This is a genomic window from Sorangium sp. So ce119 (assembly GCF_051524405.1).
GTDB classification, from domain to species: Bacteria; Myxococcota_A; Polyangia; order Polyangiales; family Polyangiaceae; genus Sorangium; species Sorangium cellulosum_G.
Genome location: NZ_CP150310.1, coordinates 9,558,521 through 9,673,863, shown reverse-complemented (window position 1 = coordinate 9,673,863; position 115,343 = coordinate 9,558,521). Strand labels below are relative to the sequence as shown.

Genomic DNA, 115,343 nt, shown 5'->3' with positions numbered 1-115,343 from the left:
CGCGGCAACCACGAGTACTACGTCGAGCTGAACGGCCGCGTGCTCGCGCCGGTGCGCCCCTCCGAGGCGATGAGCTCGCTCGCGGCGATCGCGCCGAACGAGGTGTTCGCCGCGTACATGCGCCTCTTCGAGGCGCTCCCGAACATGCTGATCTTCGATCGCATCCTCTTCGTCCACGCGGGCGTCGCGCGCGACGACACCCTCGCCGCCAAGTGGCGGTCGCTGTCCTCGCTCAACGACCCCGAGATCCGCTTCCAGATGCTGTGGAGCGACCCCAGCGAGGCCGACGCGATCCCCGCGGAGCTCCAGCGGGCCACCGCCCGATTCCCGTTCGGGAAGCGGCAGTTCAAGAGCTTCATGCAGAAGATCGGCTGTACCACCCTGATCCGCGGCCACGAGCGCATCCCGGAGGGCTTCCGCGTCGTCTACGACGAGCCCGACGGCGTGCTCCTCACCCTGTTCTCCGCCGGCGGGAAGACGAACGACGATCTGCCGCCGACCAGCAATTACCGCGAGGTCACGCCGATGGCGCTCACCATCCGGTACAAGGGCGGAGTCAGTCAGCTCACGCCCTTCGTGATCGAGTACGAGCGGTACAACGACCCCAAGTACAACGCGTTCTTCCGCGAGCAGCTCCCGTCGCTCGAGATCTCCGCGTGAGACGGGCGCGCCCGCCGCTGACGGGCGCGCGCGCCGACGCACATCGGCGCTGATCGGCCGATGGGTGGGATGACGTCGCCTGCGCGCGAGCCGCGCGCTGCCGAACCCGCGCGCTGCCGAACCCGCGCTGCACCTCGACGACGTCGTCACGGTGTGCCGCTCCGCCTGGCACACCGTTGCCTGGCATGCCATCGAACCCGCATGAAACTCCTTCAATCGATGGGCTTATCCTCGGGCGACCGAGGGCACGCGGATTGCAATGCATCCGGCATGCATCGCCGCTTATCCCTCGGTCTTGGCTTGCTTACCTCTCTCCTGCTCGCCGTGGGCTGCGGTGGGGCGGAGAACAACGGTGGACCGGGCGGCGGGGGCCCGGGCGGCGGCGGTCCGGTCGCGGGCAGCGGCGGCGGATCGGTCACGGGCAGCGGCGGCGGCTCGGTCGCGAGCAGCGGCGCCGGCGGAGAATTGCCGGCCCGGTGCGCGCTGCCGCAGGACGTCGGCCCCTGCGACGCGGCGATGCCGCGCTACTGGCACGACCCGAGCACCGGCGTCTGCGTTCCGTTCACGTGGGGCGGCTGCGAAGGCAACGAGAACCGCTTCGAGTCGCTCGCGGCCTGTCAGGAGGCCTGTCAGGGCGGCGCCCCGGACATGGATACATGCGCGTCGGCGGGCGATTGCGTCCTCGCCTCACCGCGCTGCTGCGCCTCCTGCGACCCTGTCGACGCCAGCGCGTTCGTCGCCATCCACCGCGAGTCGGCGGCGGATTATTCGGTCTCCACCGGGTGCGGGGACGTGGCGTGCGCGCCGTGCCCGCCGGCCACCGAGGCCGAGCGCACCTCCCAGTACTTCACCGCCGCGTGCGAGAGCGGGCGCTGCGTCGTCCTCGACGTGCGCGAATCCCCGCTCACCGAATGCACGGAAGACGCTGACTGCGCCCTGCGCGACGGCGTCGGGTGCTGCGAGGGGTGCGACGGGACAGGCATCGTCGCCCTCAACCAGAGCGCGGATCTCCGCGGCATCGTCTGCCCCGAGGGCTTCGGCGCGTGCCCTCCGTGCGCGCCGGTGTATCCGGAAGGGATGACGGCGAAATGCTCGGAGGGCAGGTGTCAGCCCTCGATGCCGTGAATGAAGGCGTCCGCGGCATGCGCCATCAGGCGCCGTCACCCGAGCCGTAGATAAGGCTCTCCCCGCCACCCACAGCCGGCGCCTCCCCGGCCGCAGCCGAGCCGCGGCGCGTCACCACCGCGCTTCGGCATCGCCCCTGAACGGATCCAGCGCGCGGACGAAAAGCGCCCACGGCGCGCTCGCCGCGTTGACGGTCGGCGCTCGTCGCCGATAGCCTGTCTCGGGACCCGCTTGTACATTCTTGCTTTTCGACCTCTCCACGAAGGGAGCTGCCCTTGAAACGAAGCACCCCGAGGATGTTGCTCGCGGCCCTCGCGCTCTCGAGCGCGGCCGCGTGCTCGGGAACCGACCGAGCCCCGGACGGATCCTCCAGCTCTGGCGACGGCCCCGACCCTGGCACCGGCCCTGACACCGGCGTCCAGTGCGCGCCCGGCGTCACCGCGCCCGGCCCGACGCCGCGGCTGACGCGGCTCACGCACGCGCAGTACGACAACACGATCCGGGACCTCTTCGGCAAGGACATGAAGGCCTCGGCGTCGTTCCTCGCGGACCCGGCGTTCGAGGGGTTCACCAACAACGCCAGGGCGCTCACCGTCTCCGACCGCCTCGCCCGCGATTACCGCCGCGCCGCCGAGACCATCGCGGAGGGCGCGGTCGTCGACCAGGCCGTGCTCGGCAAGATCCTGCCCTGCGCCCCCGAGGGCGACGGCGCCGCGTGCGCCAGGCGGTTCATCCAGGAGCTCGGCAAGCGCGTCTACCGGCGGCCGCTCTCGGCGGAGCAGGAGGAGGCGTACGTCGCCGCGTTCGCGCGCGGCGACGGCCTCTTCGAGGCGGGCACGCCGTTCGAGCAGGGCGTCCGGCACGTGATCGAGGCGATGCTCCAGTCGCCGCACTTCCTCTACCGCGTCGAGCTCAGCGAGGAGCTCAATGGCGAGGACATCATCCCGCTCGACGGCTACGAGGTCGCGACCCGGCTCTCCTACCTGCTCTGGAACAGCCTGCCCGACGACGCGCTCCTCGCGGCCGCCGAGGGCGGGGCGCTGGGCACGCCCGAGGGCGTGGAGGCCGAGGCGCGGCGCATGCTGGCCGATCCCAGGGCGATGAGCGCCCTGGACGACTTCCACGACCAGTGGCTGCAGGTGAGCCGTTACGACGACCTCACGAAAGATCCGGCGCTCTATCCGGATTTCGACGCGAGCGTGTCGTCGGCCATGAAGGCCGAGACACGGCAGTTCATCCGGCACGTCGTCCTCGAGATGGAGGGCGATTACGAGGCGCTGATGACCGCGTCCGTCGGCTTCGTGAACGACAAGCTCGCTCCGATCTACGGCGTCGAGGGCTCGTTCACGAGCGAGCTCGTGGAGACGCCGCTCGACCCGGGCGCGCGCGCAGGGCTGCTCACGCAGGCCGGCTTCCTGAGCTCGCACGCGTTCTTCAACAAGACGTCTCCGATCCACCGCGGCGTGTTCATCCAGCGCCAGATCCTCTGCGCGGACCTGCCGGACCCGCCGGCGAACATCGACACGGAGCTGCCGCCCATCCAGGGCGAGATCAGGACGACGCGGGATCAGGTGGAGGCGCACACGTCCCCGAAGGCGTGCAGCACGTGCCACGGCATGATCAACCCGCCCGGGTTCGCGTTCGAGCACTTCGACGCGGTCGGCCGGTACCGCGCCGACGAGGGCGGCGCGCCGATCGACGCGTCCGGCACGATCACGGTCGGCGCGACGGAGATGCGCTTCGACGGGGCGGTCGACCTCGTGAAGCAGCTCGCGCAGAGCCCCGTCGCGGAGCGGTGCTATCTGACGAACTGGTATCGATACGGCAATGCCCGCCAGCTCTCGCCCGAGGACGCGTGCACGATCGAGGAGCTCGACGCGAAGCTCGTCGAGGCCGGGTACAACATCAAGGAGCTGCTCGTCGCGCTCACGCAGACGAAGACGTTCAGGTATCGAGCCGCGGAAGAGGTGGAGCAATGAATCGCAGAACGTTCTTGCGGGGCGCGTGCGGGGTGATGCTCGGCCTCCCGTTCCTCGAGTCGCTGCGGGCGCGCGACGCCAAGGCCGACGCGCCGGCCGCGCCGCGCCGGTTCATCGCCTTCTTCATGTGCAACGGCGTGAACATGGACCGGTTCTTCCCGGGCACGGCGTACGGCGCGCTGACGGCCGCCTCGTTCGGCGCGGAGCGGGCGATCGCGCCGCTCGCCGCGTACCGGGACAGGCTCCTGATCCCGCGGGGCATTCACATGGCGCCGCGCGGCTTCGGGCGGGACATGAGCGCGGGCGACGATCACGCGAAGGGGATCGGCTGCAAGCTCACGGCGCAGCCGCTCGTCCAGGGCAGCCAGTACCCCGCGGGGATCTCGCTCGATCAGTTCATCGCGAACAAGATCAACCCGCCGGGCACGCCCGCGCTGACGCTGATGGTCGGGGCGAAGACCCCCAACGTGCGCGGGCACATCTCGTACAGCGGCCCCGAGCAGCCCGTCTCGGGCGAGAACAACCCGTGGCTCGCGTACCAGGACCTCATCGGCGTGACGAACCTCGAGGAGGAGGCGATCGTGCGGCTCACGAAGCGCCGCCAGAGCGTGCTCGACCTGGTCGGGGCCGAGTACGAAGGCCTGCTCAAGAAGAAGCTCAGCAAGGCCGATCGCGACAAGCTCGACATGCACTTCCAGACGGTGCGCGACCTCGAGGTGGGCATGGGCAACGCGGGGGTCATCCCGCGGGAGCTCCCGCCCGAGCGGGCGGCGGAGATCGAGGGGATCAACCCGGAGACCGTGTCGTTCGACGCCGAGTTCCGGACGATCGGCCGCATGCAGATGGACATCCTCGCGCTGGCCATCGCGACCGGCGCGACGCGCTCGGCGACGCTGCAGTGGGGCTCGGGCGCGCACGGGCCCATCTTCAGGTGGGACGGGATGAACCACGAGTACAACCACCACAAGCTCTCTCACGGGAACACGAAGGACGACGACACAGGGAGCGTCGTGGACGGCTACGAGGAGATGCTCTTCGACATCGATCGCTGGTTCATCGGCGAGTATGTCTATTTGCTCGACCGGCTCGCGGGCTATGACGAGGGCGGGACCTCGGTGCTCGACAACAGCGCTGTCGTGTTCATGAACGAGCTCTCCAACGGGAAGTGGCACGACTTCCGCGACCTGCCGTACATCATCGCGGGGAGCTGCGGCGGCTACCTGAAGACGGGTCAGTACATCAAGGTGACGCGGCAGCAAGACACGGTGCAGGACAAGGACGCTCCCCACAACAAGCTGCTCACGACGCTCGCGAACGCGGTCGGCTGCACCGAGGAGGGCGGGGGTCCGATAGAGAACTTCGGCTCCTTCGGCGAGGAAGGCGAGTTCGACCAGCTGAAGGCCTGAGCAGCCCATCTCGTGGCCAGGCGTCGGCCTGCGCGCCGGAGCGCCGCGCCGGCGCTGCCTGGCACATCCCCTGCTATCCAGCTTCGTCCTCAAAAGGAGCGCTGCCTTTTATGATGAAGCGACCTTCCCGACGGACATTCCTTTCGACAGTGGGTGCCGGCGTCGCGCTCAGCGCATGTGCAGGAAGCGCGCAGGTGGGGCAGAACGCTACATCCGCGAGCGGGGGTTCTCAGGACCCCCCCGAGGGGCCTGCGCCCGGCGCGCCCGGGGAGAAGGACGTCGAGCTGCCGGCCGGGGGCGTGATGCCGACGAGGCCTCTCGGGCGGACCGGCGTGAACGTCAGCCTCGTGGGGCTCGGCGGATTCCATATCGCGAAGCCAAAGGACGAGCAGGAGAGCATTCGACTCGTCCGCTTCGCGATCGATCACGGGATCAACTTCCTCGACAACTGCTGGGATTACAACGAGGGCAGGAGCGAGGAGCTGATGGGCAAGGCGCTCCAGGACGGCTATCGCCAGAGGGCCTTCCTGATGACGAAGCTCGACGGCCGCACGCGCGCCGTCGCCGAGGCCCAGCTCGAGCAGTCGCTCCGGCGGCTGCGGACCGACGTCATCGATCTCGTGCAGATGCACGAGATCATCCGGATGAGCGATCCCGAGCAGATCTACGGGCCGGGCGGCGCGATGGAAGCGCTCGTGGCCGCGAAGAAGGCCGGCAAGATCCGGTTCATCGGCTTCACCGGCCACAAGGACCCGGACATCCACCTGGCCATGCTGCAGATGGCGGAGCGCCAGGGCGTGCCGCTCGACGCCGTGCAGATGCCGCTCAACGTGATGGATCCCCACTACCGCAGCTTCGAGAAGAAGGTGCTCCCCGTGCTGACCGAGCGTGGCATCGGGGTGCTCGGGATGAAGCCGTTCGCCAGCGGGGAGATCATGAAGACCGGGGCGGTCTCGGCGACCGACTGCCTGCATTACCCCATGAGCTTGCCGACGTCGGTGGTCATCACCGGCTGCGACACGATGGGTGTCCTCAAGCAGGCGCTCAGGGCGGCCTACACCTTCCAGCCTCTCGGCAGCGAGCGCGTCTCGGCGATCCTCGCGCGCACCGCCGCGCTCGGGGCCACGGGGAAGCACGAGCAGTTCAAGACCACGGAGCGCTTCGACGGGACGACCAAGAATCCGCACTGGTTGACGACTGCGGAGGTCTGAGCCCGCCCGGCGGCGCGTGATCTGGTGAAGAGAGGGCCGGGGGAGCGCCGCGCTGGAGCGCGTCTTCCGTTCAGAAGCTGAGGCCTCCTCTCGAATTCTTCGGAGAGTTCACAGGGAGGCGGGGAGACGGGGAGGAAATCTGAAGATACTCCCCGTCTCCCCGCCTCCCTGTTCAATTTCCCGCTGAAAAGGGCTGCAAGAGGAGGGGATTCCTCGGGTTCAGAAGCCGAAGGTGGGATCCCTCTCGGCAGCTCCCTTGCTGGTGGGCGCGGCCGGTGCAGGCCGCCTGGGCGGGGGAGGGGACGCCGGGCGCGCCGGCCTCGCCGCCCTCGCGGCGCCCGATCCGGACGCCGCCTGGGGCGTGGCGGGTTCGGCCGAGGCTGACGAGGAGGCGGCGGGGAGGGCGCTCGAGGGAGGCGTGGCGGGCTCCTGCTCGACCGGTGCTGGCGGCGTGGCGGGCTCCTGCGCGACGGGGGTCGGCGGCGCGGCGGGCTCCTGCGCGACGGGCGAAGGCATGTCCGCCGGCGTGACGGGCGCGTCCGGAGCGGGCGATCGAAGCACGACGACGGCGACGATACCCGCCGCGACCGTCAGCGCGCTGGCGACAACGGCGGGCAGCGCCCTGCTGGACGAGGATCGACGCTCCGGTGGCGCGGGGAGGGCGCCTCCCACGGCCTCCAGCGTGCCGCCCGGGCCTGGGACCCCGCCAGGTACCTGCATGCGGCCCGCGACGACCGTCTCGCCCGCAGGGAGCGTGCCGCCGGCGCCGACGCCGACATCGAGGGCCACCGTGCCGCCCCGGAAGGCCGGCGCGCTGTCCGAGCCCGGCGCGCCCAGCGCCGGTGCGTTGCCAGAGCCCGGGGGGGCGTGAGACGGCGCGCTGCCCAGCGCCTGTGTGTTGCCAGAGCCCGGGGGGGCGTGGGACGGCGCGCTGCCCAGCGCCGGCGCGCTGCCCAGCGCGCTGCCCGACCCGTGCACGGCGAGCGCCGGCGCGCTGCCTGCGCCCGGCCTGCCCAGCGCCGGCGCGCTGCCCAGCGCCGCGAGCGCGCCGGTCGAGTCCATCGCGTCGCGCGGCTCCGGGAGGGGCGTGCGGTGCACGGCCGCGGCGAACGCGTGGGCGAGCTCGCTCGCGCTCTGGAAGCGCTCCGCGGGCTCGCGCTTGAGCGCGCGCGCCAGGAACTGGTCCAGCTCGGGCCAGATGTCCGGCGCGAGCTGCGACGGGACCGGGATGTCGCCCGTGCAGATCTCCACGAGCACGTCGCCGAGCTCCTCGCCGGGGAAGGGGAGCTGGCCGGTGACGCACTGGAAGATGATCACCCCGAGCGACCAGAGATCGCTCCGGTGGTCCATCGTCTTGCTCCGGCGCACCTGCTCGGGGCTCATGTAGTGCGGCGAGCCGATGAGCGTGCCCGTCTTCGTCGCGTCGGCGGCCAGCCCGGTGCCGGTCGTCTTGGCGACCCCGAAGTCGAGGATCTTGACGACCTCCTCGCCCTGGCGCGCGAGGAAGATGTTCGCCGGCTTCAGGTCGCGGTGGATGAGCCCCACCTCGTGCGCGCGGCGGAGCGCCTTGCACACCTGGACCATGATGCCCAGCGTCTCGGCCGGCGCGAGGCGCCCCCGGCGCACCAGGTACGCCGCGAGATCCTCGCCTTCGAGGAGCTCCATCGCGAGGTAGGGCGTGTCGCCCTCGAGCCCGTAGTCGTAGACGTGAACGACGTTGGGCGTCCGGAGCTGGGCCGAGGCCTTCGCCTCGCGCTCGAACCGCGCGCGCGCGACCGGGGAGTCGGCGTGCTGCGGCCTCATGAACTTGATCGCGACCTGGACGTCGAGCTGGAGGTGCCGGGCCACCCAGAGGAAGCCCATGGCGCCGCCCGCCAGCGGCCGCTCCAGGCGATACTTCCCACCGACGACGCTCCCCGCTTCAAGCGACAGCATGCGTTCGAGCCTTCCGCGTCCCAGGGTCCTTGCGTACGGGCCCACGGGGTCTAGCAGAGGCGGGGCCCAGTGTCGCCGTTCTTACACCTGCTGGCATCTCGCCTCATCATGCCATGGCCGAGGCGACGCGACGAAGGCCGAGCGCGGGCGGGCTGCTGTCGCATCTTCTCCTCCCGCGCGATCCGCAATGTGAGGCCGAGGGGGCGCGGTGCCGCGGGCGCTCCCGCCGCTCCTGCACCGCCGCTCCATGTGCTCGATCGCACACCGTGTCGCGTGCGGTCGCGATGAAATTTTCTGCTTGTGCGGCAGCGTTCTCCGACGTGGAGGGCCTCCAGCACGACGCGCGGGTTTCCTGCATCGACGGCGAGGCCGTCGCGCTCGCTCGCCGCAGCGCCATGCGCAGCGACGCGGGCACGCGCCGGGCGCGTCCGGCGCCGAGCGCTGCCGCAGCTGAACGGGCGCCCCGACCGTGTGGCGTCGCGCGTGCAGTTCCGATCGAGGTGAGCGCAAGCGAGCCTCCTCCCCGGTCAATTCCTGTCTTAGCGCAGGCTGCGAGGAGGAGCGCCGACGAACAATCCATGTGGGCGTCGACTCCGGTTCGGGCATAGCCTCCCGGAATGGCACGCACTGCACCCTTCCCGAATATCCCGGCGATTCCTGGCATGAACCCCGGCGTGTTCATCATGGGTGGCGGAGCTGGCAGCGGCGGCCGCGGCGGGCCGAACGGAGGAGCGGGACAGAACCGGCAGGGCGCCAATGGCCAGAACGGCGGCAACGATGGCCAGGGCGGCGGCCGCGGCGCGAACGGATGCGGTCAGGGGAGCGGCGCAGGCTGTCCGAACCCGGCCCACGGAGGCGGCGGAGGCACGGCTGCCGGTGATCCGGTCGATATCGCGGACGGGAGGGTCTTCACCATTCCGCAGCTCGATCTGGTCCTACCAGGCCCGCTGCTCCTGCTCTTGCATCGATCGTACTCGATCGTCGGCGCGCGAGCGCGATGTTGGCCTCGGTCCTGGGTGGTCCCACTCTCTCTCTCTCGAAATCGAGGTGCGCCGGCGGACGATCGTGGTCTTTCGGCCGAACGGCACGATCGCCGTGCGGCCGCGCCCTGACGTCGGCGCCGAGGTGGACCTGGGCGGCGGTGTTCGCCTCAGGCGTGATCCGGAAGCCTACGTGCTGGTCGACGCCGATGGGCTCGTCCACCTGTTCGAGCGCGCTCCTGGCGGCGAGGAGCGATGGATCCTGGGCGCCATCGCCGATCTCAGCGGTAACCGGATCGTGCTCGCGTACCGCGGGCGCGATCTCGTCTCGATCACCGATAGCGTGGGAAGGATCGTGCACGTCCGCCGCGACGCGCGCGGGCACATCGTCGCCTTTGATATCGACGGCGGTGGCGGGAGAGCTGTCCGGTATCGAACCTACCAATACGATGCTGCCGGCGATCTCGCGGCCGTGTACGACGGCGATGGTCATGCAGTCCGCTTCGCTTATGACGAGCATCGCCTCACGCGCGTTGCATATGCAGGTGGGCTGCGGGTCCACTACCGATACGACGAGCGCGGACGATGTGTTGAAACATGGTGTGATTACCCGGAGGGGGTCGACCCGGCGCTGGCCAACGACGTGCCAGAGTACCTCGCCGACGGGCGGACCCAGGCGAAAGGGGTCCTTCACTGCCGGTTCGAGTATGCGGAGGGTTATACCGAGGTCATCAATTCTCTGCAGGTGCGCCGGTACGAGATCAACCCGCTCGGAAAGGTAGACAAGGCCACGAATGGCCGTGGCGTGACCACGGTCGCGTACGACGAGCACGGGCATCTGAGGACGTACGCGGACGAGAACGCGGCCTCCACGACCTACCACCGGGACGCCGGAGGGCGCCTCGTCGGCACCACGGACCCCACCGGAGCGACGACGCGCTTCGCCTACAATCAGCGGGGCAACCTCGAGGAAGTCGTCGACGCCCTCGGTCACTTCGCGCGTTATCATTACGACGCGTACTCGCGGCTCGTCGAGACGGTCGACGAGCTCGGCAGCGTCATTCGCTTCGATCATGACAACCGAGGCCAGCGCGTGCGCGCCACGATGCCGGACGGGGCCGAGACGGTGTTTCGATACGACGCACACGGCAACCTGGTCGAGCTCGTCGAGCCGCACGGCAAGCCGCGCAGGCTACGCTACGACGAGGTGGGCCGAGTCGTCTCCTTCGTGAACGAGGAAGGGCACGCCACCGAGTTCTTCTACGATGGCCGCGGCCTGCTCACCACGGTCCGGATGCCCAACGGCGGCGTCCAGCGCGTCGAGCACGACGCCGACGGCCGCCCTGTCCGGCTGTGCGGAGCGGACGGCGGGGTTTATCAGCTCTCGTGGGGAGGCTACGGCCTCGTGCACGAGATCCGCAAGCCAACCGGCGAGTCCGTCCGCTTTCGCTACGACCGCGAGTGCAACCTCGTGCAGGTCATCAACGAGCGCGGCGAGGTACATAGGCTCCTGCGCGATGTGGCCGGGAGGGTCGTCGGGGAGCGCACCTTCGACGGGAGGAGCTACGAGTATCGACTCGACAATGCGGGAGACCTCGTGGGCACCCGGAGCGGAGGCGGGATGACGGTCGAGATGACGCGCGACCCGTGCGGTCGCGTCACCGACCGGAGGTATGCGGACGAGACCGCCGAACGCTTCGAATACGACCCTCTGGGCCGCCTGATCGCCGCGGAGACCGAGCACGTCCGGTGCGAGTTCACGTACGACGCGCGCGGCCGCCTCCTCAGGGAAACGCAGACGTTCGATGGACGGACGCACGCGGTCGAGAGCGATTATTCACCTGCTGGGCACCGTACCGCGCTGCGCACCTCCCTCTGCTTCGCAGCGAGGTTCGAGCCGAACGTTATGGGCCGCCCTGCGCGGGTTCTCCTCGGCGGGGATGCCGCGGTCGCGTTCGAATGGGACGCGCTCGACTCCGAGACGGCGCGCGTCCTTCCCGCGGGAGGGACGGTGCGGAGCCGCTTCGACGTGATGGGCTTCCTGGTCGAGCGTCATGTGGTCACGCCCGGCGCGCGGGCGCCCGCCCCACAGGAGCCGCAATGGGTCGGTCGCCTGCCGCCAGGTACGACGTTCGCGGTCGGCTACGCCTACTCTCCTGGAGGTGAAGTGATCGCGGAGCACAGGGCGGACATCGGTCGGCGCCACCTCTCGTACGATCCGATGGGGCGCATCCTGGCGAGCCTCCCCGCGCATGCGGGCGCGGAAGCCTATGCGTATGACGAGGCCGGCGCCGTGTACGAGACCTCGTCCGGCGCTCCCGGCCGCTCGTACGGACCGGGCGGCGTGCTCGCGCGGCGTGGTACCGCGGAGTACGTGTACGACAGGGATATGCGCTGCGTCGAGCAGCGTGAGCCCTCCACGCAATCCACAACGCGCTACGAGTGGAACGCTCGCGGTATGCTCGCCGCGGTCGTCCGGCCAGACGGGACGCGGGTGGAGAATGTCTATGATGCCTTCGCCCGGAGGATCGCCAAGCGGGTCATGACACCGGACGGCAAGGCCGCGACGACTCGGTTCGTGTGGGACCGAGATGTCCTCGTCCACGAGGTGAAGGAGCCGGGCGCAGCCGGCCAGACGATGTCCTACCGGACATATGTTCATCGGACAGAGGGGCCTCACCCGCTCGCTCACCGGGACACCGTGGTCGTCGGCGACGATCGACGGGACTCGGAGTGGGTGCATTACATCCAGGGGCAGGGCGAGCATCCGGCGGTGCTCGTCTCGGGCAGGGGAGAGGTCCTGGCAGACCTCCGTCCGACGATCTGGGGCCACGTCGAGCCCTCTGCGAGCGCGCGTGCAGAGACGCCACTCCGGTACCCCGGGCAGTACTTCGACGAGGAGACGGGGCTCTGCTACAACCGCTATCGATTCTACGAACCGCGGATTGGCCGGTACGTGAGCCCCGATCCTGTCGGTCTGCTCGGCGGCCTGGATCCGTTCGCTTATTGCCATCAGCAACCGTTCCGGTTCCACGACCCCCTCGGGCTCGCCCCGCCCGTCACCACCGAGGTCAGCGGCAGCGCCGGCTCGTTCCGCCAGGACAGCGGCGGTCAGCCGGGCAGGATACATCCGGTCGTCGAGTCGGCGTTCCCTCCACGCGCTCCGGACAACAACGGCATCTATCCGGGCCACCGCAGCGGCGGTATTCCACCTGGTCAGTCGCCCACGGCGTGCGGCGAGCCGCGCGCGCTCAGCAGATACATCGAAGCATGGGAGGGGCAGCACCGGAGGGATCCCACGACCGGGCAGGTGCGGCCGCTCGACCCGTCGAACCCGAGCGATCACGGTGACATCCAGCGCTGCTTGCAGTCCATCGATGGCATCAGCTCGACCCAGCCTCGGAGCGACGGCACGGTCGGCGCTCGGGCGCCGTGCCCTAACTGCAGCCAGCTCCTCGCGAACCTGCATCAGCAATACGGTCAACCCAATCCCTCGGTCATCCGGCCCGGGGCGACCTCGAGGGACGGGACGGACAGCACCAATTTCTCGCCACCGAGCATGGACTGGGTCCGTGCCCAGCAGGCGGCCATCGCGGCTGGGCGCGGGCGGAGCGGACCGCAGCCGCCGGTCACGCACACGCGCGGCTCGGACGGCAGCCTCACGCCGAGCGCCGTGCCGGCACCGACCGGGCCGGCGTACCCTCCGCACTCCGGTTACGGTACGGTCTATCCGTGAGGCAATGAGATGACCGAAATCAGCGTAGATCCGTCCGAGCGACCGAGGGCGAGCCTGGCATTGCTCGATGTCTTGAGCGAGCACGCCGCGGCTGTGCTCGATCGGCTCGACGTCCGGCGCGACCCCTCAGGGACCTGTTTGCCTATCGAGCTCGCCCGCATGCTCGCCGGGCGTGGTTTGCCTGTCTATGACCCCGTGCTGGAGCTCGAGGCGCGTGCGGGCGGCGTCGTCCTCGGCGACAAGACGCAGCTCGCCACGTTTCGCGCACTCTCGAGCCGCCCCGATTTCGGACCTTCCGACGCCCTCGTCTTCAGAGGGGAGGTGCTCCTGCCGATCCACGGCTCCGAGCTGATGGAGTTCTGGATGGACCGCGAGGGCACGATCTATCGAGGCTGGCCTGCCAGCCCGCCCTGGGATCCGGAGGACTCTGGCTTCTGCGCGCCTGTCTATGCGTCCTACATCACGATGTTCGAGCGTTATGCCTTCCAGCGCGAGCCGTGGTGGGGCGCAGCGGGTGGGCTCGACGATGGATACGGGTGTTCGTTGACGGTCCATGGGCACCTGATCGGTGAGGCGATGGCGCAGGCGCTCGCGGTGCCGGCCTTCAGGCCGGCGTGGGATCAATACGCGCGCATCTGGCATGGTAACGCGGCGCACGTCGAGGAGGCGAGCATGCCTGGCTACCACGTGCACACCAGGGCCGATCTCCGGTCCATCGACGATCTGGTGCGGGCCCTCGAGACGATCGCCCCCCTCATGGACCGTGCGCCGCTCGACATCGGCGTTCCCGAGCGAGCCCTCGTGCAACCTGGCGAACGCGAAACCCTGCGTTTTCGGGGTCTGCAGCCGGGCGATCGTCCCATGGACATCCTCGTCTACGGTGGACCGGGCAGTTACCGCATCGAGGTCCATCGGCTCTGAGCGCGTGCGTGGCGTGGTCCCGCGGCGCCTCGGGCACGCCGCCCTTGCCCTCCGCAGGCTCTCGCCGGCAACCTCCCGGCCGCCGCGTACCCCGCCGCCGCGTACCCCGCCGCCGCGTACCCCGCCGCCGCGTACCCCGCCGCCGCGAACCACGGACGAGCCCGTCTGCTCGCGCCGGGCGCGCGCTCTTCCGTCGCGCCGGGGAGTCTTTGCGGCATCCAGTACTAAGCTGCGCGTGGCATGGCCGACGCCTCCGCGATCACCGCCGTCCTGGGTCCGACCAACACCGGCAAGACCCACCGCGCCATCGAGCGCATGCTCGCGCACGACTCGGGCATGATCGGCCTGCCCCTGCGGCTTCTCGCGCGCGAGGTCTACGACCGCGTGACCACCCGGGTCGGCGAGGCCCGCGTCGCGCTCGTCACCGGCGAGGAGAAGCGCGTCCCCAGGCGGCCGGACTACTGGGTGTGCACCGTCGAGGCGATGCCGATCGACCTCGAGGTCGACTTCCTCGCCATCGACGAGATCCAGCTCGCCGCCCACGACCAGCGCGGCCACGTGTTCACCGAGCGGCTGCTCCTCTCGCGCGGGCGGCGCGAGACCTGGTTCCTCGGCGCCGACACGATGCGGCCCCTCATGTCCGAGCTCGTCCCCACGGCCAAATTCGTCCAGCACCCGCGGCTCTCCCGCCTCGCGAGCGCCGGCGCCGGCAAGCTCTCGCGGCTGCCGCCGCGCAGCGCCGTGGTCGCGTTCTCGACCCCGCAGGTCTACGAGATCGCCGAGCGGCTGCGCGCGCAGCGGGGCGGCGCGGCCGTCGTGCTCGGCGCGCTCTCGCCGCGCACGCGCAACGCGCAGGTCGCGATGTTCCAGTCGGGCGAGGTCGACTACCTCGTCGCCACCGACGCGATCGGCATGGGCCTCAACCTCGACGTGCGCCACGTCGCGTTCGCCGCCCTGCGCAAGTTCGACGGCCGCGACGTGCGCGACCTCGACCCCGCCGAGCTCGCGCAGATCGCCGGCCGCGCGGGCAGGCACCTCGCGGACGGCACCTTCGGCACGGTCGCGCCGCTGTCGCTCCCCGACGGCGTCGCGGCCGCGATCGAGGCGCACCGCTTCCCCGCCGTGCGGCGGCTGCGCTGGCGCAACAGCGAGCTCGACCCGAGCTCGATCGACGCGCTCCTCGCGTCGCTCCGCGAGCCCCCGCCCGCCCGCAGCCTGAAGCTCGTTTACGACGCCGAGGACGCCGCCGCCCTGGCGCGGCTCGCCGAGGACCCGGAGATCCGCGCCCGCGCGCGCGGCAGCGAGGCCGTGGGGCTGCTCTGGGAGGTGTGCCGCATCCCCGACTTCCGCAAGCTGCTGTTCGAGTCGCACGTCGCGCTCCTCGCCGAGATCTATGGGCAGCTCTCGGGCCCGAGCGCGGCGCTCGACCCCGGCTGGATGGCCGCGCGGGTGGCCGAGATCGACGACGTGGGCGGCGACATCGACACGCTGATCACGCGGATCGCGTCGATCCGGACGTGGACCTACATCTCGAACCACGGGCGCTGGGTGCGCGACGCGGGGGCGTGGCAGGACCGCACGCGCGCGATCGAGGATCGCCTGAGCGACGCGCTCCACGAGCGGCTGGTGCAGCGCTTCGTCGAGCGCGGCGGCGGGGCGGCGGGCCGCTTGCGGGCGGCGTCGAGCGGGCGGGCAGGAGCGCGCCCGGCGCAGCGCCGGCCGGAGGTCGAGGAGCCGGTGCAGGTCGCGCCCGATCACCCGTTCGCGCGCATCGCGGCGATGCGCGCCCTGCTCGCGCCGGGGCCGGCGGCGCCCGCGCCCGAGGACGACCGGGCGCGGTGGGTCGAGTCGATCGTGGGGGCGCCGCACGAGCGCCTCTCCGTCGACGTGGCCGGGCGGATCTTCGACGGCGAGCAGCTCCTCGGGCAACTCGCGCGCGGCCCGGCGCTGCTCCTGCCCGACGTGCGGCTCGCGGCGCTCGACGACCTCGGCCCGGGGGCGCGGTCGCGGGTCCTGCGGCGGCTCGTGGCGTTCGCGCGCGATCTCGTCGAGGAGCTCCTCGCGCCGCTGCGGTCGCCCGGGGTGCGCGGGCTCCAGGGGGCGGCGCGCGGGATCGTCTACCAGCTCGAGCAGGGCCTCGGGACGGCGGCGGCGCGCGACGCCGGCGATCAGATCGCGGAGCTCGCGCCGGAGGACCGCGCGCTCCTGACGGCGCACGGCATCGAGGTGGGCGAGCGCGTGATCTACGCGCAGCAGCTCCTCCGGCGCGGCGCGCTGGAGCGCCGGCTCGCGCTGTGCGCGGCGTGGTTCGACCGGGGCCGCGTGCCCGCCTGCCCGGCGCCGGGCGCCGTGTCGGTGGCGGTCGCGCGGGGCGTGGACCCGAGGGCGTACGCGGCGATCGGCTACCCGGTGTTCGGGACGCGGGCGATCCGCGCGGACGTGGCGGAGCGGGTGCACCGGGCGCTCGTGAGCGGCGAGCCCGCGGCGCGGCTCTCGAGCTGGATGGGCTGCCCGGCGCGGGAGGCGCCCCGCGTCGCGGCGTCGCTGCTCGGGTAGGCGGGAACGGGCTCTCTGGCAGGGCGAGCGGCGCGCGCTCTGCGGAGGGTTCTCGGTCGGCTGTGGGACGCTGAGCTACGGATAGGCTAGCTCGAAGGCCGTCACGAGCTTGCTGGTCAACTCCTGAGGAATCCCCTCAAATTCTTCGGAGAAATTCACAGGGAGTCGGGGAGGAAAATCTTCAATCACTCCCCGCCTCCCCGCCTCCCTGTTGAATTTCTCCGCTGAAAAAGGCTGCAGCGAGCGGCTGGGCGGGCCTCGCTGGGACCGAGCCGCGCGCGCGTAGACGAGGTCAGATCTGGCCATCGTGGTCCGTGTCCATGAGAGCCATCGCGTCCACCTGAACGGGATCTCGTCGCAAGCGCCATCGTCGCATGGCCGCCCCACAGCCGTCCGGTGTCCGGCGCGGGAGGCGCCGCGCGCTTGAACGAAGCCCGCGCGCGGACCCTGCGTTGCGCCTACGGCGGATCCGGGGGATTCGCCGCTGGCGTTTGCGGCGCGGCGACGGTGAGATAGCCGATGAGCGCGTCCGAGATTGCCCGCAGGAGGCCGCTCTCCTCGACGCCCGGAGGCGGATCGAGGGCCGCTGCGTGGACGAGCTCCTCGAACATGCGCAAGACCACGTAGGTGGCGAGATCGAGATCCGGCTGCGCGATCTCCGCGCTGTGGCGCGACAGGAGCTGCCGCGTGCTGTCGAAGACCGCCTGGCTCGCGGCGCTCAGCGCGCGCCGTTGCTCCAGCGTCGGGAGGTCGGCGTGGAGGAGCCGCTGTAGCCGCGGCTCGGTCCGATGGACCTCGAGGCCCCTGGCGACGAGCCTCTCCGTCGCCTCCCTCAGCGAGGCGCCGCCGTCCACCGCGCCGACCTGCTCGAGGAGCCGGAGCATCTGGCGCACGTGGCGCTCGTGCAGCGCGGTGACGAGGGCGTCCTTGTTCGGGAAGTACTGGTACACCGACCCGACGCTCACGCCCGCGATCCTGGCGATCCGGTTCGTGTTCGCCCCCTCATAGCCATGCTCGTCGAAAACGCGAGCTGCGGCCTCGACGATGGTCTCGACGAGGAAGCGCGAGCGCGCCTGGCGAGGCTCTTTGCGCGGCGTCTGTGGGCGCTTCGTCGTCTGTCTTCCCAACGCGAGTCTCCGAGGTCCGCCGGATGGCCCAGACTGGCGGCTCATGATCACCTCCAACGCCTTCCCGCGCAATCTGCTCCCGCCCGTTCTTTTCCTCCTCGTGGCGGCGGCCATGGGGCTCACGCACGCCCTCATGCCGCGCCCGTCGGTGCTCCCGGAGCCGTACCGCCCGATCGGCCTCCTGCTCCTCGCGATCGGGGTCGTCGCCTCGATCGCGGCCCGCCTGCAGTTCGCGCGGGCCGCGACGGAGATCAACACCTTCGCCGAGCCGACGCGGCTCGTGACCGGCGGGCTGTTCCGGCTGTCCAGGAACCCGATGTACCTCGGCATGGGCCTCGCCGCCGTGGGCGTGGCGATGCTGAGCGGCTCCGCGGCCTCGTTCCTGCTCGCCGCCGTCTTCGTCGTGATCGTCGACCGATGGTACATCGCGTTCGAAGAGCGGCGGCTCCGCGCCCGGTTCGGCGCTGCCTACGAGACCTACGCCCGGTCGACGCGGCGGTGGATCTGACGGCCCGCGCCGCCGGAGTCGCTCGGACGGCCTCGCCGTGCGCGCGCGGGCGCGGGCCCGGATCGCGCGCAGGAAGGGAGCAACACCGGCCTGGAAGGAGTAGAAGCGAGGAACGGAGGCGCGCCGGGTGACAGACATGCTTCGCGAGGTGGTGGGGACGTGCTGCGCAGCGGCCGTGGCGTTCACGGCGGGGCAGGCGAGCGCCATGCAGCCCCCGCCCGCACCGGCGCCCCAGGTCTCGCCGGCGTCGCCTGCGCCGACGGGCGGCCCGGCAGCCGCGCCGCCGGCGCCGCCTCCGGGCGACGGGGCGCGCCCGCCTCCTTCGCCCGCGCCGCCCCCTGGCGACGCGGCGAGCCCGCCCCCTGGGCCCGCGCCTTCGGCCGGCGCATGGGGCGCGCCGCCCGGGTATCCCCCGCCGCCCCCCGGGTGGACGTGGAGCCCCATCCCCGGGCCGCCGGGGAGCGGGGCCGGCGGCGAGCTGCCTCCTCCGAAGACCGTCTGGTACGGCTGGCAGCACCTCGTCGTGCTCCTCGGCAGCCTCGCCGTCGTGCCCATCGCCGTCGCCACCGAGTCAGAGGGGCTCGCCTGGGTGAGCTTCAGCGGCGCCGCGATCGGCGGGCCGGTCACGCACTGGGCCAACGGCAACCTCGGCAAGGGCTTCATCAGCCTCGGCCTCAACGCCGGCTGCACGTTCGGCGGCGGCATGATCGGAATGCTCCTCGGCAGCATGGCCGACGATCGGTTCGCGGCGCTCGGCGGCCTGGTCCTCGGCGGCGGCGTTGGCCTGGTCACGGCGAACATCATCGACATCGCCGTCCTCGAGGTCGAGGAGCGCGGGACGGTGGAGAGCTATGATTACCTCCGCGTCCGCTCGCCGCGCCTGCGGCTCGCGCCGCAGGTCGGCCTCGCGCCCGGCGGCGCCACCTTCGGCCTCGTCGGCAGCTTCTGAGCGCGCCCCGGCGTCGCTGCTGGTGGCGACCAGCGCCGCCAATCGCGCTTGCCTCGGAGGGCACGAATGCGACCCCTCATCCCGGTGCAGCGCCGGGGATTCGCAGGTAGAGAGCGGAGACGTGGAGAGAGGAGCGCCGGGGGGATGAGCAAGGTGCGCGATGGACTGAAGATCTGCTGCGCAGCGGCAGTGACGTTGGCGGCTGTCCAGGCGGGGGCGACGGAGCCGCCGCCCGGTTCCGCGCCGCAGGTCTCGCCGGCGCCGCTCGCGCCGCGCGCAGGCGAGGCGGCGGGCGCGTCTCCTTCGCCTCCTGCCGGCGCGGCGGGGTATCCGCCGCCCGGGTATCCGCCGCCGCCCCATGGATCGCGCGCTGGTGCATGGCAGACGGCGAGCGGCGGCGTGGGCGCGAAACCCCAGGTGCAGCGCGTCTGGTACGGCTGGCAGCACCTCCTCGTGCTCGGCGGGAGTCTCGTGCTCGTGCCTGCCGCCCTCAGCGCGGAGGCCCCGGAGCTCCTGCTGCTGAGCTATAGCGGGCTCCTGCTCGGCGGCCCGATCATCCACTCGGCGCACGAACACGTCGGCAAGAGCCTCGGAAGCCTCGGTCTCAACGTCGGCGGCACGCTCGTGGGCGGCTTCATCGGCGCGGCGAACGCCGGCAGAGCCGACGAAGGTGACTGGGTCGATCCCAAGGCTGTTGCCTTCATCCTGGGCGGCAGCATTGGCCTGCTCACGGCCAACATCGTCGATATCGCCGCCCTCCCGTACGAGGAGAAGGTGCGGAAGCCGGACAGCCACGTGGCCAACCGCCTGCGCCTCGCGCCCCAGATCGGCTTCGCGCCCCAGGGCGCCACCTTCGGATTCGGCGGCACCCTCTGAGTCGAACGGCGGGAGCGCGCTCCCGCGACCCGTCGCCGGCGTCGGGGGCGGCCGCCGGCCCGGACCGGCGCTTCGCCCCTCGCCGTGCGGCGACGACGGTGTAGCATCCGCGCGTGTTCATTCCGAAATCAGGTGCCCGACGGCTCGCGCTCGCCGCGCTCGCCGCGCTCGCCGCGTGCGGCGGCGCCGACCGGCAGGAGCCTCGGTTCGCGGACTCCCCCGCGGTCCCGCTGCCCGGCCCGCCCGGCGCCGCGCCGCTCGACGCCCCCGACGGCGAGCCGGAGGAGCTGCCCGGTGTCAACACGGCCGAGCTCGTTCGCCGCGAGCGCCATACCTGGTGGCAGCTCGTCTCGCAGCTCTACGCGCCCTGCGCCGAACACGCCGTGTCGCTCGCGCAGTGCGTCCGCGAGGCGCGCCCCTGCGCGGCCTGCGTGCCCGCCGCGCAGCTCCTCGCCGACAAGATCCGCGGCGGCGCGAGCGGCGCAGAGGCGCAGTCGGCGTACGGCGTTCGGTTCGGTCCGAACGTGAAGAAGATCGATCTCGCCGACTCGCCCTCTCGCGGACCGGAGGCCGCGCCGGTGCAGATCGTCGTGTGGTCGGACTTCGAGTGTCCCTCGTGCGGTCGCGCGGTCCCGATCCTCGACGAGATCGTCGAGCGCCACGCGCCGAACGTCCGGCTGATCCACAAGGTGTATCCGCTGCGGTCGCACGCGCACGCCGAGCCCGCGGCGCGCGCGGCCATCGCGGCGCACGCCCAGGGCCGCTACTGGCAGATGGAGCGCCTCCTGTTCGAGAACCAGCAGCGCCTCGAGGAGAAGGATCTGCTCGGCTATGCGCAGCGGATCGGCCTCGACATGGCCCGGTTCCGCGCCGACATGGCGGGCGAAGCCGCCGCGAAGGTGATCGCGCGCGACAGGGCCGAGGCCGACCGTGCCGGGCTGTCGGGGACGCCGTTCATCGTGGTCAATGGCCGGGAGTTCGATCTGGCGCTGTTCAGCCTGCAAGGGGAGCTCGATCGGTGGATCGAGACCGAGCTGGCGATCCTCAAGGGGAGCGGCGGGGCGGCGCCCGCCGGAGGGGCGGCGGGCGGCGCGAGCAGCAGCCTGGATCAGTCGCCGCTCACTGGCAGACCCAGAAATCAGTGGATGAAGCCGAGGGATGCACGCACGGCGGAAGTCCTCGGTCGGCGCGGTAATCATTGATCTGGCTGGCCCGGAACGGGTTCAGCCGCATGCCCCGGAACTTGTCGCCCTCATCGACGCACTGGGTGCCCGAAGTTTCCATGTTGGATTGGATGCCGAACGTCCACTTGGTGGGGCCGCCTGCGTCCCTGAGGAAATACGGGCCGCCCGAGTCGCCCTTGCAAATTCGGTCCCATCCCGCGTCCGTGACGAAGTGCCTCTCGCCTACCCAGTTCAGCGAGTCTTCCATCCAGCGCATGATTCCACCGCCGGTGCCAGACGGGCTTTCGTAGCCTCGCCCATAGAGTCGATAGGGCTCCGCGGGAGACAGCTCCCCTGTGTAGAACCCGTCGGCTGCGTCGGAGGCAGTCACGTTCTGGAACGCGCCGCCGATCGTGCTGGTGAAGGCGACGGCCAGGTCATATTTCGCGTCCCATCCCACCTGGTAGCGGTGCACGAAGATGTCGCGATTCACCTGGCATTTGTCGTTCGAAGGGCTGCCTGTCATGCAGCTCCAGGTGCCCCCGTCGTGCGCGTAGGATACCCTGGTACTCACGAGCCCCGACAGCGCCGTTCCGAGGCTGCTGTCGAAGCAGTGCGCCGCGGTCAGGATCATGTGTCGACCGAGCAGCGTTCCGGTGCAGCCACCGATCTCCACGGTGCCGACCCCGCCGCCTGGCGTGCCGGCGCGGACCTCTTGCATGTCCGTCGCGATCGGTTCGTCGGAAACGTCATCGCTCGCGTCTGCGGCGCTGCACCCCACGGTCGCCACAGCGAGCAGCGCGCCGGCTGCGCCCAGGCGAGCCCAGGCGAGCCCAGGTCCTCCCATTCCGCGGAAGAGCTTCGAATTCTGGTCGCTGATCATAGGTTGTATCGCTTTCGTTATATGTTGAATGTTATGCTTCGTACTCGTGGCACGCAGGGCGACACATGGGCTTTGCTGCTGAAGTCCATGAGGGAGAAGGAAATAGAGACGTTTTGAAATCATGAAGCTCCAACTACGGGACCTGTCCCGGGTTGCTGGAGCGCGTGCGCGAGCTCCTCGCGCGTCATTTGATCCTCGGAACGGCTACTGCGGGCGCCGGAGACCTGAAGCGTTATCCGGGGACGTCTCTAGCAAACGTTCTGGCAAACGTCGGGCCAGGCGCTCCGCACGGACATCGCGCCTCTTTATCGTGCAGGAGGGGCCTGCCACCCAGAAAGGCACGCTGGCACGCTGGCACGGTGGCGCGCTGGCACGCTGGCACGCTGGCACGCTGGCGGTATCGTCCGGAGCCAGGTCGATCGGTGGATCAAGACCGAGCTCGCCATCCTCAAGGGGAGCGGTGGGACGGCGTTCGCCGAGGGGACGGAGAGCGGTCGGACATCCGAGCAGCCGTCTGGATCAGCAGCCGCTCACTGACAGACCCAGAAATCAGGGGATGAGCTCGAGGGATGCACGCACGGTGGAAGCCCTCGGTCGGCGCGGTAATCATTGATCTGGCTAGCCCGGAACGGGGTCAGCCGCATGCCCCGAAACTTGTCGCCCTCCGCGACGCACCCGGTGCCCGAATAGTCCATGTTGGATTGGATGCCGAACGTCCATTTGGTGGCGATGCTTCCCTCTTTGAGGAAATACGGGCCGCCACAGTCGCCGACGCAAACTCGGTGGTATCCCGCGTCCGTGACGAAGTGCCTCTCACCTACCCAGTTCAGCGAATCGTCCATGTAGCGCATGATTCCAGCGCCTGTGCCATCCGGGGTATCGTAGCCTCGCCCGTAGAATCGATAGGACTCCGCAGGAGACAGGCTCCCTGTGTAGAACCCGTCGGCAGCGTCGGCGGCAGTCACGTTCTCGAACGCGCCGCCGATCGTGTTGGTGAAGACGACCGCCAGGTCATATTTCGCGTCCGATCCCTGCTGGTAGCGGTGCACGAAGACGGCGCGGTTCGTCAGGCATTTCCCGCTCGCGGGGCTGCCTGTCATGCAGCTCCAGGTGCCCCCGGCGTGCGCGTACGATATCGTCCTGAAGACGGTCCCCGACAGCGCCGATCCGAGATCGCCGTCAAAGCAGTGAGCCGCGGTCAGGATCATGTGCCGGCCGAGCAGCGTTCCGGTGCAGAGACCGACCTCCACGGTGCCGACGCCGCCGCCTGGCGTGCCGGCGCGGACCTCTTGCGCGCCAGTCCCGAGCGGTTCGTCGGAAAAGTCATCGCTCGGGTCTGCGGCGCTGCACCCCACGGTTGCCAGAGCGAGCAGCGCGCCGGCTGCGCCCGTGCGAACCCAGGCAAGCCCAGGTCCTCCCATCCCGCGGAAGAGCTTGGAATTCTGGTCGCTGATCATAGGTTATATAGCCTTCGGTAGCTGTTTGATGTTCTATTTGATGTTCGTGGCACGTAGGGCGACACACGGGCTTGCTGGTGAAGCCCGTGAGGGAGAAGGAGACACAGACGCTTCGGAAGCATGGAGCTCCAGCTCCTGGATCTGTCCCGGGTTGCTGGAGCGCGTGCGCGAGCTCCTCGCGCATTATTTGATCGGCGGGACGGCTAATGCAGGCGCCCGGGACCTGATGAATTATCCGGGGACGCATACAGCAAGCGTCGGGCCAGGCGCACGGACACCATTCCTCTTTATCGTGCAGGAGGGGCCTGCACCCAGAAGACGCGCTGGCACGCTGGCACGGCAGCAGTCTGGATCAGTCGCCGCTCACTGGCAGACCCAGAAATCAGGGGATGAACTCGAGGGATGCACGCATGACGGAAGTCCTCGGTCGGCGCGGTAATCATTGATCTGGCTAGCCCGGAACGGGGTCAGCCGCATGCCCCGAAACTTGTCGCCCTCATCGGCGCACGCGTCGCCTGAATCGTCCCTGTTGGAGTGTATGCCGAACGTCCATTTGGTGGGGCCGCCTGCGTCTCTGAGGAAATACGGGCTGCCCGAGTCGCCCGAGCAAACTCGGTCGTATCCCGCGTCCGTGACGAAGTGCCTCTCACCTACCCAGTTCAGCGAGTCGTCCATGTAGCGCATGACTCCATTGCCTGTGCCATCCGGGTGATTGTAGCCTCGCCCGTAGAGTCGATAGGGCTCCGCAGGAGACAGGCTCCCTGTGTAGAATCCGTCGGCAGCGTCGGAGGCAGTCACGTTGCGGAACGAGTCGGCCATCTGGTTGGTGAAGACGACGGCCAGGTCATACTTCGCGTCCCATCCCTGCTGGTAGCGGTGCACGAAGACGCCCCGGTCCATGTCGCACTTGGCATTCGCGGGGGGGCCCGTCATGCAGCTCCAGGTACCCCCGGCGTGCGCGTAGGATACCTTGGTGAACACGGTCCCCGACAACGCCGATCCGAGATCGTCGTCAAAGCAGTGAGCCGCCGTCAGGATCATGTGTACACCTATCAGCGTTCCGGTGCAGCCACCGATCTCCACGGTGCCGACTCCGCCGCCTGGCGTGCCGGCGCGGACCTCTTGCGCGTCAGTCCCGAGCGGTTCGTCGGAAAAATCATCGCTCGGGTCTGCGGCGCTACACCCCACGGCTGCCAGAGCGAGCAGCGCGCTTGTCGCGCCCATGCGAATCCGTGCGAGCCCAGGTCCTCCCATTTCGAGACAGCGCTTCGAATCCCTGTTGCTCATCTGCTATGTTGCTTCCAGTGTAAGTGTTGATGTTCCGCGCCATGTTCGTGGCGCGCAGGGCGACGCACACATTTCGTTGCCGAAGCCCGTGAGGGAGAAGGAAAGCCATCCTCCGGGGACCCATGTCGCAAACGTCAGGCCAGGCGCTCCGCACGCGCAGCACGCATTCTTATCGTGCAGGAGGCCCCCCACCCAGAAGATACGCTGGCACGCTGGCACGCTGGCACGCTGGCACGCTGGCACGCTGGCGACGCGCGCCCCGGCCTCAGCCCCTCTTCCGCCCCCGCCGGGCCTTCCCGGCCGGCGCCGGCGCCCCGGCGTCTCGGCCGCCGCGCCGCAGCGCTTCCCAGAGCGCCTGCGCGACAACGCCGTGCGGTCGATCACGGCGACGCATCACGAACAGCTCCATGACGTCGGCCTTGAACTCGGGCACCTGCAACCTCACCAGCTCGCCCGCCGCGAGCGCGTCGGCGGCCACGTGCTCGGGCAGCCCGCCCCAGCCCATGCCCGCGGCGATCACCTCCTTCTTCGCCGCGACGTCGGTGACGCTCCAGCGCAGGCCGCCCTCCAGCACGTTCAGCGACGGCGAGGCGCTCCCCGTCGCGCTGTCACGCAGGACGATCTGCGCGTGCGCCCGCAGCAGCGCCGGCGGGATCGGCGTGCCGCAGGTGGCCACCGGGTGATCGAAGCGCGCCACCGGGAGCACGCGCACGTCGCAGAAGGGCGCCATCTCCACCTCGGACGCGTCGATCCCGAGCCTCGTGGCGACGGCGAGATCGGCGCGGCGCTCGCGCAGCGCGTCGGCGGCGCCCGCCAGCCGCTCGGTGCCGAGCTCGATGCGCACCAGCGGATGACGCGCCTGCACCCCGCGGAAGACGTCCATGATCGGCCCGAGCGGCGTCACCGCGTCGACGGCGAGCCGCACGATCGGCTCCACCTTGCCCGAGAGCCGCATGCCGAAGCTCCGCAGCGCCTCGGTGCTCTCGATGACCGCCGCCGCGCGCTCCTGGAACAGGCGGCCGGCGTCGGTGAGCGTGGCGCGGTACTCGCGGCGATCGAACAGCGTGACCCCCAGCTCGCCCTCCAGGTTGCGCACCAGCTTGCTCACCGCCGGCTGGGACTTGTGCAGCCGCGCGGACGCGGCGCTGAACGAGCCCTCGCCCGCGACGGCGAGGAAGGCGACGAGCTGATCGTAGGTCATGGTGGCGCGCGCAGGGTCCAGAACCGGAGGTTATGGAGTTCATAGAAACATACCACTTTCTTGTTCCGGGGAGTGGCCCCAGGGTGTCGGCCAGAAGGAGCGACACTCCATGTCCAACCGAATCGATCGTGTCATCATCACCGGCGCCAGCAGCGGTATCGGCCTCGATCTCGCGAGGCGCTTCCTGGCCGAGGGCTCGAGCCTCGTCCTGAACGGGCGCGATCCGGAGAAGCTCGACCAGGCGCGGCGGAGCCTCGAGGGCGGCGCGCGCGTCGTCGCCGTGCCGGGCCACGCGGGCGACCAGGCCACGGCGCGGGCGGTCGTCGCCGCCGCGCGGGAGCGCTTCGGCGGCGTCGACGTGCTGATCAACAACGCCGGGATCTTCGGCGTGAAGCCGTTTCTCGAGAGCACGGAGGAGGACCTGGACCGGTTCTTCTCCACCAACGTGAAGGGGACGTTCCTGATGACGCAGGCCGCGGTGCCGCTGATGATCGAGGGCGGCGGGGGCTCGATCATCAACGTGGGCACGGTGCTCGTGCAGCAAGCGATGACCGCGATGCCGGCCTCGGCCGCCATGGCCAGCAAGGGCGGTGTCCATGCGCTCACCGTCTCGCTCGCGGCCGAGCTGGCCCGCCACAACATCCGCGTGAACACGCTGGCGCCCGGCATCATCCGCACGCCGCTCATCGGCGAGAACGCGGACTCGATGGCGTCGATTCACCCTCTCGGGCGGATCGGCGAGGTGCGGGACACGACGGACGCAGCGCTGTACCTGGCCCGGGCCGGCTTCGTGACCGGCACGACGCTCGACGTGGACGGGGGCTACTCCCATGGACGCTGAGGGCCGGAAGCACGTGCTCCTGATGGGGCTCCAGGTGACGGACGAGGCGGCCTACGCCAGCTACCGCGCCCGCATGACGCCGATCCTCTCGACCTACGGCGGCGCCTTCGGCCACGATTTCGTGGTGGCGCGCGTGCTGAAGGGGGATGAGCGCATCAACCGCGTCTTCACGATCGTGTTCCCCGACCGCGCGACGCGGGAGCGGTTCTTCGCCGACCCGGAGTACCGCGCCGCGAGAGCCGAGCTGTTCGAGCCGGCGGTCGCGGCGGCGATCATCCTCGGAGAGCTCGAAGAAGCGGTGGCGTGATCCGCCCCGCCCGCCACGGTGCCTGAGAGCGCGTGGCGCTCTCCAGGCACCGCCGGCCTCCCGTCAGGGGGGCGTCTGGCGGTCTTCTCACATCCCGTGAATGGGACCCGCGCCGGGCCCCACCGGGGCGGTGCTGAACGATCGCAGCCGGATCCCCAGCGCGATCAGGAAGATGCCGAACACCAGCGAATACGCCCCGATCCACAGGACCAGCGCGAGCGCCCCCGCGCCCGGCGCGACGATCATGAGCACGCCGAAGGCGACCGAGAGCACCCCCGCGAGCCCCATGAGCCACTCGCCCTCGATCTGCTTGCGGAGCCGGATCGCCGCGCCGATCTCCAGCGCGCCGGTCACGATCGCCCACGCGCCGATCCAGAGGGCGAGCAGGACGGCGGTGATGCCCGGCCAGAACAGCGTGACGAGCGCGACACCGATGCTCACCAGGCCCTCGAGGAGCAGGACCCACCAGCGGCGCCGCTCGTCGCCGCCGCGGACGGCGCCGACGATGTTCGTCACGCCCTCGGTCAGGGCATACACGCCGAAGAGCAGGACCAGCACCTTGAGGCTGATCCGCGGCACGGCCAGCGTGAGCGCGCCGAAGCCCATCGCGAGGACGCCCCGAACGACAGGCGCCCACCAGTTTCGAACAACGCAGTCGGTGATCATCGGTTCCTCCGCCGGGATCATGCCGCCGGGGAGCGGCGCGGCGCCGCCCCCCGGCCGTGGATGAAGCCAATCAGCTAGGCTGCTTCGCCTTGTCGGACGTCGCCGGGCCGCCGCTCGCGCCCTGCCCGCTCGCCATCTGCGCCGCGGACCCGCCGCTCTTGATCTCGATCGAGCGGCCGCGCTGCTGCTGCGGCAGCTTCAGGCAGACCTCGAGGACGCCGTTCTCGAACGTGGCGTTCACGTCGTCGACCTGCACGCCCTCGGGCAGCGGGATGGACCGCACGAACGAGCCGTAGCTGCGCTCGGTGTAGCTCACCCCCTCGCGCTGCTCCTGCTGCTCCTGCCGGCGCTCGCCCTCGATGATCAGCGCGTCGCCCTGGACCTGCACCCGGATGTCCTCCTTCGTCACGCCGGGCAGATCGGCCTTCACGACGAGCAGGCCGCCGCGCTCGCCCACCTCGATGTGCGGCGCCCAGAGGCCGCCGCCGAGCGACGAGAGCCCCCGCCCACTCCCCTGCTCGGCCGTCGGGCGAGCCTGCCTGTACGGCGAGAGCACCCCTCCGAAGCCGAGATCATCGAACATGCGATCCATGTCCTCCATCATCCGGCGCATCATCGTGAACGGGCTCATGAGGCCACCCGCCCCGCCGTGGCGCCCGACCTGCGCACCTCCTTGCTGGCGCTGCATCCCGGTGGACGGCCCGCCGGTGGCCTGAGAGGAGGGCTGACCCATCGCCTGGCTGCTGGGCTTGCCCTGCTGCGACCTGCCAACGGACACATCTTGACCCGTCTGCTGACGCTGCTGTTCCGCCATGGGAACCTCCTTTCAACCGCAATTTCGTGCAAATGCGGTGCCGCGCCGTGAGCGTGAATCCAGCACAGCCCGGACAGCGTCGCTGAGCGCCCCCGTCAGGTCGCCAGGATCAAGCCCTCTGCGGCGTCACCCCACGAAACGCAGGATGAGCTCGGTGATCCCCGCCCCGACGAGCAGCAGCAGCCCGACGGCGAAGCCGATCAGCGTGAACCGGTCGTCCCGCCACCGCGGCCGGAGCGGCACGATGTCGCGCTCCGGCAGCACGACCGCCCTCATCGTCTGGTGGATCGGCAGCCCGCCCGGCCGCTGCGCGACCGCCACGTGCGGCGGCTGCGCCAGCCCCATGTTGATGAACCGCGTCACCCCCGCGCGCAGCCGGTCGCCCATGCCCGGCAGCGCGCTGCCGATCGCCACCGCGCGGAGCCACGGCGCGCGCTCGAACGCGTTCTCCATCGCGATCACCCCGAAGAGCTGCCGCAGCCGCGCCATCAGCCCCCGCACCTCCGCGAGGTGCTGGAACGCCCGCGTCCTCGCCTCGGGCGGATCCTCCGAGCTCACCCGCGCCAGGCAATACGACTCCAGCCGCGCGTTCAGCCCCTCGAGCTCCTGGAGGATGCGCGGCGCCGTTTTGTCCGGGCTCGTCTCGAGCGGGAGCGCGAAGCCCCAGGGCTCCTCGCGCCCGCGCTCGGCGGTCCACTGGAACACCTCGGCGAACCCCCAGAGCGTGTCGTAGCGCGACAGCACCACGTACGCCGGCACGTCCGCGCGCAGCGCGCGGCCCACCTCGACGAGGTACGCGCGGATGCGGTTCGCGTAGGCGTCGAGCCCCTGCTCATCGAGCTCGATGAACTCGGCGATGCTCAGCACGAGGAGGATGCCGTCGATCGGCTCGCGCTTGCGCGAGCGGCGCAGCTCCTCGCAGAGCTGCGCGAGCTCGGCCGGCTCCCGCCGCGGGCCGAGCACCGTCGCCTCGGGCTCGATGAAGAGCGCCTCGTTCGCCAGCCAGTACGAGCAACGCGCCCCGGGCACGCCGATCGCGAGCGGGCCGCCGCCCGAGGGCCAGGTGAGGTTCATCGAGCGGATCACCGTGGAGCGGCCCGAGCCGGGCTCGCCGAGCACGAGGTAGCAGGGGACCGCGTAGATCCCCTCCGCGCTGCCAGGGTTCGCCTGCTGGACCAGCGCGTGGACGCTCGCCAGCTCGTAGACGAAGGAGCCGCTCATCCGACCCTTTGGGCGATCGTCCACGCCATCGCGGCCGCGCCCGCGAGCGCGACGAGCGCCGCCAGCGTCCGCCCGACCAGCGCGGACTTCCACAGCGGCAGCTTGGGCAGGTGCTGGACCGCGACGCCCTCGACGCGCACCGGCCGGAGCACCCCGCCGTTCCAGTCCCGATCCGGATCGACGCCGAGCTTCAGCGACAGATCGCGGCGGATGCGCAGCAGGTCGTCGATGTTCTGCCCCGGCAGCGCGTAGCGGCCGCGGAAGCCGAGCCCGAGCACGCAGGCGTAGGTCGCCATCACCGGCAGCGGGCCCTTCCGCACGCGCTCCAGCCGCTCGAAGAGCTCGACGCCCGCGTTGTTCGTCGTCCACCGCGCGGCCTGGAGCGGGCGCTGGGCCCACACCGGCCGGAGATCGGGCAGCGACATCGCCAGCTCGTCCGCGAACGCGGCGATCGCGAACATGCCGTCGTCGACCGAGGCGTTCGGCATCTCCCGCCCGAGCCTGGTCCCCTTGAGCTCCTCGAGCAGCAGGTTCGCCTGCCGCAGCACGTGATCGGCCGGCGGCCGCCGGGGGGATTGGCGGAGCATGCAGAGCCAGAGGAGCATCTCCTCACCGAAGACGCCGATGGAGGTTTCCACGCGGCCGCGAGCTTACGCCAGGCGCGCACCGACCGTCGACCCGGGCGCGCGCCCCGCCGGCGGTCGGCCCGGGACCGCCGAGCTCCGCCGGTGCACCGGAGCGTCGACATCCGGAAGGGGCCGTGCCTATGCTCCGCCCGCTTCTCGAGCCCCCCTCGAGAACTTCCGGGGACGCGCGGACGCGGCCCCTTGAGGAGAGGTCATGTCGGAGATCCAGAGCGTCATCGCGCGCGAAGTCATCGATTCGCGCGGCAACCCCACCGTCGAAGCCGAGGTCACCACGCTGAGCGGCACCGGCCGCGCGGCCGTGCCGAGCGGCGCGTCGACCGGCGAGCACGAGGCCGTCGAACTCAGGGACGGCGACAAGAAGCGCTTCCTCGGCAAGGGCGTGCTCACCGCGGTGAAGAACATCGAGACCGTCCTCGGTCCGGCCATCCTCGGGATGGATGCGCTCGATCAGGCCGAGCTCGACCAGGTCCTCATCAAGGCGGACGGCTCCGCGAACAAGTCGAAGCTCGGCGCCAACGCGATCCTCGCCGTCTCGATGGCGGCCGCCCGCGCCGCCGCGGACACGGTCGACCTGCCGCTCTGGCGCTACCTCGGCGGCGCCGCGGCGCGCGTCCTGCCGACGCCCCTCATGAACATCCTGAACGGCGGCGTGCACGCCGACAACGGCCTGGAGATCCAGGAGTTCATGATCGTCCCCTACGGCGCCGAGTCGTTCGCCGAGGCGCTGCGCACGGGCACCGAGATCTTCCACACCCTGAAGGGGCTGCTCAAGAAGGACGGCATGATCACGGCCGTCGGCGACGAGGGCGGCTTCGCCCCGCGCCTGCCGTCGAACCGGGCGGCGCTCGAGTACGTCGTGCGCGCCATCGAGGCCGCCGGCCACCGCCCCGGCGAGGACGTCGGCGTCGCGCTCGACTCGGCGCTCAGCGAGTTCTACGACGCGAAGACCGAGCGGTACACCTTCGACAAGCAGCAGAAGACCCGCGAGGAGATCGTCGCGATCTACGAGGAGCTCAGCAAGGCGTTCCCGATCGTGTCGATCGAGGACGGCGTCGCCGAGAACGACGAGAAGGGCTGGCGGCTGCTCACCGAGCGGCTCGGCAAGAAGGTCCAGCTCGTCGGCGACGACCTCTTCGTCACGAACCCCGCCCGCCTCTCCAAGGGCATCGAGGACGGCCTCGCGAACGCCATCCTCATCAAGCTGAACCAGATCGGCACCGTGACCGAGACGCTCGAGTGCATCCGCCAGGCGGGCGAGGGCGGCTACCGGTCGATCATCTCGCACCGCTCGGGCGAGACCGAGGACACGTTCATCGCCGACCTCGCTGTCGCGACGAACGCGGGCCAGATCAAGACGGGCTCCGCGTCCCGCTCGGATCGCGTCGCGAAGTACAACCAGCTGCTCCGGATCGCGTACGCGCTCGGCGACGGCCAGATCTTCGCCGGCCGCAAGCCGTTCCGCCGCCCCGGCTCGCAGCGCGCCAGCCAGTGAGAGCGCCCGGCGCTGGCCGCACAGGCGCGGCCAGCGCTGGTCGATGCTGTCGATGAGGTCGACGTGCTCGACGTCGTCGACGTGCTCGACGTCGTCGACGTGCTCGACGTGCTCGACGTCGTCGACGTGAACGACGCAGCGGGGCCCCCGCGGCGCGGAGCGCGCCGGGGGGCAGCCTCGCTGCCAGCCATCCGCTGCCGCCGGCGACAGCTATCCGCTGCCGCTGGCGACAGCTATTCGCTGCCGCTGGCGACAGCTATTCGCTGCCGCTGGCTACCAGCGGTCGCGGCCGCCGCCACCTCCGCGGCCGCCGCGACCGCCGCCGCCGCCGCCGCCACGGCCACCACCGCCGCCGCCGCCCCCACGGAAGCCGCCGCCGCCGCCGCCGCCCCCACCGGGGCCGCCGGTGCGCTCGCGCGCCTCATTGACCGTCAGGGTGCGGCCGTCGAGGTCCTTGCCGTGCAGCGCGTTGATGGCCGCCTGCGCCTGGGCATCGCTCACCTCGACGAAGCCGAACCCGCGAGACTGCCCGGTCATCCGATCCGTCATCAACTGAATCGAGAGAACCTCGACACCCGCCGCCTCGAACGCGTTGCGAAGGCTGTCTTCCGTCGAATGGAACGCGAGGTTCCCCACATAAAGCCGCTTGCTCATGTCTGCCGCCGATCCCGTTGCACGATCCCCGCTTCCCTCGCAGGCGGCCCGGATCGTGCCGCGGGCCGCCATGCGAAAACGCTCCCCGACGACCGGCCGTCACCCCACGTTCGGAAGAGGCAACCACGTTGCAGCAGGCGGCCGGATCAGAGGTCGAGGACGAACGAGCCTTGAGGCGCTCCGGAAGCTACCGGCCGGCGACGGTGTACGCAAGGTATTCCCCCTGGATGGCCGCGTCTGCCTGGTGATCGCCGCGTTCGTCGCCCCCCGGTGCCTGGTGATCGCCGCGCTCGCCGCCGCCCGGCGCGCGGCCCGCGACGCGCGTCGCGGCCCCGCGCCCGCGCCGGAGCGGGTGTTTTTATGCACCCTGGACGAACGCCGCTCCGGGATCTCTCCGGCGCTGCCGAGCTCGACGCGTGCGAGATCTCGTGAAGACGTCGTCGCGGCGGGCGGGGGCGAGGCCGTATGTCCCCGATCGTCGCTTCTGGTAGCCTGCCTGTCCGGTGCTCGAACTGGAGGTCAGACCATGAAACCACGCGTGTTCTCCGCGACGGCAGGCTCGCGCAAGGCGGATCGCGGGGCGCTCCTCCTCGCCCTCGCGATGGCGATCGCGGCGGCCGGGGCGGCGTGCTCCTCGTCGTCGGACGGCGGCACGGGCGCGTCTTCGGGCGGGGCGCAGGGCGGGGGCGGCTCCTCGAGCGGCGCCGGCGGCGCGGTGGAGGGGCTCGTCTCGCTGCGCGTCGACCCGGGCACCACCTCGGTCGCGTTCGCGTACGGCAAGGCTGCCACCGTGCAGCTCAGCGCGATCGGCCGCTTCGAGGACGGCTCCGAGCGCGACGTCACCGACCGGGTGACCTGGAGCGCCGACGACCTCTTCGCCCACGTGGACGCCGGGCAGCTCACGACCGCGTCGCCCGGCCTGGTCCGGGTGACCGCCGCGGGCGGCTCGATCACGGCGACCGCCGACGTCACCGTGAAGCTCGCCGACGAGATCGCGCTGCCCGGCGCGCCCCCCGGCGCGAGCGAGGCGCTCGGCGGCGCCCCCGAGGCGGCGAGCGCCCCCGCGATCGCGTACCCACTCGACGGCGCGCTCTTCCCCTCCAACATCGGCTCGGTCGAGCTCCAGGTGCGCCGCGCCGGCGCCGGGCAGCGCGTCGGCCGCATCGAGATCTCCGGCGATTTCATCGACTTGCGGCTCGTCGGCGCCTGCGACCCCATCCCGGACGCCGACGGGTGCGCGATGGCGCTGCCCGCGGATCTCGTCCCGATGCTCGTGAGCGCGAGCGAGGGCGACACGATGGAGACGCGCGTCCGCCTCGCCGCCGAGGACGGCAGCGCGCTCGGCGAGAGCGCGGCGATCGACGTCCGGTGGGCGAGCGCGTCGCTCTCCGGCGGCCTGTATTACTGGCGCACGGACGGGACGACGCTCCAGTCGGCGGCGATCTACCGCTACGACCTCGACGACGCGGCGAGCCCGCCCGAGCTGTTCTGGGAGAACGAGCAGTCGCCGCCGCTGGCCAACGGGCAGGAGATGCCGTGCATGGGGTGCCACGCGCTCGCGCAGGCGGGCGACAAGATGGCGCTGACCTTCGGCGGCAGCGGCCCGTCGTCGTTCGCGCTGGTGGACGTCGCGACCGCGGACATCATCGCGCTCCGCAACACCGAGCCCGGCGGGTTCGCGACCATGACCACCTTCTCACCGGACGGCGATCTCATGGTGAACGCCTTCCGCGGCGTGCTCACGCTGCGCCGCGCCGACGAGACGCTCGAGCCGCTCGGCGATCTGTTCGGCGAGGAGCCCGAGCGGCTGACGCAGCCGTTCTGGTCGCCGGACGGCAAGCACCTCGCCTTCGTCGCGTGGCAGCCGGGCGAGAACGGCGCGGGCCCGGAGCTCTACGGCGACACGGTGCGCGGCGCGCAGATCCTGATCGCGGGCTTCGACGGGGCGGCCGGCTTCGAGGCGCCGAGGGCCCTCGTGCCGCGCGAGCAGGACAGGAGCCATTATTATCCCACCATCTCCGACGACGGCGCCTGGGTGGTGTTCAACACGTCGCGCTGCGACGGGCCGCCCGGCAACGGGGCTGCCGGCAACGACCCGTGCGACTCCTACGACGACAACTCCGCGCGCCTGCGGCTCGTCCCGCTCGAGGGGGGCGAGCCCGTGGACCTCGCGCGGGCGAACGGCGACGACACCTGGGCGAACTCGTGGCCGCGCTTCGGGCCGAGCCACGACACGTACCGCGGCAAGAACATCTACTGGGTCGCGTTCTCGTCGCGGCGCCCCTACGGCCTGCGCCTGCTCGGGTCGACGGACGGGACCTCGAAGCCGCAGCTCTGGTTCGCCGCCGTGACGCTCGCGCCGGGCGGGTCGATCGACGGCGATCCGAGCTTCGCGCCGGTGTGGATGCCCCAGCAGAACGACGACATGGCGAACCCCACGGGCAACCACATCCCGCAATGGGCCGAGAAGGCGCTGCCCGTGCCGCAGTGACGGGGGCCGGGCGGCGCTGATCGCGGCGCCGCCGCGGCGGCCGCAGCGCGCCCCGTCCGGGCGGCGCGCAGGCGGCCGGCGCCGCGCTCTGCCCTGCGCCCCCCTCAGGCCGCCCGCGCCGCGGCCACGGCGGCGCGGGGCTGCACGACGCCCCAGCCTTGCCGCTCGAGCGCGATGCCTGGCAGCCCGCGCGCCGTCTTCATCAGGATGCGCCGGCACTGCTGCGGCGTGAGGCGCGGGTTCGCCTCCAGCATCTGCGCCACGACGCTGCTCACGATCGGCGCGGCGAAGCTCGTCCCGTCCACGTGCTTGTAGTGGCCGGAGATCACCTTCTGGTCGCGCAGCTTGGCCGCCGCGAGCTGGCGCACGAGGTACGGCTCGCGCCCGGCGACGGCGTCGAGGTCCGGATCGACGCCCGCGTGCTCGACGAGCAGCCCTGGCAGCTCGTCGTCCCGCGCGCGGTCGAGCAGCGACAGGAGCTGCGCCTGCGCCGCCGTCGGCGTCCCGGGCAGGATGGGCGCCGCCAGCCAGATCGCCGGCGCGATGATCTCCGGCTTCTGCAGCCCGTCGACGGTGAGCCCGTACGAGGAGTGGTAATTCCACGTCTGCTCCCCGGCGCCGCCGTCGTCGAGCCCTCCGACCGCGATCACGCTCGGCGCGCTCGCCGGCGGAAGGACGTTGTGCGCCGCATCGTGCCCGGCGTTGCCAGCCGCCGCGACGACCACGATGCCGTTCCGGCTCGCGTCGTCGGCCGCGCGCGACAGGCTGCCGGTCAGGTACGACTCCTCGTAATCGCCCCCGCACGAGATGTTGAGCACGCGGATCCCGTACTGCTCGCGGTGCGCGATCACCCACTCGATGCCCCTGCGGATGTCGTCGTGGACGATGCGGTGCGCCGAGCCGACCTTGACCAGCACGACGTTCGCCTCCCACGCGAGCCCGCGGAAGCGCCCGTCAGAGAGCGCGCCGTTCCCGGCGGCGACCACCGAGGTCATCATCCCGTGCCACGACGACACATCCGGGCTGTCGAGCGCCGACAGGCCCGCTTCGGGCGCGAAGAGGTCGTGGTAGGCGAGGATGCGGCTCTGCGGCGTGACGAGATCCGGGTGGGCGTAGAAGCCGGAGTCGAGGAAGGCAATGGTCACGGCCCGGCCTGCATAGCCGGGCTCCGCATGGAGGCGATCCGCGATGGGCAGGATGCGCCGGGGGTCGAGCGACATCGGCGCATGCTAGCGCGGCGGCCAGCTCTCCGCGCCGGCAGCGTTTCTCACAAGGCTGCTCGGCCGCTCGGGCCTGGACTTTCCCGCGCGTCACCGGGCGGATCGAAATCACCCGCCAAGGGCGCCAGGAACAGAACAAGAACTGGCGTCGTTGGCGTCTCGGCGGTTCGAATTTCTGCTCTTTCGAGCGGTCTCGACCCGTTGTCGTTCTAGCTCCAGCCCCGCGCCGATGCGCGGATCCCCTCGCGGAGACTCCGCAGCAGCCCGACCCCGGACAGGTCCGCTCCGGCCTGGGCGAACGCCTGCGCGAGCTCCGGGCGCACGCCGGTGACGATCGCCCTCGCGCCGAGCAGGCGGATCGAGCGGACGAGCTGCGCGATGTGCTCCGCGACGGCCGCGTCCGCCGTCGCGACCCCGGTCAGGTCGAGGATCACGCAGCGGGATCGCCGCTCCACGATGGCGCCGAGGAGCCGCGCCCCGATCTCCGTGCTCCGCGCGCTGTCGAGCGCGCCGATCACCGGCACCGCGAGCGTGCCCCTGGCGACCTCCAGAATGGGCGCCGACAGCGCCAGGATCTCCTCCTTCTGGTGCTCCACGAGCTCGAGCGCCCCCGCGAGCTCCGCGACGAGCTTGGCCCGCGCCTCGGCCGTCTCCTCCGCCGCCCGCAGCTCGGTCTGATCGGTGTGCTGGACCAGCAGGGCGGTGTCGCCGGTCGCCGGATCCGGCACCGGACGCGCCTCCACCACGTGCCACCGCTCGCCCTGCAGCGTCATCACCCGCGCCTCGCGCGAGATCGCCTGCCCCTCGGACACCGCCGCCACGAGCTCCGGCGCGAGCGCCCTGTCGACGAAGCGCTCGTCGAACGGCGCATCCTCGCCGAAGGCGCGCAGCGCCGCGGGGTTGTGGAGCAGCACGCCGCCCTGCGCGTCGAGCAGCGTCACCATCACCGAGGAATGGCGCAGCGCCTCGACGCTCCGGGAGCGCGCCGCCTCCGGCGCCCCCTCGTCGAACACGGCCTGGATCAGGATGCCCTGGCGCCCGTCGTCGAGGTCGATACCCGAGAAGAACGCCCTGAGCGGCACCGGCTTCCCGCCCGGATAGACGGTCCACGTGTCTTCTGCCGTGTCGCCCTGTCGAAATCGGGCCATGTAGCCCGCGAGGCGCGCCTGGGCGGCCTGCGACATGTCCGAGAGATCGCGCGCCAGGAGCTCGTCCAGGCTCCCGGCCTTCCAGAGCCTCACCGCGGCGGCGTTGGCCCAGCGAAAGCGCAGGTGATCCGGGTCGAGGACCAGCGTGACGAGCTTGGAGGAGGCGAGCGCGGCGAGGCGTTCATCGAGCGTCATCGAGACTCCCAGGCGCGACCGAGCCGCTGTTGGCCACGGCATAAGCGCGCCCCGACGCGAATGCAACCCAGCGCACGATCCGGCGGGGCGCGCGCCGCGGCGCCGCAGCGCTCGACGACGCGCGCGCCGGGCCGCGCCCTGCCTCTCTGGACGGGCCCATGCCGCTCCGGCAGGCTCCGCGCATGAGGTCATTCATCGCGACGATGGTCTACGAGCTTCACCCGGATACGCCCCCGGACGCGAGGAAGCTCCTCCGGGCGCACCTCGTCGGCAGGCGCTGGCAGGACAGGCACGAGGGCGCGGCGATGCCGTCCACCGCGGTGTGGATCCGCCGCTCCGCGGAGGACCACGAGACGACCGACGACCTGCACGCCGCGTGCGCGCGCGACCTCGGCGACGCGGCCGCCGCCGTGGCCCGGGCGGGCCGCCCGATCCAGGTGACGCGCGCGTGGATCCAGGTGAGCGGCGCAGGCACGTACGGGCTCGCCGCGCCCGCGCGCCCGGCGGACGGCTGAGCGCGCGGCGCGGAATGCCGGGCCTCACCGCGGCGCTTCGGATAGGCTCGGGGGGCTCGAAGGAGGCGATGATGGCTCGACGACAGGGGTTTGGTACGGCACTGCTCTCGCTGGTCGCCCTCGCAGCCGGCTGCGGGGGGCTCTCGACGGAGGAGTCGCAGCAGCGCTGCGATCAGCTGCGCGACGCGGTGCCCTTCTGCTCCACCGAGGGGAGCTACGCCGCGTGCGTGAGCTGTCACGAGGAGTGCGGCGACGACTGCGCGGCATCTACGGCCTGCCCACAGACCTTTTCCTGCGCGGAGTGAGGGGGCGACGGGGCGATCCGGGCGCGCCCGCGCGCCCCCGGCCGCGCCCGTCGACCGGCGTCACTTGACCTCGACGCCGCAGTTGATGAACTCGATCGAGGTGTCGATCCGGAAGTGGGAGTCGGTCACGTGGCGCTCGGCGAAGAAGAAGTCGAGCTGGTACGTCTTCCCGATCTCCAGCCCGAGCTCGTCGAGGTTGACGATCGTGGTCTGCTCGGCGTGGATGCCCCCGAGGTCGACGACCTTCTCCCCGTTGATGAACGTGAAGACATCGTCGTCGCCGGCGAACGTGAACTGCTCGCCGCCCTTGTACTCGAAGCCCATGTGCATCTCGAAGGTGAAGTGGTAGTTGTGCTCCCGCCCCTCGTTGCCGAAGAGCTCATTGTCGATGGGGAAGAAGAGCTGGTCGTTGTACGTCCACACGCCGTCTCTGTCGGGGTCCTCGAACTGGAGCGTGATGTTCTTCGGCATGTTCACGCCTTCCATGTCGCGGAACCACATGTCGAAGTTCGCCTTGCCGGTCGTGGTCATGGTGCCATCGGGCCCGCCGGCGTAGACGGGCTTCAGGTCCTCTCCGAGGATGTCGGTGACGATCTGGTGGTCGTCGCAGTTCGAGCACTTGCCGGCGTCCTGCGGCTCCATGTCGGGGTGCTCCTCCTTGAAATCGCGCACCCGGCCGGTGAACTTGCCATCGCAGGACTCCCCGTTTTGCTGCCCGTTCTCTCCAGGGTTCCCGCCGCCGGCGCCGCCCGTGGTCGTGGGATTGACCGAGCCGAAGCTCTCGTCGTAACCCCCGGTCCCGCCGGGCCCAGGCCCGCCAGGCCCCCCGGGCCCGCCAGGCCCACCGGCGCTCTCAGACGACGAGTCCCCGCCGCTGCTCTGATTCGCCTCTGCACTGCACCCGCTCAGCACGCCCACAAGCGCAAGCACCGCCACGCAACCCGCCGTCGTCTTCATCGCCTTCATCACCGACCTCGCTCTAAGATGTCGTCCCAAGCCCCGGCGACAAAGTAGCATAAGGTCGCTATCCCGGCGTGTTGACGTAATGCGTCATCAGCGGAATTGCGCGCCTCCAGCAAGCCATTGAGTGCGCTGAGGCTGCTATTTTCTACCATCGATGCTCTCAGGGCATCATGGCCGGAGGCCGGTGGACCCGGATCGCTGAAATTGTTTGATCCCATACGTTTCTGCTCGTTCCGGTGAGCGGTCGGCGTTGAACCCGCCGGACGCGGCCTCGGAGCACCGCCGGGCGGGTCGGTCCCCCGGATGAGCGTGCTCGCCGCCTGCGCCGCGGCGCGACCTGCGGCGCGATCGACGTCGCGGGCCGGGCTCGACCCCATGACGGCTGTGCCCGGCGCTGCGAGCGACCTTCTCCCACAGGCGCGCCGGCGGGTGTGGACGCTGGATTGCATACAGGACATCGCACGGAACGCTGAACGCGTAACGCGGAAGGAGGATCCGACGATGGGTGATCAACAACGTGACGTCACGGAGCGGACGCACGCGCAGACCAGGGCGGGCGAGGGCGCGCCGTCGGAGGAGATCGGCCACAGCCCCGGGCTCGATCCGCCGGGCGCGCAGCCCGAGGACGACGACGCGGATCCCCGGGACGAGGCCTATGCCGACCGGCCCGCGGGCAACGAGCCGTCCGCGCCGAAGGACGGGCGCGAGCCAGTCGGGCAATCCGACTACACCGAGGATGCTTCGGCCATCCAGCGGCCACCGGCCGACTCCTGAGCTGGCCGAGGGCGCCCGCCGGCCGACTCCTGAGCTGGCCGGCGGCCGCCGGCCGACTCGTGAGCTGGCGGCCACAACCATGCTCACCTGAATCCCCTGCCACCTTCATCCTGCCCGCGCGAGCCTTCCCTCGGGCAGCGCGATTTCCCTTTCGCGTCCGCTCGATCACCGCTTTGGGCACCGCTTTGGGCACCGCTCTGGGCACCGCTTTGGGCACCGCTCTGGGCACCGCTGTGGGGGCACCGGCGCGGAGAACATCGCCATGTCCGGCGCGCCGGCACGAGGGGGCTCGACATCCGGGCACGCTCGGAGTACGCGGGGACCGCTCACGGAGAGACGCAGGTGCGCAGTGGACCACGAGACGTCGAGCGACATCGAGCCTGGCTCCAGCGCCGCTGACGCGCGGGAGGCCCGCCATGCCGCCGAGGCGAGCCCGTCGCCCGAGTGGGCCGACGCGCCGTCGACCCGCCCGCCCAGCGCCAGTGAGGCGATTTGCCCTGTCTGTCTCGAGCGCATCACCGCCGGCGTCGCCCTCTGCCCCGAGTGCGGCGAGCCGGCCGACGCATCGAAGAAGCCGGTGCGCGCCCCCTCGGTCCCCGAAGCCCCGCCGGACGCGAGCTGGCTGTCGCTGCACTGGCGCCCGCTCGTCACGATCGGCGCCATCCTCGGGCTCATCAGCACCGGCGCGGCGCTGCGCTACCTGGCGCCCCACCGGTTCTCGCCGTCCAGGGCCGCCACGGCGGTCCCCCCGCCGGCCCCTGTGTGCGGCGCCCCGTGCTGGAGCGGCGAGTCGTGCCAGCTCGGCCGCTGCGTCTGGCAGCGCCCGAACAACGTGGGCCACCTGGTCGACGCGCCGTCGATCGCCGGGCCCTTCACCCTCCCCAAGGACACGGCCGACGCGCTCCCGCTCGACCGCGATCGCTTCGCTGTCGCGCTGTCCTCCGGCCTCGAGGTGCGCAGCTCCAGGACCGGCGAGGCGCTGAGCCTCGTCACCGAGGCGCCCCACGTGCGGCGCCTTTACCGCGTGGGTGACGTCGTGTACGCGACCTCGCCCTCGCGTATCTACGTGATCGACGCCGCCACCACGCGGCTGCTCAAGACGATCGAGCTCGGCGAGGCCGTGGGCGACGTCGTCGTCGGCGCCTCGGGACGGCGCGCGCTCGCCTCGCTGCCGGAGGCGCACGCGGTGGCGATCCTCGCGACCGAGTACCACGCCGAGATCGAGCGCATCCAGTTCGGCGACGACGCCGTGGGCCCCGTGGCGGTCGACGACAGCGGTACCCGCGCGATCACGACCACGGGCCAGCTCCCGCAGCCTGGCCAGCGCGAGCCGGCGTCGGGGGGTGTCGCGTATCCGTTCGACCCGAGCCGGCTCGGCTCGGAGCAGGACCGCGTGCGCACCTCGATGGTGGGCAACCCGGCGAGCGCGCTCATGAGCCCGGACGGCTCGGCGGGGTTCGTCGCGCTCCGGGCCGAGAACACCCTGGTGCCGCTCACCTGGCTCCCGTCGGGCGCGGTGCGGCAGGAGGCGCGCATCACGACGTGCCGCGAGCCGGAGCAGATCGAGCTCGTCCGGAGCGACCGGCGCGCGATCGTGCGGTGCAACGAGGGGCGGGCGATCCAGGTCTTCGACCTGGCGAAGCGCGAGCTCCTCCGCGCGGTCACGTTCCCCGGCCGCGCGCTCGATCTGGCGGTCGCGCCGGACGGGGCGCAGGTGGTCGTGGCGCTGAGCGGCGACGGGGCCGGCTCGGTGGCGCTGGTCGACCTGAAGAGCTACGCGGCGAAGGTCCACCCGCTCGGCGGCGAGCCGACGCGGATCCGGCTCGCTCCGGACGGCGGCTCGGCGCTCGCGCTCGGCGATCGCGCCAAGGTCGCGTGGGTGTTGCGATGAGCGAGCGTCGCGTCCCGTGCCCGAGCTGCGGCGTCCGCATCGTCGAGGGGGCGCGCAAGTGCCGCGCCTGCAAGGCGTGGCTGGGCGAGCGTCCCCGCGGCTCCTCCGCCTCGCTCTCGGGCCGCGAGCCGCGCCTGGCGCGGGCGGCGGTGTCGGTGGCGAGCGGCGTCGCGGCCGTGATCATCGCCACCCTGACCAGCCTGAAGTCGCCCGTCGGCGAGGCCCCGCCGCTGACCGCGCTCACGCCCGAGGGCGCCGCCTCCTCGCCCGAGGTGCGCGACGACGCGCCGAACCCCGCCGCGTTCGGCCCGGACCCGACGCCGCCGCCCTCGCCGCCCGAGCCGACGGGCCGCTGGCGCGCCCGCGAGTTCCGGATCGGGGACGTCCACCCGCTCGACGTGGTCTTCAACCCGAGCGGCACGTCGATCTACGTCAGCGCGGACGACGCCTCGCTGCGCGAGTACACGCTCGAGAGCGGCGAGCTCATCCACAAGGCGTCGGTGCCGGCGCAGGGCGATCACATCCGGCTCCTGTTCGACCGCTACGTCGCGGTGCTGCGGCACGAGGACGCCGCGCGGATCCCGGTGATGGACACGACCGCGTGGGATCGCGACCCGGTCCTGCTCGACGTGGGGCGGAGCCCGGGCGACATCGTGGCGTTGCCGGACGGCAGGACGGTCGTCGCGGCGACGACGGACACGAAGCGGGTGACGAAGTTCGAGCTGCCGACGGGGGTGCGGCTGGCGAACATCACGCTCCCGCACGCGACGGGGCAGCTCTTCCTGGTGCAGGCCGAGGGGCGGCCTTACATCGCGGCGCTCGGCGCGCTGACGCACGCCGGCCGCCCTGCGGGCGCCTGGATCGACCTGTTCGACCCGAGCGAGTCGCCCTTCGGCGCGACGCGGCGGAGCATCGCGGTCGGGCGCGAGCCGCGCGAGGGCGACATCACCGCGGATGGCGGCGCGGTGTTCTTCCCGGACCGGCTGTCCAACACGGCGATCCTGCTGAGCGTCGCCGGGGTGACCGAGACGCGGAAGGCGCCTGTCGGCGTCGGGCCGACCGCCGGCTTCCTGCTCCACGACGACCGGTATGGCATCACGCTCAACGCCGACGGGCGGAACGCGAGCGTGATCGATCTGTCGACGATGGCGGTGAAGAGCACGCTGCCGTTCCGCGGGGTCCCGCGGACGGGCGTGACGTCGCCCGATCGCAGGACGCTCTTCGTGGCGCTCGGCGGGACGCAGTGGCCGCCGGTCGGCAGCGGCGTCGCGGTCATCGCGGACGACCCGCCGAAGGTGGTCGCGTCGCTGCCGACCGGCAAGGGCGCGTGCGCGGTGGCGGTCTCGAAGGACGGCGCGCGGGCGGTGGTCGCGTCCTACTGGGACCGGTCGATCACGGTGCTCGAGCAGCAATAGGCCTGCTCCGCAGCGGGCCTGATCGAAAACCGCGGGCGATCTCGTCCCGGCCATCTTCAGGAAACCTTCCTGCGCGGTGAGCGGGAGCAGGCTCAGCAGAGCCGACGGCGGTTCCGACGGTCGTCTCGTCGCGCGCGCGGCGAGGCCATGGCGGTCGTCCTCATGCCCTTCCTCCTGCTCTTCCCATGACCAACACGCATCCATGTCGAACGTCATTCGGTGTTCTTCTCGGCGCGAGCCTCGTTTGCCTGAGCGCGGCGCGGGCGTCGGCTCAGACCGCCGCAGACCCGGCGGCCACCGAGCCGGCCGCCGCAGACCCGGCCGCCGCAGACCCGGCCGCCGCAGACGCCGTGGCCGCGGAGTCGCCGGCCACGGAGCCAGTCGCCGCCGGGCCGGCGGCGCCTCCTGCGGCGGCGGACAAGCCCAGGCCGCCGCCGTATTCGTTGCCGTTTCAGCTTCGTCCGGTGGTCGCGGCGTCCGTCGCGCGCGCCGACTCGGTGACCGCCTTCTACAGTGCCCCCGGGGCGAGCGCGTCGGGCACGACGAGCGTGTCCACGCTGCTCTTCAGCTACAAGGTGACCGAGGATCTGGCCCCGCTCGTGCGGCTGGGCATCGTCTCGAACTCCCCGCCGGCGGGCGACTCGGGCCTCGCGTTCATGAACCCGGTCGTCGGCGCCATCTACTCGTTGAAGCTCGCGCCAGAGCTGCGCCTCGGCCTGTTCCTCGGCCTCACGGTGCCCGTGGGCTCCGGCGGCGGCAACACGCCGAGCCCCGAGATGGGCCCCACGAGGACGGCGGGGATCTACGCCCGCTCGGCGATGGATAACGCGATGTTCGCCGTCAACGATCTCACGATCTTCCCCGGCGTCGGGTTCGCGTACATCGCGCACGGCTTCACCGCGCAGGTCGAGGCCACCGTGCTCCAGCTCCTGCGGGTCCGCGGCGAGGAGGCGCAGCCCGACGCGTCGAAGACCAATTTCACCGCAGGCGTGCATCTCGGCTACTTCATCGTGCCGATGCTGTCGATCGGCGCGGAGCTCCGGCACCAGCGCTGGCTCTCGACGCCTGTGGCCGTGCAGCGGGACGCGTCGCGCGCGACGCGCGACACGACCACGGTGGCCTTCGGTCCCCGCGGCCACTTCAAGCTGGGCGAGACGATGTGGCTGCGCCCCGGCATCGCGTTCGCGATGGGGCTCGATGATCCGATGAAGGCGTCCGAGCACAAGATCCTGCAGGTCGACGTGCCATTCGCCTTCTAGCTCGCCGAACGCCGCGTCCACGGCTTCCCTGTCCGGCGCAGCAGCTCCGGCGAGGCTTCCCGGGTTGACGCTCCACGCGGCCCGCCCGATACCCTTCGCATGGGCACGGGGAACATCCTGGCCCCCGTCGGGGTCGGGTCGCGGTGGTGATCTCCTCGCCCCTCCGTGCCTGCATGGTCGCGCTGGCGGCGCTGCTCGCCGCCTGCCGTGGCGGCGCCGGCGCGCCTGACGCCGGGCCGGCGCCGGCGCCGGAGGTGGCTGCTGCCGCGCCGGCGTCCTCCGTGCCGCTCGCCCCGGTCCCCGCGGCGAGCGCGGCGGCGCTGGACGCGGGAGCCACCGCGTCGGCGGACGCGGGAGCATCCGATGCGGCAGCGCCGGACGCGGCAGCGCCCGACGCCGGCGCGGACGCCGCCGCCGCGGCGCCCGACGCGGGCTGCAAGCTCCGCCGGGGCCCGCTCGCGCTCTCGCTCCGCGGGCCGGCGCTGCTGTGGTCCCCGGACGAGAAGGCGCGCGCGGACTTCCGGGTGATCTTCAACCGCGACGGCGTGGCGCAGCCCGTCGCGCCGGCGTTCGCCGCGCTCGTCGGCTCGGTCCCGCCGCGCGACGAGGCCGCGATCGACGCCGGCGCCGGCAGCGGAGAGCCCGCGCGCGCGTCGTGGCCGGCCTGCGCGGTGGCCTCCGGGTTCGTTTTCTGCATGGATCAGGGCGGCACGATCCGGAGGACCCCGATGTCCGGCGGGGCGGCGCCGCCCATCGGCGCCGGGCGCCGGGGCACGGGGATCTCCGCGGTTCCGCTGCCCGGGGGGCACACGCTCCTCGCCTTTCTCTCGGATCGCAAGACCAGCGAGGGGGTCGTGACGCAGGCCTTCGCGGTGCTCGACGACAGGCCCGCCGTGCCGCTCTCCGAGGAGGGCAGCGGCGCGACGTTCGTCGCCCTGGCGCCGTGGAAGGACGGCGCGCTCGCGATGTACATCGACGCGCGGTCGGCGCTGACGCCCGTCCACGCCCGCACGTTGCGGCCCACCGCGGAAGGCAAGCTCGAGCTCGGCCCCGACGCGGTCCTCTTCGTCGGCGACGCGGGCGAGTCGCGGATGGGCGGCGCGCTCGCGATCGGGCCCGAGGGGCCGGCGTACGTGCTCCTCCCGGCGTCGAAGGACATGTCGGCGTTCGGCATGGCCGCGATCCGCATCGCCGACGCGCCGCGCGACGACATGCCGGCGGTCTGGTCGCTCTACCCGAACGGCCTCAGCCCCGCGCCGATCGCCGCCACGCAGGGCGTCTCGCCGATCCACGTGGCCCGCGTCCGGCCGACCGCGCGCGAGCCCGGGGCGCGGCACGCGATCGAGATCGGGCAGCTCGACGCGGAGGGGCGCTTTCAGGCGCGCTGCCTGGCCGTGGAGGGCAAGTCGTTCAAGCACGTGGCGCTCGAGGCGGACCGCGACGGCTCGCTCTGGCTGGCGTACACGACCAGCGCCGGCACCTTCGTCGAGCAGCGCGCCGTCGGCCCGTGAGGGCCGCGGCCGCGCTGGCCGATAACCCGCGCGTCTGCGCCGCGCTCGTGTCGCGCGGCGCGCAGAAACCAAGATCGACGCGCCGGTCTACCCGGAACTAGGAGGTATGAGAAGATACCCCATGGGCGCTCCGCCACGTTCTCCCCTCACGGCCGACCAGATCCGACCGGGTGATCCCTACGAGCTCTCGGAAGGAGAGCTGGTCGAGTGCTTGCCGACCGGGGAGCGCGGCGGGCGCGGCAACCTGGTGGGCGGCTCCGTGCTGGACACCGATCCAGCGGTCGAGTCTGCCGGTGTGGATGTCGGCGTCTCCGTGCGCCCGGACATGCTCCGGGCGCCGGACATCTCGGTAGGAAACGTCCAAGACAAGCCCGGATGGGCGAGCGCGGCGCCGCCGCTCGCCGTGGAGTACGCGGACACGGGGCAAGACGAGGGCGAGCTGCAGCGCAAGATGGTCGAGCTCCTCTCGGCCGGCACGCGCTGGATCTGGGTTGTCCGGCTGAGCGGCGCCCGGCGGGTCGAGGTGTACGAGGCGGGCGCGAGCCTGGCCGATGGTGGGGGCCCGTCCCCGGCGCCGTCGCGGGCTGGCGGGCGCGCTCGGCGGCAGCCCGCGCTGAGTCCGGCGCGGGTGGCGTACCCGGGCGAGGCGCTGGAGGCGCCGGGCGTGCTCAGGAACCCGGTGCCGGTCGAGGCGCTCTACGATCGCGAGGCGGCGCACGAGGTGACCCTGCGCAACCTGCTCCAGCGCAAGGGATTCGAGAGCCTGGCTGCGGTCCAGGCGTCGGGGCGCGAAGAGGGGTTGCGCACCGGCCTCCGGGACCTGTGCGAGCTGCTGGCCATCGAGCTCTCGCCCGAGCGCGAGGCGGCGCTCGGCGCCATGAAGGAGGCGGAGCTGCTCGCCTTGCGCGAGCGCCTCAAGCGCGAGCGCCGCTGGCCGTAGCCTCGCGCCCGTCCGCCTGCCATCGCATCGAGTCGAGTCGAGCGGACACGCGGCAAAAGGCCAGCTCCCGCCGGATATGCGCGTGTCACCCGCCGGTGAAGACTCCTGCGCTCCCGGCGCGGTCGAGCAGAGGAATCCGCTCGATCCACGACCCCTTCCGATCCCGCGATGTGCGCCAGGGCCCTTGTCTCAGCGCACGACAGCGCCGAGGCTGTTGCGCCACTCTCCCTCCTGGCGTAAGCCAGCTCCGTGGATCCGCGGATCCACTCCTGTCGTAAATCTTAAGGAGCCGAGATGAAGCTGGATTACGTGCCCACGGGCATTTTATGGCCCCTCGTGTCGCTGATCGCCCTCGGCCTTGCTGGCTGTGGTGACGACGGCAGCGGCGACTCCGGCGGTGGGTCGGAGAGCACCTCGACCGCCACCGGCGGCCAGGACGGGCAGGGCGGCGCGGGCGCCGCCACGACGGGCGCGGGCGCTGGCCCGGGCAGCTCCACGACGACCGGCGTCACCTCGACGAGCAGCGGCGATCCCGGCAACACGACCGCCACGACGACGACCACGGCCGCCACGACCGGCACGGGCGGCGGCGGGTCGGTGAGCTGCGGCTATCCCGCGGCGACCGAGAACGGATCGATCACCTTCTACACGCTCGACATGGGCTCGACCGAGGTGAACTGCAGCTACCAGATCACCGGGCGGAACCCGGACATCGTCGCGCACGTCCCCTTCGGCGGAGGGCAGTACTTCGCCGCCATGAACACCCAGGACTACGATTCTGCGGGGATGTGCGGCGCGTGCGTGGAGGTCTCCCGCGACGACGGGCGCAAGGTGCAGGCCATGGTCGTGGACCAGTGCCCGATCGCCACGAACCCGAAGTGCGTGCGGGGCCACATCGACCTCAGCAAGAACGCCTTCCTCCAGATCGGCGCCGAGCGCGAGGGGTACCTCGGCACCACCAACGGCGGCGCGGCGGGGAAGATCTCGTGGAAATACATCCCGTGCCCGACGACGGCCCCTGTCACCTTCCGCCTCAAGGACGCGACCAACCGGTACTGGAACGAGATCATCGTCGAGGGGCACGCGCACCCGATCGAGAAGGTCGAGGTGGAGATCAACGGCACGTGGCAGACGGCCACGCGGCAGTCGTACAACTACTTCGTCGTCGGCGACGGGAACATGGGGGCTGCGCCGTACCATGTCCGCGCCACCGACATCAACGGATCCGCCGTGGAAGCGATGCTGGACCTCAAGGCCGGAGATCAGCCCGCGAGCGCCCAGCTCCCCGCCTGCAACTGACCTGACCGGCATCCGGCCGATCGAGCCCTGCGCGCCGCGGGCGGCCGCCCAGGCCCAGCGGCGCGCCCCTCGCGCAGCGCGGCGGCGGATCTCACCGCGCAGGGCGCTCTGCTCGCCATGCACGAGCCTACCTCGCCGGAGCGCCCTCGCGACGCCGACTCCCCGCCTCCCGGGCTGGTAGGATGGCCGGCGCCCGCGGTCAGGATGGTTCGCGGAGCTCTCCAGGAGAACGCCGTGCAAGACCCTCGCCCCGCCCCGTCGCTGCTCACCGTCGACGACTTCGAGCGCGCCGCGCGCGCCCGCCTGTCCAGGATGGCCTACGACTACTACCGTTCAGGGGCCGACGAGGGCAGGACGCTCCGGGAGAACCGCCGCGCCTTCCGCCGCCTCGAGATCCACTACCGCGTGCTCGTCGACGTGTCCGAGCGGGACATGAGCACGACCCTGCTCGGCGCGAGGGTGCCATTCCCCATCCTCGTGGCGCCCACCGCCTATCAGCGCCTCGCGCACCCCGACGGCGAGCTCGCCTCCTCGCGGGCGGCCTCGGAGCTCGGGACCATCTTCACGCTCTCCACGCTCTCGACGACGAGCCTCGAGGCGGTCGCCGAGGCGTCGCCGGGGCCGAAGTGGTTCCAGCTCTACGTGCACAAGGACCGCGGCCTCACGCGCTCCCTCGTCGAGCGCGCGGAGGCCGCGGGCTATCAGGCGCTGATGCTCACCGTCGACACGCCGCTCCTCGGCCGCCGGATCGCGGACGTGCGCAACGGCTTCGCGCTGCCCGAGGGGCTCGTGATGGCGAACCTCCGCGACGCCGCGGCGTCCGCCCCGGCGGGGGAGCAGGGCTCGCTGCTCGCGGCCTACGTCGCCGCGCGACACGACGCCTCGCTCACGTGGCGCGACGTCGAGTGGCTCGGCTCGCTGACGAGGCTGCCCATCCTGCTCAAGGGCATCATCCGCCCGGACGACGCGGTCCGCGCCCTCGGCTCCGGCGCGGCCGGCGTCATCGTCTCCAACCACGGCGCGCGGCAGCTCGACGGCGCCCCGGCGACGATCGAGGCCCTCCCCGCCGTCGCCGACGCGGTCGCCGGGCGGTGCCCGGTGCTGATGGACGGCGGTGTCCGGTGGGGTACGGACGTGCTGAAGGCGCTCGCGCTCGGCGCCCGCGCGGTGCTCGTCGGGCGCCCCGTCCTGTGGGGCCTCGCCGCGCTCGGCGGCGAGGGCGTCGCGCGCGTGCTCGCGGCCTTGCGCGACGAGCTCTCGGTCGCCATGGCGCTCGCCGGCTGTCCCTCCCTCGCGGCCATCGATCGCGACCTCATCCGCCGACCCCACGCACGTTGCCGTTGCCACGACCGCTCTCAGGACCGATGAACGGTGCCTGAGTCGCACGAGCATAAAGTTTTCCAAGATCGGTGCTGTCACACACGACCGCACGCCGGATTGCTGCGCTTCCCTGGATGAACGGGACGCAAGAAAAGGTGGCGGCCACTCAACCTCGCCCGTAGACTCGGCGACGGTGAACAGCGCTGTACCTGCGAGGGAGCGGTGGCGGGGGCTCTTCAGGCGAGGCGCTCGCGCCTCAGGGGAGGTATCGGATCCCGGGGCGGCGGACGCGACCATGGGGATTCGCCTCCGGCGCTTCGCCGGGCCGGCCGCTTACCTCGACCAGGTCTCCTCGCTTCGCATTGCCCACCTGACCGATCAGCATGTCGGCCGGGTGACGTCGGTCCGGGTCCAGCGCGCGGCCGTGGCGCTCACGAACCTGCAGCGGCCCGATCTGGTCGTGCTCACCGGCGATTTCGTGTGCCACAGCCAGCTCTACCTCGATCAGCTCGAGGAGGTGGTGCGCGGCTTCGAGGCGCCGGTGATCGCCGTGCTGGGGAATCACGATCACTGGTCGGGCGCCGACGCGGTGAAGCGGGCGCTCGAGCGCGGGGGCGCCGCGGTGCTGTGCAACGCGAACACGGTGATCACGCTGGGCCATGAGCGGCTCCAGGTGGTGGGGCTCGACGACGCCTACACCGGCCATGCGTCGCGCGAGAAGGCGGTGAAGGGGATGCGGCGCGACCTGCCGACGCTGGGCCTCTCGCACATCGCCGAGGAGGCGGACGGGCTCTGGCGTCACGGCGTCCCGCTGGTGCTCTCGGGCCACACGCACGCGGGCCAGGTCACTGTCGCGCGCCTGAACGAGCTCTCGATCGGCAAGATCGCCGGGCATCGTTACATCCACGGGCTCTACGGCACCCGCAAGCGGGCAGAGCCCGGCCAGGGGGCGGTCTACGTGGGGGCGGGGATCGGCGCGGCGGTGATGCCGCTGCGGCTCGGCGAGCGCGGCCAGCGCGAGGTCGCGATCTTCGAGCTCGGCAGCGAGCCGGGGTCGTTCGACGAGCACCACGCCGAGCAGGTGCCGCACCAGGGGCGCAAGCCGTCGCCGGAGCTCCTGGCGAGCCGGGCGGCGCGGGTGGCGAGGAACCGCGAGCGGCGGGCGGCGCGCGCCGTCCGGCAGGCCGAGGGGAGCGCCCAGGGCGAGGAGAGCGCCCAGGGCGAGGAGAGCGCCGGCGGAGAGCCCTGAGCCCGCGCTTCAGGCCTGCCTGACCGGGTAGCTGGCGCGCGGCGCCGGCGTTGCGCGAGGCGGGGGCGCCTCGCGAGGCTCCTCCTTTCGCCCTGGCGGCGCTCCGCGTCAGCTCGCGTTGAGCGCGCGGCGCAGCGCCGCCTCGAACACGGCGCGCTCGTGGTAGATCTCGATCCCGCCGACGGCGAGCTTCATGAGCCAGGCGCCCATGGCCACGATCTTGGCCCCGACGAGCACGTGCTCTGTCACCGACGCGCTCTCCCGCACGGCCCGGAGGTACTCGACGAGGCGGACGCGAACGACCGAATCGTAGCCGGTCACGCCGGTGCAATCGAGGAACTCGTCGATGTGCCCGTGGAGCGCCACGCATTGCAGCGTCGGCTTGACGAGGCTGGCGAGGAGCGGAGCGTCGATGTGCCCCGTCAGACGGTAATAGATGATGTGGCGCCCTGGATACGATACCTCGACGCTGCCCCGATCGGACTCATGGCGGACATCGACGGGAAGTGGCGAGCCGAGCATGTCGTTCTCCTGCGCTCCGCGCCGCCCGGAGGTCCAGGAGATCGCCGTCGAGCACGGCTCCCCACCTTACGCGAGGTCGAGCCGAGAGACCAGCCCGCGATGCGCCTCACTCGACAGGCGCGCTCGCGCACGGGCCCCGCTGATCGACGGAGATGCCGGTGGCGGCCGCGACGCAGGCGTTGGAGTACGTCTGCCCGTCGCACCCGCACACGGGCGCGAGCTCCTTCGTGCAGGCCTCGGGCTTCTCCGCGCAGGTGCCGGCCGCGTCGGCGCGGCCGCAGATCGCGTCGGGCGCGTACTTGCAATACAGCCCGTCGTCGCACACGCGCGGCCCCCCGAGCGTGAAGCCGCCGCAGCTCTCGCCGAGCCCGACGACCGTCGGGCCGCACTCGCCGAGGCTCTTCACCGAGACGCCGGCCATCGCCGCGACGCAGTCGTTGCCGTACGTCCGACCGTCGCACCCGCAGACAGGATCGTAGTCCTGCCGGCACGCCTCCGGCACGAACTCGCACGTGCCGCTCCGATCATAAGCGCCGCAGTTCGCCTCGGGGGCGAAGTCGCAATACAGCCCCTCCGCGCAGCGGAAGCCGGCGATGCCGCCGCACATCGCGCCGGGCTGCGCGAGCGGCGAGCAGACCTCGCCGCCGCAGGAGAGGCGGAGCTCGACCTCGACGGGCGTCCGCTGCGAGAGGACCTGCACGACGTACGATCCGGTGCCCTGGCTCTGCCACGTCGTGGAGCCCTGTCCGAGCGAGCCCCGGACCCGCGGGACGTTCCGCAGCCTCCCGTCGGTCGTGACCTCGTGCACCCTGACGGCGACCGCGGCGCTCCTGCCGCCGGCGACGGCCCGCAGATCGAGCGTGATGGTCCGGCCCGGATGGCTCGTGAAGTGCGCGTAGACCGACTCCCCGCGGCCGACCGAGAGGCGGTTTTCATGATCGAAATACGCCGGGACAGCGGCGACGTCGCTCAGCCTGAGCGCGCCCTCGACTGTCCCCGTCTCCTCCGGATCCGCGACCTCGGCAGGGTCCGATGATGCCGTGCAGCCGGCGAGTGTTACAGCGAGAACAGCACCCAGAACATTCGCCATCTTCATGATCGTGAAAACTCCTCATGAGGAAACGGGCCCAGCGCTCCTGGCGTCCCCTCGGAAATGCGAATCGGCTGCGGGATGGACGACGCCGGCGCGGCCGCGAGGCGCGCTGTCTCGGCCCCTCATCCCGGGCAAGCGGTTGCTAGGACCCGTGGATGGGCCCGTCAACCGCTGTCCGGGAGAGCAATCCGAGCAGCGCTCGTGGCGCGACGGTCCTTCGTCCTGCGTCTCCCTGCGATGTCGCTGTGTCCTCCATGCCGCCGAGCTCTCGCTCGACCTGGGGTGGCAGTGCGTCGATATGTCCACACTCCAGCGCCTCGACGATCGCTCCCCTCATTCATCCACGTCGTCAGCTCTCATCGACTCGGCGTCTGATGTCCTCTGTCGTCCGCCACCTGCGTTTGCAATCAGCGTTCCCCGCGACATGAGATGAGCCCGCCCGCCGCTGCTCTCTGCGGCGCCGCGGCGGCGCGGCGCGCGGCGGCGACGGGGATCCGGGTCGGCCCGGGCGGGGCCAGCGGCGAGAAGGGGACGCGCACACCCTGTTCCCACATCACACGCGGTGATGAGGCGTTCCGCCACACGGCGTCGTTCACTGTACGACGCATCGCGGGGCTGCGGGGCAGTTTGCTACGGGGGCGGAGCGCTCGAGGCGACGCGAGGGTTCGGGGCAGCGGGGCCGTGACGGCCCTTGCTTTCGCTGTGCGAGCGCGGCTAAGTCTTGTCCGCTCGAATGGTCCGTCCCACCGACAAGACCGCGAACAACCGCACCCCGCGGGAGCTGAACCGCGCCCTCGTCCTCGACCTCGTCCAGGAGCACGGCCCGATCTCCCGCACGAACCTCGCGCGGCTGAGCGGGCTGACGAAGCCGACCGTCTCCGCGATCATCGAGGAGCTGCTCGAGAGCGGCAGCGTTCGCGATGTCGGGTCCGAGTCGCGCGGCGGGCGCCCGGCGCGCCTCCTGGAGTTCAACGACGACAGCGCGGCCTTCCTCGGCATCGAGATCGGCGTCGAGCAGACGGCCGTGGCCGTGGCCGACGCGCGCGGGCGGATGCGGGCGCGCCTGGAGCAGCCGGCTGTCCTGCGCGATCCGCACCGGACGGTCCGCGATGTGGTCGAGCTCTTGCCGAAGGTGCTGCAGCTCGCCGGGGTGCCGCGGAAGCGGCTTCGCGGCGCGTGCGCCATCTTGCCCGGGCTCATCGAGCGGCCGAGCGGCGTCTGCGTGCTCGCGCCCAACCTGGGCTGGGAGCGGTTCCCGCTGCGCGCGGAGCTCAGCCGCGCGCTCCGCATGCAGGTGCCTGTGTACAACCTGCCCCAGGCGGCGGCGGTGGCCGAGGGGGAGCTCGGCGCGGCGCGGGGGCATGCGTCGTATGTCTGGATCTACGTCGGGCTCGGCGTCGGCGCGGGGCTCGTCGTCGATGGGCGCCTGTTCTTCGGCATGCAGGGGTACAGCGGCGAGATCGGCCACTGCCGTGTGGCGAACGACGGCCCGCCGTGCGGCTGCGGCCGCCGCGGCTGTCTCGAGACGTTCACCTCGGTGATGGCGCTCCGGCGCGCCGCCGAGGCTGCGTCGGCGCGCTCGAGCGCGCTCGCCGCGCTCCCCCGGCCGCACGCGGTCAGCGCCATCGCGAGCGCCGCGCTGGCCGGCGACGAGGCCGCCCGCGCGATCTTCCACGAGGCCGGCGCGCAGCTCGCGCGCGGCATCGGGGTCCTCCTCAACCTGCTCAACCCGCAGCTCGTCGTGCTCGGGGGCGAGGCGATCGCCGCGCCCGACATCCTCCTCGCCGGCGTGCGCGAGGAGCTGCCGCGCCACGCCGTCCGCGCCGGGGAGGTGCCGGTCGTCGCCTCTCCGCTCGGCAGCGAGGCCGGCCTTCTCGGCGCCGTCCTGCTCGCGCGCGAGGGCGCGGTGCGCTCCCTCCGCCTCGTCCCCGACGGCGTCCTCCAGGACAGCGCCCCGTAGCGCCAGCGCCCCGTAGCGCCCCCGCGGGGCGCGAAGGCGGGCGTGCGGCTTTGTCAAGGGGCTTGTCGAAGCCGCCGGGGCCCGTTGGAGCGGCCCGGGCCTCGCCCACGGCGCCGGTCGGTGCTCCACGAGAAGAAGAGAATTGGAACCACAGAGGGCACAGAGGGCACAGAGGAAGAGAATGAATTATTGAGTCTCTCTCTGTCTCTTCTATCTCTATCTCTTCTCTCTCCCTCTGTGCCCTCTGTGCCTCTGTGGTTTTTCATCTCTTCATCCCATCTTCCACCCGCCGAGCAGCCCAGGCGGGCGACACACGCTCTCCGCGCGCCGCGCTGTCCGCGGTGGACGGCGCGCCGGAGCGCCCCTCGGCGAAGAGCGGCGCGAACGCGCGGCGCTCATGCCAGGTGAGGGCGCCGAGGAGGCCGAGGAGGATGACCGCGTTGACGCCGGCGCGGGGGTCGAGCAGCAGGTGGAACAGGGCGATGTTCACCACGACCGGCCAGAGCAGCGCCACCGCGAGGGCGCGGCGGCGGCCGAGGAGGAGCAGGACCGCGGCGGTGAGCTCCACCGCCTTGACGGCATAGATGTAGCCGCTGTCGACGAGCATCCGGGTGAACGGGTGGAGCGGCTCCGGGACAGGCACGATGCGGACGAAGCCGTTGATGCCGCCGAGCAGGACGATGAGGCCGAGGGCGATGCGGATGGCGTCGACAGCGCGAGGGGGCATGGGTCCTCCTGGTTTCAGGGGACCACCATGCGCCGCGGCGCGGCCGGCTCTTGTACGAAGTGGCTGCGAGCGACGGCGCCCGGCGTGCGGCCCAGCGTCGCGGCGACCGCGCGCGCGAGGTGGGCCTGGTCGTGGAAGCCGCCGGCGAGCGCGGCCCGGGCCGGCGCGGCGCCGTCCACGAGCGCCCGGACGGCCGCCATGACCCGCAGGAACGTCATGTAATCGCGCAGCGGGTGCCCGAACGCGTCGTGGAAGAGGTGGGAGAGCCGCGAGCGCGAGAGGCCCTCCGCGGCGGCCAGCGGGCCCAGCGCGGGGCGGTCCGGCGCCTGCTCCGCGAGGCGGCGCATGGCGCGCAGCACGCGGCGGTCGACCGGCGGCCGGTCCGGCGCGAACGCGCGGGCGCACGCGGTCATGAGCTCGCGCGCGGCGGCGTGGTCGAGGCGACCGCGGAGCACCTCGCGCGCCGCGGCGCGCACCCGCTCGGCCTGCGCCCCCTCGAGCGCGAGCGCCCGCCCGCGGGCGACCGCCTGCGCCCCCGCGCCGAGCCCGTCGGGCGGCAGGAAGGCGGTGACCGTCGGGCCGGGCGCGCTGATCGCGTGGGCGACGCCGGCGCCGGTGAGCACGGGCGCGCGCACCTCGAGCGGCCGCGCGCCCTCGCGCTCGACCCGGAGAGGGCCGTCGACCGGCACCACCAGCTTGACCAGGTGGAGGGCATGGCGGCGCGTCCCGCCGGCGTCCTCGACGACGTGCACGCCGCCCTCGCCGACAAGCGCCGTGTGCTCGCGAGCCGCCACCCGCGAGAGCCAACCACTCCGGCGCGGACGGCGCAAGCGCGCAGCAGCGGTGATCCGCCGCGAGCACCTGAATCCGAAATGAGGCGAAGCGCACGCCCACAAGCGCACGTGAACACGCAAACGATCGGAGCCTCGATGCGCTGTTGACGAAAAGTGACGAAAACTGTCGTCAACGCTGGCAGAGCCGCGCCGGGTCCGAGTAGGATCATCGCCAGTCGGGAGCGACATCACGGCGGATTGGGGCCGCCGGGGTGTTGGCGCCAAGGCCTCGTGCCGGAGGACTGGACGCATGTACAGCTACCTTAAGCATTGCGTTGTCGTGTCCATATTTCTCACTGTCGTGGCGATTTCTTCGTGCGAGCGGCCGAGCCACCTGGGTGGGAGCTGCGAGTCGACGGCCGACTGCGAGTCGGACACGCAGTACGCGCCCGGCACGGAGTGCGCGGACGGGGTGTGCACCTGCGTCCAGGAGGGCCACACCCTGTGCTGCGAGCCCGAGGACACGGCGCCTGACTGCTTTCTCGCGTGCCGGCCGTGCAGCGAGTGCCAGGAGGGCTGGTTCAGCTGCGCGCCGGGGACGGCGGGGACGGCGTGCGACAACGACGCGAAGTGCGCCGGCCCGCCGGACCCCCGCTGCGGCGTCGGGCGGTGCGTGGACCGGGTGTGCCAGGTCGACATCTACCCGGGCCCGCTGCCCTCGCAGGTACGCGGCGACTGCGCGCGGCTGGAGTGCACGCACGCGGGGGAGGTCGTGTCGAGGCCGGACCCGTCGGACCTCTACAACGATGGCAACCTGTGCACCTCGGATATCTGCTCGGAGGAGAACAGGCCTGTCAACGTGCCTCTCGACAACGGGGTCAGCCTCTGGGAGCTCTACAAGGTCGATCAGCTCTGCTACGAGGCGGAGACGTTCGACTGCATCGTCGAGGACAACCAGTGCGGGGCCGACCGCATCTGCATCCCGGTCGTGGGCGCGCAGCGCGGCGGGGGCTACTGCGCGCCGCGCCACTGCATCAACGCGCGGCGCGACCCGGACGAGGCCGACGTCGACTGCGGCGGTATCTGCAGGCGACCTTGCGAGAGCGGAAAGATGTGCACCGTCGCGCTGGACTGCATCTCCGGCGTGTGCCTCGGCAGCCCGGGGACGTGCCAGGGCGCGATGGAGGCCGACGGCGTGCGGAACGGGTCCGAGACCGGCGTCGACTGCGGCGGCCCGTGGAAGCCGTGCCCGTCCGGCGACGGGTGCGCGACGGCGGCGGACTGCGAGGCCGGCGTCTGCTGGGCCGGCGTGTGCCAGAGGCCGACGTGCCTCGACGGCGTGCACAACGGCGACGAGCTCGGCGTGGACTGCGGCGGGCAGGCGTGCCCGGCGTGCCCGCGCTGAGCCCGCGCTGAGCCCGCCGGCGCTGCCGTGGGCCCAGCGCGCCGGCCGGCGGCGCGTTGACGCTGCTGCGTGGAGCGGGCATACGGGGGTCATGCGCAGACTCGCTATCGAAGGGATGACCTGCGGCCACTGCGTCCAGGCGGTCTCGAAGGCGCTCGCGAAGGTGCCCGGCGTCACGCGCGTGGGCGAGGTGAGCCTCGAGCGCGGCGAGGCGGTCGTCGAGGGGAGCGCGACGGCGGAGGCCCTGCTCGCGGCCGTGCGCGACGCCGGCTACGAGGCGCGCGACGCGGGCTGACGCGGCGGTGCGCTGACGTCGCGTGCCGGACATCGGCCGCCTTTGATATGGTGGCGGCCACCATGACGCGAGAACAGGGTCACAAGGGTTTTCCCGCAGGGTTCCTCTGGGGCGCCGCGGCGGCGTCGTACCAGATCGAGGGCGCCGCGCAGGAGGACGGCAAGGGGCCGTCCGTGTGGGACATGTTCTGCAGGAAGCCGGACGCCGTGTGGAACGGCCAGACGGGCGACGTCGCGTGCGACCACTACCACCGGTACCAGGAGGACGTCGCCCTCATGCGCGACATCGGCCTCCGCGCCTACCGACTCAGCACCTCGTGGCCGCGCGTCCTGCCCGAGGGCACGGGCGCGGTCAACGAGCGCGGGCTCGCGTTCTACGATCGCCTCGTCGACGCGCTGCTCGAGGCGGGCGTCGAGCCCCACATCACCCTGTTCCACTGGGACTTCCCGCTCGCGCTCTACCACAAGGGCGGCTGGCTGAACCGCGACAGCGCGGACTGGTTCGCCGAGTACACGAGCGTCGTGGTCCGGAAGCTCGGCGACCGGGTGAAGGACTGGATGACGCTCAACGAGCCTCAGGTGTTCGCCGGGGCCGGCCACTACGAGGGTCGCCACGCGCCCGGCGACCGGCTGCGCTTCGCCGAGGTCCTGCGCCTGTGCCACCATGTCCTGCTCGCGCACGGCAAATCCGTGCAGGCGATCCGCGCGGCGAGCCCCGGCAAGTGCAACGTCTATTATGCGCCGGTCGCGCAGGTGAAATACCCCGCGAGCTCGTCGCCCGAAGATCTGGAGGCCGCGCGCGCGGCCACGTGGTCGGTGAACGCGCGCACGACGTGGACCAACACGTGGTGGATGGATCCCGTGTTCTTCGGCAAATACCCCGAGGACGGGCTCCGCCTGTTCGCGAACGAGCTGCCCGAGATCCGGAGCGGCGACATGGAGATCATCGCGCAGCCGGTCGATTTCTGCGGCGTGAACGTCTACTGGGGGTTCCCTGTGCGCGCCGGCGCGAGCGGCGCCGCCGAGGTCGTGCCGCACCCGGTCGGACATCCGATCACCGCCTTCGAGTGGTCCGTCACCCCCGAGTGCCTCTACTGGGGGCCGAGGTTCTTCCACGAGAGATACAAGCACCCCATCGTGATCACCGAGAACGGCCTGTCCACCCGGGACTGGATATCGCTCGATGGGAAGGTGCACGACCCCCAGCGCATCGACTTCATGGCGCGCCACCTGATCGAGCTCCGCAAGGCGATCGCCGACGGCGCGGTCGTGAACGGCTATTTCCACTGGTCCATCCTGGACAACTTCGAGTGGGCCCACGGCTACAAGCACCGCTTCGGCCTCGTCTTCGTCGATTACCCGACAGGCAAGCGCGTGCCGAAGGACTCGGCGCACTGGTATCGCGAGGTCATCGCCTCGAACGGCGCGACCCTCGGGGGGTGAGCGGGCGGCGGCCCTGAGCCAGCCCGGGGCCGCCACAGCAACACAGGGAGCCAGGAAGCGCCTGCGCAGGCCCGCCGCGCCGGTCCAGGCGCTGCCGGCGGGAGGGCGGCAGCGTGGACGCACGGCGGAGCGAACGACGGGTTTCTGCTCACCGCCCTCGGCGGGTTCATGCCGTCCGCTCGCGTGAGATAGCCTCGCCTCCGTGAAGAGCCGTGCGCCAGTCCAGGTTGTTCTGGGACCTCTCCTCGCGACCTCCCTCGCCGCCTGCGCGAGCGCGCCTGTCGCGTCGAAGCCTGCCGTGGAGTTCCCCGGCCAGGCCGCGCTGAGGGCGATCGAGGCGAAGCCGGCGGCGCCCCCCGCGATACCGCAGGAGCGGGAGGTCGACGGGAGCTGGGCTCCGGCGGGCTCGCTGCCCGAGCTGGCCGGCGACGAGCCGTGGCAGGCGGCGAGCGCCTGGGACGCGGTGTTCAGCGCCGCCATCGGCAAGGCCGAGCGCCCGCCGCGCGTCACGCGGTCGATGAGCTGCGCCGCGCGCGAGATCGGGCGCTTCCTCCTCGAGCACGCGGAGCCGCCTCCCGAGGGGCTGCGCCGCTTCATGACCGCCGCGTGCGGGAGCGCGACCAGCGTGACGAGCTACGCTGTCCACGGCGGCGAGGTCCCGGAGACGGCGACGGACGAGCAGGTGCTCGCGCGCTGGGAGGGCGAGTTTCGCGCGCGCGTCGAAAAGCGCCTTCGCCCAGGGATGGACGTCGCGGGCTTCTCGTTCGAGCGGATCGCGGGTCGCGCGGTGGCGCTCGCCGCCTTCGGCTCCGCGGAGGCGGAGATCAAGCCGTTCTCCCCGGTGCCCGACGCGCGGGGCGAGGTCGTCATCGAGGGGCGGTTGACGAGGCCGGCGGACGAGGTGACAGCCTATGTGAACCGCGGGCGCACCGGCGTGGCGCAGTGCGATGTCGATATGGCGGTCCCGCGCCCGGGCTTCCGGGTGATCTGCCACCCTGATCCGCGCGATCGCAGCGCGTGGATTCAGGTGCTCTACGCGCCGCCGAAGCGCGTCCTCTCGAGGCCGTTCGCCCACGTGCTCGCCCGGCGTCCCGGCCTCGCGCCGGTCTACCAGGGAGAGGCGGACGCCGCCTCCCCGCCGATCTCCCGGCCAGTCGACAGCGCCGCGCAGTTCACGCGCGTGGTGGTCGACCAGCTCAACGCCGCGCGCGCGCAGGCGGGGCTCCGCCCCGTGACGCTCGCGGCGCGGGAGTCTGCGACCGCGGCGCGGCTCGCGCCGCGCTTCTTCGCGGCGGCGTTCGGCGAGACCGAGACGCCGGACGCCGATCTCATCACGCTCGGGCTGCTCGCGGGTTGGGAGGTCGACGGGACGATCCGGGACGGCAACTTCCTCTCGATCTACTCGCCGCGCGGCCTCGACGCGGCCCGCTGGCTCTCTGCCGCGCTGGAGATGCCGATCGGGCGCGCGACGCTCCTCACGCCCGACATCGAGCAGGTCGCGATCGGACCGCTCGTGACGCGTGAGCCCGACGGGCTCGGCGCGATGGTCACCAGCTACCGCTTTCACCACGGCAGCGATCACACCGCCGACGTGAACCTCCTGCTCACCCGCGTCATCGAGGCGCGCCGGCGGATGGGGCTCGCCCCGCCGAAGCGCCTGGCCAGCATGCCCGAGGTGATGAAGGAGGAGCTCGGCCTCGTGCACGCGGGGGAGTCCGATACGGGCTCTGCGCTCGACGCGGTGCTGGAGCAGGCGGTCCACCGGTTCGGGCGCAACATGCGCGGCTACGTCGTCGAGACGACGTCGCTCGACGCGCTGGAGCTCCCGCCCGAGATCCTGCGCCAGCGCGCGCTGCACCTCGACATCGGCGTCACCCACCACCGGCCGAAGGGCGCGGCCTGGGCGCAATACGTGATCTTCATCGTCTACGCCGACTACAGCGCGAACGAGGTGTGAGGCGCGGCCACCCGCCCGGAACCGCCGGGCGAATGGCCGCATCGCCGGCGCGCGCGCTCCGCGGCCCCCGCCGCCGAGGAGCGCCCCGGCCGCTCAGGAGGCGATCGGCTCCTCGCCGTCTTCCTCGTCGTCGAGCGCCTCGTCGTCCCCGCTCGCCAGGTCGTAGCCGTGCGGATCGAATTCGTCGAACATGGCCTGCAGGCGCTCGGTCAGCGAGTCCCACGTGTCCGGCGGCTCGCCGGACTGGCGATCGCGCTCCGCCAGGGCGAGCGCGGCGGCGACCGCCGAGGTCAGCGGGCGCGCGTCCTGGAGCACCGCGACCTTCGAGGCGTCGCCGCTGCACGCGTACGCCAGCAGATACGCCCTGTAGATCTCCTCATTCGTCTTGTCGCTCATTCCTCTTCCTTCGTCCTTGTCGTCCCGCGCGCCCCTCGAGCCGTGCTCTGGCCTCCCGGGCGCCGTGGACCGGGGGTGCGAGCGTAGCCCATCTAGACGCCCATCGGGGCCGCGCCTCGCGCGGGCGGCGCGGGCGGGGCCGGTCGTCAGTGGTGCAGCCGGTCGCGCAGCGTGCGCACGGCGCGCTCGAGCCCCGCGTGATGATGGAAGCAGCACTGCCCGATGCGCGGCTGGCACTGCGACGAGCGGAGCATCTCCAGGAACACGAGCGCGCGCGCGTCGCCCTCGAGCGCCGCGCGCTCGAAGAGCGCGTGCTTGCGCCGGCAGGGGGCCTCGCGCAGCTCCACGGCGATGCGCAGCGGGACGCTCGCGCGCTTCAGCACCTCGGGGCGTCGCAGCAGCTCGGCGGCGCGCTTGCCGCCCTGCGTGCCCCCGTAGCCGCTCACCATCTCGTAGGCGATGTCGAGGCCGTCGGGGCCGAGGCGGCTCTCCAGGGCGTCGAAGATCGCGTCCGCGCGGCCGTCGGTCCGGTACGCGCTCTTCACCGCGACGGCGGCCGCGGCCGTCATCACGTCGCGATCCGCGAAGGCGGCGCGATCCCTGTCGAGCAGCGCGAGCAGCGCTTCCTCTGCCGCCTCCCACCGCTTCGCCTGGACCGCCTCCACGAGGCGCGCCCGCTCCGCCGGCAGGGCCGCGCCGTCGATCGGCCCCGGGCCCGCGGGCGCCGCGCCTGCGTCGGCCGCCGGACCCGCAGCGAGGGCCGCGCCTGCGTCGGGCGATGCCTCCGCGGCGAGCGTCGCGCCTGCGTCGGCCGCCGCCTCCGCGGCGAGCGCCGCGCCTGCGTCGAGCGCCGCGCCTGCGTCGAGCGCCGTGGCTGCGATGGGCGCCGTCGCCGAGGCGGCCAGCCCGGGGTCCGTGGCGCCCGCGGCCGGCGCTGCGGACGGGGCTCGCGGCCGCGCGCCGACGGCGCCCGGCGCCCCGGCGGCCGGCGCCTGCATCGCGGCGGGCGTCTCCCGGAGCTCCGCGCCGGCGACGGTCAGCGCGGGCGCGCCCGCGTCCAGGCGGCGGAGGAGCAGCGCGGCCGCGGCCACGCCGACCGCGCCCACCGCCGCCACGCCGAGGAGCCACCCCAGCGCGCTCCTGCGCTGCCGCGGACCGCGCCCCGCCGCCCCGCGCGCTTCCCTCCCGGCCGCCCCGGCCGCCCCGGCGCCCGCACCCGCGTGCGCCGCGCCGGCACCCGCGCCGCCGCCGGCCCCGGCGCCTGCCCGGTCCTGCTGCGCCGGCGGTGCGGCGGGCTCGATCGCGCGCAGCGCGCCCCCGTGCGGCGCGATGGCGCCCGAGAGCGGCTCTTTCCACGGGAGCAGGCCGATCGCCTCGGACCTCGGCACGGCCGCGTCGAGCGCGGCGAGCAGCGCCCGCGCGCTCGCGGGGCGCGCCGCCGGGTCCTTGCGCAGGAGGCGCATCACGAGCGCCTCCAGCTCGCGCGGCGCGTCCACGCCCGGCGCGCGCAGCCGCAGCGGCGGCGGCGCCGTCTCGCACTGATCGCGGAACAGCTCGACGGGCACGATCGAGTCGAACGGGTGCTTCCCCGCGAGCATCTCGTAGAGGATGAGCCCGAGGGCATACAGATCGGAGCGCTCGTCGACGCTCTCCATGCCCTGCGCCGCCTCCGGCGCCATGTACGCGAGCGTGCCGAAGACCATGCCGCTCAGCGTGATCGGGGCGGGCTCGGGGCGCGCCTCGCCGCTGTGCGCGTCCGTCGTGGAGAGGCGCTCCAGCGGGACCTTCGCGAACCCGAAATCGATGAGCTTCACGGCGTCCGTGCCGTGCTCGACCATGACGTTGCGCGGCTTGAGATCGCGGTGGATGACGCCGCGCTCGTGCGCCGCGGCGAGCGCCGCCGCGATCTGCCGCGCGATCTCGGCGGCGCGCGCGGCGGGCACCGGGCCCTTCTTGATGATGCGGTCGAGCGTCGTGCCGCGGACGTACTCCAGCACGAGGAACCGGGAGCCGTCGGGGAGGCTCCCGAAGTCGGTCGCCGACGCGATGTTCGGGTGCTGGATGTGCGCGCCCGCGATCGCCTCGCGCTCGAAGCGCGCGGTGAGCTCCGGGGAGCCCTTCGCCGCGGGCAGGAGGAGCTTCACCGCCAGCCACTTGCGCAGCAGCAGGTGCTCGGCCTTGTAGACCGCGCCCATCCCGCCGGTCGCGACGAGCTCGACGATCCGGTACCGGTCCGAGATGACCTTCCCCACCATCTGGGCCGCCGCGCTCTCGGCCGGCGCGTCGCTCGCGTCGCTCGCGGCGGGCGCCGGATGGCCGGGGGCAGGGGGCGAGGAGGCGCTCACGGGAAGGCGTGAACTGTCCGGCCTGGTGCGTTTTTTGTCAAAGGCGGAGACGCGCGGAGACGGGCGGAGAGGAGCGTGAGGGGGCGGAGAGGAGCCGACGCAGCGGCCGCGGCGCGCCGGCTTGCCTATTGAATGCGCCGCGTGCCCGGGCCAAGGATGCGCCATGGCCGATCCCGTCCACGCCCTCGCCCGCGCACTCCAGGCGGCGATCACCGCCGCGTTCGGCGCAGAGCACGCCGCCACCGATCCTTCCCTGCGCCGCTCCGCCCACGCCGACTACCAGGCGAACGCCGCCATGGCGCTCGGCAAGCGCCTCGGCAGGCCGCCGCGCGAGGTCGCGGCCGCGATCGTGGCGCACCTGGAGGTCGGCGGGATCTGCCGCAAGGTCGAGATCGCCGGCCCCGGGTTCGTGAACCTGACGCTCGACGACGCCTACCTCACGGGCGAGCTCGCCGAGACGGCGGGCGGCGGGCGGCTCGGGGTCGCGCCCGCGGCGCAGCCCGAGACGGTCATCGTCGACTACTCGGGCCCGAACGCCGCGAAGGAGATGCACGTCGGCCACCTGCGCAGCACGATCATCGGCGACGCCCTCGCGCGCGTCCTCGAGGCGCTCGGCCACCGCGTGATCCGCCAGAACCACCTCGGCGACTGGGGCACCCCGTTCGGCATGCTGATCGAGCACATGCTCGATCTCGGCGAGGCCGCCGCGGCCGAGGAGCTCTCGGTCGGCGATCTCGACGCGTTCTACCGGCAGGCGCGCGCCAAGTTCGACGGCGATCCCGCGTTCGTCGAGCGCTCTCGCCTCCGGGTCGTGCGGCTCCAGGGCGGCGACGAGCCGACGCTCGCGCTCTGGCGGAAGCTCGTGCGCGAGTCGACGCGCTACTTCGAGTCGGTCTACCGCCGCCTCGGCGTGACCCTGACCGAGGCCGATTTCGCCGGGGAGAGCTTCTACAACCCGATGCTGATCGACGTCATCGCCGAGCTCACCGACAAGGGGCTGGCGCGCGAGAGCGAGGGCGCCCTCTGCGTCTTCCCGGCCGGCTTCACCGGCAAGGGCGGCGAGCCGCTGCCGCTCATCGTCCGCAAGCAGGACGGCGGCTACGGCTACGCCACGACCGACCTCGCGGCGATCCGCCACCGCCTCTCGACCGTCGGCGCGCAGCGGATCGTCTACGTGGTCGGCGCGCCGCAGAGCCAGCACTTCGCGATGGTCTTCACGACCGCGCGGGAGGCCGGCTGGCTCAGGCCGCCGGCGCGGGCCGAGCACGTGGCCTTCGGCTCGGTGCTCGGCGCCGACAAGAAGATGTTCAAGACGAGGGCCGGCGACACGGTGAAGCTCGCGAGCCTGCTCGACGAGGCCGTGGAGCGCGCGACGAAGGTGGTGCGCGAGAAGAACGCGGAGCTCGACGCCGAGGCGGCCGGCGCGGTCGCGCGCGCGGTCGGCGTGGGCGCGGTGAAGTACGCCGATCTCTCGAGCGACCGGATCAAGGACTACGTGTTCGACTGGGACCGGATGCTCGCCTTCGAGGGGAACACGGCGCCTTACCTGATGTACGCGCACGCGCGCATCCGGTCGATCTTCCGCAAGGGCGGCGTCGAGTCCGCGCGCGGCGCCGGGTTCGCGCTGGGCGATCCGGCCGAGCGGGCGCTCGCGCTCGAGCTGCTCCGGTTCGGCGCCGTGCTCGAGGACGTGGCCGCCACGCTCGAGCCGCACCGCCTGTGCGGCTACCTCTTCGAGCTCGCCGGGTCGTTCACGACCTTCTACGAGCGCTGCCCGGTGCTCCGGGCCGAGAGCGACGAGGTGCGCCGCTCCCGCCTCGCGCTGTGCGATCTCACGGCGGAGGTGCTGGCGAAGGGCCTCGGCCTGCTCGGGATCGACGCGCCCGAGCGGATGTAGCGCGCGGGCCGCCGCGCCCCCGGAGAGGGCGCGCCCCTGTCGCCGCCGCCCGAAGCGCGGGCGAGCCCATCAGGGCGCGCGCGACGCCGCCCACCTTTCCCGGGGTTCGCGCGCGCTCGTTGCGGTGGCCGTGGCAAAGTACAGGGATGATGAAACGACGTTCTTCTCTCCCCGGGGCCGGCGCCGCGGCGCTGGGGGCGCTCGTCGCGGCGCTCGGGTGCTCGGCGGTGGGGGGCGCGCCCGCGCAGGGCGGCGCGGACGATGAGCGCGGCACGGCGTCCTCGGGGGCCGGCGGCGAGGAAGGCCCCGGCGGGCTCGATGCGCCGGGCGGGCCGGGGCTGGGCGCCGGCGGCGCTGGCCCCGTCGCCGACCCCAACGCGGACAGCGACGGCGACGGGTTCACGCCCGCCGGCGGCGACTGCAACGATGCGGATGGAAATGTGAACCCCGGCGCGATCGAGGTCGAGGTCACGGAGCCTGACGCGAGCGGCCAGGTGCCTGCGCCTGCGGACGAGGACTGCGACGGCGCGGTCGACAACGTGGCGCCGCCCTGCGACGAGGGGCTCGCGCTGGGGGACTTCGATCCGATGAACGGGGCGAGGGCGATCGACCTCTGCGCGGTCGCGTCCCGCGAGGACGGGCGGTGGGGCGTGCTGTCCGCCAGGTACGTCCGCGGGAACGGCTCGCAGGCGGCGCGCTCGCCGGCGGTCGGGCTCTTCGACGGGTTCGGGCCGAACGTGCACGTGCAGGGCGGCGCGCGCCTGCTCGCGCTCTCGACCGGGCGCGCCCGCCTGCCGGACCACCCGGACGCCTGCTGGACCGAGAGCTGCTCGAGCTACGGCCCCGGCGCCGCGCCGCCCGGGTTCCCCCAGGACAACCCGGACTGTCCTCCTTCCGATTTCATCAACGACGATATCGGCCTCGAGGTCGTCCTGCGCGCGCCGAGGAACGCGACCGGCTACGAGTTCCTCTTCAAGTTCTATACGTACGAATATCCGGAGTGGGTCTGCGAGGACTTCAACGATCAGTTCGTCGCGCTGGCCACGCCGGCGCCTCCGGGGTCGTACAACGGCAACCTCTCATTCGACGAGGAGGGCAGGCCGGTCAGCGTCAATATCGCGTTCTTCGATGTCTGCGACGGATGCCCGCGCGGCTCTGGCGAGCTCGCGGGGACGGGGTTCAGCCCGCGCCACGACGGCGGCACCCGGTGGCTGAAGACCAGGGCGCCGGTGCGCGGCGGCGAGGAGATCACGCTCCGGTTCATCCTCTTCGACACCGGGGATGATCGCTTCGACTCCACCGCGCTCATCGACGGGTTCCGCTGGATCGCGACCGGCGGCACGGTGAGCCTGGAGACCGCGCCCGTCGTCGATCCGCACTGAGCTGGCCGCGTCGCGCTGACCTCATCGGGCCCGCCGCGTCACTTGCAGGTCCGGCACGCGCCCCCGCAATCCACGTCGAGCTCGCTCCCGTTCAGGAGCCCGTCATCGCAGGAAGGCTCCTGACAGACACGCTCCCTGCACACGCCGGACGCGCAGTTCTCCCCGGCGAGGCACCCCTCGCCCGCGGGGCAGAGCGGGCACGAGCGGGTGCCGCAGTCGACGCCGGTCTCGAAGCCGTTCTCCACGCCGTCCACGCACGTCGGCGCCTGGCAAGCCCCCAGGCGACATACGCCCTCTTTGCAGTCGAGCCCCGTCTCGCACGCGGCGCCGAGGCGGCAAGGCGCGCACGAACCACCGCAGTCGGTGTCGGTCTCCCCCTTGTGATCATCCATGACGCCATTGCTGCAGTGCGGGGGAATACAGGCGTCTTCCGTGCAGGTCCAGCCCTCGGGGCACTCGTCGCAACTCCAGATCATGATGGCCCCGTTCTCCCCGCACGAAAGGAAAAGAGGCGCGGTCAGCCCCAATGCAATGACGCGTCGAAGCATGGTGCTCGCTCTTCTTTGTAGTTGATGGTCTGGTGACGACGACAGTACATCATGCACGGCGGTCGAGGGCGCCGATCTGGCCGTTTGCGCGCGGATTTGTAGCATTCCGGATTGTCCTTCCAGATTGCCAAATAATCGACATGGGGAGATCCGCCCGGGGGAGGCGACGTCCGGAGATGCCTGGATCGGACGCGTGGAGAGCGCGGCGCCGGAGATCCGACGCGCGGAGATCGGACGTGCAGAGTGAGGACAGGGGAGGGATCTCGTCGACGCGAGAGGCGCTGCGGCGCCGGCCGTTCTCTACGGATTCGACAGGAGCGCGCCGCGCGCGCGCGGCCGACTGGGCCGCTCGGCGCGCCGTGGCGGGGAGGTGATGGCGAAGAGGGGTGCTGTGACGGCGCCCTGGCGGCGCCGCGGGGCGGGGCGCGCGCGGGCGCCCGCGGCGCTCAGGGGCTCGGGGCGGCGCGGCGCGCCGCGACGAAGGAGCGCACGCAGACGACGACGTAGCCCGCGGAGAGGACGGCCATCAGGGACTGCGCGATGACGGCCGCCGGCCGCTCCACGTCGCCGCCGGAGAGCAGCGCCGGCAGCTTCGACAGGCCGCGGGCCGAGCCGAGGACGCCGAGGACGCCGAGCAGCGCCGACGCGTGCATGGCGTGCATGCGGTACTTCTCCTGCCTCGCGACCAGGCCGAGCCCGACGGCGACGACCCCGAAGCCGGCCGGGATGAGCGCCGTCGTCGCGCTCGTCGCGGCGAAGCCGCCGACGCCGAGCGCCGTGAGCAGCGCGCCGTAGCCTATGGTCACATTCGACATGCTCGACATGCAGAGCCTCCTTGTCCGAGCCCCCGGGATACCGCGGCCGGCGCGCGCCCGCCACCGCGGCCTTCCGCGCCCCCGGCGCGACGGCGCCGGTCCGCCGCGCCCGCCGCGCCCGCCGCGCCCGCGCTCGCCGGGGACTCTGCGGGCGGAGCGCTGCGGCGTGGTTAGAATCCGCCCCCATGCTCGGCCTCTCCCGCCTGCGGGACAGCTTCGCCTACACCCCGCGGACGCTCAAGCTCGTCTGGCGCTCCTCGCGGGCGGCCAGCGTCGCGCTCGGCGCGCTCACGCTCGCGGCGGCGGCGCTGCCGCTCGGGGTGGCCTATGTGGGCAAGACGATCACGGACGCGGTCGTCGCCCGCGACGAGCGCGCGGCGCTCGTGTGGGTCTCGGTCGAGCTCGGCCTCGTGGCCGCGCTCGCGCTCGTGCAGCGCGGGCTCGCGCTGACGCGGCAGCTCCTCGGCGCGCGGCTCTCGATCGACATCCACGCGATGATCCTCGAGAAGGCGCTCTCGCTCGATCTGGCCCATTTCGAGGACTCCGAGTTCTACGATCAGCTCACCCGCGCGCGCCGCGAGGCGTCGTCGCGCCCCGCGTCGGTGGTGACCGAGAGCTTCTCGCTCGTGCAGAACCTCATCACGCTCGCGGGGTACGCCGCGATGCTCGTGGGGTTCAGCGCCCTCGCGGTGCTCGCGCTCCTGGTCGCGGCCATCCCCGCCACGGTCGCCGAGGCGCGCTTCTCGGGCGCGGCGTTCCGCCTCCGCAACTGGCGCTCTCCCGAGGCCCGCCGCCTCAATTACCTCGAGTACGTGCTCGCCAACGACGGCCACGCCAAGGAGGTGAAGCTCTTCGGGCTCGGGCCGATGTTCCTCGGGCGGTACAAGGCGCTGGCCACGTCGTTTTACCGGGAGGACAGCGCCCTCGCGGTCCGCCGCGCCGGGTGGGCTTACGGCCTGTCGCTCCTCGGGACGGCCGCGTTCTACGGCTGCTATGGCGCGATGGCGCTCGGCGCCGCCGCCGGGCGCCTCTCGCTCGGCGAGATGGTGCTTTACGTCGCCGCCTTCCGGCAAGGCCAGCAGGCGTTCCAGGCCGTCCTCGCCGGCGTCGGCGGCATGTACGAGCACAACCTCTACATGTCGAATCTGTTCCAGTACCTGAGCATCCCCACCAGCGCGCCTCCCGCGCTGCCGGGCGGCGCGCCCGCGCCCACGAGCGGCGCGCCCGCGCCCACGAACGGCGCGCCCGCGCCCACGAACGGCGCGCCCGCGCCCACGAACGGCGCGCCGGCGCTCCCGGAGGGCGGCACGAGCGAGCGGGGCGTGCGGTTCGAGGGCGTCGGCTACCGGTATCCTGGCCAGTCGCGCTGGGCGCTCCGGGGGATCGATCTCCACATCCCGAGCGGGCAGAGCCTGGCGCTCGTCGGGCACAACGGCGCGGGCAAGACCACCTTCATCAAGCTGCTCACGCGGCTCTACGAGCCCACCGAGGGGCGCATCCTGCTCGACGGCAAGGATCTCCGCGCCTGGGATCTCGACGCCCTGCGCCGGAGGATCGGTGTCGTGTTTCAGGATTTCAACCAATACCAGCTCACGCTGCGCGAGAACGTGGGTCTCGGCAGCCTCGATCACCTCGCGGACGAGCCGCGCGTCGCGCGCGCGGTCTCCGAGGGGGGCGCGGAAGAGGTCGTGGCCGCGGTGCCGGGGGGCCTCGACGCGCAGCTCGGGCGCTGGTTCAAGGACGGCGTCGAGCTGAGCGGCGGGCAGTGGCAGAAGATCGCGCTCGCGCGCGCCTTCATGCGCGAGCAGGCCGACATCCTCGTGCTCGACGAGCCGACCGCGGCGCTCGACGCCGAGGCCGAGCACGCGGTCTTCCAGCGGTTCCGGTCGCTCTCCAGGGGCCGGACGACGATCGTCATCTCGCACCGATTCCCCACCGTGCGCATGGCCGACCGCATCCTCGTGCTCGACGGTGGACGGATCGTCGAGGAGGGCACCCACGACGAGCTCGTGGCCCGCGGCCAGCGCTACGCCCGCATGTTCGCGCTCCAGGCCGAAGGATACCTGTAGAGCTCGAGCGGGCCCTGCCTGCTAGGCTCGGCGCATGCGCGACACGCTCCCCAAGGAGGTCGGCCAGGCGATCCACATCCTCCGGAAGCTTCGCGGGCTCAGCATGCAGGAGTTCGCCGAGAGGGCGCAGCTCTCGGCCACGTACCTGCGGCAGGTCGAGCGCGGCGAGCGGGATCTCGGCCTCGGCGCGCTCGGCCTGATCGCCCAGGGGCTCCAGTGCGATCCGCGCCTCCTGCTCCCCGGCGACGGCCGCAGCCCGGTCGCGTCGGTCGTGGCAGAGCTGTTCGACAAGGCCCAGGAGACGCTCCAGAACGCGATCCTGTTCCTGCTCATGGAGGCTGACGATTCGCCGAGGAAGCAAGCAATGCTCGCCCTGGCCAGCGAGGATCCCGAGCGCTCTCGCGCGGCGGCTCAGCCGAAATCGCGCCCGCCGGAGCGCGCCGCTTCAGGGCGTGTTACCCCGCCCTCGAGCCGTCGTTCCGGAAAGTGAGCGCGCCGTCTCGCGCGCTCGGTGATCCCGATCCGCCCTGCCGACGGCTTCCGCGGGCCTGAGACGTCTGTTACGCTCGCGGTCAACCGATGTTCCCCGAGCCGTGTCCGGGGGTGTCATGGACTCGAACCTCGTGCCGGAGGTCCGACGCAGTGAGCAGAATCTTCTGGTCTGATCCAACATCGCGGCGCGCGTCCGCGCATCGCTCCTGGTTCTCCCCCCGTACAGAAGCGGAAGCTGCTGTGTCCGGCGGGGCAGTTGCGTCGGGGGGCTCATGGTGATCCTGGGCCAGGAGTTCGCTGGCTACACCATCGTCGCCAGCCTCGACTCCCCCGCTCCGGCCGAGGCCTATCGCGCGCTCGACGCCGACGGTCGCGAGGTGACGCTTTATGTCCAGGAGGACTTGGCCCTCGACGCCGCTGCGTTCCGCGGTGAGCTCGAGCGGCTCCTCTCGGCGTCTGCGCCGTTGCACGGCATCGTGCCTGTGCTCCGGGGCGGCATGGAGGGCAATGCGGGCTGGCTCACCGCCCGGCCGAGCGATGATCCCTCGGTGGAAGATCTGCTGCCCCGGCTGCGCTCCGTCGCGTATGAGCTCGTCGTCGACGTCGCGCGGACGCTCGGCGCGGCGCACGCGCTGGGCCTCTCGCACGGGGACCTCGGCCCGCACACGGTGGTGATCTCCGGCCAAGGGGCCGCCCTCGTCCGGGGGTTCGGGCTGCACCGGCTGTTCGGGGCGCCCGCGGACGCGATGGCGGACGCCGCGCGCTACCGGGCGCCGGAGCTCTTCGACGCGCGCGCGATCGATCCGCGAACGGACATCTACGGGCTCGGGATGCTGCTGTATTGCGTCCTCGCGGGCCGGCGGCCGTTCGAGGGGCGCGACGATCTCGACGTGTGCGCGCTGGACGAGGTGCCCCCGCCGATCGAGGGCGCGCCGCCCCAGGTCAACGAGGCGCTCGCGCGCGCGCTCGCGAAGGATCCCGACGCGCGCTTCCAGACGGTCCAGGAGCTCATGACCGCCGTGCGGCCGCTGCTCGTCGCCGACCCGGCGCCCCTCGCGGCGGGCTCCCCGCTGCCGCACGAGGCGCCGCCGGACACCGAGCGGAGCGCGCCCGCCCCCGCGTCGCGCAACACCCTGCCCACCGGGACCCTCCCCCCCGAGGCCATGCGGCACCCCGTGGTCCCGATCGTCGCCCCGCGCTGGCGTCGCGGCGCGCTGCGGGTCGGCGGGGCGCTGCTGCTCGTCGCGCTGACGAGCGCCGCGGTCGCCGTGCCCCTGAGCTCCTACATCGCCCAGCGCGGGGCGCCGCCCCCGGCACCGGCCGAACCTTCATCGTACGAAAGTAATGTAAGCCACAGTTCCGAGCTGATCCCGCCGGTGCACTGCGACCCCGGTGTCCCCGAGGCGGTGCGACCCGCCGTGGACAGGCCCGTGCTGAGGTCCCGGGCGACGCGCCGCCCTGCGCCGGCCTCCATGGTCACGAACCCGGCCGTGGACGCGGGTGGGCGCCCTCGGGAGCGGTGGTACGGCGACCAGCTCTTCTGACGCCCCCGCAGGCTGCTGCCCGAGGTCAGCTGGCAAACGACACCCCGGCGGATTGGGGCCGCCGGGGCGTCTGCATCACAGGCCTCGTGCCGGAGGCCTGGACGCATGGCCAGCCTACCAAAAGCATTCCGTCGATCGATCGTATTTTCTCACGTCGTCGATATTTTTCTGCGACGACCGGCAGCGTCGCCTGGCCCGTCGATGGGAGCGGGCGTCGCGCCCTGGGCGCGCGGCTCGGCGGCGGGGGGCGAGCGAACAGGGGCCTGCGGAGGAGGGGCCGGCGCGCAGCGTTCGCCGCTCAGCGGGGCTCGTTGCCCGGCAGCGGCTGGAACACGTTGGCGCGGTACCACCTGAGCTCCTCGATCGACTCGCGGATGTCGTCGAGCGCGCGGTGGATCTCGCGCTTCTTCGGCGCCGAGCGCGTCGGGTACCAGCGGCGCACGAGCTCCTTCAGCGTGGAGACGTCGACGATGCGGTAGTGCAGGAAGGAGAGGAGACCCGGCATGTAGCGCTGCAGGAAGGCGCGGTCCTTCCACACGGAGTTGCCGCACAGCACGGCCGTCCCCTCGTCGCAGTGCGCCTCGAGGAACGCGCGCGTCTCGGACTCCGCGTCGCCGACCGAGAGCGTGGAGGCGCGGATGCGCTCGAGGAGCCCCGATCGGGCGTGGAGATCGCGGACGAAGTCGCTCATCCCCGCGAGCACGTCCTCGGGCTGGTGGATGACGAGGCACGGCCCCTCGGCGACCACGGTCAGGTCGGGCTCCGTGACGATGGTCGCGATCTCCACGATCGCGCACGAGCTCTCATCGAGCCCGGTCATCTCCAGATCGACCCACACCATGCGCTGCGACCGGTCCGTCATCGGCGGCGAGCATAGCCGATCCGACGCGGTTCAGGTCCACCGCGACCTGTCGCGAGCAGGCTGCCCCGGGAACGGGTCGTGTGCTAAGCACGGGCCGGACGCCGGGGGCTCGGAGGCCTGTCATGCGAGATGTTTTCATCGTGGATGCCGTGCGCACGCCGCGCGGGCGGGGCAAGGCAGGCAAGGGAGCGCTCTCCGGCGTGCATCCCCAGGAGCTCCTCGCGCAGACGCTCAACCGGCTCGCCGAGAAGACCGGGATCCGCAAGCAAGACGTGGAGGACGTGGTCGTCGGGTGCGTGACCCAGGCGGGCGAGCAGGGCGCGTGCGTCGCGCGCACGTCCATCCTCGCGGCCGGCTGGCCGGACGACGTGACCGGCGTGACCGTCAACCGCTTCTGCGGCTCGGGCGCGCAGGCGGTCAATTTCGCGGCGATGGGGGTGATGTCGGGCCAGCAGGAGCTCGCCATCGGCGGCGGCGTCGAGAGCATGTCGCGCGTGCCGATGGGCTCGGACGGCGCGCCCCTCGACGGGAACAACCTCGCGCTCCGCGAGAAGCTGGCGATGGTGCCGCAGGGCATCTCGGCGGACCTCATCGCCACGATCGAGGGCTTCTCGCGCGAGGACGTCGACCGCTTCGCGCTCTCGAGCCAGCACAAGGCCGAGCGGGCCGCGCGCGAGGGGCGGTTCGCGAAGAGCCTGTTCACGGTCGTCGATCGCGACGGCAAGCCGCTGCTCGACAGGGACGAGCACCCGCGGGCCGGGGCGACGATGGAGGCCCTCGCGAAGCTGGAGCCGGCGTTCGGCGGCCTCGGGGCGACGCCGATGGGCACCCGCGGCGAGACCGTCGACGAGCTCGCGCTCGTGCGGTATCCGCAGGTGAAGGCGATCCAGCACGTCCACACGGCGGGCAACTCGAGCGGCATCGTGGACGGGGCGGCCGTGGTGCTGCTCGCGTCGGGCGACTACGTGAAGGCGCACGGGCTCAAGCCGCGCGGGAAGATCCGCGCCGTCGCGACGGCCGGGGCGGAGCCGGTGATCATGCTGACGGCCCCGGCGCCCGCGTCGGAGCGCGCGCTCAGGAAGGCGGGGATGCAGGCGCGCGACATCGATCTCTGGGAGATCAACGAGGCGTTCGCGGCGGTGCCGCTGCAGACGGCGCGCAAGCTCGACATCGATCTCGACCGCGTCAACGTGAACGGCGGCGCGATCGCGCTCGGGCACCCGCTCGGCGCGACCGGGGCGTGCCTGATCGGGACGGCGCTCGACGAGCTCGAGCGTGAAGGCAAGGCGACCGCGCTGATCACGCTGTGCATCGGCGGAGGGATGGGCGTGGCGACCATCGTCGAGCGGGTGTGAGCCGCGCCGGCGCCGCGATGGGGGTGCCCGACGATCCCGGGAGCTCCGCGCACGAGCGCCCTCGCGGGCGCGGCGCGGGGCACGAGCACCACCACGATCACGGGCACGACCGTGATCACGGCGACGGGGGACATCAGGGCCACGGCGGCGCGCGGCGTCACGACCACGGCGACGGCGACGGGCGGCATCACGATCACGACCACCGGCGCGCGCCGCTCCGCCGGCTGATCGCGGCCTTCGCGCTCACGACGTCGTTCCTGCTCATCGAGGCGGCGGTCGGGTGGTGGTCGAAGAGCCTCGCCCTCCTCGCCGACGCGGGCCACATGCTCGCGGACGCCGCGGCGCTCGGGCTCGCGATCATCGCGCAGCGCATCGCGGCGCAGGCGCGGACGCGCGCGCGGACGTACGGCTTCCGCCGCGCCGAGGTGCTCGCGGCGTTCGCCAACGGCATCGCGCTGGCGCTGACGGCGATCTGGATCTTCATCGAGGCGGCCCGCCGGTGGCGCGAGCCGCAGGAGGTGCACGCCGAGGCGCTGACGATCACCGCGGCCGTGGGGCTGATCGTGAACGTGGCCTCGGCGCTGCTGCTCTCGACCGGCGAGCACGGGCACAACATCAACACGCGCGCCGCGCTGGCCCACGTCCTGTCGGACGCGCTCGGCTCGGTCGGGGCGATCGTCGCGGGCGTGCTCATCCTCGCGTTCGGCTGGACGCGGGCCGACTCGATGATCAGCGCGGCCATCGGCGCGCTCGTGCTCTGGGGCGGCTGGCGGCTCGTGCGCGACACGTCGCGCGTGCTGATGGAGGGCAGCCCCATCGAGATCGACCTCGCCGACGTCGAGGACACGATCCGGAGCGTGCCCGGCGTGGTCGATTTCCACGATCTGCACGTCTGGTCGATCTCCGACGGCTTCAACGTGCTCACGGTGCACGTGGTGCTCGCCAGGGGGCACCACGGCACGGACGTGGCCGCGGCCGTGGCGCGGCGGCTGCGCGAGCAGCACGCGCTGAACCACTGCACGATCCAGCCCGAGCCCCTCCAGGAAGAACGCCTGGTGACGCTCAGGCGCCCCGGCGCCCGGTCGCCGGGCGACGGCGAGCCCGCGAGCAGCCGTCGCGACCCGTAGCGGGGCGGGGGGCGCGCGCGGCCGGCCGGCGCCCGCCCCGCCCCGTCAGAGCTCCCGCAGCAGCGCCTCCGCCGCCTCCGCGGGGGACTTCCCGCGCTCGTCGACGGCGACGTTGAGCTCCCGCATCCTCGCCGCGTCGATCTTGCCCTCGAGCCCCCGCAGCGCCTCGACGACCTCCGGGTGCTCCCGCGCGAGCCGCGCGCTCGCGAGGACGACGGCGTCGTAGGGCGGTATCGCCCGCCGGTCGTCCTCGAGCACGCGGAGGTCGAACGACACGATCCGCCCGTCCGTCGAGAACGCGCTGATGACGTCCACCTCGCCCGCCCGGACGGCCTCGTACATGAGCGAGGGATCCATGCTGCGCTGCCTCGCGAACGCGATCCCGTACCGCTGCTCGACCGTCTTCCACTCGGCGCGCTGGAAGAACTCGTAGTCCCCCCCGATCGTCATGGAGCGCGCCGCGGGCACGAGATCGCTGATGGTCCGCGCGCCGATCCGCTCGGCGACCTCGCGCCGCAGCGCGAGCGCGTAGGTGTTCTCGAAGCCCAGCGCGGCGGCGACCACGATCCCGTGCTCCTCGAGCAGGTACCGCTTCACCCCCCGGAGCACCTCGCCCGGATCCGCCGGCAGGTCGCTCCGCTTCATGACCGTCGCCCAGAGCGTCCCCGAGTAGTCGACGTACGCGTCGATCTGGCCCGTCCGCAGCGCGTCGAACGCCACCGTGGACCCCAGCGACTCGACCGTCTCGGTGGGCAGCCCTGTGTCGCGCTGGATCTTCCCTGCGAGGACGCGGCTCAGGATGTACTGCTCGGTGAAGGTCTTGGACCCGACGACGATCTTCCGCGCGCCGCCCCCGAGCGCGCCCCGCGCGAAGCTCACCGCCGTGATCGCGTAGAGCAGGGCGAGCGCGAAGGCCGCCGCCGCGACGAGGCCCCGGCGCCGGCGGCGGAGCCCGACCTCCAGCGCCCTCACGGTGCCGTCCAGGAACAGCGCCAGCGCCGCCGCCGCCGCGCACCCGACGAGCACCGCCGCGGTGTTGCGCGTCTGCAGCCCGGTGAAGATGTAGTTGCCGAGGCTCTCCGCGCCGATGGGCGTCGAGAGCGTCGCGGTGCCCACCGTCCACACCGTGGCCGTCCTGATGCCGGCGACGATCACGGGCATGGCGAGCGGCAGCTCCACGCGCCGGAGCCGCTGGCCCGGCGTCATGCCGACGCCGTCGGCCGCCTCGATCAGGGCCGGATCGACGCTGGAGAGGCCCACCACGGTGTTCCGGAGGACCGGGAGCACGCTGTAGAGCACGAGCCCGATGAGCGCCGGCAGGTAGCCGATGCTCGCGGCGCCGATCGCGGCGAGCGCGGGCACCATGAACGCGAGCAGCGCCAGGCTGGGGACGGTCTGGATGACGCTCGCGACCGCGAGCACCGGCTGCTCGAGCCGGCGCGCGCGGGAGACCAGCACGCCGAGCGGCACGCTGACGCCGGTGCCGACGAGGAGCGCGACGAGCGTGAGCTCGAGGTGCGCGAGGAGGCGCCCGGGGAGGAGGGCGAGCTGCTCGTTCACGCGGCGCGCTCCCCGTCGGGGAGCAGCGCGTCGATGAGCCCCGCCTGCCGCTTCGGCGTCCCGAGGAGCTGCGAGACGTACTCGTCCGCGGGCGCCGTCATGAGCTCCCGCGGCGTCCCGACCTGCGCGAGCCGGCCGCCCTGCATCACCGCGATGCGATCCCCGAGCAGCAGGGCCTCGACCATGTCGTGGGTCACGAAGATCGCGGTCAGCCCGAGCCGGCGCCGGATCGCGAGGAACGACTGCTGGAGCCGGTCGCGCGTCAGCGGATCGAGCGCGCCGAACGGCTCGTCGAGGAGCATCACCCGGGGCTCGGCGGCGAGTGCGCGCGCGACGCCGACCCGCTGCTGCTGGCCGCCCGAGAGCTCCGCGGGGCGGCGATCGCGCACGGCCGCCGGGTCGAGCTCGCAGAGCTCGAGGAGCGCGTCGACGCGCGCCCGGATGCGCGCCGCGTCCCAGCCGAGCAGCGACGGCGTGACGCCGATGTTCTCCGCCACGGTGAGGTGCGGGAACAGCCCGAGCCGCTGGAAGACGTAGCCGATCCGCCGGCGCAGGGCGTGCGGCGGCTCGCGGGTGACGTCCTGCCCGCCGATCCGGATCGCGCCCGACGTGGGCTCGATGAGGCGGTTCACCATCTTGAGCGTGGTCGTCTTGCCCGAGCCCGAGCCGCCGAGCAGGACGAGGAGCTCCCCCTCCTCGACGCGCAGCGAGACCTCGTCGACCGCGACCGTGTCGGCGTAGCGCTTCGTGACCTTGTCGAGCTCGATCATGCTGGCTCCTCGGGCGCGCCGCGGGGATCCGCCCGCGCCGTCATCGAGCGCGCGCGGCGCTCGGCGTCACACCCCGCACGCGACGTTGCCGCGCTGGAGCCCCGCGAGGCGCGCGTCCTCCAGCGCCTCGGCCTCGGCGAGGAGCCACCGGAACATCGCGTTCGCGATCGCCCGCTCCTTGCGGGCGTTGAACAGCCAGACGGCGGCGTGGCACACGTCGGCGTGGAACTTGGGGAACACGAGGCGGCGGAACTCCGCGCCCACGAGCTCGGCCGCGGCCTCGTACTGCGCGCGGAGCGCCGTCCACTCGCGCCACTCCGACAGCGCCGGGAGCTCGCGCTTCTCGTCGACGCGGCGGCGCAGGGCGTCGCACGCGAGCTCCACCTCGGACAGGAGCTCGTCCCGGAGCCGACGGCGCGTGCGGCCGATGGTCGCGCCGAGGTCGTCCCACTCCGCGAGCGGCACGCGCGCCGCGCGCAGCGCCGCCGCGAGGTCCTCCTCGACCGCGCGCGCGACCGGGCCGAGCGCCGCGTGCGCCCCCGAGGCGCCGAGCGACAGCGCCCGCTCGCGGAGCTCGGCCTGGGCGCGCTCGTCCTCGAGCGCCGCGTCCCACGCGCCGCCCAGCCGCCGGAGGTCGTCGCCGGAGACCTCGCCGCGCGGCCGGAGCAGCAGCGTCGCGTGGAGCAGCACCGCCCGGCTCCACAGGTCGCCCTCGGCGACCTTCGCGGCGCAGGGCTCGGGCGCGTCCGGCGCCGGGCGCGGCGCGCCGGCGCCCGCGGCGAGGGCGCGGCGCAGGAGCGGGAGCGTCGCGCGGCGCCGGGGCGCGGCGAGCCAGCGCAGCCAGAGCGCGACCGCGCCCGGCGCGCTCACGTCGCCGAGCAGCCGCGCGGCGGCCGCGCCGAGCAGCGACGTCGCGCGGCCGCCCCCGTGGGCCGCGCGCTCGACGACGGCGGCCCAGTCGCCGCGGGCGGCCGCCTCGGCGGCGAGCCAGCCCGCGGCGATGCGGCGGGCCTCGCGGGGGCAGGCGCGCTCGTCGAGGCTGGCGACGCTCTCCAAGAGCGCCCGCGCGCCCTCGATGTCGCCGCGGTACGCCGCGAGCATCGCGCCGGCCGCCACGCCCGCGCCGCGCAGCGGCTCCGTGCCCGCCGCGCCCGCCCCGCCGTCGCCGCCCCGTCCCGCGCCGTGGCGCTGGCCGGTACCCTCCAGCAGGTCGCCGATCCACGCCTCCGCCGCCGGGTCCGGACGCCGCGCGTGGCAGAGCGCCCACGCCGCCGCGAGCGCCGCGCCGCCGCGCGGGTCGGCGGGCCACGCGAAGAGCGAGCGCCTCGCGGCGGCGTACGCCGCGCGCGGCAGGCCGAGCGGGATGAACACGTGCCGCGCGGCGAGCCAGGGCCCGAAGAGCGCGAGGGGCGGCGCGAGCACGAGGAGGCCAGCGAGCGACCCGCGGGGAACGGTGGACACGAAGAGCACCGCGAGCACGCCCAGGAGGATGCGCGCGAAGGTGCCGCCGAGCGCGTGGTCGTCGGTCGCCCTCTGTGCGTCCATCCGCCGCTCGACGAGCAGGGGCACGACGATGACCGCGGTCGCGACGACGAGGACGGCCATGAACGCGAGGGCGAGGTGGAGCATCACCGCGCCCTCCAGCCGAGGGCCGACAGCGCCTCCGGCCACGGGGCGCGCGGATCCTCTCCGGGCGGCTCCGGCGGCGGCAGGTCGCCGAGGTCGTCGTCGAGGTCGTCCTTCGGCGGCGGCCGCGGGTCGAGCCGCGCCCAGACCTCGTGCGCGAGGCGCCGCTCCGGGTCCCGCAGGTTCGCCATGGCCTGGCGCACCTTGTCGGCCGTGCGGGCGCCGGGGCCGACCGGCGTCGCGTAGGTCGCGGCGCTCGCGAGCTTGAGCTCGAGCATCCCGAGCAGCTTCTGCCCCTCGCGCTCGACCTCCGCGCGGCTCGCGCTCGGGCGCAGGCCGAGCACGTAGAACGGGTTGTCGCGGATGCGGCCGAGCGCGTCGTCCATCACCGCACCCCCGACTCGTGGCCGAGCCTGCGCTTCTGCGCGTCGACGGGCAAGAGCCGCCAGATCTCCTCGGTGATCGCCCGGAGCGCCGTCGCGTCGCCGCGCTCCGCCGCGCCGCGCCCGTCGCGCACGAGCTTCTGCGCGCGGACGAGATCCGACGCCTGGTGCGCCTCGGAGGCGGCGTCCTCGAACATCCACACCCACGCCTTCGGGTGCCGCTGGAACGCCGCGCTGCTCAGGTTGCGGACGAGGCGGAGCTGCCGCTGCAGCTCGACCTGGTTCTTCTCGGCGCGCGCCCGCGCCACCCCCTGCGCGGCCTCCTCGAGGAGCGCCTTCTCGGTGCCCGACCCGAGCTGCGAGATCCACACCGACGCGTTCGCGACGGCGGCCTGGGCCTCGGCCTCGAGCTCCGGCCAGCGCCTGTCGGCCTCGGCCTGCTCGAGCAGGACGTCGAGCTCGAGCAGCGCGCGCCGCGCCTTCTGCCCGGCGTCGGCGTCGCCGCCGCGCGCGGCGGCCACGTCGCGCTCGACCTCGGCGAGCGCGCACTCGACGTAGGTCACCTTGCCGAGCGCGTGCGGCTCGTTCCTGCGCAGGGCGCCCTCGCGCACGGAAGCGAGCCGCTCGCGCATGGCGGCGAGCGAGGCGTCGAGCACCTCGGGCGCCGCCTCGGGGACGAGCAGGTGCGCGACGCGCTCGAACACGAGCCCCTGCGACGGGATCAGCGCGCGCGCCGAGAGGTGCCCGCCGCGGTCGAGCTCGAGCGTGAGCTCGATGGCCGAGCCCGCGGGCAGCGTGGCGGTGAGCCCGCTCCCGTCGATCTCCAGCGCCCCGACCACGCGGCAGAGGTGGGCGACGTCGAGCTCGCCCTGCACGATCGGGATCTTCAGCACGCACGCGCCGGAGCCCTTCGGGACGCTCTCCACGCTGTGGTGCACGAACGTCCGCCGGGCCGGCAGCGGCGCGCCGCGCTCGAAGTAGACCCGCACGGTGTTGTCCGCGAGCGCGACGCCGATCGTGCGCGACAGCGGCGGATCGCTGATGGTGAGCCCCTGGACGATGGTGATCGCCTGCGGGTGCACCGGCACCCGCGCGCCGCCGGCGGCGAGCCCCTCGACGCGGAAGACGTTCGGCCGGCGCGGGAGCAGGTCGACGGTGATCACGAACGCCCCCTCGGCGTCGAGCGGGGCGTCGGCGCTCGTCCAGCCGTCGCCTTCCCGCGCGAGCCGGATCCGCTCGGGCGCGGGCCCCGGCCCCTCCACGACGCGGCCCACCACGTGGGGCGTCAGATCGGACGACATGGCCGGGTACTGGAGCCAGAGCCGGCGGCCCTCTTCCTTGGCCCGCGCGTCCGAGGAGGAGGCCCGCGCGTCCAGGCCCGCCGTGGCCGCGTAGATCGCGGCGCCCTGCGCGACGAGGGTCATCGGGTCGAGCCCCTCGCCGAAGGGCGCGCCGAGCGCGTCCCTCACGCGCGCCCGCAGCGCCGGCATCACCGTCGGTCCGCCCACCAGCACGACGCGCGCGAGCTGCGACGCGTCGAGGCCGTGCGCCGCGAGCAGCCGCCTGCATACCTCGATCGAGCGGTCGATGATCGGCGCGCAGAGCGCCTCGAGCGTCGACCGCTGCAGGACCAGGTCGACGTCGACGGGCGCGCCGTCCACCTCGAACGCCCCGGGGATCGCGAGCGCCGCCTCGTCGGCGCGGGTGAGCTCGATCTTGACCTCCTCGACGGCGAGCTTGAGCTTGCGGAGCGCGGCGGCGTGGCGCGGGTCGGCGCGGCTCACGGTGACGCCCTGGGCGCGCGCGATCTCGGCGAGGGCCCAGTCGACGATGGCCCAGTCGAAGTCGCGCCCGCCGAGGAAGTTGTCGCCGTCGTGCCCGACGACGCGGAGCAGCCCGTCGCGCGTCTCGAGCAGCGACACGTCGAAGGTCCCGCCGCCGAGGTCGTAGACGAGCCAGCTCCCCGTCGACTCCTCGGCCGTCCAGCCGGCCGCGAGCGCCGAGGCCACCGGCTCCTGGATCAGCTCCACGCGTTCGAACCCCGCGCGCCGCGCCGCCTCCGAGGTCGCCGCGCTCTGGGGCAGCTCGAAGAGCGCGGGCACGGAGATCACCGCCGCGGCCGGCAGGGCGCCGAGGTGCTCGGCGACGTCGGCGCGCAGCGAGCGGAGCACCTCGGCGGCGAGCTCCTCGGGCTTCTTGGTCACCTTCGCCGCCGCGAACTCGATCGGCTGGGCGGTGCCCATGAGCCGCTTGAACTCCGCGCGGGTGTTCTGCGGATCGCTCTCGAGGAACCTCCGGGCGCGCGCGCCGACCGTGATCGTCCCGCGCGCGTCGATCCGCACCACGCTCGGGGTGAGCGTCGCGCCCTGGGAGTTCCTGACGAGGGTGACCTTCTCGCCGTCAAAGGCGGCCGCGGTCGAGTTCGTGGTGCCGAGGTCGATGCCGACGTAGAGCGGGCGTGCAGCCATCGCGTGCAAGGATACACGCGCGGAACGGCGGCCGCCCGGATGAGCCGCAGAAGTCCGTGCGGTGGTGAACAGCGGGCGATGGCGGAGCTCGATCGGCTCCGGCGCTCCGGCGCTCCGGCGCGAGTCTCGGCGGCGCCTGACGCCAGACGTCCGCGGTCACCCCGCGAGGAGCTGCGTCACCCAGACCCGCCCGCTCGCGTCGCGCACCACCGCGACGCCCGTCCTCCCGTAGCGCCGGTCGAGCAGGTTGCCCCGGTGCGACGGGCTCGCCCAGATCGCGCGGTGCGCGCCCTCGGTCGTGCTCGAGCTGGCCACGTTCTCTCCCGCGATCGTCGCCTCGTACGCGGCCGCCTTGAGGCGCACCGCCGGGTCTCCCGAGCCCACGTCGTGGCCCACCATCTTCGCCTTGATCATCTCCTCCGAGTGCGCCCGCGCCAGCGCGGCGAGCGCCGGGTCGCGCGCGAGCGCCGGCAGGCCCTCCGAGGCCCGCGCCGCGTTCATCATCCGCAGCAGCGCGTCCTCGTCGTCCTTCGCCCCCTTGGCGGCCTCCTCGCCGGGCGCCGTCGCGCGGACGTACCGGCCCGGCGGCGCGCTCCCGGCGAAGATCATCGCCTCCAGCACGGGCCGCGGCCCTGTCGACACCGTGGCCAGCACCTGCACGAGCCAGCTCCCGGGCTGGTCGACCGCGAAGCTCGAGCGGAGCCGCGCGCCCGACAGCGAGCTCAGCACCGTCCTGGGCGCGCCCCGCGGCCCCAGCAGCACCACCTTCACCGCGGTCGCGGGGACCCGCATCGTCCCCTCGAGCGTCACCCACTGGCCCACCCGCGCCGTGGTCGGCAACGGCGACAGGTCCGCGAGCGCGTCCACCCCGACCGCGGCCACGATCACCGTCCCGTCCGGCTTCTTCGCCTGGGCCACCCCACATCGCCTCACCCCGAGGGTGATCCATCCCGACAGCCACCCGTCGAGCCGCGTCCCGATCTCCGCCGGATCGAGCCCCGGGCCAGAGATCGACCAGCCCCTGGGCCACGCGTGCGGCTCGCCGGCGGCGCGCAGGGTGAAGGCGAGCTCGTCGGGAGGCATGAAGTCCTCGCCCTGGAGCTGCCGCTCGACGTTGCGCCGGGCGACGGCGGCGAGCGCCGCGTCCGCGCTCCCGCAGCGCGCCGCGAGCGCGGCGATGTCCGCCGCGCCCGCCGCGCCCGGCTGCGGCGAGCGCGTCGTCGCCGCCCACGTGAGCGCCGGCGGCTCCGCTGCCGCGGCCCCGGCGAAGGTGAGCGCCGCGCCGAACGCGCCGGATACCCGAGTGGCCCACCACGCCCGCATGCGCCTCGGCTAGCAGGTTTCCCGGGCCGGCGCCCGTCATCGGCCCGCTCCCGGTCGCGCGGTGTGCGCCCCCCCGCATCGTCTTCGCGCCGACGAGAAAGCCGCGCGGTCCCGCGGTCGGCTCGTGCTACCGTGGCCGTCGCGCAGGATGGCTGAGGTCTCCAAGGCCGCGAAGGTCGGCGTCATGACGATCGTGCTCGCAGGCGCGGCCTACGGCGGCTACCGCTTCGTCTCGCGCGACGTGGGCGGCGGGAACGGCTACCGGGTCTGGGCCACGCTGCCGGACGCGATCGGCGTTTCCCCGCAGTCGCGGGTGATGATCTCGGGCATCCAGGTCGGCGTCGTCGACAAGATCTCGCTCTACAACGGCCAGGCGCGCATCGACATCAAGATGAGCCCCGACGTCCCGCTCTACGAGGACGCGGCCGTCGGCAAGCGCGCCACGAGCCTCATCGGCGAGTCGTTCGTCGTGCTCGCGCCCGGCACCGAGGGCAAGCCGCGCATCCCCGACGAGGGGAGGATTCAATATTACATCGACGAGCCGACGATCCAGTCGATGCAGGGCCAGGTCGCCGAGATCCTGAAGGACGTCAAGACCGTCACCGAGACCCTGAAGAACACCGTCGGCTCCGAGGGCGGCCAGGAGCGGCTCGCGCAGATCCTCGACAACCTCGCGGACGTCACCGAGCAGATGAACGCGACCGTGCGCGAGAACCGCGCGGGCGTCACGCAGACGATCAACAACATCAACCAGATCACGGGCGAGTCGGGCCCGCGCCTGCGGGAGATCCTGCGCAACGTCGAGCAGGTGAGCCGCGACATCCGCATGATGACCGCCGCGGCCGAGGTGCCCGGCCGGGACGGGCAGCCCGGGGAGCTGCGCAGCGCCGCGGAGCGCGTCGGCCGCGCGACCGAGAGCCTCGAGTCGGCGCTGAAGCACGTGGACAGCGTCGCCGCGCGCATCGACCGCGGGGAGGGGACGCTCGGCCGCATCACCAAAGACGAGACGCTGATCAACGAGGTCGAGACGGTCGTCGAGGACGTCGGCGAGCTCGTCGGGGGGATCAGCCGGTTTCAGACCGTCGTCGGGCTGCGGACCGACTACAACTTCCTCGCGAACACCATCAAGAGCTACGTCGAGCTCAGGCTCCAGCCGACGGAGGACAAGTACTACGTCGTCGAGCTGGTGAACGACCCGCGCGGCAAGACGGACTTCCAGCAGATCGACGTCGACACGACCAACCCGAACGACCCGGCGCACTACCGGGAAGTCCGCACGATCACGACGAACGCCTTCCGCTTCTCGTTCCAGTTCGCGAAGCGGATGGGCCCGTTCACGGGCCGCTTCGGCATCAAGGAGTCGACGGGCGGCCTCGGGCTCGATCTTCACCTGCTCGACGACAGGTTCGAGCTCCGGCAGGACCTCTTCGGCTTCGGTGAGGAGCTCTCGCCGCGCTGGCGCGTCGCGCTCGCGTACGAGTTCATCCGCAAGCTGTGGCTGCTCGGCGGCATGGACGACATCCTGAACACCGATCGCCGGGATTACTTCATCGGGCTGCAGCTCCGGTTCAACGACGCCGACCTGAAGACGGTCCTGCCCTTCGCTCCGTCGAGCTTCTGACCGCGCCCGTGGCCCTTCGGCGCGGCCCACGGCGGTTCACCCGGGCGCGTGTGCTATAGCGCGGGCATGAAGCGCTCGCTTCTTCGCGGGGTGCGTCGGGGATACGCGCTCTTGATTCCTTTTCTCGCGATCGCCGCGGCGGCGGGCGTCGCGGCCTGCCAGGGGTGCAAGGTCCCGTCGACGGGCGCCGTGAGCGCGGACGCGGACACGGAGCCGGCCGCGACCACGCCGACGGTGCGGCTCTACGTGCTCAGCAACGTCGCCGGCGCGCTGGAGCCGTGCGGGTGCACGAAGGACCAGCTCGGGGGCATCGATCACCTCGCCGCCTTCATCGAGAGCCAGCGCGACGAGGCGCCGAACCGGCTCGTGGTCGGCGCGGGGCCGCTGCTCTTCACCGACCCCGAGGTGAAGCCGGAGCGCTCGTCGCAGGACGCCTGGAAGGCCGAGGCGATGGCGCTGGCGGCGAAGGAGATCGGGCTGGCCGCGTGGGCGCCCGGCGAGAACGACTGGGCGCTCGGCGCGGACTCGCTCGCGAAGTACCAGGAGCAGGCCGGGGCGGCGGTGCTCGGCAAGAACCTCGGGGGCGCGAAGGGCGTCGAGGGCGTCGCCGTGCGCGACGTCGCCGGCGTGAAGGTGGGCCTCGTCGGCGTGAGCGACCCGAAGGGCCGCGCCGGCGCCTACCCCGCGGGCCTCCAGGCCGGCCCGGCGATCGAGGCGATGAAGGCGGGCATCGAGGAGGCGAAGAAGCAGGGCGCGCGGGTGTTCGTCGGGCTCGCGGCCTTGCCGAGGGGCGAGGCGCTGCGGCTCGCGGACAGCGTGCCGGAGCTGCACGTGCTGGTGCTGGGCAAGCCCAGCGAGCGCGGCGACGGCAACGACGGCCAGAAGCCGCCGGTGATGATCGGGTCGACGCTGGTCGTGGAGACGCCGAACCACCTGCAGTCCGTGGCGGTCGTGGATCTCTTCCTCCGCGGCGGCGGCGACGGACCGCTCGTGTTCGCCGACGCGGGCGGCGTCGCCAAGGCCGAGGAGCTCATGAGCCTGTCGACGCGGATCCGGGAGCTCGAGATCCGCCTCAACGGCTGGGAGGGCGACAAGCGCGTCTCGGCGAAGGACGTCGCCGATCGGAAGGCCGATCTGGACAAGCTCCGGGCCGAGAAGGCGAAGCTCGAGGCGGCGGAGACGAAGGTGACCGGCAGCTTCTTCCGCTACAACCTCGTGGAGGTGCGCGAGAAGCTCGGCGCCGACAAGGACGTCGCCGGGCAGCTCCTCGCCTATTACAAGCGGGTCAACGCCCACAACAAGGAGGCCTTCGCGGATCGCGTCCCCGAGCCTGCGCCGAAGGGCGAGGCCAGCTACATCGGCATCGACGCCTGCACGAACTGCCACGACGAGGAGCGCAAGGTCTTCGACCAGACCGCGCACGCGCGGGCCTACGCGACGCTGCAGCAGGACTTCAAGGAGTTCAACCTCGACTGCGTGAGCTGTCACGTGACCGGCTACGGCAAGCCGGGCGGCTCCACGGTGACGCACAACGCCGCCCTGCAGAACGTGCAGTGCGAGGAGTGCCACGGCCCGGGCTCGCTGCACGCGAAGGATCCCGAGAAGAAAGGGCTCATCGTGCTCTCGCCGCCGCCCGAGAGCTGCGTCACGCAGTGCCACCACCCGCCGCACGTCGAGGGGTTCGAGCCGATGGCCAAGATGCAGCTCATCCTCGGGCCCGGGCACGGCCGAGACTGACGGCGGGGGCGCCGCGCGGCGGTGTCCCCGCGGGCTGCTGCGGCATTTCCGCGGCGCGTCGATCGCGCTACGGAGGGCCCCTGTGACGAACGTGCACGCCGTCGTCTCCCGCCTGGGTCCGGCCGAGCGCGCGATCCTCGAGGAGCTCGCCGCGGGCGAGGCGCCGTTCGCCGTGCATCGCCGCGCCGCGCTGAGCGCGACGCTGCGCACGCTGGAGGGCGGCAGCGGCTCGCCGGTGGTCCTCCTGCACGGCCGCGGGAACGCCGCGACGACGTGGTTCCCGCTGCTCCCCGGGCTCGCGCGGCGCCACCGCGTCATCGCGCTGGATCTGCCGGGCTTCGGTCACGCGTCGTCGCCCCCCTTCGCGGGCGGGGGGTTCGAGGACGGCCTGCGCTTCTTCGCCGATCCGGTGGAGGAGCTCCTCCTCGAGATGGACCTCGGCGACGCCGCGCTCGTCGGCCACTCCCTCGGCGGGCTTGTCGCGGTGGAGATCGCGCTCCGCAGGCGCGCGCGCCCGCGGAAGCTCGCGCTCATCGGCGCGATGGGGCTCGGGCCCGTCATGACCGCCCGGAGCCGCGCCTATTTCCGCGCCCCGCCGGAGCGCCTGGTCCGGGTGCTCGGCGCCGCGCTCTTCCGCCGCATCCACCCGCCGCCGCCCACCCCGCTCGGCGAGCTCCTCGGCGCGCTGCACCGGGAGCTCTACGCCGTGCCCGACGGCCGGGTCGCGCCCGTCGCCGCGTTCAACGCGCTGTTCCCCGCCTTCGGCCCGGTCCCGCACCGCCTGGCGCGGCTCGGCGAGATCGACGCCGAGACGCTGGTGCTCTGGGGTGAGCGCGACGACGTGTTCCCGGCGCCGATCGGCATCGCCGCGGCCGCCGCGATCCCGCGCGCCGCGCTGCGCGTCGTGCCGCTCGGGCACGCACCCCACCTGGAGGACCCGGCGCTCGTCCTCCCGGAGCTCACGGCGTTCCTCTCGCCGTCCGCGGATCGGTGAGGGCCGCTGCCGGTGCCCCCACCACGGCAGCCATCGAGTCACATTGCCCTACCTCGGCAGACATGGGTCGGATCACGCCGCGCCGGCGCGTGAAATTTCGGGGAGGGATCGCGCGAACTGTCTAGGTTCACCATGATCCCAGCCACCACGCCGCGGTCTCCCCAGGCGCCCGACGGGCTGCCGGCGGCGTCGCTCGTGACGGCGTCGCTCGACGAGACCGCCGCCCTGCGGTCGGTGGTTCGCGCGGCGATCGCCTGCGTGCTCGGTGAGCGGGCCGATCACCCCGACGTCGAGGACTGCACCCACGAGGCGCTCGCCCGGGCCCTCGAGGGGCGCAGCCGCCTCCGCGACGGCGAGCCGCTGCGCCCCTGGGTGCTCGGGATCGCGCGTCACGTGGCGCTGGACGTGCTGCGGCGGCGCCGTCGCACGCGGCGCGCCGAGGCGCCGCCGGCGGAGGACCCCGAGGAGCGGGGCGAGCTCCTCGAGTCGGTGGAGGACCCGGCGCCCGGGCCGGAGGAGCGCGCCGCTCAGACCGAGCGCGCCCGCCGGATCGATCTCGCCCTGCAGAAGCTGCCGGAGCCGCAACGCCGCGCGCTCCTGGCGTTCCATGTCGAAGGGCTCAACTACCAGCAGATATCGCGCCGGCTCGACATCCCGCTCGGGACGGTGGCCACGTGGATCGCGCGGGGCAGGCGCTGCCTGGCCGAGGCGCTCGGAGAGTGATCGATGCACGACGACGACAAGCTCTCGCCGGATCTCGTATGGCAACCAGACGGCCACCTCACCGACGTCGCGCTCACGGCGCTGGGTGACGGGGAGGAGGCCATCTTGCCAGAGGGCGCGGCCGCGCATGTCGCTCGTTGCCAGATCTGCTCCTCGGCGCTCGGCCGGACGGCGCTCCTCTCGCTCCGCGCGGGGGAGATGCTGCGCGCGCACGCGGCCCCGAGCGGCGCGAGCGAGCCGGCGGCGCCGCGCGCCCCGCTGCCGATCCCCGCGATCGCCTTTGCCCTGGCGCTCTCGGCGCTCGGCGCGACGCCGTCGCTGGTCGCCGGCGCGGGGGGGCTGCGGGAGCGCCTGGCGGCGCTCTGGCATGCCTGCGCGGTCGTGGTGCGGACCGGCTGCGCGGTCGCTGGGAGCGGGGCGCTGTCCGGTTGGCTCACGGCGCTGCCGTGGCTCTCGGCGGCGCTCCTCGTCGTCGTGGGGGTCGGTGTCGCCTGGACCAGGGGAAAGCAGCTCACGCTGAACGGAGGGATGTGATGCGGATCCTCTCGACTCGTCTCTTCTGCGCCTCGCGGCTCGGCGCCGCTGCGCTGGGCGCCGCGATCGGGATCTCGGCCAGCGACGCGGCCATGGCGGAGATCACGCGCAAGGGATCCTGGCCAGAGGTCGAGCCGAAGGTGAGCCTCGAGGTGAGCGGAGAGCCGCGCAACGAGGCGCTCAAGCGCGTCGCCCGGGAGGCCGGGTGGAGCCTCCTGCTCCACGTCCCGCCCGGCGATGTCGTCGAGCTCCACGTCCAGGACCAGCCGGCGGACAAGGTGCTGGAGCTCCTGCTCGCCGACGGGAGCTACGTGGCGACCCGCGACGGCGACCTCATCGCGATCGCCCCGGCGGCGACGGCGCCGCAGTCAGCCTCCGGGCCGCGGCCCGCGCCCGAGCCCCCGGCGTCGCCTGCGGCCCCGGCGCCGCCCGTGCCCCCGGCGTCGCCCGACGACGCGGAGGACGCGGAGGACGAGGACGACGAGGGCGACGAGGAGGCGCGGCCCGCGTCGCGCGGCCGGGATCGGTTCGTGACCGGCGGCAGCCTGCGGATCGAGCGGGGCGAGGTCGTCCACGACGTGTCGGTGATCGGCGGCTCGCTCGACGTGTGGGGCACCGTCACGGGGGACATCGACGTGATGGGCGGCTCCACGCACGTCCACGAGGGCGCGCGCGTGCGCGGCGACGTGTCGACGGTGGGCGGCCCCCTCACGGTCGCCGACGGCGCGCGCATCGACGGCGACGTCGACGTGGTGGGCGGACCGTTCCGCCGGGGCGAGCGCGCGCGCATCAAGGGCGACGTGAACAACGAGGTCAGCCCGGTGGGCGACAGCGGGCCCGGCGCGAAGGGCGCGTCCACGCTCGCGCGCAGGGCCGGCAACGCGGTGACGCGCACGGCGCTCCTGTTCGCCTTCGGCGCGGTGATGCTGGCGCTCTGGCCGCGGCGGATGGAGACGCTCAAGGTCGAGATCGCCGCCCGGCCCATGCGGTCGTTCGCGCTCGGCGTGGTGGGCGTCCTCGGCGCCGCGGCGCTGGCCGTCGCCCTCTGCGTGACGTTGATCGGCATCCCGTTCGCCGTGATCGGCCTGCTGCTCGGCGTGATCGCCGTGGTCGCGGGCGGCTGCGCGGTGCTGGAGACCGCCGGGGCGGGGGTCTTCGGTCACCGGACCAGGAACCCCTACGTCCACCTCGCGATCGGCTGCCTCGGCCTGCTCCTCGTCAGCGGGATCCCCTACGTCGGCGGCGCGATCTGCGCGGCCGTCGCGCTGATCGGCGCCGGTGCGCTCGTCGCGACCCGGCTCGCGGGCCTCATCCGCCCGAAGCCGCGCGGCGACGCGGCGACGGGCCCGTACCGCACGTCGCCCTGACGAGCCTGCGCGGCGCGTCGCCCTCGGCGGCCCGCGCGGCGAGGCGCGCTGCTTCGACGGCGCTCGACGCCGCCTTGCTCGACGGCGCCGCCCCGCGATCGACGGCGCCTCGATCGACCGCTCGGTCCGCTCAGTGCACGCCGCCGACGAGCCACGCCTGCGCCGGGACGAGCACCTCTTCCGGTGAGCCTCCTCCCTGCGACGCGGGGCCGGTCGTGTTGCCGTCGCCGGTCATGCGGAACCCGTGGTCGCCGAACACGAGCAGCAGGGTCCGCGGCGGCAGGCTGTCCATGAACCGCGCGACAACGTCGGCGACCTCCTCCGCGATGGCCTCGATCCGCTCGGCGAACGGCGGCCCCGCGGCGCGCAGCCGCGCCTCGACCAGATCGAGCTTCATCAGCTCGCGCGACCCGACCCGCTCGCGCCGCAGCGTCGCCACGGCGCGCCCGCGGGCGATCGCGGGCTCCGCCTCGCTCGGCGGCATCGTCTCGCGGAGCCCGTCCGGGCCGCGGGCGAGCAGCGAGATCTGCGCCGACGTGGTGGGCGGCAGCGCCGCCCACAGGATCGAGCGCTCCACGAGGATGGCCCGATCCATCATGATCTCCTTGAGGTGCGCGGCGACCCGCTCGCCGAGATCGAAGCGCATCGCGTCCACGAGCAGGAGCTTCACGCCGCGGGCCCCGTTGAGCCGGGCGAGGCGCGCGGCCATGTCCGGCGCGTCGAACACCATGGGCGGCCGCTTGCCGGTCACGCGCAGCGCCGAGAACGCCTCCCGGTAGCTGTGCTCGAAGCTGGTCCTCCAGCCATCGACCACGCCGCGCACGGCCGCGTCCGTCTCGCCCGCGAGCGTCGCGCCGAGCAGCGGCGTGTAATGGGTCGCGAAGAGCTGCTCGATGACCCGGACCGGCTTCGGCCCGCGGGCGTTGTCGAGCTCGACGGCGAGCGCGCGCCACTCGGCCGCGCTGAGGATCCGGTTGCGCGGCGCCTTCCGCTCCCTGCGCGTCGGCGGGAGCGCGTCGGTCTCCGCGTGGGCGGCCTCTGCAGGCGGCGCTGCGGGCGCGGCCTCGTGCGCGGCGCGCGGCGGCCGGAGCGTCGCTCCCGCGCTGCGCTCCTCGACGGGCGCGCCGGGGTCGGCGCTGGCTGCGGTCATCGCGGACGCGTCGTTGGCGGCGGGCGGCGCGCCCGCTCCCGGCGCCGGCGCCGCGCCGGGGCCTCTCCCCAGGGCAGAGATGCCCACCGGCGCGTCCGGTCGGCGGATCTTCGAGGAGCGGGGGGGCAGCACGCCGCGCGGCCTCCCATCGGTCCGCGCCTCGGCCGCGGCGGGCGCCGCGGGCGCTGCCGGCGCCTCGGTCGCGGTCGCCTCGGCCGGGGGCGCCTCTTCCGGCGCCGCGGCGCTGGGCTGCGTCGGCCTGACGTGTCGCTCCGGCTCGCGCGCGGCGACGGGCTCGAGCGCCGCGCCCAGCTCGCGGGCCGCGCCCGGCTCTCGTGCGGCGACGGGCTCCCGCATCGGGAGGCTGCGCACCTGCCCGCGCGGGGAGGCGGCGCTGTGTCCCTCGGGCGCGTGCCGCTCGACGAGGTCCGCGAGCGGCACCGGCGCGAGGACCCTCGCGGACCGGTCGGCCTCGTCGAAGACGAGGGCGACAGGCGCCTCGCGCGCCGCGCTGAGCCAGGCGAGCAGCGTCGCGCTGTCGTCCGGATGGAGCGCCCCCGGCGCCCCGGTCGCGAGCCTCGGCAAGGCGACGGCGAGCCCCGCGGCGCCGAGCGCCCTGGCGCGGAAGACCTGGTCGGCGATCACCGCCTCGAGCGCGGCGCCGGCCTCGACCCGCGGCGGCAGCGCGCCGCGCAGGGCCAGCGCGAGCTCGACGGCCTCGTCGAGGGTCGCGCGGAGCTGCCCGTCCGGCGCCGCCGGGGCGCTCGCCCACAGGAAGCGGCGCCCCCGGAGCTCGCGCTCGGAGTCGGCGCCCTGCCCGCTCGGGGCGAACCGGGCCAGGCCGGACGGGGGCACAGGGGGCGACGGCGGTCGGCCCTCCTCGGGGGCGGAGTCGAGGCGGGAGACAGGATCGAGGCGCATCGCGCGGCAACCTCGCAGAACTCGCGAAAACGGGCGAATTTTCGGCGAGCGGGCGCGCTTCGGCCGGCCCGCGCTCGCCCACGGCCGCCGCCAGGCTCAGCCGGACTCGCGCGCGGTCTCGGCCATGAGCGCGAGCAACGCGCACGCGATGGCGAACCGGGCGTCGATGCGCCCCTGGTTCATCGACAGGTCGAGCGTGAACTCCTTCACGAAGAACCGGAACACCTGCGTGACCTTCGCGACCTCCTGCTGGTGGAGCTCGACATGCCACTTGCCGATGAGGAGCGGGAACATGCGCCGGAGCATCGCGGCGCCGTCCTCCTGCATGAGGCCGACCGGCTGATCGGACGGGTCGAGGATGTCCCATGTGTCGCGGAGGATCGACTTGAGCCCTCGAGAGCGGATCGTCCCGACCCGCTCGCCGGTGCGCGCGTCGAGGACGTCGAGACACCGGTTCAGGGCGACGACCTGCCGTGACCGGATCGTGAGCAGCGGCTGCGACTCCGACTCATCCGCGAAGAGGGTGAACTCCTGACGGAGCTTGAGCAGCGGGTGCTTGACGAAGCACACGAGGGTGCCATCGGGCGCGAAGACATGAAATTTGCGGCCGAGGAGCGACCAGAAAGGCCGCTTGATGGTGTAGGTGGGATGCGCGAACGGTTGAACCGCGAGGCCGCCGTAGGCGGCGGGGACCATGGGGGTGCCAGGCTGCATTGGCGCCGAGTAGGCCGGAGCGGCGCGCCTCGGTCAAGCGGCGTCTGCCGCGCGGGCGGGCGCTCCGCGATCACCGCGCGAGCGGTCGTTCCTCGCCGCCGATGCTCGCCACGATGGCCTTCACGAGCTCTGGCTTGACGACCTTGCCCATCGCGTTGCGCGGCAGGCTCCCCACGACGACCGACTCGCGTGGGACCTTGTAAGGCGCGAGTCGCTCCTTGGCCCAGGCGCGGAGCGGCCCGGTCGCGCACTCCGGCTCTCGCCCCGGCGCGGGGACGACGACCGCCACGACGCGCTCGCCCCACGCCTCGTCCGGGACGCCGATCACCGCGACCTCCGCGATGGCGCCGTGCTCCCGCAGCGCCTCCTCGATCTCGAGGGCAGACAGCTTGTACCCGCCGCTCTTGAGGATATCGACCGAGGTCCGTCCGAGGAGCCGGAAGCGCCCGTCGCCGGAGCGCTCCGCGACGTCGCCGGTCCGGAACCAGCCGTCCTGGAAGGCCGCGGCGGTGGCGTCCTCGCGCCCCAGGTATCCCTTGAACACGCTCGGCCCGCGGATCCAGAGCTCGCCCCGCGCGACCACGCCGACGCCGTCGCGCTGCGCCGACGGCTCGCCCGGCGCCCACGCCGACGCGTTGCCCGCGTCGTCCGTGATGCGGGCCTCGACGGTCGGCAGCGGAGAGCCGACCCAGCCCGCCCGCCGCCCGCCCGGATCGAGCGGATTGCTCATGCCGACGCCGATCTCGGTCATCCCGAAGCGCTCGAGCGGGATCGTGCCGGTGAGGTCGCGCCATCGCTCGGCCAGCGTCACGGGCAGCGCCGCGGACCCGCTCGTGGCGAGCCGCAGGGCCCGCGCCCCCGCGGCGAACTCCGGCGCTCCGCCGCGGTCGACGTGCTCGAAGAGCCGCTGGTACATGGTGGGCACGGCCATGACCGCGGTGGCCGAGCGGCGCGCGATCTCGGCGGCGACGCGCTGGGCGTCGAAGCGCGGCAGCATCCTCGTCGCGCTGCCCGCGAGCAGCGACGTCGTGAGCGCGATGGCGACGCCGTGGAGGTGGTGCAGCGGCAGCGCGTGCAGCAGCACGTCCTGCTCGGAGAAGCCCCAGGCCGCGCGCAGCAGCTCCGCCTGCACCGCGAGGTTGCGGTGCGTGAGCAGCGCCCCCTTCGGCTTGCCGGTCGTGCCGCTCGTGTACAGCAGCAGCGCCGGATCGTCCGCGGCGATGTCCGACACCGCCGACGCCGGCCCCGGCGCGGCGCGCTCGGCGTCCTCGACGCGGAGCACGGCGCGGCCCTCGGCGATCGGGGCGGCCACGGCGGCGAGCTCGTCCCCGACGAGGATCCGCCGCACGCCGGCGTCGCTCGCGAGCCATGCGAGCTCTGCCGGCGGATACAGGGGCGACAGCGGCAGCGCGATCCCGCCGGCGAGGATGACGCCGAGGAAGGCCGACACCCACGCCGCGCCGGGCGGCACGAGGAGCAGGACCCGCTCCCCCTCGAGGGAGCTCGGGCTCGCGCCGTGGCCCGCGCCGCGTCGCGCGCCGCCGGCGAGCAGCGCGCCGCGGACGCGGAGGGCGCGCTCCATGAGCTCCGCGAAGGTGGTCCGCCCCCGCTCGTCCTCGACGGCGGTCCGGGCGGACGATCCGAGCTGCGCGAGCCGTTCGGCGAGCGGGGAGGCCATCGCGCCAACTCTCGCACAGCAGAGGTGCGCGCAGCCAGGCCGGTTGGTTACACTGCCGCGCCATGCGAGCTTCCTCTTTCCGATCCAGCGCCTTGCCCCGCCTCGCGCTCGTCGCCGGCTCGATCCTGGCGGCGGCGTGCGAGAGCGCGCCGAAGCCGCCCGAGCCCGGCGCCGCCGCCACGGCGACCTCGATCGTGGAGGCGCCCGCCGAGCCGCCGAAGCCGAAGGGCATGCCGGAGCTGCTGGTCGACTCCATGGGCCCCTACCTCGGCCAGCGCGTGGATCTCGCGCAGAAGGACGGGGCGGAGAAGCTCGCGAAGGCCATCCGCGCGCTGCCGATCGAGGGCAAGCCGGTCACGCTGCTGGCCGACAAGAGGGCGAAGCCGAGCGCGGTCGCGGCCGTCGTGACGGAGCTCGGCGCGGCCGGCGCGCCGAAGGTCATCATCAAGACCGACGGCCGCGACGACCTCCCGAAGGAGATCACGGTGGTCCCCGAGGGGCGCGTGTCGAAGCCCCCTGCGTGCGCGGTCAGCACGATGGTGCTGAAGGACCTCGCGACGGCGATCTGGCCGTTCGGCGGCGGCATGGGCAAGCGCCAGCGCAAGGGGCTCGCCGGCCCGGACCTGTCGCACACCGGCGAGCAGCTCACGAAGGACATCGCCGCGTGCAGCGCGACGGTGGCCTTCTTCTCGGCGGACGACGAGGTGCCCTGGGAGATGGCGCACAACCTCGCGGGCACGGTCATCGCTTCCGACGCGAAGAAGAAGCTCGACACCCTCGTCCTGCTCCGCGCTGCCCCTGTCGCGGGGCGGCCCGTCCAGCTCGGTGGAGGCTGACGTGCGCGGCGCCAGGGGGGCTCGATCCCTGGATCGCTGCCCCCTCAGGGGCGCGTCCGCTGGAGGGGCGTCCGGCGCTATTTCCGTGCGCATTCTGTCAATTTTCAGCAGCGCGAGACATCATGTCCTCCTGTCGAACGAGGGCATGGCCGGTCAGGGCGACACGGCACGATCCGGCACACGGGATGGCGCGGCGACACGCGGAAATGCGCGGTCGGACGCTCGCCGATGGGGCCGGCCTGGATCATGAATAGGGCGAGTCGCCGGTCCCCTGCGCCATCGGGGGCGTGACGATCACGGGAGGATGGTTCGGACATGTCGAAGCGACTTCTTGCATCGGCCCGCGCGAACAGGGGCCGCAGTCTCCGTCCCCGGGCCTCCCAGCCCCGGGTGTCAGGGGCGCCCGAGGCTCCGGCCTCCTCGACCCGGGACTCCGCGTACCCCGTCGCGGACGGCCCGGACGTCGTCGCCGGGTCGGCAGCGGATCTCTCCGCTGCGCCCGCGCACGCCGCCGACACCGGGACGCGCGCTGCACCGCTGGACGCCGAGGTGTCCGCTGCGCCGCGCGGCGGTGACGCGCCGGCTGCGCCGCCGGTCGCGCGGGCGTTGGCTGCGCCGCCCGTCCCCGAGGCGCCCGCCGCCTTGCCGATCCCGGAGGTCCCCGCTGCGCCGCAGGCCTCCAGGGCACCGGCCGCGCTGCCGGCCGCTTCGAGCGGCGCGAGCGATGCGGCGCCGGTCAAGGCGCGGGACTCCGAGGCGTCGGTCGCGTCTCGACGAGCCGCCGCCGACGATCGGCCAGCTGCCCCCGCGTCCGAGGCCGACGAGCCGGCGCCTGACTCGGACGCGCTCGACCTGATCGACCCTTCCTCGCCGACGGCGGCGTTCTTCCGGCGCGAAGAGGAGTCGTTCCCGCCGCTCACCGACGTGGTCACCGACCCGGACGATCACGCGGACGAGCGCCTCGTGGTGGTCCATCAGCTCTCGCCCGAGACCCTCGCCCGCCGGGCGCGCCTGCGCCGGATCGTCGCGGCGGTCGCGGGGCTCGCCGGGGTGATCTCCGTGGCGGTGGTCGCCAAGTCGGTGCTCTCGAGCAAGCCGTCCTCGCCTGCTCCGGTCGCGATGGCGGCGCCTGCGTCCAAGCCGGCGCCGATGGAGGCGAGGCTCGCGGCCGTGGGGGCGAGTCCCGCGCCTGCGCGTGAGAAGGCGCCCCCGCCGGCCGAACCGGCGCCGGCGCCGGCCGCCGCGAACGTGGCGGAGGCCGCTACCGATCCGGTGAAGGCGGACGTCGAGGCGGAGAGGGCTGCGGCGGAGAAGGCCGAAGCCGAGAAGGCTGCGGCGGAGAAGGCCGAGGCGGAGAGGGCTGCGGCGGAGAAGGTCGAAGCCGAGAAGGCTGCGGCCGAGAAGGCTGCGGCCGAGAAGGCCGAGGCGGCCGCGGTCAACGTCGAGGACGCGGGCAAGCTGAAGAAGGAGGCGCTCAGCTTCCTCAACCGCGGCAGGTACAAGGACGCGATCGAGGCGTCGCGCGCGGCCATCGCGGCCGATCCGACCGACGCGCTGCCCTACCTCTACCTGGGCTCGGCGCTCCAGGACACCGGCAAGTGGAAGGACGGCATCGCGGCGTACAGCGACTGCGTTCGCAACGCCACGAAGGGTCCCATCCACGAGTGCCGCGCCATGGGCGGCCGCAAGTAGCGCTCAGCCCGGGCGGCGCGCGAGCCGCGTGAGGAAGGCCGCGGCCACGGCGTAGCCGAAGGCCAGGCCCGTGGCGAGGCGGGTCGCGTGCCAGACCGGGCGCAGCCCGAGGTCCTGGGTCGCCACGTCGACCACCATCATCGCGCTGATGGCGATGAGGATCGGGCGCAACGCCGTCATCGCCAGGCGGGGCCGCGCGATCGCGGCGCCCGCCGCGACGCCGGCGAAGATGCCAGCGCAGCGGCTGCAGAGCGGCATCAGCACGCCCTCGATCGCGAGGGACCGCTCGGGCATGCGGTGGCACATCGGCACGAAGAAGCGATCGAGCGCCGCGCCGAGCTCGCCGAGCGGCAGGCGGCTCCGCGCCAGGGGGACGCACCAGGGCAGGGCGCCGAGGAGCACCAGCGCGCAGCGCGCGGCCCGGAGCAGCGAGGGCGCCCCCGCCGGCTCCGGCGCCCTCGACCGGCCGCGCGCCGGCGCCGGCGCGTCGGCGTGGCCGATCGAAGGCGCGGCGACGCTCCCGCGCCCGGAGGCGGGCGCGGTCACGTCAGCCTCGGTCGGGCGCGCTCTTGCCGAGGTGGCGCATCACCTCTTTCAGGTCGCTCCACACCTCCCGCTTCGCGCCCGGCTGGCGCAGCAGGTAGGCCGGGTGGAATGTGGGCATGATCGGGATGGAGCCCTTGTAGAGCTTCCACGTCCCGCGGAGCTTGGTGATCCCCTCGTTCGTGCCGATCAGCCCCTGCACGGCGGTGGCGCCGAGCGCGACGATGACCTTCGGCTTGATCAGCGCGAGCTGAGAGGTGAGGTAGGGGCTGCAGGCCGCCATCTCGGCCGGCTCGGGCTTCCGGTTCTTCGGCGGCCGGCACTTCACGATGTTGCAGATGTAGACGTCGTTGCGGTGGTACCCCATCGCCGCGATCATCTTGTCGAGGAGCTGCCCTGCGGGGCCGACGAACGGCTCGCCTTGCAGGTCCTCTTCCGCGCCTGGCCCTTCGCCGACGAACACGACCTCGGAGAGCGGGTTCCCGCGCGAGAACACCGTGTGCGTGCGGCCCTCGTGGAGCGGGCACTTCTGGCAGGTGCGGACCTCTTCCGCGAGGAGCGCGAGCCGCGTCACGCGCTCCTCGGGCGTGTCCGGCTGCGCTGCGCTCGCGCGCGCCGCCGTATCGGCGCGGGGCGTCGTGGCGGCGCTCACGGCAGGCCGCGGGGACGGCTCGGGGCCCCGCGGCGCCTGCACCGGAGGCCGCGCTGCCGGCGCCTCGGCGATGCGCTGCTCCGGAGGGGGCGCGAAGGTGCCCGCGCCGGCGGGGCGCTGCTCCGGATGCGGCGCGAAGGCGGCGCGCTGCTCGACGTGCGGCGCGGCGGCGGGGCGCTGCTCCGGATGGGGGGCGGCGGGGCGATGGTCCGGGGGCGGCGCGGCGGCGCTGCCTCCGCGCGGCGGCGACTGCGCATCCAACCCCGGGAAGCCTCGATCCGCCCGCCGCGGGGCCGGCGGCGCGCCTTCGGCGGAGGATGCGCCCAGCGCTTCGTGGAGCGCCGAAGGAAGGCCCGGCAGCCCGTCGGCGCCTGTCGCTGCGTGCCACTCCAGGAACGCTCGGACCGAGGCGGTCAGATCGGCGAGCTCTTCGCGCAGCGCTTCGACCATCGTCCGTTCCTCAGTGGCCGCCCTGCTGCGCGAGCCAGCGCTCCGCGTCGAGCGCGGCCATGCAGCCCGTGCCGGCGGCCGTCACGGCCTGGCGATAGTTCCAGTCCTGCACGTCGCCCGCGGCGAAGACGCCGGGGATGTTCGTGCGCGTCGAGCCCGGCACCGTCTTCAGGTAGCCGTTCGGGTGGGTATCGAGCTGCCCGACGAAGAGATCGGTCATCGGCGTGTGCCCGATCGCGACGAACATCGCGGCCGCGGGCACGAGGTGGCTGTCGCCCGTCTTCAGGTTCTTCACGCGGACGCCCGTCACCATGTCGGCCTTCACGTCGAGCACCTCCTCGACCACGTGGCTGTAGAGGATCTTGATCTTCGGGTTCTCGACCACGCGCTGGATCATCGCCTTCGACGCCCGGAACTCGTCGCGGCGGTGCACCAGCGTGACGCTGCTGCAGAGCCCGGAGAGGTACGAGGCCTCCTCCATGGCCGTGTCGCCGCCGCCGATGACCACGACGTCCTGGCCGCGGAAGAGCGCGCCGTCGCAGACCGCGCAGGCGCTGACGCCCTTGTTCTTGAGCTTCTCCTCGCTCTCCAGGCCGAGGTAGTTGGCGCGCGCGCCCGTCGCGATCACCACCGACTTCGCCAGGTAGAGCGTGTCCTCCACCCACACCTTGAACGGGTGGCTCGTGAGCTCCACCTTCGTCACGTCCGCCGTCACGATCTCCGTCCCCTGGTGGGCGGCCTGATCGCGAAAGCGCTGCATCAGCTCCTGGCCGGTGATCTTCTCGGGAAAGCCGGGGTAGTTCTCGACGTCGGTCGTGAACATGAGCTGGCCCCCCGGGATCAGGCCGCCCGCGCTGAAGCCCTCGATGAGGAGCGGCTTCAGGTTGGCGCGCGCCGCGTAGATGGCGGCGGTGAGCCCGGCAGGGCCGGAGCCGATGATGACCAGGTTGCGGACGTTCGATTCGCTCATGGTGGAGCCATCTTATAGGCGCGACCGCCTTCCGCGTCGACCGCCCCGGCGCTCCGCCGCGAGCGCCCCCGCAGCGCGCGGCGCGCCCCCGCAGCGCAGCACCCCTGGCGCCGCATTGCGTTCCCGCCCGCTGCGCGGCGTTCCCGCCCGCTGCGCGGCGTTCCCGCCGCTCCGGCAGCCCTGCGCCTGCTGCCGGCCCCGCGTCGAGCAGCCGCCCGTTCAGAAGCGCATCGTTCCGCTCATACCGAACTCGTCCAGGCTGCTCTCGAAGCGGCCGCCGTTGACGCTCTGGACGCTGCGGTAGCCGCGCGGCGCAGAGCCGGAGACGGCCTTGAGGCGCCCCTTCCCGCCGTTGTCCAGCGGACCGAAGAACGTGTGCTGAAACGCGACCGAGACGTCGACCGGGCCCACGCGCGCGGTCACGCCCGCCCCGACGCCGATCCGGTGGCCGAGGTGGAAGTCGAGGTTCAGGTCGGCGTCGTCCTGCCCCTTGGTCTCGAAGAAGCCGCCCGCCCTCAGCGCCAGGAGGTTCTGGAGCACGACGAAATCGCCGCCGAGCCGGACTCCCAGGACATCGCGCCAGCGGTGCGGGACGTCAGCGTTCGGCGGCACCGTGCCGACGACCGTGCCGCGCACCGGAATGCCCTCGCGGAACCGGACCTCGATCGCGTCGACCGCGCTGTTGTGGGCCCACGTGAAGTCGAGCTCCACGTCGAAGAGGTCGTCGACCATCGGATCGCGCACGCGGGGCTCGGCCGCGGAGGAGCGCGCGGGCCGGGCGGCGCCGGCGCGCGGCCGGTGGTACCGGAGGCCGAGCTTCGCCTCCATCGGGATCTGCATCTCGAGATCGCCCGCGCCCTTCTCGTCGGTCACGTTGCAGCCCGGCGATTCCCCCCTGCAGGGGTCCTCGTTCTTGACCCCGGCCGCCGTCCAGTAGCGCGACTCGATGACGAGATCGGTCTTCGCGCGCACGGCGTCCTGCCACTTGAACCACGCGCCCAGATCGAGGTGATCCGTCGCCGCCCAGCGCGCGCCGAGGACGAAGCCCGGAATGAAGAGATCGTCCGCCCGCGCGCGGGTGCGCAGATCGTTGTGCGAATTGAAGTCGTCACCCCCCTCGGCCGAGGTCGCCTCGCTGAAGTTGACGAAATCGATGCTCGCCGTGCCCCAGATGAACCCGGCGCCGATCGAGACCCCCTCCGCGGGCGTGAAGCCGACCGAGAGCGTCGGCATCAAGATCAGGGCGTCGAGCGATGTGAGCAGGTAACGCTGCGGCGACGGCTGCGTCATGTCGCCGAAGCTCGGGTGCGTGTACGGCAGCGACTCGGGCCACTTCCGCTCGCCGACGCCGTGCGGGCCGAGCACCGCGACGCCCACGGCGAGCGCGTCGCTCACGCGCAGGGTCCCGGCGACCTGCGGGTTCGGGAACAGGCCGCTCTCCGCGCACACCTCCGGGTCGGGGCCGGCCTCGCTGCCGGGCGCCGGGATGGCGGTCGTGTAGCTCGGCGGGACGGGACGGCCGTCGGGGCCGAGGCGCGTGAAGCACTGCGCCAGATGGATCAGGTGGACGCCGCCGTGCGCGCTGCTCCGCTGCGCGGCGAGCCCCGCTGGGTTGAAGTAGGCCGCGAGCGGATCGTCCGCCCGCGCGACCCACGCGCCGCCGCGACCGAGCTGGAGGACCCCGATGTCCGGCGAGTCGAGCCCCGACGACGCGCGCGCCGCGCCTGCGGCCACCATCGCGGCGAGCGCCGCGCCCGCGGCGCCGGGAGATCCTCGTCTCATGGGGTCTATCTCCCCGCGCGGCCGCCCCGGCGGCTCACTTCACCGGCGACGCCTTGAGCGCCGCCTTGCCGTCCTTCACGTAGACCGTGAAGCGCACCCGCGAGCAGTTGTGGCGGGCGACGAGCGCGTCCTTGTTGCGCTGCAGCGTCCCCTTGAACTTCTCGAAGGTGAGGGCGTTCGTGGGCTCCCCGCACTGCTGCTTGACCGACAGGAACTCCTCGTAGACGGCGTTCCACTCGGTGAGCTCGTCCGGGTCCCCCGCGCCGTCCTGCCGCGCGGCCGGCGCGCTCGTCGCGTCGGGGATCGCGCTCGCCGCGTCGGGGAGCGGGTTCGCCGGGGCGGGCGCGCCTGGCGCCCTGGGCGGCGGCGGCGGCGGCGGCGGGCGCCGCGGCGGCGGGCGCCCGGGAGCGGCCGAGGGGCTGCGGGCGGAGATCGCGATCGCCGCATCGGAGACCTCCTCGATCGCCTCGACCGGGTCCTCCGACTCGCGCGCCGGCGGCGGCCCGCTGAGCGGGTGCGAGCCGGGCCGCCGCGTCGGGCCGCGCGGGCTCACCATCGGCTTCGGGTACGACGGGCGCGACTCGGGGCGCGCGTCGCCGGGGCCGAGCGGCACCGAGAACGCGCTCATCGCGGGCTGCGCCGGGATCGGGCCGAGCACCTGCTCGAGGTCGGCGGCCTTCCGCGGCGCGCCGCCCTTCGCGGCCACCTTCTCGACACCGTCGTTGATGTCGGCCGCGACCTTCCGGTAGGCGCCGCGGAATCGGCTCGGCGCCAGCACGTCGACGTCGCCCTTGGCGAAGCGCGCCGCCTCGTTGCGGAACACCTGGAGCGGCCTCGTGTGCTCCAGGAACGAGAACACCAGCCCGATCGCGGCCAGGCCGAGGACGGCGGCGAGGATCAGCACCGTGGGCACCTTGCCCTTGTCCTCGTTGTTCGCCTTGTCGAGGAAGTTGAACGGCGAGTCGACCGACGCCGCGAGGCGGCCGACCGCGTAGCCGGCGCCGAGCTCCCACGCCTCGCCGGGCAGCCGCGCGTAGACCACGCCGAGGTGCTGGCCGATGACGCGGACCTCCGAGCGCCCCTTCTCGATGTAGTCCTTGTTGTCGTCGAGCAGCTTCAGATCCTGCGTGATCTGATCGAGGTTCGCCTTGTCGAACCCCTCGGGCGCGCCGGACGCGACGCGCGACCCCTCGGCGTAGAAGCCGACGGCGGCGCCGGTGCGCTTCGTCACCGCGCGGGCGAAGGTGTCGTCGATGATCTTGGCGCCGATCACCGCCCCGACCGGCTCGCCGTTGCCGTCCTGCTCGACGGGGCGCGCCACGACGCGCAGGATGCGGCCCTTCCAGACCCAGGCGTCGTCGCGGATCCAGCCGTGGAGGGCGTCGGCGACGACAGGGTAGCCGCCGAGCTCCCAGTCCTCGCGGTGCTCGAAGCCCACGGACGCGATCACCCGGCCGCTCGCGTCGACGGCCCACACGTGATCGAATTTGAGGTCGGCGGGGACCTCCTCGGTCGCGCTGCGCAGCGCGCCGCGGGCCTTCTCGCGGAGGTCGGGGCCGGGCTTGGCCTCGGTCGACGACTTGGCGAGCGCGCTCCGCAGGGCGGGGTTCAGCGCCACCCGGATGAGGGCGCTGGAGCGCTTCCGGGCGTCGTCGTTGAGGAACCACTCGACCGCGCTGGAGTCGGCGCCGAGCGCCTCGCTCATCGCGCGGTGGCCCGAGCGGTTGTAGAGCTGCGCGGCGACGAAGAGGATGAAGACCGCGGCGCCGAGCGCGAGCGCGAGCACCCCGTACCAGAAACGCGACAGCAGCATGGCCTACTTTCCAGCCTCCGCGCTCGGACCGCCGCTCTCGCCCACGACGAGCGCCTCCTTGATGAACTGCTCGTCCGGGGTCGGCTTCGCGACCACCTCGAGGGGCTTTCCGACCGGCTCGCCGTTGAAGTAGCCCTGCAGCGTGTACTTGCCGTCCTCGAGCTCGATCGTGAAGTTCCCCTGGCGGTCCGGGTACGCGACGGCCACGGTCCTGGGCTCGACGACGATCCACGAGCGGATGCTCGGGGCGAGCTGATCGCGGATCTCGTACTTGCCCGGCCCCGGCGGCGTCCAGGCGCGGGTCTTGGCGGCGGCGACCTCGACCGGCTGGAGCCCCTTGTTGCCGACGTCGTAGAGCTTGTGCGGGAACGGATCGTGGTTCTCGAACTGGAGCTGCTGGCCCTCGGCGACGACGAGGGTCACCGGCGTGGTGCGGCCGCCGGCGATGACGATGGAGCGCGGCGTCTTGAGCGGCGCGCCCTTCTCGGCGAGCGCGGCGACGCAAAGCTCCTTCGGGGCGTGGCCGACCAGGGTGCGCACATCGGCGCGGACGGTCGGGGACGGCTCGCGGAACGTGTACCGGTTCGCCTTCGGATCCTTGGCCTCGTTCCAGACCGGGTTCAGGAGCTTGGGCGTGCCCGTGGTCCTGCCCTTGATCGTCACCGCGGCGAGGGCCGCCCCGGGCACCGCGAGGATCGCGAGCGTCAGGGCCAGGCGCCGGATGAAGCGCGAGCGGCCGTGGACGCGGCGCGTGATGTGGTTTGACGGCCCGAGCCGCGCTGCGCCGGCGAGCGGGCGCTGCTCGTCGTGTTGCGCTCCTGAAGATCGAGGGGATCTCGTATCCATCGCAGGCCCGAAGCTACCGGAAGGGGAATGAGAACGGAAACAAAAGCCGGGCCGCCGTCCGGGCGCAGACGCCGCGCGCGCCGCGCTGCGCCGGCCCGCGGCGATGCCGCCCGCGGCGCCCTTGCGACAGCGGCGCGGCGGCGCCGGCTGCGCGGCGCGCTGCGCCGATCGGCGCGACGGTGCTGCCTGATGCACCGCGCTGCGCCGACCCGCGTGACGGTGCTGCCTGATGCGCCGCCCTGCGTCGATCCGCGTGACGGTGCTGCCTGATGCGCCGCCCTGCGTCGATCCGCGCGACGGTACCGCCTGCGCTCTGGGCTGCGCACCGCGCAAGGGTTCCACCCCGCGCGGGGCTGCGTCATGCCCAGGCGGGCGGCCGCGAGCAGACGACGCCGCGGTGCGGCAGCCGCTGGGCTCAGCTCCCGGAGACAAAAAAACTGCGGGCCGCATGAACGGCCCGCAGGGGAGAGATGTTCCGTACCGCCGAGGACGTGGGCAGAAGGACTTGAACCCCTAGCATAGCTGCTAGGTGGGAGCCTAAGTACCGCTTCAGGCTTCCCGGTGAATGATTCCGGGCCTAGCTCACCACGGTATCGTTGTTGGCTCCCTGGTTCTCGCTTACTCGGGATTCAATCGTCCAGCGCCTCACGAAGTCGGCAGAGGGAACGACCATAGGATAGTTCTCTCGCTGGCTCAGTCAACCGCTCTTCGCCGCGGCGTCGCTCATCTCGCGCCTGGGTGGTTCATGAATGGCGCGTGGCTGGCGCGTCGTCATCGCGTCGTCAGGGCGTCGTCAGGGCGTCGTCAACCACAGTTTGCGCTTGATCTCGCTCGCCGTCTCGCTCTTGGTCTTGATCGCGTCTCGCGTTCATGCAGGGTCGGTCCGCTCCCGTCGGGACGATCCGGAGCTGGCATGACGCCACGCCTAGCGTGCGGGCGAACCTGTGTCGGAGAAGAGCGCGACGATGGGGGCGTGGACGAGCCCGTTGGATGCCACGATGTTTCCTGTGTGGTAGTCCGGCGCTCGGCCGTCGAGCCCGGTGATGACGCCGCCGGCGCCGCGCACGATCGCGCTCCCCGCGGCGATGTCCCAGGCGTGCAGCCGGCGCTCCCAGTAGGCGTCGTACGTCCCGTCGGCGACCATGCAGAGATCGATGGCCGCGCTGCCGCAGCGCCGCACGGCCTGGGCGTTTCGCTTCACCGTGATGAAGGCGTCGAAGTTGTTGTCCGGAGCCCGATCGCGCACCGGGGGGAAGCCGGTCGCGACCATCGCGTGCTGCAGCGACGCCGTGGCGCTCACCGCGCAGCGCTCGCCGTTGCGGCGCGCCTCGCCGACGGCCGCCGGCTCCGGCCCGCCGCCGGGGGGCCGCGGATCGCGGGGCATGTAGCCCGTCCAGCGGATCCCGAGCACCGGCGCGACAACGGCGCCGGCGACGGGCGTGTCGTCGTCCATGAGGCCGACGGAGACGCACCAGAACGGATGCCCGTGGACGAAGTTCGTGGTGCCGTCGATCGGATCGACGTACCAGACGAGCCCGCCGCGGGAGGACGTCGGGCGTGAGGCGCTCTGCTCCTCGCCGACGACGGCGATGCCCGGCGTGAGCGCGCCGAGCCGCGCGATGAGCAGCTCCTCGCTCGCCCGGTCGAACTCGGTCACGAGGTCGTGCGGCCCCTTCTCCTCCACGCGCGGGCTCGCGCGGAACCCAGCCTGCACGAGCGTGGCGGCCTCCTCGGCGACGCGCAGCGCGATCCCGGTGAGCTCGAGCAGCTCCGCTGGCCCGCGCCCGCTCATCGCGACCTCGCCGACAGCGCGCCGCGGAGCTTCTCGTAGATCCCGCCGAACGCCCCGTTGGACAGCAGCGCCACCGTGTCGCCTTCCTGCGCGTCGCGCGCGATCGACGCGACGATCGCGTCGACCGAGGCCGCCGCCTCCGCGCGCTTGCCCGCCTGCTCGAGGTCGCGCACCAGCCGGTCGAGGTCGAGCCGCTCGCCCGCGGCGATGTCCGGCCGACCGAGCGGCGCGAGCACGACGCGATCGGCCGCGCCGAAGGCGCGCGCGTAGGGATCCTGGTGGAGGGCGCGGCACGCGGTCGCGCTGCGCGGCTCGAACACCGCCCACAGCGCGCCTTCCGGGTGCCGGGCGCGGAGCGCGCGCAGCGTCTCGTCCACGGCGGTCGGGTGGTGCGCGAAGTCGTCGTAGACGCGCACCCCGCGCGCCTCGAACAGGAGATCTTGCCGGCGCCGCACGCCCTCGAAGCTCGCGAGCGCGGCGGTCGCCGTCGAGAGCGGCACGCCGAAGCCGTGCGCCGCGGCCGCGACCGCGGCGATCGCGTTGCGCACGTTGTGGTGCCCCGGCATCTGCAGGGCGAAGCGCCCGGCCATGACGCCGCCGGCGTACAGGTCGAACGACTGGCCGCTCGGGCCGGCCTCCGCGGGGGCGGCCAGCCAGTGCGGCGGCTTTCCGTGGGTGTCGTCGCCCTCGAGAGCGAACCAGGCGACCTCGGCGCGCGCCGACCGCGACACCACGTGGACGACCCGCGGATCGTGCGCCGCCGCCACGAGGAGCCCCGTCTCCGGGATCCGCTCGACGAACCCGCGGAACGCCGCCTCGTAGGACGCGGCGTCGGGGTAGATGTCGACGTGGTCGTGCTCCATCGAGGTCACGACGCCCACCTCGGGCCGGTAGTGCCAGAACTTCGGCGTCTTCTCGAAGAAGGCGGTGTCGTACTCGTCGCCCTCGACGACGAACGGCGTCCTGCGGCGACCCGCGCCCGCCTCGTTGAGGAGCGGGAGGCCGCGGCGGTCGCCCGCCGGGGCGGCGCTCTGGGGCAGCCGGAAGCTCGCCTCGAAGTTCTTCGGCAGGCCGCCGATGAGGAACCCTGGATCCCTGCCTGCCTCGTGCAGGAGCCATGCGCACATCGAGCTCGTCGTCGTCTTGCCGTGCGTGCCCGCCACGACGAGCGGGGAGCGGCCGGCGAGCATGTGGTCGGCGAGCGCGTGGGCCATGGTGGTCACCCGCATGCCGCCCTCGATTGCGGCGCGGGCCTCGGGGTTCGTCGGGCGGCAGACGTTGCCGATCACGACGAGATCGGGGCGCGGGTCGAGGTGCGCGGGATCGAACCCGGTCATGAGGCGGATGCCCCAGCGCTCGAGGGCCGGCCCCATGGGCGGATAGAAGGAGACGTCGGAGCCCGAGACCTCGTGCCCCGCGGCCTTGAAGAGCCCCGCCAGCGCACCCATGCCGGTGCCCGCGACGGCGACGAAGTGGACGTGCATCGCGGCGCAGTGTGCCCGAGCGCCCTCGGAGGGCAAGGGGGCTCGGCGCGGTGGATCGCTGGACGACGGCGCGCGGCTCCCGTCGTCACGGCGCGGCGCGCCGCGAGCAGACGGCCGCTGCGGACCCCGATGGAGCGGTGAGCCGAGTTCGGCACAGGGGCTCCAACGACCCTCGATGGACAGGCAGCGCGCGCCGCCGCATGCGTCCTGTCGAGGCGTCGCGCGCTGCCGCATAGGCATCGGTGTTCCGCAAACACCGTATCTGCGCGCCCTCGCGAGCTTGCATATCGCGAGGCGGACACGGGACTCGGTCGCAGCGCTGCACGCCCGATGCGCTATGGGCTCACCGGTCCTGACAGCGCCTCTGCTGCACACGCGCGTGCACGACGCGCGCCTGCTGCACGACGCCCCTCCTCGCGGCCTGGTCGAGCGAGCGAACAGGCCGCGACGAGGCGCGCGGCGCGCAACGTCACGGCGGGATCACGGCGGATCGACGAGCACGAGCGGCCTCAGCCGCTTCAGCGACCGCCGGCCGAGCCCCTTGACCCGGAGCAGGTCGTCGACCTTCCGGAAGCGCTTCATCCTGGCGCGGAGCGCCAGGATCGCCGCCGCCTTGGCCGGCCCCACGCCGGGGAGGCGCATGAGGTCCGCCTCTGTCGCGAGGTTCAGCACGACCTTGCCGTCCGCGGTCACGCCGCCGCCCGCCGGAGCGCCCGCCCCGCCGTCGCCCGGCGGCGCCTCCGCTGCTGCCCCTGCGTCCGCGGGATCGGCCGTGGCGTGGGGCGGCGCGCTCCCGGCAGCGCCGGCGGCGCCGATCGGCGCCGGCCCGCTGGCGACCATCGCCAGCCCAGCCGCCGGATCTGCGGCGCGCCGCGCCGGCAGCAGGCTCAGCGCGTGCCCGGAGCCCACGAGCGCCAGCGCGAAGAACCCCGCGCCGTACGCCACCACCTTGCCGCCCAGCGCGGTCCACGCCGACTCCCGCAGCGCTGCCAGCGCCCTTTTCCGCCATGAACGCCGCGCTTCCACGGCCTGCCCTGCCTCCGCCCGATCGGCGAGCGAGCCCTTCCGCTTCGATGTCTCCTCCATCGTGCCGCGCCTCCTCAACGCGCAGAGGACGTCGCCGTCCGCGCACCGGCGCGCGGCGTTCGTGTCCTCGGCCCGGGCGCCAAGCGAGCGGCATGCCGGCCGCGCGCGCCCTTGAAAACCCGAGCCGATCGCGGGGACCCGGCGCGCCCGGGAGCGGCGCCGCCATGGCGGACGCGGGAGGCGACGACGAGCTCGCCGCCCCCGGGCGTCCGGTCGCCGTGTCTCGAGCGAGAAGCTCGGCTACCATCAGCGCTCCGGGCGCCCGGCGACCCGGCGGCATTCACCCCGCCCCACGGCGCTCACCACGAGGTCTCATGCCCCACGATCCCCGTCGCTTCGTTGATCCCGGCTCCGCGGGGCGCTCGCGCCGAGCCTTCCTGGGCGGGCTCGCCGCCGGCGCCGCGGGCGCCGCGCTCCTCGGCCCGAGCTCGGCGTTCGCCGAGGCGGTCCCGAGCCTCGCGGCCAAGCCGCCCCCCGGCTTCACGCCGCTCTCCATCCCGGGGAAGATCGTGAAGGTCACGAAGGCGAACTCGCTGCAGCCGAACGGCCTCTGGCCCGACGCGTCCGCGGCGAAGCTGATGCTCGAGCGGGCCATGGCCGAGCTCACCGGGAAGGCAGACCTCGGCGCCGCCTTCGGGCGGTTCGTTCACAAGGACGATCGCGTGGCGATCAAGGCCAACGGCATCGCCGGCCAGAAGGGCGCGACCATGGCCACGAACAAGGAGCTCGTGCTCGAGATCGTGCGCGGCGTGATCGCGGCGGGCGTGCCCGCGGAGAACGTCATGATCTTCGAGCAGTACCCGTCGTTCCTCGCCGGCACGCGCTGCGCCGACCGCACCGCCAAGCCCGCCGCCGAGTTCCCGGCCGGGATCCGCGCCGCGGTGCACGAGAACAAGGACGCGGTGATGCCGAGCATCACGGTCTGCGGCATCCCCACCAAGTTCGTCCGCCCCTTCACCGAGGCGACCGCGGTGATCAACGTCTCGCTGATCAAGGATCACTCGATCTGCGGTTACACCGGGTGCCTCAAGAACATCACCCACGGCGCGACGATCAACCCGCACTCGTTCCACGAGCACACCGCGAGCCCGCAGATCGCCGAGCTCTACGCGCAGGACGTCGTGAAGAGCCGCGTGCGCCTGCACATCACGGACGGCTTCAAGCTCATCTACGACCAGGGCCCGCTCGACAAGAACCCGAAGCGGCGCGTCCTCCACGAGTCGGTCTACGCCACGACCGATCCGGTCGCGATGGACGTGATCGGCTGGGGCGTGGTCGAGGGGTGGCGCAAGGAGAACGGGCTGCCCACGCTGAAGGAGGCGAGTCGCGAGCCCTCGTACATCCGCATCGCGGGCGAGCTCGGGCTGGGCGTCTTCGACAAGAATAAAATTGCGATGCGCGAGGTCCGACTGTAGCGGCGCCGCGGGAACCGCTCGCGGGGCTGCCGTCCGAGAACCGCCAGCCGAGGCTCGTGTTGCCCATGCCCTGCTCCAGGCCGATCGCGCGCTCTTTCCTCCGCGGGGGGACCGCGTCGGCGGTCCCCCTGCTCGCCTCCCTCGCGCTCAGCGCGTGCAGCAGCGGCGGTCCGCCGCCGAGGGCGCCCGGTTTGCCGCCGACGCCGGCCTCGGTCACCCGCGAGAACCCGGGGGGCGACGCGGCCGACCCGGAGCGGGCCGCGCTCGAGCGGCTGCTCAAGGAGCCCTGGGGGCGGCGCCGGGACCGGTTCGACACGCTCGATGTGCCCCTTGTCGACTGGCAGAGCTGGCGCAGGGTGCGGATCTGGAGCCACCCGACGCGCGCGACCTTCCGGTACGGCGACGAGCACTACGCCGCCCTGACGATCCTCTACACGAGCACCTCGGGGCCGAGCGATCCCGATAGCTGCCTCGACGAGTTCTGGGCGAAGAACGCGCCGCTCGCCGACGGCTACGGCGTGCGGCTCGGGGAGGCGCAGCTCATCCGGACGACGCAGGAGATCGACGGCGAGGTGCGGCCGCTCGTGTTCAAGGTGCTCCAGGGAAGCCTCGAGTCGGTGTTCGCGAGCGACGAGTACGCGGGCGCGATCGCGGCCTACGAGTCCTGGCCGGGCACATGCCTCGTGTCCGTGCTGGCCGTGAAGGCGAGCCAGCACCCGGAGCTCGCGCGCCGGGTGCGCGACCGCTGGATCGACGAGGGCGCGCCGAAGCTCAGGTGGATCGCCGGCATCAACGAGGCGCCCACAGCCGAGGCGCGGTAGTCTCCGCCCGACCAGCGCCGCGACGCCGCCACGCGCGCGACGGTCGGGGAGGCGACCGCCGCGAGGGGGCCGCGCCCGCCACGAGGGCGGCGCGGCGCCCGCCGATCACGGGCTCATCGATGTCGGGCTCTCCGCGGCCCCCAGCGACCAGTCCGCGCCCTGCGCCATGCTGTGGCAAACGACCGAGGCGGCCGCGAGGAGCAGCGCGATCGCGACCAGCCAGGGGACCCGGAGCGGCGGCAGGACGCGGCTGTCCAGCACGACCTCGCTCGGCCGGTCGTCGTCGGCGGGCTCGGAGGGGGCGGCCGTCTGCGGCCCGCCGCCGAGATCGTTCGCCGGCGTCGCCTGCATGGCGGCCATGGTCGTCTCATCCATCCCATAGCGCGGCGCGACCGCGGGCACGCCCAGCGCGCGCCGCTTCATGATCGCGCTCCGCTCGGACGGCGGCGGGCCGGGGATCGCGCGCGGCGGCTCGGGAGACCGCAGCGAGGCCGGCGCCTGCTGAACGATCGCGGAGAACGCCTCCATCATCTCCTTGCCCGACTGGAACCGCGCGCCGGGATCGAACTGGAACGCCCGCGTGAAGAACGCGTCGACGCTGGGCGGGAGCTCCGGCGCGAGCGCGGACGCCCTGGGGAACGAGGTCTGACAGATGTGCCGGACCAGCTCGTTGATGGTGGCGCCGCCGAACGGGCACTGGCCGGTGATCGCGCGGTACAGGATCACCGCCATGGACCAGAGATCGCTCCGGTAATCGACCTGCTTGGGCGCCATGGTCTGCTCGGGGCTCATGTACCTCGGCGTCCCGAGCACCATGCCTGTCTTCGTGATCCTGTCGCGCGAGCAGGACGACTTGGCGACGCCGAAATCGAGCACCTTCACCAGCTCATCGCCGCCCGAGGACGTGATGAAGATGTTCCCCGGCTTCAGATCCCGGTGGATCACCCCCGCGGCGTGCACCGCGTCGAGGGCCTTGCCGAGCTGCGTGAACAGGGTCGCGGCCTGCGCGAGCGGGAGCTTCTGCTCGCGATCGAGGCGGCGATTCATGTCCTCCCCCTCGAGGTACTCCATCACGATGAACGCGCAGCCGCGATCGACGCCGTAATCGTAGGTCTCGATGACGTAGGGGCTCCGGACGCGCGCGGACGCGCGGGCCTCGCGCTCGAAGCGGGCAATGAGCTCCGGCTCCGTCGCCGCGAAGCTCCGGATGAACTTGATGACCACCCGCCGCCTGAGCTTGATGTCGAAGCCCAGCCACAGGTCGCCCATGCCGCCGCTCCCGAGCCTGCGCTCGAGGCGGTACTTATCCATGACGGCCCGACCTTCAGTCTCCTGCATGGCTCCGCACCTGCCACCCGATGCCCAAGCCTGGGACAAGCGATCACCCGATTTCTGTCGAAGGGCCTACGCCAACGTTAATCCCCACCAGATGATATCGCAATCCGTCCCTGCCGTGCGCTGAAAACGTCTGAAACAGAGCGCGGATACGGTCCATGAGCGTGATGCGATGGATCTACATGGAGCGCTGTATCGTGTAGTTCCTGCGATGGATCTACATGGAGCGCCGTATCGTGTGGTTCCCTCGGTGTCAGCCGAGGTGAGGCGGGCTGCGATTACAGGATGTCGAACGGGTAGGCGCGATCCGCATAGGCACGCACCGCGATCGCCTTGCGCAGCTCGTCGTCGTTCTTCTGAAAGTCCGACACATGCTGCCTGAGCCGCTTCTGCGCGATGCCGATGAACACGGTCGTGAGATCGATCTCCCGCCGCGCCCCGTCCTCGCCGCGCCGCTCGATGGCCCGGGTCGTGCGTGCGATGCACGCGGCCATACAGTAGAGGTCGATGGCCATCTCCGCGATGCGGCGCTGCGCGTACTGCATCTCGGCGATCTCCCGCCCGTGCTTCCGGAGCATGTCCTGGCTCCGGGCGGCGAGCTCGGCCGTGTACTCCTCGAAGAGCACCGCCTCCCGGCTGAGCAGCGGGTGCGCCTTCGACATCCGCTCGCGCCCGAGCACCGACCGCGCCTTGCGCAGCGCGAAATCGCTGAGCAGCCCGAAGCCCTTGATGGGCTCCCGCATCGCCTTCGCCACGTCCGCGAGCTCCCTGCCCGGGCCGCTCATGCCGGAGAGCGCCATGAAGCAGCGCAGGATCTCGTTCGTCCCCTCGAAGATCATGTTGATCCGGGCGTCGCGCAGGTGCCGCTCGTAGGGGAAGTCCTGCATGTAGCCGATGCCGGCCGCGATCTGGAGCGTCTCGTTGACCACGAACCACAGGGTCTCGCTCCCCATGACCTTGCAGATGGCGCTCTCGATCGAGAAATCGGGGCCCTTGGCGTCGACGAGGCTCGCCGTCAGGTACGTGATGGACTCGAGCGCGTACGTGTGCGCCAGCATCGTCGCGATCTTGTCCTTGATGAGCCCGAAATCGCCGATGCTCCGGCCGAACGCGCGCCGCTCCTGCACCCGGTCGAGCGCCAGCCGGATCAGCGTGTTGCACGCGCCCACGCACCCGGCCGAGAGACCGAGCCGCCCGTTGTTGAGCACCTCGACGGCGACCTTGAACCCCTTGCCGACCTCGCCGAGCACGTTCTCGCGCGGCACCTTCACGTCCTCGAAGAAGAGCTCCGTCGTCGACGAGCCCCGGATCCCGAGCTTGTGCTCGTTCGGACCGCTCTTCACGCCCATGCCCCGCTCGACGATGAAGGCGGTGAGCTTCGGCTTGCTCCCCTCCTCGAGCGCGGACGTCCGGGCGAACACCGTGAACACGTCGGCGAAGCCGCCGTTCGTGATCCAGATCTTCGACCCGTTCAGCGTGTAGTACGAGCCGTCGGCCGACACCTCGGCGCGCGTCCTGATCGCCGCGGCGTCGGAGCCGGCGCCCGGCTCGGTGAGCGCGAAGGCCGCCATCCACTCGCCTGTCGCGAGCTTCGGGAGGTAGCGCTGCTTCTGGTCCTCCGTCCCGAAGAGCTGGATCGCCTTGAACCCGATCGACTGGTGCGCGCCGAGGGTGACGGCGATGGACGCGTCGAGCCCGCCGACCTCCTGCATCACGCGCGCGTACGCCATGTTGCTGAGGTTGATCCCGCCGTGCTCGGCCGAGATCTGCAGGCCCATCAGGCCGAGCGCCTTCATCTCGTCGATCAGGCCCGGATCGATGGCGTGCTCTCGGTCGATCCTGGTGCTGTCGACGTTCGCGGCGAAGAACCGCCGCACGCTGTCCAGCATCATCGACGTCGTCTCCCGGTCCTCGGCGGGCATCTCGGGGTACGGGAAGATGATGTCCTCGGCGATGATGCCGTGGAAGAGGGCCTTCATGAAGCTCTGCTCGATCGTCGGCGGCATCGGACCGTCCTTTCAGGGGCAGGCCGCTGCGCCGCGGAGGAGCGCGCGGCGCGCCCGGCCTGCTCAGTGCGTCTTCTTCGGCGCCCGCACGGACTCCGCTGGGCTCTCTTCCTTCGCGCCCCCCTCGCCGTCATCGCTGCCCGCCTGC

Annotated in this window: 94 protein-coding genes and 1 other RNA gene (2 of these 95 running past the window's edge); 50 read left to right on the top strand and 45 right to left on the bottom strand. The window is 72.6% G+C overall.

Features of this window, described 5'->3' with window-relative positions; translation table 11 throughout:
• The 5 genes from WME76_RS36585 to WME76_RS36565 all read left to right on the top strand — a co-directional run.
• Positions 1–660, top strand: partial view of a metallophosphoesterase family protein gene (locus WME76_RS36585; RefSeq protein WP_437956819.1) — the end only. 990 nt of this gene lie to the left of the window's left edge; the window shows 660 of its 1,650 coding nt (coding positions 991–1,650); its start codon lies beyond the left edge, outside the window; the stop codon is at positions 658–660.
• A 300-nt stretch (positions 661–960) separates the two neighbouring features.
• Positions 961–1,785 carry a BPTI/Kunitz domain-containing protein gene (locus tag WME76_RS36580; protein WP_437956818.1) on the top strand — a complete coding sequence of 275 codons (825 nt, stop codon included), beginning with the start codon at positions 961–963 and terminating at the stop codon, positions 1,783–1,785.
• Positions 1,786–2,060: 275 nt separating this feature from the next.
• A complete protein-coding gene (locus tag WME76_RS36575; protein WP_437956817.1) occupies positions 2,061–3,764 on the top strand; it encodes a DUF1592 domain-containing protein in 1,704 nt (567 codons plus the stop codon).
• Positions 3,761–5,170, top strand: a complete 1,410-nt coding sequence (locus WME76_RS36570; RefSeq protein WP_437956816.1) for a DUF1552 domain-containing protein — start codon at positions 3,761–3,763, stop codon at positions 5,168–5,170. The genes WME76_RS36575 and WME76_RS36570 overlap by 4 nt, the downstream gene beginning before the upstream one ends.
• 194 nt (positions 5,171–5,364) lie before the next feature.
• On the top strand, positions 5,365–6,381 hold the full coding sequence (locus WME76_RS36565) for an aldo/keto reductase (protein WP_437956815.1): 1,017 nt from the start codon (positions 5,365–5,367) through the stop codon (positions 6,379–6,381).
• Positions 6,382–6,600: 219 nt separating this feature from the next.
• On the opposite strand, the gene WME76_RS36560 is transcribed toward WME76_RS36565, so the two are convergent.
• The gene (locus tag WME76_RS36560) at positions 6,601–8,316 is read right to left on the bottom strand and encodes a protein kinase domain-containing protein (RefSeq protein WP_437956814.1); all 1,716 of its coding nucleotides are present in this window, start codon (positions 8,314–8,316) and stop codon (positions 6,601–6,603) included.
• A 617-nt stretch (positions 8,317–8,933) separates the two neighbouring features.
• On the opposite strand from WME76_RS36560, the gene WME76_RS36555 reads away from it, so the two are divergent.
• The 4 genes from WME76_RS36555 (at position 8,934) to WME76_RS36540 (ending at position 16,509) form a co-directional block, all read left to right on the top strand.
• Positions 8,934–9,428 (top strand): DUF6531 domain-containing protein, encoded by a 495-nt coding sequence (locus WME76_RS36555; protein ID WP_437956813.1) that lies wholly within the window; start codon positions 8,934–8,936, stop codon positions 9,426–9,428.
• On the top strand, positions 9,382–13,032 hold the full coding sequence (locus tag WME76_RS36550; protein WP_437956812.1) for an RHS repeat-associated core domain-containing protein: 3,651 nt from the start codon (positions 9,382–9,384) through the stop codon (positions 13,030–13,032). Before WME76_RS36555 ends, WME76_RS36550 begins: the two co-directional genes overlap by 47 nt.
• A gap of 9 nt (positions 13,033–13,041) precedes the next feature.
• Positions 13,042–13,953 carry a hypothetical protein gene (locus tag WME76_RS36545; RefSeq protein WP_437956811.1) on the top strand — a complete coding sequence of 304 codons (912 nt, stop codon included), beginning with the start codon at positions 13,042–13,044 and terminating at the stop codon, positions 13,951–13,953.
• 240 nt (positions 13,954–14,193) lie between these two features.
• Positions 14,194–16,509, top strand: a complete 2,316-nt coding sequence (locus WME76_RS36540; protein WP_437956810.1) for a helicase-related protein — start codon at positions 14,194–14,196, stop codon at positions 16,507–16,509.
• Between the two features lie 458 nt (positions 16,510–16,967).
• Here the strand turns inward: WME76_RS36540 and WME76_RS36535 are convergent, their stop codons facing one another.
• On the bottom strand, positions 16,968–17,555 hold the full coding sequence (locus WME76_RS36535) for a TetR/AcrR family transcriptional regulator (protein WP_437962194.1): 588 nt from the start codon (positions 17,553–17,555) through the stop codon (positions 16,968–16,970).
• Positions 17,556–17,679: 124 nt separating this feature from the next.
• Here WME76_RS36535 and WME76_RS36530 point away from each other — a divergent pair, with 124 nt between their 5' ends.
• The 4 genes from WME76_RS36530 to WME76_RS36515 all read left to right on the top strand — a co-directional run bounded on the left by WME76_RS36530 (position 17,680) and on the right by WME76_RS36515 (position 21,171).
• Positions 17,680–18,144 (top strand): methyltransferase family protein, encoded by a 465-nt coding sequence (locus tag WME76_RS36530; RefSeq protein WP_437956809.1) that lies wholly within the window; start codon positions 17,680–17,682, stop codon positions 18,142–18,144.
• A 127-nt stretch (positions 18,145–18,271) separates the two neighbouring features.
• On the top strand, positions 18,272–19,093 hold the full coding sequence (locus WME76_RS36525; RefSeq protein WP_437956808.1) for a hypothetical protein: 822 nt from the start codon (positions 18,272–18,274) through the stop codon (positions 19,091–19,093).
• Between the two features lie 144 nt (positions 19,094–19,237).
• On the top strand, positions 19,238–19,969 hold the full coding sequence (locus WME76_RS36520; protein WP_437956807.1) for a hypothetical protein: 732 nt from the start codon (positions 19,238–19,240) through the stop codon (positions 19,967–19,969).
• A gap of 113 nt (positions 19,970–20,082) precedes the next feature.
• Entirely contained in the window at positions 20,083–21,171 is a 1,089-nt protein-coding gene (locus WME76_RS36515; RefSeq protein ID WP_437956806.1) for a DsbA family protein, read from the top strand.
• Here WME76_RS36515 and WME76_RS36510 read toward each other — a convergent pair.
• The 4 genes from WME76_RS36510 to WME76_RS36495 all read right to left on the bottom strand — a co-directional run bounded on the left by WME76_RS36510 (position 21,089) and on the right by WME76_RS36495 (position 25,960).
• Positions 21,089–22,015: a trypsin-like serine protease gene (locus WME76_RS36510; RefSeq protein WP_437956805.1), complete on the bottom strand. Its 927-nt coding sequence runs from the start codon at positions 22,013–22,015 to the stop codon at positions 21,089–21,091. The genes WME76_RS36515 and WME76_RS36510 overlap by 83 nt on opposite strands.
• A 530-nt stretch (positions 22,016–22,545) precedes the next feature.
• Positions 22,546–23,472: a trypsin-like serine protease gene (locus WME76_RS36505; RefSeq protein WP_437956804.1), complete on the bottom strand. Its 927-nt coding sequence runs from the start codon at positions 23,470–23,472 to the stop codon at positions 22,546–22,548.
• A gap of 363 nt (positions 23,473–23,835) precedes the next feature.
• Entirely contained in the window at positions 23,836–24,696 is an 861-nt protein-coding gene (locus WME76_RS36500; RefSeq protein WP_437956803.1) for a trypsin-like serine peptidase, read from the bottom strand.
• A gap of 328 nt (positions 24,697–25,024) precedes the next feature.
• The gene (locus tag WME76_RS36495) at positions 25,025–25,960 is read right to left on the bottom strand and encodes a LysR family transcriptional regulator (protein ID WP_437956802.1); all 936 of its coding nucleotides are present in this window, start codon (positions 25,958–25,960) and stop codon (positions 25,025–25,027) included.
• Positions 25,961–26,069: 109 nt separating this feature from the next.
• Between WME76_RS36495 and WME76_RS36490 the strand changes: the two genes are divergently transcribed.
• Together WME76_RS36490 and WME76_RS36485 are read left to right on the top strand one after the other, a co-directional pair.
• Positions 26,070–26,801: an SDR family NAD(P)-dependent oxidoreductase gene (locus WME76_RS36490; protein ID WP_437956801.1), complete on the top strand. Its 732-nt coding sequence runs from the start codon at positions 26,070–26,072 to the stop codon at positions 26,799–26,801.
• Positions 26,791–27,108 (top strand): DUF1330 domain-containing protein, encoded by a 318-nt coding sequence (locus WME76_RS36485; RefSeq protein WP_437956800.1) that lies wholly within the window; start codon positions 26,791–26,793, stop codon positions 27,106–27,108. The genes WME76_RS36490 and WME76_RS36485 overlap by 11 nt, the downstream gene beginning before the upstream one ends.
• 87 nt (positions 27,109–27,195) lie before the next feature.
• On the opposite strand, the gene WME76_RS36480 is transcribed toward WME76_RS36485, so the two are convergent.
• The 4 genes from WME76_RS36480 to WME76_RS36465 all read right to left on the bottom strand — a co-directional run bounded on the left by WME76_RS36480 (position 27,196) and on the right by WME76_RS36465 (position 30,447).
• The gene (locus WME76_RS36480) at positions 27,196–27,774 is read right to left on the bottom strand and encodes an HdeD family acid-resistance protein (protein WP_437956799.1); all 579 of its coding nucleotides are present in this window, start codon (positions 27,772–27,774) and stop codon (positions 27,196–27,198) included.
• 70 nt (positions 27,775–27,844) lie between these two features.
• The gene (locus WME76_RS36475) at positions 27,845–28,588 is read right to left on the bottom strand and encodes an Hsp20/alpha crystallin family protein (RefSeq protein WP_437956798.1); all 744 of its coding nucleotides are present in this window, start codon (positions 28,586–28,588) and stop codon (positions 27,845–27,847) included.
• Positions 28,589–28,714: 126 nt separating this feature from the next.
• Complete coding sequence (locus WME76_RS36470) at positions 28,715–29,809, bottom strand: type VI secretion system protein (RefSeq protein WP_437956797.1); 1,095 nt, start codon at positions 29,807–29,809, stop codon at positions 28,715–28,717.
• Complete coding sequence (locus WME76_RS36465; protein WP_437956796.1) at positions 29,806–30,447, bottom strand: DotU family type IV/VI secretion system protein; 642 nt, start codon at positions 30,445–30,447, stop codon at positions 29,806–29,808. The genes WME76_RS36470 and WME76_RS36465 overlap by 4 nt, the downstream gene beginning before the upstream one ends.
• A gap of 202 nt (positions 30,448–30,649) precedes the next feature.
• Here WME76_RS36465 and eno point away from each other — a divergent pair, with 202 nt between their 5' ends.
• A complete protein-coding gene (gene eno / locus WME76_RS36460; RefSeq protein WP_437956795.1) occupies positions 30,650–31,948 on the top strand; it encodes a phosphopyruvate hydratase in 1,299 nt (432 codons plus the stop codon).
• A gap of 273 nt (positions 31,949–32,221) precedes the next feature.
• Here eno and WME76_RS36455 read toward each other — a convergent pair whose 3' ends face one another.
• Positions 32,222–32,602, bottom strand: a complete 381-nt coding sequence (locus WME76_RS36455; protein WP_437956794.1) for an RNA recognition motif domain-containing protein — start codon at positions 32,600–32,602, stop codon at positions 32,222–32,224.
• Between the two features lie 526 nt (positions 32,603–33,128).
• Here WME76_RS36455 and WME76_RS36450 point away from each other — a divergent pair.
• The gene (locus tag WME76_RS36450) at positions 33,129–35,093 is read left to right on the top strand and encodes a hypothetical protein (protein WP_437956793.1); all 1,965 of its coding nucleotides are present in this window, start codon (positions 33,129–33,131) and stop codon (positions 35,091–35,093) included.
• Positions 35,094–35,197: 104 nt separating this feature from the next.
• On the opposite strand, the gene WME76_RS36445 is transcribed toward WME76_RS36450, so the two are convergent.
• The gene (locus WME76_RS36445) at positions 35,198–36,313 is read right to left on the bottom strand and encodes a S8 family serine peptidase (RefSeq protein WP_437956792.1); all 1,116 of its coding nucleotides are present in this window, start codon (positions 36,311–36,313) and stop codon (positions 35,198–35,200) included.
• 209 nt (positions 36,314–36,522) lie between these two features.
• A complete protein-coding gene (locus tag WME76_RS36440) occupies positions 36,523–37,656 on the bottom strand; it encodes a PAS domain-containing protein (RefSeq protein ID WP_437956791.1) in 1,134 nt (377 codons plus the stop codon).
• Between the two features lie 182 nt (positions 37,657–37,838).
• Here WME76_RS36440 and WME76_RS36435 point away from each other — a divergent pair, with 182 nt between their 5' ends.
• Both WME76_RS36435 and WME76_RS36430 read left to right on the top strand, forming a co-directional pair.
• Entirely contained in the window at positions 37,839–38,171 is a 333-nt protein-coding gene (locus WME76_RS36435) for a hypothetical protein (RefSeq protein ID WP_155798887.1), read from the top strand.
• Positions 38,172–38,239: 68 nt separating this feature from the next.
• Positions 38,240–38,476: a hypothetical protein gene (locus WME76_RS36430; RefSeq protein ID WP_437956790.1), complete on the top strand. Its 237-nt coding sequence runs from the start codon at positions 38,240–38,242 to the stop codon at positions 38,474–38,476.
• 60 nt (positions 38,477–38,536) lie between these two features.
• Here the strand turns inward: WME76_RS36430 and WME76_RS36425 are convergent, their stop codons facing one another.
• Positions 38,537–39,433 (bottom strand): fibro-slime domain-containing protein, encoded by an 897-nt coding sequence (locus tag WME76_RS36425; protein WP_437956789.1) that lies wholly within the window; start codon positions 39,431–39,433, stop codon positions 38,537–38,539.
• Positions 39,434–39,940: 507 nt separating this feature from the next.
• Between WME76_RS36425 and WME76_RS36420 the strand changes: the two genes are divergently transcribed.
• From WME76_RS36420 to WME76_RS36380, 9 genes are all read left to right on the top strand, one after another.
• Entirely contained in the window at positions 39,941–40,213 is a 273-nt protein-coding gene (locus WME76_RS36420) for a hypothetical protein (RefSeq protein ID WP_437956788.1), read from the top strand.
• Between the two features lie 349 nt (positions 40,214–40,562).
• Positions 40,563–42,104 carry a YncE family protein gene (locus tag WME76_RS36415; RefSeq protein WP_437956787.1) on the top strand — a complete coding sequence of 514 codons (1,542 nt, stop codon included), beginning with the start codon at positions 40,563–40,565 and terminating at the stop codon, positions 42,102–42,104.
• Positions 42,101–43,519: a YncE family protein gene (locus WME76_RS36410; protein WP_437956786.1), complete on the top strand. Its 1,419-nt coding sequence runs from the start codon at positions 42,101–42,103 to the stop codon at positions 43,517–43,519. The genes WME76_RS36415 and WME76_RS36410 overlap by 4 nt, the downstream gene beginning before the upstream one ends.
• Positions 43,520–43,869: 350 nt before the next feature.
• The gene (locus WME76_RS36405) at positions 43,870–44,778 is read left to right on the top strand and encodes a hypothetical protein (protein ID WP_437956785.1); all 909 of its coding nucleotides are present in this window, start codon (positions 43,870–43,872) and stop codon (positions 44,776–44,778) included.
• A 146-nt stretch (positions 44,779–44,924) separates the two neighbouring features.
• Positions 44,925–46,289 carry a hypothetical protein gene (locus tag WME76_RS36400; RefSeq protein WP_437956784.1) on the top strand — a complete coding sequence of 455 codons (1,365 nt, stop codon included), beginning with the start codon at positions 44,925–44,927 and terminating at the stop codon, positions 46,287–46,289.
• A gap of 106 nt (positions 46,290–46,395) precedes the next feature.
• Complete coding sequence (locus WME76_RS36395; RefSeq protein WP_437956783.1) at positions 46,396–47,229, top strand: Uma2 family endonuclease; 834 nt, start codon at positions 46,396–46,398, stop codon at positions 47,227–47,229.
• 309 nt (positions 47,230–47,538) lie between these two features.
• Complete coding sequence (locus WME76_RS36390) at positions 47,539–48,528, top strand: expansin EXLX1 family cellulose-binding protein (RefSeq protein WP_437956782.1); 990 nt, start codon at positions 47,539–47,541, stop codon at positions 48,526–48,528.
• A gap of 234 nt (positions 48,529–48,762) precedes the next feature.
• Entirely contained in the window at positions 48,763–49,896 is a 1,134-nt protein-coding gene (locus WME76_RS36385) for an alpha-hydroxy acid oxidase (RefSeq protein ID WP_437956781.1), read from the top strand.
• Between the two features lie 247 nt (positions 49,897–50,143).
• Entirely contained in the window at positions 50,144–51,097 is a 954-nt protein-coding gene (locus tag WME76_RS36380; protein ID WP_437956780.1) for a metallophosphoesterase, read from the top strand.
• A 108-nt stretch (positions 51,098–51,205) separates the two neighbouring features.
• On the opposite strand, the gene WME76_RS36375 is transcribed toward WME76_RS36380, so the two are convergent.
• Both WME76_RS36375 and WME76_RS36370 read right to left on the bottom strand, forming a co-directional pair.
• Positions 51,206–51,619 carry a hypothetical protein gene (locus WME76_RS36375; protein ID WP_437956779.1) on the bottom strand — a complete coding sequence of 138 codons (414 nt, stop codon included), beginning with the start codon at positions 51,617–51,619 and terminating at the stop codon, positions 51,206–51,208.
• 106 nt (positions 51,620–51,725) lie between these two features.
• Positions 51,726–52,715 (bottom strand): Kazal-type serine protease inhibitor family protein, encoded by a 990-nt coding sequence (locus WME76_RS36370; RefSeq protein WP_437956778.1) that lies wholly within the window; start codon positions 52,713–52,715, stop codon positions 51,726–51,728.
• A 730-nt stretch (positions 52,716–53,445) separates the two neighbouring features.
• On the opposite strand from WME76_RS36370, the gene WME76_RS36365 reads away from it, so the two are divergent.
• Entirely contained in the window at positions 53,446–54,672 is a 1,227-nt protein-coding gene (locus WME76_RS36365) for an ROK family protein (RefSeq protein ID WP_437956777.1), read from the top strand.
• 262 nt (positions 54,673–54,934) lie between these two features.
• Here the strand turns inward: WME76_RS36365 and WME76_RS36360 are convergent, their stop codons facing one another.
• On the bottom strand, positions 54,935–55,399 hold the full coding sequence (locus tag WME76_RS36360; RefSeq protein ID WP_437956776.1) for a membrane spanning transport protein: 465 nt from the start codon (positions 55,397–55,399) through the stop codon (positions 54,935–54,937).
• 14 nt (positions 55,400–55,413) lie between these two features.
• Positions 55,414–56,193, bottom strand: coding sequence for a helix-turn-helix domain-containing protein (locus tag WME76_RS36355; RefSeq protein ID WP_437956775.1), 780 nt, complete (start codon positions 56,191–56,193; stop codon positions 55,414–55,416).
• A gap of 319 nt (positions 56,194–56,512) precedes the next feature.
• Between WME76_RS36355 and WME76_RS36350 the strand changes: the two genes are divergently transcribed.
• From WME76_RS36350 to WME76_RS36335, 4 genes are all read left to right on the top strand, one after another.
• Positions 56,513–57,577: a hypothetical protein gene (locus WME76_RS36350; protein ID WP_437956774.1), complete on the top strand. Its 1,065-nt coding sequence runs from the start codon at positions 56,513–56,515 to the stop codon at positions 57,575–57,577.
• Between the two features lie 91 nt (positions 57,578–57,668).
• Positions 57,669–57,872 (top strand): CopZ family metallochaperone, encoded by a 204-nt coding sequence (locus WME76_RS36345; protein WP_061615898.1) that lies wholly within the window; start codon positions 57,669–57,671, stop codon positions 57,870–57,872.
• Between the two features lie 62 nt (positions 57,873–57,934).
• Positions 57,935–59,314 carry a GH1 family beta-glucosidase gene (locus WME76_RS36340; RefSeq protein WP_437956773.1) on the top strand — a complete coding sequence of 460 codons (1,380 nt, stop codon included), beginning with the start codon at positions 57,935–57,937 and terminating at the stop codon, positions 59,312–59,314.
• 202 nt (positions 59,315–59,516) lie between these two features.
• Complete coding sequence (locus tag WME76_RS36335) at positions 59,517–61,271, top strand: hypothetical protein (protein WP_437956772.1); 1,755 nt, start codon at positions 59,517–59,519, stop codon at positions 61,269–61,271.
• 93 nt (positions 61,272–61,364) lie between these two features.
• Here the strand turns inward: WME76_RS36335 and WME76_RS36330 are convergent, their stop codons facing one another.
• Both WME76_RS36330 and WME76_RS36325 read right to left on the bottom strand, forming a co-directional pair.
• Entirely contained in the window at positions 61,365–61,667 is a 303-nt protein-coding gene (locus WME76_RS36330) for a hypothetical protein (protein ID WP_437956771.1), read from the bottom strand.
• A 146-nt stretch (positions 61,668–61,813) separates the two neighbouring features.
• On the bottom strand, positions 61,814–64,012 hold the full coding sequence (locus WME76_RS36325; protein WP_437956770.1) for a protein kinase domain-containing protein: 2,199 nt from the start codon (positions 64,010–64,012) through the stop codon (positions 61,814–61,816).
• A gap of 163 nt (positions 64,013–64,175) precedes the next feature.
• On the opposite strand from WME76_RS36325, the gene argS reads away from it, so the two are divergent.
• Positions 64,176–65,909 carry an arginine--tRNA ligase gene (gene argS, locus WME76_RS36320; RefSeq protein WP_437956769.1) on the top strand — a complete coding sequence of 578 codons (1,734 nt, stop codon included), beginning with the start codon at positions 64,176–64,178 and terminating at the stop codon, positions 65,907–65,909.
• Positions 65,910–66,055: 146 nt separating this feature from the next.
• Positions 66,056–67,291, top strand: coding sequence for a choice-of-anchor L domain-containing protein (locus tag WME76_RS36315; RefSeq protein WP_437956768.1), 1,236 nt, complete (start codon positions 66,056–66,058; stop codon positions 67,289–67,291).
• A gap of 38 nt (positions 67,292–67,329) precedes the next feature.
• On the opposite strand, the gene WME76_RS36310 is transcribed toward WME76_RS36315, so the two are convergent.
• A complete protein-coding gene (locus tag WME76_RS36310; RefSeq protein WP_437956767.1) occupies positions 67,330–67,767 on the bottom strand; it encodes a hypothetical protein in 438 nt (145 codons plus the stop codon).
• A 518-nt stretch (positions 67,768–68,285) separates the two neighbouring features.
• Positions 68,286–68,663: a hypothetical protein gene (locus tag WME76_RS36305; protein WP_437956766.1), complete on the bottom strand. Its 378-nt coding sequence runs from the start codon at positions 68,661–68,663 to the stop codon at positions 68,286–68,288.
• A 176-nt stretch (positions 68,664–68,839) separates the two neighbouring features.
• Here WME76_RS36305 and WME76_RS36300 point away from each other — a divergent pair, with 176 nt between their 5' ends.
• The 3 genes from WME76_RS36300 to WME76_RS36290 all read left to right on the top strand — a co-directional run bounded on the left by WME76_RS36300 (position 68,840) and on the right by WME76_RS36290 (position 72,759).
• Positions 68,840–70,723 carry an ABC transporter ATP-binding protein gene (locus WME76_RS36300; RefSeq protein ID WP_437956765.1) on the top strand — a complete coding sequence of 628 codons (1,884 nt, stop codon included), beginning with the start codon at positions 68,840–68,842 and terminating at the stop codon, positions 70,721–70,723.
• 34 nt (positions 70,724–70,757) lie between these two features.
• A complete protein-coding gene (locus tag WME76_RS36295; RefSeq protein WP_061615493.1) occupies positions 70,758–71,213 on the top strand; it encodes a helix-turn-helix domain-containing protein in 456 nt (151 codons plus the stop codon).
• 274 nt (positions 71,214–71,487) lie between these two features.
• The gene (locus WME76_RS36290; RefSeq protein WP_437956764.1) at positions 71,488–72,759 is read left to right on the top strand and encodes a serine/threonine protein kinase; all 1,272 of its coding nucleotides are present in this window, start codon (positions 71,488–71,490) and stop codon (positions 72,757–72,759) included.
• 298 nt (positions 72,760–73,057) lie between these two features.
• On the opposite strand, the gene orn is transcribed toward WME76_RS36290, so the two are convergent.
• Entirely contained in the window at positions 73,058–73,621 is a 564-nt protein-coding gene (gene orn, locus WME76_RS36285; protein WP_437956763.1) for an oligoribonuclease, read from the bottom strand.
• A 122-nt stretch (positions 73,622–73,743) separates the two neighbouring features.
• Between orn and WME76_RS36280 the strand changes: the two genes are divergently transcribed.
• Entirely contained in the window at positions 73,744–74,976 is a 1,233-nt protein-coding gene (locus tag WME76_RS36280) for an acetyl-CoA C-acetyltransferase (protein ID WP_437956762.1), read from the top strand.
• Entirely contained in the window at positions 74,973–76,103 is a 1,131-nt protein-coding gene (locus tag WME76_RS36275; RefSeq protein ID WP_437956761.1) for a cation diffusion facilitator family transporter, read from the top strand. The genes WME76_RS36280 and WME76_RS36275 overlap by 4 nt, the downstream gene beginning before the upstream one ends.
• Before the next feature lie 45 nt (positions 76,104–76,148).
• Here the strand turns inward: WME76_RS36275 and WME76_RS36270 are convergent, their stop codons facing one another.
• The 6 genes from WME76_RS36270 to WME76_RS36245 all read right to left on the bottom strand — a co-directional run bounded on the left by WME76_RS36270 (position 76,149) and on the right by WME76_RS36245 (position 84,233).
• A complete protein-coding gene (locus WME76_RS36270) occupies positions 76,149–77,663 on the bottom strand; it encodes a glycine betaine ABC transporter substrate-binding protein (RefSeq protein ID WP_437956760.1) in 1,515 nt (504 codons plus the stop codon).
• A complete protein-coding gene (locus tag WME76_RS36265; RefSeq protein ID WP_437956759.1) occupies positions 77,660–78,433 on the bottom strand; it encodes an ABC transporter ATP-binding protein in 774 nt (257 codons plus the stop codon). Before WME76_RS36265 ends, WME76_RS36270 begins: the two co-directional genes overlap by 4 nt.
• 66 nt (positions 78,434–78,499) lie before the next feature.
• Positions 78,500–80,104, bottom strand: a complete 1,605-nt coding sequence (locus WME76_RS36260; RefSeq protein ID WP_437956758.1) for a hypothetical protein — start codon at positions 80,102–80,104, stop codon at positions 78,500–78,502.
• Complete coding sequence (locus tag WME76_RS36255) at positions 80,062–80,445, bottom strand: hypothetical protein (protein ID WP_437956757.1); 384 nt, start codon at positions 80,443–80,445, stop codon at positions 80,062–80,064. Before WME76_RS36255 ends, WME76_RS36260 begins: the two co-directional genes overlap by 43 nt.
• Entirely contained in the window at positions 80,445–82,910 is a 2,466-nt protein-coding gene (locus tag WME76_RS36250) for an Hsp70 family protein (RefSeq protein ID WP_437956756.1), read from the bottom strand. The genes WME76_RS36255 and WME76_RS36250 overlap by 1 nt, the downstream gene beginning before the upstream one ends.
• 156 nt (positions 82,911–83,066) lie before the next feature.
• Positions 83,067–84,233, bottom strand: coding sequence for a CAP domain-containing protein (locus WME76_RS36245; protein ID WP_437956755.1), 1,167 nt, complete (start codon positions 84,231–84,233; stop codon positions 83,067–83,069).
• 148 nt (positions 84,234–84,381) lie between these two features.
• Here WME76_RS36245 and WME76_RS36240 point away from each other — a divergent pair, with 148 nt between their 5' ends.
• From WME76_RS36240 to WME76_RS36215, 6 genes are all read left to right on the top strand, one after another.
• Positions 84,382–85,854: an MlaD family protein gene (locus tag WME76_RS36240; RefSeq protein ID WP_061610682.1), complete on the top strand. Its 1,473-nt coding sequence runs from the start codon at positions 84,382–84,384 to the stop codon at positions 85,852–85,854.
• Between the two features lie 111 nt (positions 85,855–85,965).
• Entirely contained in the window at positions 85,966–87,591 is a 1,626-nt protein-coding gene (locus WME76_RS36235) for a multiheme c-type cytochrome (RefSeq protein WP_437956754.1), read from the top strand.
• A gap of 82 nt (positions 87,592–87,673) precedes the next feature.
• The gene (locus tag WME76_RS36230) at positions 87,674–88,585 is read left to right on the top strand and encodes an alpha/beta fold hydrolase (RefSeq protein WP_437956753.1); all 912 of its coding nucleotides are present in this window, start codon (positions 87,674–87,676) and stop codon (positions 88,583–88,585) included.
• A 132-nt stretch (positions 88,586–88,717) separates the two neighbouring features.
• Positions 88,718–89,308 carry an RNA polymerase sigma factor gene (locus WME76_RS36225; RefSeq protein WP_433930251.1) on the top strand — a complete coding sequence of 197 codons (591 nt, stop codon included), beginning with the start codon at positions 88,718–88,720 and terminating at the stop codon, positions 89,306–89,308.
• A gap of 3 nt (positions 89,309–89,311) precedes the next feature.
• Positions 89,312–89,842, top strand: coding sequence for a hypothetical protein (locus WME76_RS36220; protein ID WP_437956752.1), 531 nt, complete (start codon positions 89,312–89,314; stop codon positions 89,840–89,842).
• The gene (locus WME76_RS36215) at positions 89,842–91,209 is read left to right on the top strand and encodes a polymer-forming cytoskeletal protein (protein WP_437956751.1); all 1,368 of its coding nucleotides are present in this window, start codon (positions 89,842–89,844) and stop codon (positions 91,207–91,209) included. Before WME76_RS36220 ends, WME76_RS36215 begins: the two co-directional genes overlap by 1 nt.
• Before the next feature lie 130 nt (positions 91,210–91,339).
• Here the strand turns inward: WME76_RS36215 and WME76_RS36210 are convergent, their stop codons facing one another.
• The 3 genes from WME76_RS36210 to WME76_RS36200 all read right to left on the bottom strand — a co-directional run bounded on the left by WME76_RS36210 (position 91,340) and on the right by WME76_RS36200 (position 95,672).
• Positions 91,340–93,280 carry a hypothetical protein gene (locus tag WME76_RS36210; RefSeq protein WP_437956750.1) on the bottom strand — a complete coding sequence of 647 codons (1,941 nt, stop codon included), beginning with the start codon at positions 93,278–93,280 and terminating at the stop codon, positions 91,340–91,342.
• Between the two features lie 96 nt (positions 93,281–93,376).
• A complete protein-coding gene (locus WME76_RS36205) occupies positions 93,377–93,976 on the bottom strand; it encodes a hypothetical protein (protein WP_437956749.1) in 600 nt (199 codons plus the stop codon).
• A gap of 88 nt (positions 93,977–94,064) precedes the next feature.
• Complete coding sequence (locus WME76_RS36200; protein WP_437956748.1) at positions 94,065–95,672, bottom strand: AMP-binding protein; 1,608 nt, start codon at positions 95,670–95,672, stop codon at positions 94,065–94,067.
• A gap of 62 nt (positions 95,673–95,734) precedes the next feature.
• Between WME76_RS36200 and WME76_RS36195 the strand changes: the two genes are divergently transcribed.
• Positions 95,735–96,508, top strand: coding sequence for an ExbD/TolR family protein (locus WME76_RS36195; protein WP_437956747.1), 774 nt, complete (start codon positions 95,735–95,737; stop codon positions 96,506–96,508).
• 390 nt (positions 96,509–96,898) lie between these two features.
• Positions 96,899–98,200 (top strand): tetratricopeptide repeat protein, encoded by a 1,302-nt coding sequence (locus tag WME76_RS36190; protein WP_437956746.1) that lies wholly within the window; start codon positions 96,899–96,901, stop codon positions 98,198–98,200.
• 3 nt (positions 98,201–98,203) lie between these two features.
• On the opposite strand, the gene WME76_RS36185 is transcribed toward WME76_RS36190, so the two are convergent.
• The 10 genes from WME76_RS36185 to WME76_RS36140 form a co-directional block, all read right to left on the bottom strand.
• Positions 98,204–98,746: a DUF2085 domain-containing protein gene (locus WME76_RS36185; protein ID WP_437956745.1), complete on the bottom strand. Its 543-nt coding sequence runs from the start codon at positions 98,744–98,746 to the stop codon at positions 98,204–98,206.
• Position 98,747: 1 nt separating this feature from the next.
• Positions 98,748–99,845, bottom strand: coding sequence for a uracil-DNA glycosylase family protein (locus WME76_RS36180; RefSeq protein WP_437956744.1), 1,098 nt, complete (start codon positions 99,843–99,845; stop codon positions 98,748–98,750).
• Between the two features lie 10 nt (positions 99,846–99,855).
• A complete protein-coding gene (gene trxB / locus WME76_RS36175; protein ID WP_437956743.1) occupies positions 99,856–100,815 on the bottom strand; it encodes a thioredoxin-disulfide reductase in 960 nt (319 codons plus the stop codon).
• Between the two features lie 219 nt (positions 100,816–101,034).
• Entirely contained in the window at positions 101,035–102,597 is a 1,563-nt protein-coding gene (locus WME76_RS36170; protein ID WP_437956742.1) for an OmpP1/FadL family transporter, read from the bottom strand.
• 34 nt (positions 102,598–102,631) lie between these two features.
• Positions 102,632–104,410 carry an MXAN_5187 family protein gene (locus WME76_RS36165; protein ID WP_437956741.1) on the bottom strand — a complete coding sequence of 593 codons (1,779 nt, stop codon included), beginning with the start codon at positions 104,408–104,410 and terminating at the stop codon, positions 102,632–102,634.
• Between the two features lie 3 nt (positions 104,411–104,413).
• Positions 104,414–105,256, bottom strand: a complete 843-nt coding sequence (locus WME76_RS36160) for a hypothetical protein (protein WP_437956740.1) — start codon at positions 105,254–105,256, stop codon at positions 104,414–104,416.
• Between the two features lie 473 nt (positions 105,257–105,729).
• A non-coding RNA gene (gene ssrS, locus WME76_RS36155) (6S RNA) lies at positions 105,730–105,922 on the bottom strand.
• A gap of 259 nt (positions 105,923–106,181) precedes the next feature.
• Complete coding sequence (locus WME76_RS36150) at positions 106,182–107,048, bottom strand: inositol monophosphatase family protein (RefSeq protein ID WP_437956739.1); 867 nt, start codon at positions 107,046–107,048, stop codon at positions 106,182–106,184.
• Entirely contained in the window at positions 107,045–108,532 is a 1,488-nt protein-coding gene (locus WME76_RS36145; RefSeq protein WP_437956738.1) for a UDP-N-acetylmuramate--L-alanine ligase, read from the bottom strand. Before WME76_RS36145 ends, WME76_RS36150 begins: the two co-directional genes overlap by 4 nt.
• A 480-nt stretch (positions 108,533–109,012) precedes the next feature.
• Positions 109,013–109,618, bottom strand: a complete 606-nt coding sequence (locus WME76_RS36140) for a ComEA family DNA-binding protein (RefSeq protein WP_437956737.1) — start codon at positions 109,616–109,618, stop codon at positions 109,013–109,015.
• A gap of 314 nt (positions 109,619–109,932) precedes the next feature.
• Between WME76_RS36140 and WME76_RS36135 the strand changes: the two genes are divergently transcribed.
• Both WME76_RS36135 and WME76_RS36130 read left to right on the top strand, forming a co-directional pair.
• On the top strand, positions 109,933–111,033 hold the full coding sequence (locus WME76_RS36135; RefSeq protein WP_437956736.1) for a DUF362 domain-containing protein: 1,101 nt from the start codon (positions 109,933–109,935) through the stop codon (positions 111,031–111,033).
• 65 nt (positions 111,034–111,098) lie between these two features.
• Positions 111,099–111,854, top strand: coding sequence for a hypothetical protein (locus tag WME76_RS36130; RefSeq protein WP_437956735.1), 756 nt, complete (start codon positions 111,099–111,101; stop codon positions 111,852–111,854).
• A gap of 105 nt (positions 111,855–111,959) precedes the next feature.
• Here WME76_RS36130 and WME76_RS36125 read toward each other — a convergent pair whose 3' ends face one another.
• The 3 genes from WME76_RS36125 to WME76_RS36115 form a co-directional block, all read right to left on the bottom strand.
• Complete coding sequence (locus WME76_RS36125) at positions 111,960–113,192, bottom strand: serine/threonine-protein kinase (RefSeq protein ID WP_437956734.1); 1,233 nt, start codon at positions 113,190–113,192, stop codon at positions 111,960–111,962.
• 275 nt (positions 113,193–113,467) lie between these two features.
• Positions 113,468–115,195 carry an acyl-CoA dehydrogenase family protein gene (locus tag WME76_RS36120; RefSeq protein WP_437956733.1) on the bottom strand — a complete coding sequence of 576 codons (1,728 nt, stop codon included), beginning with the start codon at positions 115,193–115,195 and terminating at the stop codon, positions 113,468–113,470.
• Positions 115,196–115,258: 63 nt separating this feature from the next.
• Positions 115,259–115,343 carry the end of an HDIG domain-containing metalloprotein gene (locus tag WME76_RS36115; RefSeq protein WP_437956732.1) on the bottom strand. 1,874 nt of this gene lie beyond the right edge of the window, so 85 of the gene's 1,959 nt are visible here — the last part of the coding sequence; its start codon lies beyond the right edge, outside the window — the gene reads right to left on this strand; it ends in the stop codon at positions 115,259–115,261.

Excerpts from the sequence above, each read along its gene's own strand:
- WME76_RS36570 (WP_437956816.1), top strand. The coding sequence starts at position 3,761 with ATGAATCGCAGAACGTTCTTGCGGGGCGCGTGCGGGGTGATGCTCGGC.
- WME76_RS36560 (WP_437956814.1), bottom strand. The coding sequence starts at position 8,316 with ATGCTGTCGCTTGAAGCGGGGAGCGTCGTCGGTGGGAAGTATCGCCTG.
- WME76_RS36555 (WP_437956813.1), top strand. The coding sequence starts at position 8,934 with ATGGCACGCACTGCACCCTTCCCGAATATCCCGGCGATTCCTGGCATG.
- WME76_RS36545 (WP_437956811.1), top strand. The coding sequence starts at position 13,042 with ATGACCGAAATCAGCGTAGATCCGTCCGAGCGACCGAGGGCGAGCCTG.
- WME76_RS36540 (WP_437956810.1), top strand. The coding sequence starts at position 14,194 with ATGGCCGACGCCTCCGCGATCACCGCCGTCCTGGGTCCGACCAACACC.
- WME76_RS36530 (WP_437956809.1), top strand. The coding sequence starts at position 17,680 with ATGATCACCTCCAACGCCTTCCCGCGCAATCTGCTCCCGCCCGTTCTT.
- WME76_RS36520 (WP_437956807.1), top strand. The coding sequence starts at position 19,238 with ATGAGCAAGGTGCGCGATGGACTGAAGATCTGCTGCGCAGCGGCAGTG.
- WME76_RS36510 (WP_437956805.1), bottom strand. The coding sequence starts at position 22,015 with ATGATCAGCGACCAGAATTCGAAGCTCTTCCGCGGAATGGGAGGACCT.
- WME76_RS36505 (WP_437956804.1), bottom strand. The coding sequence starts at position 23,472 with ATGATCAGCGACCAGAATTCCAAGCTCTTCCGCGGGATGGGAGGACCT.
- WME76_RS36500 (WP_437956803.1), bottom strand. The coding sequence starts at position 24,696 with ATGGGCGCGACAAGCGCGCTGCTCGCTCTGGCAGCCGTGGGGTGTAGC.
- WME76_RS36495 (WP_437956802.1), bottom strand. The coding sequence starts at position 25,960 with ATGACCTACGATCAGCTCGTCGCCTTCCTCGCCGTCGCGGGCGAGGGC.
- WME76_RS36490 (WP_437956801.1), top strand. The coding sequence starts at position 26,070 with ATGTCCAACCGAATCGATCGTGTCATCATCACCGGCGCCAGCAGCGGT.
- WME76_RS36485 (WP_437956800.1), top strand. The coding sequence starts at position 26,791 with ATGGACGCTGAGGGCCGGAAGCACGTGCTCCTGATGGGGCTCCAGGTG.
- WME76_RS36480 (WP_437956799.1), bottom strand. The coding sequence starts at position 27,774 with ATGATCACCGACTGCGTTGTTCGAAACTGGTGGGCGCCTGTCGTTCGG.
- WME76_RS36475 (WP_437956798.1), bottom strand. The coding sequence starts at position 28,588 with ATGGCGGAACAGCAGCGTCAGCAGACGGGTCAAGATGTGTCCGTTGGC.
- WME76_RS36470 (WP_437956797.1), bottom strand. The coding sequence starts at position 29,809 with ATGAGCGGCTCCTTCGTCTACGAGCTGGCGAGCGTCCACGCGCTGGTC.
- eno (WP_437956795.1), top strand. The coding sequence starts at position 30,650 with ATGTCGGAGATCCAGAGCGTCATCGCGCGCGAAGTCATCGATTCGCGC.
- WME76_RS36455 (WP_437956794.1), bottom strand. The coding sequence starts at position 32,602 with ATGAGCAAGCGGCTTTATGTGGGGAACCTCGCGTTCCATTCGACGGAA.
- WME76_RS36450 (WP_437956793.1), top strand. The coding sequence starts at position 33,129 with ATGAAACCACGCGTGTTCTCCGCGACGGCAGGCTCGCGCAAGGCGGAT.
- WME76_RS36445 (WP_437956792.1), bottom strand. The coding sequence starts at position 36,313 with ATGTCGCTCGACCCCCGGCGCATCCTGCCCATCGCGGATCGCCTCCAT.
- WME76_RS36440 (WP_437956791.1), bottom strand. The coding sequence starts at position 37,656 with ATGACGCTCGATGAACGCCTCGCCGCGCTCGCCTCCTCCAAGCTCGTC.
- WME76_RS36435 (WP_155798887.1), top strand. The coding sequence starts at position 37,839 with ATGAGGTCATTCATCGCGACGATGGTCTACGAGCTTCACCCGGATACG.
- WME76_RS36430 (WP_437956790.1), top strand. The coding sequence starts at position 38,240 with ATGATGGCTCGACGACAGGGGTTTGGTACGGCACTGCTCTCGCTGGTC.
- WME76_RS36425 (WP_437956789.1), bottom strand. The coding sequence starts at position 39,433 with ATGAAGACGACGGCGGGTTGCGTGGCGGTGCTTGCGCTTGTGGGCGTG.
- WME76_RS36420 (WP_437956788.1), top strand. The coding sequence starts at position 39,941 with ATGGGTGATCAACAACGTGACGTCACGGAGCGGACGCACGCGCAGACC.
- WME76_RS36410 (WP_437956786.1), top strand. The coding sequence starts at position 42,101 with ATGAGCGAGCGTCGCGTCCCGTGCCCGAGCTGCGGCGTCCGCATCGTC.
- WME76_RS36395 (WP_437956783.1), top strand. The coding sequence starts at position 46,396 with ATGAGAAGATACCCCATGGGCGCTCCGCCACGTTCTCCCCTCACGGCC.
- WME76_RS36380 (WP_437956780.1), top strand. The coding sequence starts at position 50,144 with ATGGGGATTCGCCTCCGGCGCTTCGCCGGGCCGGCCGCTTACCTCGAC.
- WME76_RS36375 (WP_437956779.1), bottom strand. The coding sequence starts at position 51,619 with ATGCTCGGCTCGCCACTTCCCGTCGATGTCCGCCATGAGTCCGATCGG.
- WME76_RS36370 (WP_437956778.1), bottom strand. The coding sequence starts at position 52,715 with ATGAAGATGGCGAATGTTCTGGGTGCTGTTCTCGCTGTAACACTCGCC.
- WME76_RS36365 (WP_437956777.1), top strand. The coding sequence starts at position 53,446 with ATGGTCCGTCCCACCGACAAGACCGCGAACAACCGCACCCCGCGGGAG.
- WME76_RS36360 (WP_437956776.1), bottom strand. The coding sequence starts at position 55,399 with ATGCCCCCTCGCGCTGTCGACGCCATCCGCATCGCCCTCGGCCTCATC.
- WME76_RS36345 (WP_061615898.1), top strand. The coding sequence starts at position 57,669 with ATGCGCAGACTCGCTATCGAAGGGATGACCTGCGGCCACTGCGTCCAG.
- WME76_RS36340 (WP_437956773.1), top strand. The coding sequence starts at position 57,935 with ATGACGCGAGAACAGGGTCACAAGGGTTTTCCCGCAGGGTTCCTCTGG.
- WME76_RS36330 (WP_437956771.1), bottom strand. The coding sequence starts at position 61,667 with ATGAGCGACAAGACGAATGAGGAGATCTACAGGGCGTATCTGCTGGCG.
- argS (WP_437956769.1), top strand. The coding sequence starts at position 64,176 with ATGGCCGATCCCGTCCACGCCCTCGCCCGCGCACTCCAGGCGGCGATC.
- WME76_RS36315 (WP_437956768.1), top strand. The coding sequence starts at position 66,056 with ATGATGAAACGACGTTCTTCTCTCCCCGGGGCCGGCGCCGCGGCGCTG.
- WME76_RS36310 (WP_437956767.1), bottom strand. The coding sequence starts at position 67,767 with ATGATCTGGAGTTGCGACGAGTGCCCCGAGGGCTGGACCTGCACGGAA.
- WME76_RS36305 (WP_437956766.1), bottom strand. The coding sequence starts at position 68,663 with ATGTCGAGCATGTCGAATGTGACCATAGGCTACGGCGCGCTGCTCACG.
- WME76_RS36300 (WP_437956765.1), top strand. The coding sequence starts at position 68,840 with ATGCTCGGCCTCTCCCGCCTGCGGGACAGCTTCGCCTACACCCCGCGG.
- WME76_RS36295 (WP_061615493.1), top strand. The coding sequence starts at position 70,758 with ATGCGCGACACGCTCCCCAAGGAGGTCGGCCAGGCGATCCACATCCTC.
- WME76_RS36290 (WP_437956764.1), top strand. The coding sequence starts at position 71,488 with ATGGTGATCCTGGGCCAGGAGTTCGCTGGCTACACCATCGTCGCCAGC.
- orn (WP_437956763.1), bottom strand. The coding sequence starts at position 73,621 with ATGACGGACCGGTCGCAGCGCATGGTGTGGGTCGATCTGGAGATGACC.
- WME76_RS36280 (WP_437956762.1), top strand. The coding sequence starts at position 73,744 with ATGCGAGATGTTTTCATCGTGGATGCCGTGCGCACGCCGCGCGGGCGG.
- WME76_RS36265 (WP_437956759.1), bottom strand. The coding sequence starts at position 78,433 with ATGATCGAGCTCGACAAGGTCACGAAGCGCTACGCCGACACGGTCGCG.
- WME76_RS36255 (WP_437956757.1), bottom strand. The coding sequence starts at position 80,445 with ATGGACGACGCGCTCGGCCGCATCCGCGACAACCCGTTCTACGTGCTC.
- WME76_RS36250 (WP_437956756.1), bottom strand. The coding sequence starts at position 82,910 with ATGGCTGCACGCCCGCTCTACGTCGGCATCGACCTCGGCACCACGAAC.
- WME76_RS36245 (WP_437956755.1), bottom strand. The coding sequence starts at position 84,233 with ATGCGGGCGTGGTGGGCCACTCGGGTATCCGGCGCGTTCGGCGCGGCG.
- WME76_RS36240 (WP_061610682.1), top strand. The coding sequence starts at position 84,382 with ATGGCTGAGGTCTCCAAGGCCGCGAAGGTCGGCGTCATGACGATCGTG.
- WME76_RS36225 (WP_433930251.1), top strand. The coding sequence starts at position 88,718 with ATGATCCCAGCCACCACGCCGCGGTCTCCCCAGGCGCCCGACGGGCTG.
- WME76_RS36220 (WP_437956752.1), top strand. The coding sequence starts at position 89,312 with ATGCACGACGACGACAAGCTCTCGCCGGATCTCGTATGGCAACCAGAC.
- WME76_RS36215 (WP_437956751.1), top strand. The coding sequence starts at position 89,842 with ATGCGGATCCTCTCGACTCGTCTCTTCTGCGCCTCGCGGCTCGGCGCC.
- WME76_RS36210 (WP_437956750.1), bottom strand. The coding sequence starts at position 93,280 with ATGCGCCTCGATCCTGTCTCCCGCCTCGACTCCGCCCCCGAGGAGGGC.
- WME76_RS36205 (WP_437956749.1), bottom strand. The coding sequence starts at position 93,976 with ATGGTCCCCGCCGCCTACGGCGGCCTCGCGGTTCAACCGTTCGCGCAT.
- WME76_RS36200 (WP_437956748.1), bottom strand. The coding sequence starts at position 95,672 with ATGGCCTCCCCGCTCGCCGAACGGCTCGCGCAGCTCGGATCGTCCGCC.
- WME76_RS36195 (WP_437956747.1), top strand. The coding sequence starts at position 95,735 with ATGCGAGCTTCCTCTTTCCGATCCAGCGCCTTGCCCCGCCTCGCGCTC.
- WME76_RS36180 (WP_437956744.1), bottom strand. The coding sequence starts at position 99,845 with ATGGTCGAAGCGCTGCGCGAAGAGCTCGCCGATCTGACCGCCTCGGTC.
- trxB (WP_437956743.1), bottom strand. The coding sequence starts at position 100,815 with ATGAGCGAATCGAACGTCCGCAACCTGGTCATCATCGGCTCCGGCCCT.
- WME76_RS36170 (WP_437956742.1), bottom strand. The coding sequence starts at position 102,597 with ATGAGACGAGGATCTCCCGGCGCCGCGGGCGCGGCGCTCGCCGCGATG.
- WME76_RS36165 (WP_437956741.1), bottom strand. The coding sequence starts at position 104,410 with ATGCTGCTGTCGCGTTTCTGGTACGGGGTGCTCGCGCTCGCGCTCGGC.
- WME76_RS36160 (WP_437956740.1), bottom strand. The coding sequence starts at position 105,256 with ATGGATACGAGATCCCCTCGATCTTCAGGAGCGCAACACGACGAGCAG.
- WME76_RS36150 (WP_437956739.1), bottom strand. The coding sequence starts at position 107,048 with ATGAGCGGGCGCGGGCCAGCGGAGCTGCTCGAGCTCACCGGGATCGCG.
- WME76_RS36145 (WP_437956738.1), bottom strand. The coding sequence starts at position 108,532 with ATGCACGTCCACTTCGTCGCCGTCGCGGGCACCGGCATGGGTGCGCTG.
- WME76_RS36140 (WP_437956737.1), bottom strand. The coding sequence starts at position 109,618 with ATGGAGGAGACATCGAAGCGGAAGGGCTCGCTCGCCGATCGGGCGGAG.
- WME76_RS36135 (WP_437956736.1), top strand. The coding sequence starts at position 109,933 with ATGCCCCACGATCCCCGTCGCTTCGTTGATCCCGGCTCCGCGGGGCGC.
- WME76_RS36130 (WP_437956735.1), top strand. The coding sequence starts at position 111,099 with ATGCCCTGCTCCAGGCCGATCGCGCGCTCTTTCCTCCGCGGGGGGACC.
- WME76_RS36125 (WP_437956734.1), bottom strand. The coding sequence starts at position 113,192 with ATGCAGGAGACTGAAGGTCGGGCCGTCATGGATAAGTACCGCCTCGAG.
- WME76_RS36120 (WP_437956733.1), bottom strand. The coding sequence starts at position 115,195 with ATGCCGCCGACGATCGAGCAGAGCTTCATGAAGGCCCTCTTCCACGGC.